Genomic DNA, 115343 nt, shown 5'->3' on the forward strand with positions numbered 1-115343 from the left:
CCTGTCCCTTTTTATCTCTTTAAAACAGTCCTGTGATCTTTCCATCCGGATCTACGTCTATTCTTTCTGCTGCCGGAACTTTTGGAAGTCCTGGCATTGTCATGATATCTCCGGTCAATGCCACGATGAATCCGGCTCCTGCGGACATCTTAAGATTACGTACTGTAATATCGAAGTCTTTTGGTGCTCCAAGCTTGGTCGGATCATCTGTCAGGCTGTATTGTGTCTTGGCCACACAGATTGGTGCATCTGCGAATCCCAGGTCTGTCAGCTGTTTTGCCTGCTTCTGTGCTGCCGGTGTCAGGACGGCTTTTCTTCCGCCGTATACCTTCTGCACGATCTGGTCTAATTTTTCTTCGATGGTTCCTTCTAATTCGTAGCTGTAGTGGAAGTTATTTGGCTCTTCACACAGACGGATTACTTCTTCTGCAAGTTTGATTCCGCCTTCTCCACCTTTTGCCCATACTTCTGAAAGTGCGACATTTACACCGACTTCTTTACATTTTGCCTCTACCAGGTCAAGCTCTGCCTTAGTGTCGGTCGGGAATGCGTTGATGGCTACCACACATGGAAGTCCGTATACGTTCTTGATATTACTTACATGCTTCATCAGATTTGGAAGTCCCTTTTCCAGTGCTTCCAGATTCTCCTGATTCAGGTCTGCCTTCGGAACTCCGCCGTTATACTTCAATGCACGAACGGTTGCTACGATAACAACTGCGTCTGGGTGGATGCCTGCCATACGGCACTTGATATCCAGGAACTTCTCAGCACCAAGGTCAGCACCGAATCCTGCCTCTGTGATCGCGTAATCAGACAGCTTCATCGCCATTCTTGTAGCAGTTACAGAGTTACATCCATGTGCAATATTGGCAAATGGTCCCCCGTGAACGATTGCAGGCACGTGTTCCAGTGTCTGTACCAGGTTCGGTTTCAGTGCATCCTTCAGAAGTGCGCACATCGCACCTTCTGCGTGAAGATCATGTGCTGTAACAGGCTTCTGTTCAGAGACTTTTCCATAGGTATAGCCAACGATAATACGTCCCAGTCTTTCCTTCAGGTCTGTGATATCCTTAGACAGACACAGCACTGCCATGATCTCAGAAGCAACGGTGATGTCATATCCATCTTCTCTTGGCACACCATTCACTCTTCCGCCTAATCCATCCGTTACAAAACGAAGCTGACGGTCGTTCATATCCACGCATCGTTTCCATACGATCTTTCTTGGATCAATGTTCAATTCATTTCCCTGGTATATGTGGTTGTCCAGCATAGCTGCAAGCAGGTTGTTCGCAGCACCGATCGCATGGAAATCACCGGTAAAGTGCAGGTTAATATCTTCCATTGGTACTACCTGTGCGTATCCGCCGCCGGCAGCACCACCCTTGATTCCGAATACCGGTCCCAGAGATGGCTCACGGAGTGCTACCATAACCTTCTTATCCAGCTTCTGCATTGCGTCAGCAAGACCAACCGTTGTGGTCGTCTTTCCTTCTCCTGCCGGAGTCGGATTAATCGCTGTTACAAGAACCAGTTTTCCGTCCTTCTTATCTGATTTCTTCAATAAATTATAATCAATCTTTGCCTTGTACTTCCCGTACTGCTCCAAATATTCATCGTCAATTCCCGCTTTTTCGGCGATGGCTGTGATTGGCTCCATCTTACATTCCTGTGCGATCTCAATGTCTGTTTTCATCTTTTTTGTTTCCTCCTTACAGAATATTATTGTCTTGAAATACCCTTCTTGCGATACGTCCTTTCTTATTCCAGGAAATCCAGGTTTTCCGGGGAATAAAAAAGGACAACACTTATCACTTGGATAAATGTTGCCCAGACGGTCGGCCATAATAAATTCTGATTCCCCTGTGGTACTCCACATCTATCCGTCAGTTATCAGAATCCTCAGTTATTTCATATCATAGAATATGATACAGAAAATGTCAATCCAAAATCGCGTTTTTTCCTTATTGCGCTGCATCAGGCATCTCAACATTCTGACACATGGCATATACTTCTCATGCTTCTAACTTGTTACTTATAATTGATTCTGAAGGACTTTGCCCAAGATGTCAAATGCAATAAAAGTATATGCTATCTCTTATCTTCCACACAATTCCCAATAGAAAATATACTGCTGCAATACTCCCTCATACCCTTTATATCTCCTTCTTGGAAATCCTCTTTTGTAATGCGCATCCAACGCCTGTCTGATATGTGTATCTATCGGAAATGCCTGAAGATGGTGCAGTCCGAACAGACAGATACAGTCTGCCACCTTTTCTCCTATTCCAAATAATTTCAGCAATTCTTCTTTTGCTTCCTTGTAAGGCATTTTCTCAATAGCCGCCAAGTCTACTTCTCCTGCCACGACACTTCTTGCCGTTCTTACGACATATTTGCTTCGATAACCCAGATTGCACTCCTTTAGTGCATCTTCCGTAAGCCCTGCCAACGCCTCTGGTGTGGGAAATGTATAATATGCCTCCCCACGAAAGTTTACCCGCTGTTCACCATATTGTTCACAGATATTCTGAATACATCTGCGTATCCGCACGATATTATTTTGCTGGGAGATCAAAAAAGACACGATCATCTCCCACAGATCCTGCCTGAGGATCCGTATGCCCGAACCATATTCCGCCGCGTTGACCAGATATGTATCATTCGGATTAATCTTCTCTATGTAAGACATGTAATCTATATCCAGATCAAAGTATCCTTTCCAGAATTCCTCAAGCTCCGCCTCGTCACAAGAAAATACACAATCCATCCCATGTTGCTCCACCTCCAGATAACGCCCGGAAGCAATCACGCTGTAAGTGGTTTCACCAATCGGAGTCATACGGAAGCATTCACCCGAATCACAGATCTGTGCGATAGAAAAATTCTCAATTCTTTGCTTTACCATAGTTTTTTCCTCTCTCATCAACTATCGAATAGATAAACGTTGGATCACTGACAGCAACTCCCATCCATTTTCCAGTTCTACATCTGCCAGACTCACCGCATCCGGACACGGACGTTTCCTGTGATTCAGCCAGATACTGTTCCATCCGGCACGATTGGCACCCACGATATCATTCTCATAGGTATCGCCTATATACCAGACATCCTCACCCCTGGCGCCTAATCTGTCCTGTATATATTGAAATGCGCGGACATCCGGTTTGTGATATCCAATCTCCCCAGAAATAAACAATTTGTCCTCATCAAACCACTGCGTCACCTGCAACACTTCCAGCTTCCTTCCCTGCGACTTGCGGCTTCCGTTGGTCAGCACAGCCCTCGGAATCTCCTGCTCTCTACAGTAATCCAGAATCTCTTGCATAAAATCAAAAAGCACGATTTTCGTCTGGTGATAACGATACTCCCTTTCAAACGCTTCACTCTCTTCCCTGGTAATCCCGAACCCCTTTTCCTCACAAGTCATCTGCATCCTCCGGAAGAAAGCATCCTCCGGCAAGATCAAACCTCGCTTCTCCTTCTCCAATACAATATCCGAACAAATCCTCGACTGACAGAACAATTCTTCACAAGAAACATCCGTCTTTCCCACTAATATTTTTTCAAAAGCCATCTGAAATGGCCACATCAAGTCATACATCGTATCATCTACATCAAATACAACAAACATGATTATTTTTCCTTCCCTAGTTAATTTGGGACGGGGGTTTTTTCATTTTCCTCCGTCCCCAATTAAAATATCCGTGTCCCAGATTCGATTTGCCCTGTCCCCAATTAGACTTAGGTTCTCATAGCACCATCAACAGACAAGATCTCGCCAGTCACATAACTTGCCATATCGCTTGCCAGGAACAAGAATGCATTTGCAATATCTTCTGCTTCTCCTACGCGGCGAAGTGGAATTGCATTGATCAGTGGTTGGATCATCTGTTCGGGAAGTGCTGCGACCATATCGGTCTTCGTAATTCCAGGTGCTACCGCATTTACTCGGATATGGCTTGGTCCTAGTTCTCTTGCCAGCGACCATGTAAGTCCATTTACTGCTGATTTGCTGGTCGGATATGCAATTCCGCTTGGCTGACCGGAGATGCTGACCATGGAACTGGTATTTAAGATAACTCCGCCGCCTTGCTCTTTCATGATCTTTACAGTCGGCATTACTCCGTTCATGATTGCATTGACATTCAGCTGCATGATCTTCGCAAATTTCTCAGATGTGTAATCGTCAATCTTTGTGCTGTCAGAGATACCTGCGTTATTGACCAGAATGTCGATTCTTCCGTACTTTTCTTTTACCAATTCAATCTCTTTTGCAACTTCATCGGCATCACTCAGATTCGGCCATGCTCCGGACACTTCCCATTCAGAATTCTCTTCCTTTAAAGAAGCAAGTGCCTTGTCTACAGTCTCCTGACGTGAACCAAACAATACAACTTTCGCTCCATTTTCCAGGAATTTCTTTACAGTTGCGTACCCGATACCACGCGTTCCTCCGGTGATGACTGCCACTTTACCTTTTAACATCATAAGCTCTCCTTTCTGGTTATTGTTAATAGTTTCGCCTATGTACACTATACTATCCCATTGATAATATTCCCATAAGTTTGTTAAATATTTTTCAATCTTTTTTTGATAACTCCTGTTTTTGTCAACATTTTAAAATCTGATTTTTATTCTTCTTAATATTCTCAGAAATATTATTGTTTCTTTTGTAAATTTTATATTTCGTTTTTGTATTTCTTATGTTTTATTTTGATTACTTTTGCAAGTTTTCCTTCAAAAAATATTATAGAAATGTCAAATACTTTCTGTCTAATTCTTAACATATTTAAATATTTCCTCGCTGACACCCTTTTGCCCAGAAATCGCTTTCGAAACCGTTACCATACTGACATTTAATTTTAGAGCAATATCAGATAATCTTACTGATCCCCCCATATTTTAATTGGGGACAGGGATATTCTAATTGGGGACAGGGATATTTTAATTTGGGACGGAGGAAATTGAAAAAACCCCCGTCCCCTATATTGAACTCACGACCTCTGTGATTAGTTTTTTGAACTGCTTCGCTACCCGGTCTGCGGTCTCCTGAACTTCGGTGTGGTTCAGCTTCTTTTCTGACATTCCTGCTGCCAGATTGGTGATGCAGGAGATTCCGCACACTTCTATTCCCATGTGGCGTGCTGCCATGGCTTCACATGCCGTACTCATTCCCACGGCATCTCCGCCCCAGCTTCTGCACATGCGAATCTCTGCCGGCGTCTCATAATTCGGGCCAGTAAGCTGTACATAGACTCCTTCCCTAAGCAAAATCCCCATCTCCTGAGCTGTCTTTTTAATTACATCCCGCATACGCCTGCTGTACACTTCACTCATATCCGGGAATCTTGCTCCCAGTTCTTCCAGATTCGCTCCGATCAACGGGCTTGGCACAGCCGTTGTGATATGATCCGTAATCAGCATAAAGTCTCCCGGCTCATAGTCATAATTGATTCCACCGGCTGCATTCGTAAGAATCAGCTTCTTTGCGCCCAACATTCCCATCAGACGTGTCGGAAGTACCACATCCGACATCGGATATCCTTCATAATAGTGAACCCTTCCCTGCATGATCACTACCGGGACATCCTTCACATAGCCGAATACAAACCTTCCCTTATGTCCCGCCACGGTAGAAATTGGGAAATGATCGATATCCGCATAATGAATGGTCTGTACTGCCTGTATCTCATCGGCATAGTCTCCCAGTCCTGAGCCCAGGATCAATGCTACTTCCGGCTGAAAATCCGTCTTTTCCCGTACACTTGCAACACAAGACTGCAATTTTTCATATACTTTGTTCATATTCTCCCCCTTATCTCAATTGCTCCAGGATAGAACTTCCGATGGTTCCCTGCGGCATCTCGACCCCAAAATTCTCTGTAACAGATGCCCCGATCACTGCAAATGTATCCTGATTCTCCAATCTTCCTCCACTTTTCATCTTCTTCGAATAAGCCAAAAACGGTACATATTCTCTTGTATGATCTGTGCCCGTATAGGTCGGATCATTTCCATGATCTGCCGTCAGAATCAGAAGATCGTCTTCCCTTAAGCCTTCTAGAAGTACACCAAGATTCTGATCGAACTTCTCGATCTCTCTTCCATATCCTTCCACATCTCTTCGATGACCCCATAACGCGTCAAAATCCACGAGATTGACAAAACATAATCCATGAAAATCTTTCTTACAGATCTCGATAGTCTGTTCCATCCCATGGACCGAACTATTGGAATGATATGTCTTCGTAATTCCCTCTCCACAGAAGATGTCGTTGATCTTTCCGACTCCGATGACATCATATCCTGCATCCTTCAGTGCATTCAATGCCGTTGGTCCGGTTGGTTTCAGAGCATAATCATGGCGGTTACTGGTCCGTCTGAATTCACCTTTCTTCTTGCCGACATAAGGCCTTGCAATGACCCGTCCAACCTTCCACTCATCCTTCATGGTAAGCTTTCTTGCAATCTCACAGCAACGATATAAGTTGGCCAGATCGAAGGTCTCTTCATTTCCACAGATCTGCATCACCGAATCAGCAGAAGTATAGACGATCATTGCACCCGTATTAATCTCCTCTTCTCCCAGCTCTTCGATGATCTGCGTCCCGCTGGCACTTTTATTTCCTATAACTCGCTTTCCACACTGCTTTTCCAGCTCTGCAATCAGTTCCGGCGGAAATCCGGTCTCTGTAAATGTCTGAAATGGTTTCTCGGTCCGGATTCCCATCATCTCCCAGTGGCCGGTCATGGTATCCTTTCCCTTACTTGCCTCCGTCAGAAGCATATACCGTCCGACAGGTCTGTCTATCCCTTTCATCTGCCCTGCCGGGTGAAGATTCAACATACCCAGCTTCTCCAGATTGGGGATATGAAGCGTACCCATTTTTTCCAATATATGGCCAAAGGTATCCACGCCTTCATCGCCGAATTCTGGTGAATCCGGCATTGCCCCGATTCCAAGCGAATCCAGAACAACCACAAAGATTCTCTGATATTCCTTCATCTTTTCTCACCTCATTAACATTTTCAATCGATTCTTCACATCTTCCTTAGCAAAAGCGGATTCTGCCGCATTTCTCATAAGCAGAAGGATCTCATCATCACAGATCCCATATGTTTTCTGGATAAATTCCAGTTCTTTTGTCATAGATGTATTGCTTACGGTCCGATTGTCCGTATTGATCGTAACGCAGATGCCAGAATCCAGGAATTCCCGGAGCGGATACTCCGACGGTCCATTCACGGCTTTCGTCTGAAGGTTACTGATCGGGCACATCTCAACCCCAACGCCGGCTTCTCTTACCAGCTTCTGTACATCCGGCTTCCGCCGCATTGCAATTCCGTGTCCGATTCTTCCGGCACCGACGCTTACTGCGTCCACAATATTCTGTGCATTTCCACATTCCCCGGCATGTATGGTAAATGGCATTCCTAAGTCCTTCGTCTTCTGAAATAATTCCATAAATTCACTCATCGGATACTGGGCCTCCGCCCCTGCCAGGTCTGCCGCACACACGCCCGTTCCTAAAAACTGACGCGCGGTCTTAAGCATCTGATAATTCTGTTCGGCACTGTGATGACGCATAGCACAGGTTATTACATTATATTCTATATTGAATTCTTTCTTTCCTCTTTCCAGTCCCCGAAGAAGTGCCGCTATGACACGCTCTGTATTCATGGACTCTGTCACGGACAGAAGTGGGGCAAAGCGAATCTCCGCATAGCAGACATGTTCCTGACTCATGGTATGAAGCACGTCATATCCTGCTCCTTCCAGTCCCTCTTCATCCTTTAAACAGACTCCCGGAAGATCGAACTTTTCCAGATATTCTGCGAGACTTCTGCACTCCTGTGTTACACTCAGCTCCTCATCCAACACCGTCCGTCCAAGACGGGTCTCCAGAAAGCTTCTGCTAAGCGATCCATCCAGGTGGCAATGTAATTCTATCTTTGGCAACTTTTTTAATTCTTCCCTTGTCATATCACAGCCCTCCTATATTCCTTGACTGTCGACATATCCCATGGATCATGCCAGATTATCTGGTCCAAATCCCATCGGTATCATCTCTTTTAAGGTGAATATCTTATAATCCTCCTTGCTGACTGCCAGAATAATCTGGAAAGTCTCCGGGTCACAGAATTCCATCATGACCTGACGGCATACCCCGCAGGGTGCTGTATATTCAGTCAGCACACCATCCTTTCCGCCCACAATGCAGATAGCGGTAAATCTTCTCTTCCCTTCACTGACCGCCTTGAAAAATGCGGTTCTCTCTGCACAGTTGGTCGGAGTATATGCTGCATTTTCAATATTGCATCCACCATAGAATGTTCCGTCTTCTGCTAAAAGCGCTGCCCCAACCCGAAATTCAGAATAAGGAGCATAAGAATAATCCAGCTGCGCCATTGCCCGTTCGATCATCTCTTCTATCAGTTTCTTATCCATCTGCGAACACCTCCGTATTCTTATCGATACCTTAGTAACCAGACGCCTCTTCCTTCTTCAGAAGCTTAATGATCCGGCTGGTTCCAAGTCGATCCGCCCCAAGTTCCAGGAATCTTCTGGCATCCTCCATAGAAGTGATTCCACCGGCTGCCTTTATCTTCACCTGAGGTCCCACATGTCTTGCAAATAATTCGACATCCTCAAAGGTCGCACCGCCGCTGGAGAATCCGGTGGACGTCTTGATATAGTCAGCCCCTGCTTCTGTCACGATCTCACACATTTTTATCTTTTCTTCTTCCTCTAAAAGGCAGGTTTCTATAATTACTTTCAATATCTTATCGCCACATGCCGCCTTCAGAATCCGAATCTCTTCCGTAATCAGATCATACTTTTTGTCCTTCAGCCATCCCACGTTGATGACCATGTCAATCTCAGAAGCGCCATTTGCAATGGCATCTCTCGTCTCGAATTCCTTTGCCTTTGTAGTCATATATCCATTCGGAAAACCGATTACCGTGCAGACCGACACGCTTCCCTGAACATATTCACTTGCCTGCTTCACATAACTTGGCGGAATACATACGGATGCCGTCTGATATTGCATGGCATCGTCACAGATCTGTCTGATCTCCTCCCAAGTCGCTGTCTGTAATAGAAGCGTGTGGTCTACGTGTTCCAATATCTCTTCTTCACTCATCTTTCTTATCTACCTCTTGTTACTTTTTCTCATCTTCGCGAATTAGCCTGCGGATTGCTTCAACCGCCACCTGAATCGCCATATCTGTATCATGTACGACCGGATTCTCCAGTCCCAGTTTCTCTCGTTCCTGATTGGCCATAACGAGGAAGCAAGAACCTACCCTCACATGCAGATAGCTTGCTACAACGAATAAGGCTGCTGACTCCATCTCAGACGCCAGACATCCCAGTCTCTTCCAGGCCTCCCACTTATTCATCAGCTCGTAGCTTACCGGTTTGATCTCCGGCTCATGCTGTCCATAAAATGCATCTTTACACTGAACAACCCCTGTATGAAACGGATATCCTTTTTCCCGCGCTGCCAATGCCAGTGCATTGGTCACTGCAAGATCCGGCACTGCCGGGAACTCAATCGGAGCATATTCCTTGCTCGTCCCCTCCATGCGAATTGCTCCTGTCGCAATCACAATATCTCCACTTTTGACTTCCGGCTGCATGCCGCCACAGGTTCCGATCCGGACAAATGTATCTGCTCCGCATCGATACAGTTCTTCCATTGCAATGGATGCCGATGGTCCTCCAATGCCTGTCGACGTCACACTGACCTTCACTCCATCCAGAGTTCCGGTGTAAGTTACATATTCTCTATTATCTGCAACAAACACCGGGTGATCCAGATATTGCGCAATTTTTTCACATCTCTTAGGATCTCCTGGCATAATCACGTAGCGGCCTACTTCTCCTGCTGCCACCTGAATATGGTATTGCCTGCTTACATCTTCTGAATAATTCTTCATATTGTCTCGCCCTCTTTCTTATGATCACACTTCATTTTACTTCGACAGCGCAGAATCAACGCCTGTTCCGGACAACATGTGACGCATCTCCCACATCGGATACATTCTGCAGAATCAGGATTCTCTACAGGATGAACATCCATGGGGCACACTGCATGACATTGTCCACAGGAAACACAACGTGTCTGATCGATCTCCATATGATAGATACTGATCTTATTCAATATACCATAGACAGCGCCCAAAGGGCACATTACCTTACAAAAAAACCTACATACAATCACGCATCCCACCAGTGTTATGACCAGGATTCCTGCCTTAACTGAGAATAACGCGCCAATCGTCTCCCGAAGTTCTGGATGCGTACTAAGAAGGGGAATTCCTCCTTCTAATGTCCCGACCGGACATATGTATTCACAAAAAGCAGGTGCCCCCATCCCCAGCATATTGGTGCTGACAACCGGAAGAAGCAGCACAAATACTGCCAAAAGAATATATTTTACATATGTAAAACCCTTCCACAGCTTCTTCTTTGGTGCGGGAATCTTATAGAGCAATTCCTGAATCAATCCAAAGGGACATAAAAATCCACAGATTGCTCTTCCACATATAATTCCCAGCGCCAGTATGAATCCAACTACATAAAAGCTGACATTAAAATTCACAGAACCACTTACTGCCTGCATAGCTCCGATCGGACAGGACAACGCTGCCGCCGGACAAGAATAACAATTCATTCCCGGATTGCAGAATTGCTTCCATTTCCCCTTATATATCTGCCCGCCGGCGAAATTACCAAGATACGGATTGGAATATCCAAACGCTGCAATCTGGATAATCTTCCTCTTTATTTCCTGCTGAATCTTCATATAACTACCCCAATCCAATACATTCCAGACAGATATTGACCGCCTTATTCCATACAACAGAAACCTCGCCTCGGCAGATGCCATACACCATGATTCCAATTGCGATGACCATAAGAATCATCTGGAGCTTCCATTTCTTATTCTGACTCATTCATATATTCCTCTACATACTTCTTATATCCACTTACATTCGCCCCTATGATGGAATTACCCACAAGATTCCCTTCCCGATCTACAAAATACGTTGTAGGAACTCCAATCATCTCACTGATCATCTCATCAAATTCTCCTGCTGCCACCAGATTCTGATAGGTCACTCCTGTCGCATCTACAATCTGCTGCGCAGAAGAATATTCCTCTGAATCCTCGGATTCCACGTCCACAACAATTCCTATGATCTGTACGTTCTCCGGCATCGATTCTGACCATTCCTCCAGATCCGGCAATTCATTGATACATGGGCTACAGTATGTTGCCCAGAAGTTTACCACCGTCAGATCCGCCTGAGCGAAGATATCACCGGTGACCTCATTTCCCTCAAGATCCACCGTAGAAAACTCGGGCATCACATTCGGTGCTTCATCTTCAGAAGATGAAGCTACTTTCTCTTCTGAGCCTGTCACCTTCTCTTCTGAACTCGAACTGCAGGCACACATGCTAAGGCACAATGCCAGGATGATAAGTACTGATATATATCTTTTCATTACACATTCCTCCTCTTCTTACATATAGCATGCCACTCCTTGTCCGTTTATACAATTGATTTTTTCAATTTTTGTCCATTTTTCCAACATTTTACGAGAATGATAATATGGCAGCCGCCAGTTCATCACTACTGACAGCTGCCTTTGTATTGCTCAATCTTTATTCTATTCTCTGGCGAAGTTCTTCATTCGCTTTCTCAACATTTAATCTTGTCAGAATCAATGTAATCAAAAGATTGATTATCATTGGAATCCACAGATACATAATATGCAGCATATTCATGCAGGAAGCAGATTGTTCTGCAGCACCTCCTACATAACCACTGATCGCAAGCAACCATCCTGCCAGTGCTGTTCCAATACCTCCACCGATCTTCGTTCCAAGAGAAGTGCAGGAATACATGGTTCCATCCACTCTTTTTCCGGTTGTCAGATATGTATATTCTGAGCATGTTGCAATCAAAGCATTCATATCACCCTGAAGTGGACTCATACCGATTGCCGCTATTGCAGTACATGCGAGCATCAGTGGAACACTTCCCATATAACCTGCGATCAACACCCCGAGTCGTCCTACTGTTCCCAGTGTATATCCATAAAAGTTCAGTCGATACATCCCTTTAAACTTCGCGACTAATGCAGGGGTAAATAACAGTCCAAGAATCATCGGTATATTGATCGCCCAGGAAAATACACCCAGAAGATTGGCATTTTTCAGAACATAAGTCATATAATAAATGCCCATATTCAATGTCGCAGAATACACCTGCATTAATATGTAAGAGGCACAGATCATCAAGTAATACTTGTTATGCACCAGTAATTTAAAGGCATCGATGAGGCTATATTTTTCCTCCTGTACATCCTCATTCTTAGTTTCTCCTTCTGCAAGTTCTTCCGGAGTCAGCTCTTTTACAGACATTACAGATATCGTATTCGAAACAACACCTACGATTGCATAGATGATGGCAACTGTTCTCCATGCGCTTGCACCGCCTCCAAAGAATGCAACACAACCAACGGTAATGGTCTGAATCAGCATACTCGTTCCAAACGCGAACATAAAGCGAATTGATCCCATCTGGACACGTTCGTGATTATTCTTCGTAATCAATGCTGTCAGGGCAGAGTACGCAATATTATTGGCGGTATAGAATCCCGCATTCAATAATGTATATGCGATAAAGAACCATGCATACTGTGCAAATGCACTGATATCTGCCGGAATTACAAAGATCGCCACCAGACAGATTGCACATCCAAAATAACCATAGAACATCCAGGGTCTGGCTTTTCCCATCTTACTATGCGTCTTATCAATCATGGAACCAAAGAATATATCACTGACGCCATCAAATAATTTGGAGACTGCAATTAAAGTACCTACAATACCGGCGTTCATGCCGACCGTATCCGTCAAAAAGATCATTACAAATGCTGATAACAAAGCGTATACTACATTACCGGCAATATCTCCGGAACCATAACCTATCTTATTATACCATTTTAAATATGTTTTCTCTTCCATCTCTCATTTCCCCATTTAATTTTCTTGTTTATCTAACAACATTAATTTTAATGTAAACGTAAATGTTTCTTCATCCAGCCTGTACTTCTTCTGCGGCCTTGGTCCACAACTGTTAGAACCAATCCCATTTTGCCTGTAGTCCAGATTCAGCACTGTACTTCCGCAAGGCTCTAATTCATAATTGTGACTCTTCATTGTCAGTTCTTCCTGCGTATATATGGATGCATTGAACGAAAATGTACCGTCACTATATGCACGAAGTTCTCTCTCTTCTCCACTGACCACAACATAATCACAGTCATAATGGCTTCCATTTTCCTGTGGCTTCAGATAATCTTCATGAAGAGCTTCAACTGTTGCTGAATATATGCCGTGGCTTGATGCTCTACACTTATCAATATAACTTTCTTCCGGCCCCATTCCATAATAGGACACCCGATTCATCTGTCTCGGCAGAAATACTCGAAGCCCGAATCTCGGTAATTCTGGAAAATCCATATCTCTTATCACATCCATATTGACAGAAATCTGTCCAGAATTCGTAATTGTCCAGACGGTCTCCATATTCATCATCTTCTGAACAGAGACTGCCGACAGTGACATCGTACTGTGGATCTCCAGGGCCTTTTCTGTCAGTGTGTAATTCGTCACATAGGCTCTCGACACCGCCTTGTCATACATCGCCTTATACCATTCGGTCTTGATGTACATATCATTATCTGTCGGTGCTCTCCATACATTCAGTTCCATCGGTCTGTCCAGGTAATCCTTCCCATTCACGCTTAACTGGTCAAATGTTCCGTATAGCTTATTGTATACATATACAAATGTACTTCCTTCCACGATAAGTTGCTTCGACGTTTCTGAAACCTGAATTCCGGGAAGTTCCCTGCTCTTCTTTTCCGTTTCTTCCTGCCATGACAGACTTTTTTGATTTCGTGTATCTTCATTGTCCAGTTTTATCTCATCTTGCCCCAACAGATATCCCTGTTCCCGAAAAGCATCCGCTTCTTTCAGATGATAGTAAACCTTTAGATAGACTCTGCCCTTTTCAGGAGCTTCCACAGGCATATAGATCTCTGCTTCCTTGCGAGCGGGAATAGAAGGAAGGTCTTCTGCAAGAATTCTTCCAGAAAAAATTACATCTCCATCTACATTTAATTCATAAGTAATGTATAGATAATCTCTCAGATCAACATAGTTCATCTCATTTTTCAATACCAATATCCCTGTATTCAAATCATAAGAGACGACCCGTGCCGGCCTGTGGACATTCTTATATTCCAGAAGTCCCATATGCGGCGTTCTGTCCGGATAGACAAGACCATCCATACAGAAATTCCCATCGTGTAATTCTTCCCCGTGATCACCGCCATAATAATAGATTTCTTTTCCGTCTTCTGATTCTCCCTTATAGACAGCGTGATCACACCATTCCCAGACAAATCCTCCACAGATGCAATCATATGTTTCAATAAGTTCAAAATAATCTTCGTAGTCCCCGGCACCATTTCCCATGGAATGGCAATATTCACACATAATATATGGTTTATCAGGTTTTGATTCTACATAATCAAGGACTTCTTCAAATCCCGGGTACATACGGCTATAGAGGTCAATATTAGAGTAATCATACTTTCTTCTGCGTCCTTTATAGTAAGCACTTTCATAGTGAGTCAGTCTTCCCGGATCATACTGTTTGGTCCATGCAAGTGCTTTCTCAAAAGTACATCCATAGCCACATTCATTTCCCATAGACCAGATGACGACACAAGGCCGATTCTTATCTCTTTCTACCAGCTTCTTCGTCCGATCCAGTGTTGCCTCATCAAATTCCGGATTGTCAGAGATCAATTCATTCCATCTGCTTGCCCTCTCTTCGTCCGTGTCATTGGAATAGCAGAGCATCCACGGTCCATGGCTTTCATTGTCAGCCTCATCAATTACAAAGAATCCATATTTATCACACATCTGATAGAACATCGGCTGATTCGGGTAATGGCTGGTACGAATGGCATTAAAATTATGTTTTTTCATCAGCTCCATATCCTGTTTCATCTGATCGACACTGATCACGAAGCCTGTTTTCGGATCTGAATCATGTCTGTTGACTCCGCGGAATTTGACCGGAGTGCCATTAATATAGACTACACTGTCTTTTACAGCTATTTCTCGAATCCCCACATATTCTGTGATCACTTCATGCTCTGTCTCAAGAAACAACGTATACAGATATGGCTGTTCACTGTTCCACAGATGCGGCTGATCAATTACAAATTCTGTATCTCCCTGATATACGAACTCTGCCATCTTCTTATCTTCAGCATCATATAGAGATGCCTTCACCGGAACGGTCTGATCAAGATACTTTGTGCGAATACTTACAATTGCTTTCTCTTCTTCGATCCGGGTATTGATGAAGTAGTCATAGATGCACTGTACGGGCCGTTTCATCACATACACATCTCTGAAAATCCCGCTCATTCGAAACTTATCCTGATCTTCGAGATAACTTCCGTCACACCACTTTAACACCAGAACTGCCAGCGTATTCTCTCCTTCTTCAATATAAGGCGTTACATCAAATTCACTAAGCGCATGAGATACCTGGCTATAACCTACATATGTACCATTCAGCCACACATAGAAGCAAGAATCTACACCTTCGAATTCCAGAAATGCTTTCGGTGCCCCGGCATCTCTCTGGTAAGAAAACTTACAGACATATGCTCCACATGGATTATCCTGTGGCACATAGGGTGGATCCACCGGAAACGGATACCTGAAATTAGTATACTGATGACTGTCATATCCATAATTCTGCCACATCCCGGGAACCAGAACAGTATCAAAGTCTTTTGTCTGAAAATCCCGTTCATAAAATGACTCTTTCAGATCGTAAATACTGTCATAATACCGAAATTTCCAACTTCCATTCAACATCTGTATACGATCTGAAGATTCTCGATGTTCAATCAGATCATCCATTCGTGTTGATGACGGCACATAATAAGAACGATCGGGCATTACATTTTCATGCAGCATGTGAAGGTCCTCATAATAATGAGGTACAATCATAATCTTTTCCTCCCTTTATACACTTTTTTTAACTTTTATCATTGTACATATAACACTTTGAGTACCCTTGTGTTTGCTTATATAATAAGCCTGTTTCTTATATTTTTACATAAACCGAAATAGACAAAACATGCACAAAATGATACACTTTATATAATGAATCTTCACTCTGAAAGGTGGTATCTGAATGTACACAGACAGTGCTTACTGGCAGAATAGCCGTCTTGATTTTAAAGATAAAAAACATCCTCTGTTTGTCGGAAGTGCCGGAACATATCATTTATATTCCAAGCAGAAGCTCCCTACTTACCGGCCCAGGGGACGTCTGGATTATCAATTGCTCTATATCGCATCAGGGAAAGCACATTTTTACTTTCATGGAAAAGAAGAGATCGTACCTGCCGGTAATATGGTACTCTATCGTCCCAAGGAAGAGCAGCGATATTATTACTATGGAGTTGATCACACAGAAGTATACTGGGTACATTTCACGGGAAATAATGTGAAGAACCTGTTAAAAAAATATGGCATTCCTGACCATGCACACGTGATCCATACCGGAACCTCTCTGGATTACAAGAAGATCTATCTGCGCATGATTCAGGAATTAAAGTTATGCAAACCCCATTATGAGGAAGTTCTTGCCCATTATATGGAAGCATTATTTATTATGATCAGTCGCCTCCAGGGGGATCGTCCCAGAATTAAGAGTTCTTATCTGATTGACGAGATGGATCACACGGTCACTTATTTTCACCATAACTATCATAATTCTATTAACATAGAAGAATATGCGCATCTACATGGAATGAGTGTCAGCTGGTTCATTCGCAATTTTAAAGAATATACAGGCTCTACACCAGCGCAGTATATCCTCTCTCTGCGGATCTCCAATGCGCAAAGTCTGCTCGAGTCTACCACTTATAATATTACTGAGATCGCGAATATTGTTGGTTATGATAATCCTCTATACTTCAGCCGGCTATTCAAAAAACAGTGCGGCATATCTCCATCTGAATTCCGAAGACAGTTAACAGAATAGTATCGTTACGAAAAAAATCCATCAAACACGGATTGTATTCCATGTTTGATGGATTTTAAACTATTACTCCCACCGGCTTTGCGTGCGACTGCAGATATTATTCCACTGGCAATCTCCACAGATGCTCCTCATTATTCGGGCATCTGGAACAGATCTCGTCCGTATGAACTACCAGTTTCACTGGAACATTCTGTTGAAAGATTCCCAGCATCTTCTCCATATGTGCCGAAAAGCCCTCGCTGTAACCTCTTCCTATAAAATATGCCAGGCACATTCCGTGATGCGGCCGTATCGGAATGGCCTGAACTTCCTGATTACTGGAAAGACACATACTTACGAATCTTTCTGGATAAGACGAATGCAAGTGCAATCTTCACAAGATCCGGGATGATAAATGGAATCACGCACCAGCCTAAGACTGTTCCAAGACCTACTGCACCGGTATTTCTTGCATACACTACCATAAACCATGCTGTTCCAAGTGCGTAGCACACGATCAGCCCCACAACCATGGAGATAATCTGAATGACCGGTTTTCTTCCCAGCAGAGTTTCCATGCCCCACATAACCAACGCAGAAAATAAGAATCCGACAATATAACCACCGGTTGTATTCAGGATAACGCCAATTCCGCCGCTAAATCCGGCAAATACAGGGACACCGATTGCTCCCAGAAGAATATAGATCAGTACAGCAAGTGATCCTCTCTTTCCGCCCAACACACCGACCGCCATGAACACACCGAACGTCTGTAAGGTAAATGGCACTGCCATAGGAATAGATATCCAGGAACAGATTGCCATAAGGACTGCAAAGATAGCAATATATGCCATATCGTATGTTTTACTTCTTGTTGCTTCCATAGAACTCATAATAGCTCCTCCTAATGATGTAAATACTATTTGTACGGCAACAATTTAACATACTATCTTTTTATTGTCAACTTTATTTTATTTTTAGTTTACAATTAATTGCTTTTTTTAGCGGCCTTATATGCTTTTCTCTCTTTTTCCAGGATTGGCTGGAATCTATCTACTTCTTTAGCAATTATATTATGTAAGAGGAGCATACAGATCAAGTTTGGAATTGCCATTAATGCATTCATAATATCAGAAATGTTCCATACAAGATCTAAAGTCTGTGTTGCACCGACATATACAACCAAAGAGAATACCACACGGTATATAATATTGTATTTGTGACTCTGGAATAAGTATTCAAAATGCTGCAATTGCAATTCCTGTAATAGAACATACTACAATGGTATCAAAAAATGTACCTGTCATATTAATATAACCCTGTCTTACCGGATCGTCTGTTGTAGCTGCGGCAGCAGTAATGGCTGCAGAACCAAGGCCTGCTTCATTGGAGAACACACCACGTGCAACGCCGTAACGGATAGAATTCATTACAGATACTGTAATTGTTCCAAGTACACCACCGCCAATTGCCTGTGGATTAAATGCCATTCCAAAGATCATATACAGACCATTAGGAATATTCTGCCAGTTCCCGACAATAACAATCAGTCCGGCAATCACATAGAAGATAGCCATTCCAGGTACAACCACGGAAGATACTTTAGAAATAGAAGTAATACCACCCAGAATGATTGCAAGTGCAAGTACCGTAAGTATAATTCCAGTGATCCATGCAGGTATACTGAACGCCTCTGTCACAGAACCAGCGATAGAATTGGCCTGAGTCATATTTCCAATTCCAAAAGATGCCAGCACGGAGAACAATGCAAATAAAAATCCCATTGTTTTGCCAAAGGTTTTATTCTTGAATGCATTTTTCATTGTGTACATTGGTCCGCCAGACATCTCGCCTTTCTCATTGACTTCACGATATTTGATTGCCAACATACATTCGCTGAACTTAGAAGTCAGTCCGAAGCATGCGGAGATCCACATCCACACCAAAGCTCCAGGACCACCTGAGAACATGGCAGTTGCCACACCAATAATATTACCAGTTCCAATCGTAGCAGCAAGCGCCGTCATTAACGCAGAAAAAGGGGATACATCACCTGTTCCTCTTTTTTTAGTTCTTGCCTCTTTACTTAACACGCTGTGCAACGCATATCCAAGATTCCTCCATGGAAGAAATCTCAACCGCACTGTAAGAAAAATACCCGTACCGACAAGCAGCACCAACATCACAGGTCCCCATACAAAGGAATCTATCGCCCCAACAATTTCATTTACTCTCTCCATAACTCTACACCTTCCTTTCTCAAACTATGGAATAAAAAAAGGACAAGGCGTTGACCACCTTGTCCTTATGTTTCATAATTCTACACAAATTAGTGAAATTGTCAAGTTCTAATTAATCAAATGACTGTTCTGTACGATTGATGATCTCGTCCTGCAGTGGTTTATCCAGGTTACGGAAGAAATCACTGTATCCTGCGACACGAACGATCAGATCTTTATAATCTTCTGGATGATTCTGAGCATCGATCAGTGTCTGTTTATCAATAACGTTGAACTGAATATGATGTCCATCCATGGAGAAGTATGAGCGGATCAGACTGGCCATATTATTCAGGCCTTCTTCTCCAGCCACAACATTTGGTGTAAACTTCTGATTCAGAAGAGTACCTGCTGTTGCCAGATGATCCATCTTTGCACAGGACTTGATAACTGCTGTCGGTCCATTGGTGTCTGCGGATTTCTCTGGAGAAATACCTTCAGATACTGGTTTATGTGCTTTTCTTCCATTTGGAGTTGCCAGAATTACATCACCAAAGTATACATGACAGGTAGTAGGAAGCATATCTACACCATATTTTCCACCCTTCATGTTCGGACGTCCTGTGATGGTGCTTCTGTATAATTCAAATACTTCCTGCATAATGTCATCTGCATAGTCATCATCATTTCCATATTTTGGAGTTCTGTCATGAACCATACGATAGATTGCATCATATCCTTCAAAGTCATGCTCCATAGCTTCAATCAACTCTTCCATCGTGAAGTTGTGATTGTCATATACATTATATTTTACAGCAGCAAGACAGTCTGTAACCGTACCGATACCTACGCCCTGAATATAGTTTGTATTGTATCTTGCGCCGCCTGCATTGTAGTCTTTTGCATTAGAGATACAGTCGTTGGTTACAACAGACAGGCATGGTGCCGGCATCTCCTGTGCATATAACTGCTCGATAACGTTATTACCACGGATCTTGATATTTACAATGTGCTCTAACTGCTTCTTAAATGCAGCCCAGAGTTCATCATAGGTCTTAAAGTCCTTAGCATATCCAAGTGGCAATCCAATCTGCTTTCCAGAATATTCATCATATCCATTGAACAATGTCAACTGGAATACCTTCGGGATATTCAGATAACCGGTAAGGATATAAGCTTCGCTTCCCCATGCTCCGGTCTCTACACAACCTGAAGAACCACCGCGTCTTGCATCTTCCAGACTCTTTCCTGCATTGATCAGCTCCATGATCTGAGCTTCTGTGTTATAGAATGCAGGCTGACCCCATCCTTTTCTTGAGATCTCACATGCTCTCTTTAAGAACTTGGCCGGTGTCTTCTTACTGATCGTTACGTTAGAGTTTGGCTGAACCAGCTTCATCTCATCCATACAATCCAGAATCAGGTAACTTACATTATTAACACCATTGCGTCCGTCCGGTGTAACACCGCCGGTATTGATGTTCGCAAAGTCTGTATAAGTAGCACTTTCCTTTAATGTGATACCTACTTTTACCGGTGCAGGCTGGTTGTAGAACTTCACCCACAGACATTCCAGAAGTTCCAGAGCCTTCTCGTCATCCAGAATACCTGCCTCCACATCTCTCTCATAATATGGGTTCAGATGCTGATCAAGTCTTCCCGGGCTAAATGCATCCCATGGATTCAGCTCAGTTGTAACTGCAAGGTGTGTGAACCAGTATAACTGAATTGCCTGCCAGAAAGTCTGAGGCTTGTGTGCCGGAACAACCTCCAGGTTCGCTGCAATCTGAAGAAGTTCTGCCTTTCTGGTCTCATTTTCCTCTTTCTCTGCCATCTCAAGCGCAAGCTTATGATAACGCTCTCCCAGAATGATTACTGCATCACAGGAGATGTCCATAGCCTTCAGCTCTTCACATTTATTCACTGCTTCCGGATCATTGATATAATCCAGTTCATCCATTGTCTTATGAATCTTCTCTTTATAATCCATATATCCGGTAGTAAATACCTGCTCACCACCACAAGTATGTCCCGGACCTCTCTGCTCCATAAATTCTGTAAACATACCTGCACTGTAGCATTCCTGCCATTCCGGAGTCATTCTTGAAAGGATCTTCTCTCTCATACTTCTTCCTGTCCAGTATGGAATGATCTCCTCTGCCTGAAGCTTTCTGTCTTCTTCTGTTGTATGGAAGGATACCAGCTCACGTTCACTCATGACCACCATATCCTCTACACTGTGACAGCAAAGTTCCGGGAATGTAGGTGATGCCTGCGGATCCTTACCTTTTTCGCCGATGATCAGCTCTCCGTCTCCCAGATACAAGGTCTTCTTGGAAAAATATTCTTTCAGAACCATTGCTCTCATAACCGGGATTGAATATCTGCCGTCATTTTCTTTGTAGAAATCAGTCTCGATCTTTGCTCTCTCAAGATCAATGTGAACAGGTGTCGTCACACTGATTTCCCGAAGTTTCTGAATTCTTTCATTCATACCACGTAATTTTGCCATATGTTTACCCTCCTATTTTTGTGTTCTGGAATCCGGATTCTACGAAGAGTCTGACGAAGCTCTCCATCTCTTCCTTCTCCGGTGCATGTAAATCTGTTCCCTTATATTCCATATCCAGCTTGGAATACTTTCCACTTCCTGTATCATGATACGGAAGCAGATTAATCTGAGCCGGATGAATATCATGTTCTTTCAGAAACGCTATCGTTTCTTTCATATTTTTTTCATTACCATTTACTTCTTTTATTGTTGGAATTCTGATATATATTCTTGCTCCATCCGCTGCAAGACGAATCAGATTATCAAGAATCAATTGATTATCCACTCCGATATACTTTTTGTGAAGTTTTGGATCCATAACCTTTACATCATAAAGAAATGTATGAACATAAGGGAGAATTGCCTGAAACTTCTCATATGGAACATATCCGCATGTATCAATCGTAAGTGTAACATCCTGGCGTTTTAGCTCTTTTGCAATTGCCAGTATATAGTCTATATCCATTGCCATTACTTCTCCGCCGGAAAGCGTCACGCCACCGCCAGATTCTTCATAAAACATCTGATCCTTCATCAGCTCTTTTATCAGCTCTTTTACAGAATATTCCCGTCCTATAATCTCACGAATTCCTATTGGACAGAAGTTTACACATTTTCCGCAGAATGTACATGCATCTTTCTTCATCTCTGGCTTTCCATTCTCCATGGATATTGCCCCATTCGGACATACCTTTGCACAAGTTCCGCAGCCAACACACTTCTCCTTGTCACACTGCATCTCTTTTTCAAACCGCTGAGTCTCCGGATTGTGACACCATTCACATTTCAAAGGGCAGCCTTTAAAAAATACAGATGTACGAATTCCGTCGCCATCATGGATAGAAAACTTCTGAACATTCGTTATCAGCGACATCTCGTCTCCTCCATTTTCATAATCATGAAATATCATTCGATTTTTTCTTCCCTATTTTCATAATACAGTATTATTGTTAAATTTTCAACATATTTTATCAGGTTTTTTTTCATAAATCTGATGTGTCTTTTTTGTGCATTATCTCTAAATATCCATTGTTTTAAGTTGATTATTTTCACAAATTACAATATAATGAAAATATCGCTATAAAATCTACTCATTTTATATAAATATGAAAACGAGGTGTTACTATGAAAAGTATTCAGGAAATCGGAAATACTATTAAGCAAGAGCGTCTGAAACAGGGAATGACATTACAGCAATTAAGTACTGCAACGGGTTTTTCAATCGGATATCTGTCTCAGTTCGAGCGAGGGCTTTCCCAGATTGCCATTGACTCACTGCATAAGATCACAGATGTTCTTGGCATGGAATTTATCGATTTTTTCCGTGAAAAAGAATCCTCTCCTTCTGCCTCACCAGTCACAAGAATCTACGATGCCAGCTGTGATAAGGTCAGCGACCAGATCATTCAATATACTTTAAGTCAGAATGCCAAGAACTTTTCCTATCTTCCACGGCTTTATCATCTCATGCCTCATATCGGATCGGATGAGAACATAGAATTATATGCTCATGAAGGAGAAGAATTTATCTATGTGCTTGAAGGTGTTCTGAAATTATATGTGGAGGAAGATGAATATATTATGTATCCGGGAGACAGTGTCCAGCTTGATTCTACCAAGAAGCATAACTGGACCAACTGCGGGACTCAGATTACCAAGATTCTGACTGTGAATATGCCAAATCCTTTCAAATAAAAATAATCCGTAGCATTCCCTGCAATATCTGCAGAAATACTACGGATTATAATTATTTATTTTCTCTGGCAACTCTGACTACAGTGCCCACAGTCACATCCACAGCTGCTTTTCCCATTTTTCTTATTTCTTCTCATGATCACAACCGCAATGATCACAACCACAGCGACCGCCAGAAAGACAAGTATATCTGCAATATTCATACCCTACCTCCTACTTTACAATCCAACTGCCATGCAGATGAGCCTTACAATAAAAGCAATGATCCACGCTACTACACACTGCCAGAAGACGACCCCAACTGCCCATCTTGCTCCCAGTTCTCGTTTAATAGAAGCAACGGCTGCAACACATGGTGTATACAGCAGAGAGAATACTAGCATCGTAGCAGCAGACAGCGTTGATATTGCAGTCTGAATGCTGTTTCCAAACAGAATTTCCATCGTAGATACCACACTCTCTTTTGCCATAAACCCACTGATCAGTGAGGTTACGATACGCCAGTCTCCTAATCCGAGAGGTCCCATGATCGGTGCAATCCACCCAGATATGATAGCCATCAGACTGTTAGAAGAATCTTCTACCATATTTAGCTGAAGGTCAAAACTCTGCAGGAACCATACCACGATCGTTGCGATCAAAATGACGCTGAATGCTTTGCTTAAGAAATCCTTGGCCTTTTCCCACAATAACTGTGCAACATTTTTTGCACCCGGCATACGATAATTTGGCAACTCCATAACAAACGGAACAGCTTCGCCTTTAAATAGTGTATTTTTAAACAGAAGGGCTACCAGAATCCCAACAATGATCCCCAGAATATAGATTCCTGTCATAATGAATCCGCCCTTACCCGGGAAAAATGCACTGACAAAGAAAGCATAGATTGGAAGCTTCGCTGTACAACTCATAAATGGAGTCAGAAGGATCGTCATCTTACGGTCTCGTTTACTTGGCAGTGTTCTCGTTGCCATCACGGCAGGAACAGTACATCCAAATCCAATCAGCATCGGAACAATACTTCTTCCTGACAGTCCAATCTTTCTCAATAATTTATCCATGAAGAAAGCAACTCGTGCCACATAACCACTATCTTCCATAATAGATAAGAAGAAGAACAAAGTCACTACGATCGGGAGAAAACTAAGTACACTTCCGACACCACCAAAGATACCGTCAATCACCAAGCCATGGAGAGCCTGATTCACATGAGCCGCAGTCATCCACTGATCCACAACCTCCGTCAATACATCAATACCGGTCTCCAAAAGTCCTTGTAAAAATGCACCGATTACGTTAAAAGTCAGGAAGAAGACCGCTCCCATAATGGCAATAAAGCAAGGGATCGCAGTCCATTTTCCCGTAAGAATACGGTCAAGCTTCTCTGAACGGACCCGCTCTTTACTTTCTTTTGGCTTCTTCACTGTACGTTCACAGACATACTCAATAAAGTCAAAACGCATATCCGCAATGGCAGCACTTCTATCCATACCGCCTTCTTTTTCCATCTGTACTACAATATGCTCAATCATAGCCAGTTCATTCTTGTCCAGTTCTAGCTGCTTCAGAATCAAGGAGTCCCCTTCAATCACTTTTGTTGCGGAAAAACGAAGCGGAAGTCCTGCTCTTTCTGTATGGTCTTCAATGATCGATTCCACGGCATGAATTGCACGGTGAATTGCACCGCCATGATCGTCTTTACTGCAAAAGTCCTGTTTCTGCGGACGTTCCTGATATTGTGCGATATGTACTGCGTGCTCGATTAATTCCCGGACACCTTCATTCTTGGCCGCAGAGATTGGAATAACCGGAACTCCCAGTAAAGCCTCCATTCCATTGATATCTATGGCACCATTATTATTCATGACTTCATCCATCATATTAAGGGCAACAACCATAGGAATATTCATCTCCAGAAGCTGCATTGTCAGATAAAGATTCCGTTCAATATTCGTTGCATCAACAATATTAATGATTGCCTTTGGTTTATCCCCAAGAACAAAATTCCTGGAGACAATCTCTTCACTTGTGTAAGGAGACATAGAATATATTCCCGGAAGATCTGTAACTCTTGTATTCGAATGACCTTTGATTGGACCATCTTTGCGATCTACTGTAACCCCAGGGAAATTCCCCACATGTTGGTTAGATCCTGTCAATTGATTGAATAATGTCGTCTTTCCACAATTCTGATTTCCTACAAGGGCATAGGTAAGTACCGTTCCATCCGGCAATGGATCTCCGTCATCCTTGGCGTGATATTTACCATCTTCTCCCAATCCCGGATGATCCGTAGGATATATTTTGTCAATACGGCTATGCTTATTCGTTCGTTCTTCAATTAGCTGAACATTGATCTGATCTGCATCTGCAAGACGAAGTGTCAACTCATATCCATGAATCTGTAATTCCATCGGATCTCCCATAGGTGCGAACTTTACGACTGTAACTTCCGCCCCCGGAATCACACCCATATCCAGAAAATGCTGTCTTAGAGCTCCTTCTCCGCCTACTTTCGTAATAACAGCACTTTCTCCGATTTTCAGATTCTTAAGTGTCATTTGTAACACCTCCATATATGTACATGATAATTATTTTCAATTAAAGTTATACCACGCTAACCAAAATTCGTCAAGACTATACAGTCTTGAATTTTTCTGTTTCTACTGATATAATAGAACAAACTTAAATGGTATATATTAACAGAAAATAGAAAGGTATTATTATGCGTCACAATAGATCTTCTGAAGATTATCTGGAAACTATATTGTTATTAAGCAAAAAGTTACCAGTTGTTCGTTCCATTGACATAGCGGTTGAGTTGAATTTTTCAAAACCAAGCGTCAGTGTTGCTATGAAACATCTGCGTGAAAATGGCTGTATAGAAGTAAACCAGGCTGGTTTTATTACTCTGACAGATAAGGGTATGCAGATTGCCACCAGTGTATATGAGCGTCATCAGGTACTCTCTGACTGGCTGATCTCTCTTGGTGTAGATCCCCAGACAGCTTCTGAAGATGCCTGTGAGATGGAACATCAGATCAGCGATGAAAGTTTCCAGGCTATGAAAAAGTTTATAAAAGAACACTCAGCAGTGTTAAAATAAAGTTTATCTATTCTGTCTGGGTGCAGCTCCACCTTTCATCTGTCCACCCATGTCTCCGTTTCCATATATAAGGCTATCCATGATAATTTTCTGTGTGCTGTTTCCTGCCGTCAGTGTATAGGCTTCTCCTTCTGTGATCTCCGGACAGCTTACAATCACAGAAGTATATTCCTTATCTGTCGTCCAAGAAACCAGTTCGTTTTCACTGCTGTCCGTAAGAGAAATGATGCTTCCCGCCGCTTGTGTATCTACCGTCACCATCATAATTCCCTGCGTGGAAGAATCACTGAAATTCTGCGTCATTCCTGAAGAACCCGCTGCTAAGAAGATTCCGCCTGTTATCACACCTTTCCCATTATAATCCAGCGAACCATTTCCATTATTTGTAGGTCCAGACACATAAGTCTCTCCACCTGATATGGTCAGATCACCATTCGAATCAATTCCGTCACCAGAAGCACTGACATGAATTGTCCCGCCTGATATGTGGATATATGAGCCTTCCTCTACAGCAAAGATATCCTCGCCGCCACCTTTGAATCCACTACTGTCATTGCCACCGGCTGCATTCAATCCATCATCGCTTGACGTCACGTCGATATCTCCACCTGTAATGTCAATAGTCAGACCTTCTAGCCCCTCATAGCTTTCTGATACTTGAATCGTTCCATCTGCAATCAATAGTGCAGAATCTGCATGCATTCCGTCATCCTTTGCTGTAATGTCAATGTTGCCTCCTGCAATGTATATGAATCCCAGGCTGGTATCATCTGTATTTGACGCGTGGATTCCATCCTTTCCAGTTGTGATATGGTAAGTTCCGTCTGCGATCCGTACACTGTCCTTTCCAGAAAGTCCATGCTTCTCAGCCGATATGTTATAAGTTCCGCTTGTTAATACCAAGTCATCTTTTGACACCACCGCGTGTCCCGCCGCTGCATTGATCGTCAATATACCTTCTCCATTTAAAGTCAAATCGTCTTTTGAAAATATCACCGCGTCAATATTATTGTCGTCAATCGCTGTGTAGATTCCCCCGTTCGTCAGGACATTGGAAGAACCGGATACAGTCGTAATAAACACCTTATCCGCAGAACGCACATAGATTGCTGCCGACTCTTTGCTTGTGATCTCCACGCCTTCCAGCACAAGCTGTACTTTATCCGTATCTTCTGCATCACAATAACCATTCCGTTTGCCAGCTCACCAGACAGGATATAAGTTCCTTCATCCGTAATCGTAATGGTATCTTCGTTGATCTGAACAGCATCTGATTCGCAGGAGCTTTTGTTATCCGAAAGAGTTATGCGTGTGCTGTCATCTTCATCATAACCAATCTCTTTATCCCGATCTGTAAACATATCCGATGTATCAATCCCACTTTCGTTGGACGTTATTTCTGTCTTCTCCTCTTCTGCGGTCACTGCATTTTCTCCAGCAGAGTCAGAATTTCCCTCGCTACAGCCTGTTAAAAACATTGCTCCTGTTAATAAAAGCACTGCTATCAAAAAAGCATATCCGATATAACCCATTCCAACTACAAGTCCGGTTCCCATGGCAAGAAAAATTGCACCGATTTCCTTTGCAGAACCCGGAACCGAACGGAAACGAACCAGACTGAATGCTCCTGCTACAGCCACACCGGCACCTACATTTCCATTGACCATCATAATCACTACACATACAATAGCCGGAAGCATTGCCAGTGTTGCAACAAAGCTCTTCGTATAACGTGTTTTCCACATATAGCTTCCTGTCAGAATAAGGCCAATAATCAGTGCACTGCCTACACATAGTAAGAAATCAGACAGTCCAATCACGCTTGTCATATCTGTATCAAAAACTCCCCGAAATATTGTATCAAGCATATTGAATTCCTCCCTTCATCTGCTGATAGGCTGTTCCATATTTTGAAAATGATATTTTATACAAATGGTTTCTGGTCAACGCCTCACTCATCCACAGCGGGATTCCCCCAGATGTCTTAATCTCCATCAAAGTCTGCCCCTGTTCCAAAATCGAAGTTCCATAAATATCACTTCCAAGAGACAGATCATCTTCCCGGTATAAAATATTTTCATCAAACGTTACCCGAAAATCACTTCCATCAAGTGCATAATAGGCCTCTCTTTCATAGGATAAAAAAACCGTCGGGTGAAGAGTTTTATAATATTCCCAAAAATATCGGATCTCATTGCCAATCTGTGAATGGTCGGGAAGTGGATTTCCGTTACATAAGCACTTCATTACTTCTGCTTCCGGACAAACCAGCCTTCGCTTATACACCACATGCTTGTATTTTTTCTTCAGTTCTACAAATACCGGAGTATCTTCACTTGCCGGACAGTAACTTCTCACCCGAAGCTTTTCTTTGTAAGTCGGTTTTTCCAGTGAATGACGAGCCAGCCGGTATGTCTCTGTGTCAAAATAAATGTTCCGTATTGTTGTCCTTTTGTACTGATCTAGCTTCATATAAGTTTCCATACTTTGCAACATATTTTCTTTCTGCTGCCGGTTTATCATATACTTCAATTCATAGCGTTTAAAAGTCATCTGATATGTCATGTCATTTGCTCCTTTGATTATTTACAGATATTACTATAACGAAACTTCCTTAAATTAACTTAAAAGTCTCTATAAAAAATGCCCAGATGGGAAATCCACCCGAAGCATTGTTTTTCAATAATCTGGAATTTTAACTTATGGGAAATATCACCGTAATCATCAACGATCTCTCATCCTCTGTCGATGCAACAATCTTCCCTTTATGTGCCTCTACTGTCGCTGCAACGATGGAAAGCCCCAATCCGTATCCTCCTGTCTGAGAATTTCTGGAACTGTCTGCACGATAAAATCTATCAAACAAATGATCCAGTTGTTCCCGCGAAATAGATTCTGTCGTATTGTAAACAGACAGGCGAATCCTCTTCCTCTCTTTTTCCAGGCATACCTTAATCCGTCCTCCATCTCCTGAATACTTCACCGCATTATCTAAAAGAATTGTTACAAGACGACTCAGCGCCTTCTCATCACCACATATGGAAATCATCGGTGTGATCTCACTTGTCAATATTTTATTCTGTGTCTTTGCCAGGGATTGATATGTATTCACGGTTTCTTCTACCATATCCGAAAATGGAAAATCCACCATGGTCATTGCTGTTCTGCTTTCTTCCATCAAAAACTGCATCCACGGAATAATTGTTACGCTCCAAAATTGTCGTAAGCGCCTTTGATAATGCTTTTTCATCTTCTGCAAATAATATACGCATACATTTACCTCTATTTCTATATAATCATAATCTATTTCTTATTTTCCAATCTACCAGATAAAAATTTATCAACACCCATTATTAATGATACTATCAAAATATCCTTAACTACACTTAAAATTTTGCTATATAAAATAAAAAAGCGGTTCATGATCTAGCAATTCCTGCTAATCATTACCGCTTTTTTGAACGTTCCCTGCGAGAATCGAACTCACAACTAGTGCTTAGGAGAGCTCTGTGGTTCTGTTAATCCCTGTCAAGAACTGATATATTTAGCCCTTTATTATCAAGGACTTTTTTTATTTTCGAATCAAATTCTGGTAATCTGAATACCCTTTCTGTCAAGACCAGATAAGACCTGAAAATTAGCAGATTCTTTGCAGCTGCTAACATCCGGGGAAAGCTCTGTTGTTACTGACAGATATCATATTCCGGCTACCATCCCCTTACAAGCGGGAATGATAAACAATATTCAATTGACCAGATTTCTATTATTACTATACACCGTTATTGAAAATTTGTCTATGGTGTTTCGACCACGACAGCCGACTTAAATACGAACATATCCAGTTGCCGGCCCGGCACTATTATCCCAAAATCCCCTTCATTTCAGTAATATCTCCATCATTTTGTCGCTAAATGATGGAGATATTTTCTTTATTCACCCCAGGCTACTTTTACTGCTTTTTCAAAATATTTAGCAGAATCACACAGATCAATTACTTGTTTCCAATGACTTTCCAAAGTAGGAATCAGCTGCTGGTATATACGATTATTCTTTTTATGACCTGGTATTCTTATTCCATGGTAATCCTTTTTTCTGGAAATAATATCCTCCCATGGATTTTGGATTTTTTCTATCTCCTCCATAGGATCAAAAGCAGCAACAATCCATGTATCTGTACTGTCACATGGCACCGTAATAATAATATCATTTCTCTCGGTATCTGTTCCAAGCCATTGTAAAACACAATGTGTTATATGGCTGCGATATCCTTCCGGTGTGTTCTCATGATCTTTACACGGAATATCTACCGGACATGAGCCATCTATTAACGTTTCACATCCTAATGGATGAACTTTCCCCTTATGCTCGCATTCGACAGTTGCACACCGACAATGAACCTCTTTTTCTTTCCGAGCCACGTCACCATCCATTTGAATTACAATCATATCAATCTGAGGAGAGATACCCTTCATAATCTTATCCAGATTCTGTCCTGTAGACTCACACCAGTTCCATACACCTTTCCACCCATTTCCGTACTCGCCTAGCATATTTTGTTCCGGCTGAATTCTCAGATAATCATTTTCTTCTCCGGTTATCTGATCGATCATGCATTTAAGTACAAGATAATCTGTCGGTCCTTCACCTACAATTCCTATCCTCTTTTTCATAACAGTTCCGGAACACCTCCCAGAAGTCCGTTAATCCAAAGTCTGGATAAGGATTGTCCTGTTTCTAAAAGTTCTTGAGAAATCTGGATTCTATTTAATTCAGCGTGCCCATACTTATTTTTATTAATGGCAAACAGTCGTATCCTATCATCCGCCAGATTCAGTCCATCCAGTACAAGGGGGTTATGTGTTGTCATGAAAACCGTCTTGTCGCTCTCAATTATCAGCTGACTAAATACTTCTGTGATTCTTTTTGCCAGTCTAGGATTTAAAGCATGATCAAAACTGTCAATCGCAAACATTCCCGGCACATCCGGATGCATAGCCAGTGTCAGCATAAACAGAACATACAAAGCACCTTCACTGGCATCATATCCGGTAAATACTGCTTTATCCTTTAAAAAACGATCCTGAAATTCGATGACCTGTCGTGTACTCGGAACTCCCGGATTCAGATTCGACTTTTTGGGCCTTGCGATATGAATATCCGATGCCCACTCGATTAATTCAAGAACATCATCCATACTCATTGCTCCAAACATTATCTCATCATCTACAGCCGAGAATAAATCCTCCATTGCATCAGCAAGTCTGCCGCCATTCAGTCCGATTGGCGTAACCTGTGTAGGATCTGCCACATTTCCACGCAGAGTAAGAGTATCCGGCTGATAAATTCCGTACCCAGAGATATAGTTTCCCATATCTGTATATTCTTCTCCGTTCAGTTTTTCTGACAGAGCATAATATCCTACCTTATTATTTAATTGTACGCTTGATCGATTACTTCGTCCAAATACATTTTCTCCGTTTTTAGAAACACTTTCCGAATGATATTTCCAGGTATCATCATCTGCAGGCGTAGTAAGATGTACAGAATATTCATACTCGTTTTTATTTCTCTCCCAGCTCATGGCAAAATCAACCGTTGGCATACTTCGTTCAATAGAACGAAACTGCGACTTATATAATGATGAAGTACTAAGCCGAACCCCCTTCCGCTGAAGACTATTATTATTCACACGGTCTGTCATGGCTGCACTCAGCACACCAATAGCTTCCAGAACAGAAGATTTTCCTGAACCATTGGCGCCAATAAAAACATTGATATTCCCAGGGCAGAAAGACACATCATAAAGTGATTTGAAATTTTTAATTTTGATTTCTTTTATATTCATTGAATCCTCCTCTTATCCCAAGTTTCTATAATATCTAATCTGATTTAATTATAATAATGTTTGAAAAATATGTCTATATCTAAACTCTAAAAAGCCTTTATTTTACAGCAATTAATTTATTTTAGATTTTATGTTTTTCTCTTTTTTTTGATACCTAAACAAATATTAGATATTATTCTTATTACATTATTTCCCTATTTAAAACAGAATAAACAAATACTTTCATTACTTCATTGTCTTCGCCAATGATGCAAGTAATGCCGCCATCTCCGGATTGGAGAGGACCTTTGCAAGCAGTTCTGCATCCACACCTTCCGGAACCGCTACCGTGTTTTGTGCTGTATTCGGATGCATCTGCGGATCCAGATTTTTCTTCTCATAAAAAGCCTCTTCAAATAATTCTGCATTTTTCTTCCGGTCGTCATCCAGGATATGGGAATATACATCCGTAACCATGCTGACCTGAGCATGTCCGGAGTCGCCCTGAACTGCCTTGATATCTCCACCATTCAGTTTCAACTTATAGGTAACACTGCTGTGTCTGAGACTGTGGAAAACAACCGGTGGGAGATCATAGTCTTTAATCAACTGATTCAATGGCTTCCGGATCGCACCATCCCCCAAAGGAAGACCAAACGTACTTGCCATGACCAGGTTATAGTCCATGTATTCATCTCCAAGAACTTCCTTTGTCTCATCCTGTTTTTCTTTCCACTCGATCAGCATCTTTGCGACAGACTTTGGAAGGAAAACCTTTCGGACACTGCTGTCTGTCTTCGGTGTTTTCAAAACACGGACTGTTTTATTGGTCTTGCTTTTTTCTGGAAATATCAGCAGCACATCTTTTGCATCCAACTCTTTTAAAGCGGATTTGCTCACTCGCTGGGATTCCTTATTGATAAACAGATATGCCCGGTTTTCCTCAATTGCTTCCTCCGAGATGTCCACACAATCCCAGGTAAGCCCCAGAAGCTCACTGATCCGGAGAGAGCAGGAGAAGGAAAGGTTCATTGCCAGCTTTAGCCGATCATCCTCACATACTTCCAGTGCGTACATCAGAGTTTCGGCAGTCCAGATCTCCCGTTTCTTTGTTTTATGTTTTGGTACGGTCGCATAGATACAAGGATTCTTCTCCATCAGCTCCCATTTGACAGCCTGTTTAAAACAGCTTCGGAGGAGTTTATGGATATCTCTGATGGTACTGGTAGATACATATTCATTCTTTCTTTTCCCAATTATAGGATTGACCACAGCCGGAGCTTTCAACAATCTCTGATAATATTTTTCAATAAAACGGGTATTGATCTCCGACAGTTTTTCATCCCCGATGATCGGAAGGATATAATTATTTATGAGAGAAACATTTCCATCATACGTAGATAATGCCCAGTTGTCTTTTCCATACAGGGCAACGTATTCTGCCAGAAGATCCTTCATGGTTTTACACTGCGGAATTATCATGGATCCCATTTCTTCTTTATATTCAATTTCTTTCTTGCGTTTCTTTGCCTCTGCCTTTGTAGCATAAGTTTCCCATTTCTGCTTCCGTTTCCCGTCTGCATCAGTATAGGAATAGATCACATTAAATTTTCCATTTCGTTCCCTGATCGATGCCATAATTTAACAGCCCCTTTCTGTATTTCTCTTTTCCAGCCACGCTTCAAATTCTTTTCGTTTGATCCGAACATGGTTCCTTATTTTTACAACCGGAAAATATCCTTTTGTGTACCAGACATTTATCATGGACCGGCTGACCTTTGCCATAAAGGCTGCTTCATCTATAGTAAGATACTGCAGATTGCCATTCCTTCCTCGTTCCCCGGTCTGTGCCAGTTTCTTTCTCCGATAATTCGCCAGTGCCACATTTTCTTCCATTGCCAGTTCTTCATAATCGTTCGCCGGATCCAGATGATATTCATCCTGCCCTTCCAGAAACTTCTGAAAGCTTTCCTTCGTGATTCTTTTTCGATCAGCGATCGTGACGAACTCAAAGAAATGCTGATACTTTTGACTATTCAGGATGCCATATACCTGATTTCTGGTGATTCCCAGCTGTCTGGCCATTTCCGGCATAGTGAGAGTAGCGGCCTCCATTTCGGCGTCCCTCTTTTTATCCTCTTTCGTGCGGTATCTGGACTGTCCGTCATACCATTTCTGAAATGCAGCTTTGGGTACACGTTTCCAGTAGTCCACAATCACTACTTCGATATTATTCCGCTTGATCAGGTCATAAACAACACCATCCGTAAGCTCCAGCATTTCTGCAAGTTCCGGAACAGAATAAGACCATTCTTTCAATTTCTTTCCCGGTTCTTCTCCGGTGACTTTATGATATTTAATCTGATTCGCATACCACTTTTCAAAACTCTCAATATTGACCCGCATCTTTCCGGCAATCTCTTTGGTCTCAAAAAAGTTTTTATGTACCAGCCAATACCGATCCGTCTTTTTAAGCCCTAAAAGCTCGCCCATCTCAGAAACACTCATCCATTTCTTTTTCGCAGAAGACAGCCTCTTGTATGGGCTGTTTGCTTTCACTTCCTTTATCAGTTCTTCGTATTCCTTGGTATTCATTTTTCCCTTCTCATCCATGAAGCTTTCCTCCTTCTTCCCATACCATACCGCACTTTTTCAAAAAAATTTAGGATGTCGATTTTTCATCCGGATAGGAGATTAGTTGGAAGATTCCGGCAACTTATCCAGCCAGTCATCAAAGCTTTTTTTGGAAATACGGTACTTTCCGCCATCCAGCTGGATCCACCGGAACTCATTTTTCTTCAGAAGGTTATATATTGTCGGTCTGCTGACTCCAAGGATTTCCTGTAACTCTTTTACTGTATAACATCTTTTCTCTGACATATGTCATTACCTCACATTTCATTATTTTGGAGGCGGCATTCCAAATACTCCCGCAAGTGACGGGGCATTTGGCTCTCGCGGCAGTCGCCAGATGGACATGCAAGCATGTCCGCTTGGCTCGTTGCTCGCGGATATAAATGTCCCTCTATATATCCAAAGTTTTAGAGGGGCTTATACAACATGTTTCAGTTAAAAAAAGTCAATATGAGAAAAATGGGCAAAAGAAAACCTCCGTATGAATCGAATCATACGAAGGTAACATGTTCTCATTATGTTGTATTTATTCCATGATATCGTCATTTTAAGAAACAGATAAACTGGAGGTTATCTCTTACAAACAGTGTTCATCAATACAATCACAACTACACAGTAAATTCCTGTTGTCCTCTTGTCCTATTTGTGCTATATCATATATATCTTTTCATTCATCCATGAAAACTTAGTTTACAATCATTATCTTCTTTACATAAGAAATTATATAATAATATTTAAAACTCCTAAAACTGCACCTACTAAAGCCCCAAGATTTACAATTGTATCCAATTCTTTTTTCATCACAGTCAGCACCAGTTTCTCCAGACTATCTACATTCATAGCATTGATTTTATCTTCGATAATTTCTGCAATATTCAAATTACCGATCAGCTTTCCGATGACAGAATCAATTGCTTTGTGATAAAAATCTGCTACTATTTTTCGAACGGCTCCTTCCGAAATATTCATATGGTTACAGAGATCTATGACAGATTGTTCTCCTAACGTATCAATTTTAGTTTCCAGTTCTTCCTTTATAAAATCTGGTCCTTTTTCATTAATATACTTTACTATTTCTCTATCACGCTGGCGTTTCAGCTCATCGTAATAATCCCTTGCCTCATGTTTCAGTACCTTTTTACAAAAACTATCAAAGGTGTGCCGCTTACTTTGCTCATGGCTGTTAGGTTTCACATTCTCACCCCCTCTCGGGCGGTGACTCCGCTGTTTCCCTTTCGCCACTACTACGGTGGGAATTGCAAAACTGCCAAACTTATAAGTGAATTTCGGAAAAAACTTTAAATAAAACCCAAAAATGCCCGACTGAAAGCACAGTCGGGCATAACATGAAATATTTACATTTATATAATGATGTGTATATTCATACTGATAGCCATAATATCCCGTTGGAGGATATAGACTTTTTTTAACAAGTTATAAATTATCAAGTTTTGTCGAAAAAAATGAACACAGCGATACCTCCTTGATACCGCCGTGTCCTCAAAAAAAAGGGTGAATTTAATACACCCTCCGCTTATCCAATTTTTCAACAGGAAAACGGCAGCTTTGATTGTCAAGTCAAAACCGCCATTTGGCTCATTACAAAAATATTGCCATAACTACAGTTTTTATATAACCGTTGATATGTATACTTGACTCCATTTAATAACTACTTATATTTTACCAAGTTTTGTTTTATCATAGGGTTACACGTTTCTTTTATGATTAAAGATGTTCCAAAATATCTAAATGTGCTTTTAAAAATATATCAAAAATAGTGTAAATCTAACTTTTCTTTATAATAAAAATGCGCCATGATAACATGACGCATTTGGGGTGGAACTTATCTATTATTTTTTTCATATCTAATAATTCGTTGAATGCTTTTTTCAGCCAAAAAATATTTCTGAGCTAGTTGCTGTACAGATATGCCATCACAATAGTCATAATATATTTTTTTATTACGGAGTGACAGTATTTCTTTTGTATCTGTACAATCTCCCCAAGATTTTTTATTCTCACTGCGTTTGGGAATATATATTACTTCTCCTTCAATGTAATCTTGAATTTGCAGTATAATGTCTTTTGGTAAAACCTCATATATTTTTGGATAGCTCATCCTGCACCTCCTAAAAAATAAATCTTAGGATTAGCAAAAGCTGTTACAAAATAGTTTCTAAATATTTAGAGTGCAATAGCTTTTGCTATGCACCCAAAAAGTACCTGCCATACTACAATGCCCTCCTTTTTGTCATTTTATATCAATTTATTTTCTTAGCGTTATCTGCCATACAGCACACCGCAAATAACTAATAAAACACCGGATACAAACAACATAGATTGCACACTAACAATGTCTGCCAATGGTCCCAGAAATAGAATAGCTATTGGCAAAGCACTTGTTGATGCTATTTGAATAATTGAAAAAACTCGCCCTAATACATCTGGCTCTGTAATTTCCTGAACATATACGGTTTGTACAGTAGTGAGTATAGGCATAAAGAATCCTGCTATTAAGATAAATACGAGATACAATGCAAAATTTGTCGCAATACTCATAAACCCAAATGCTATTCCAAATGCAATAAAAACAGCAGCAATTGCAAATACCTTATTTTTAATTTGCTTTCTTAAAGCAATAAAAACGCCTCCAATAAGAGAACCAACAGTCCAAAGAATTTCATTTGCAGTCAATCGCCATACTTCATTTCCAAATGTACGTTCAATCATTAACGGCGATAATACCATTGCCGGGGTCAGCAAAATAAAGGCAATAGCATAGAAAGCAATTAGTTTCTTTAACTCGGAATGTTCAAATACATAATCTATTCCTGCACGAATATCTGAAATCATTGAGTTTGTATTTACTGTTGAATTTTGTTTTCCAACCTTGATCATGCTCATTATGGTAATAGCAATAACTGCTGTAACAACATCGACCATGAAAGCCCAAACAAGACCGATGGAACCAAGCAAAACTCCACCAATAGCAGGAGCAAGTAATAAACAAATTGCATTTACTGTTTGATTAATACCCTGAATTTTAGTCAAATTTTCTTTTGGCACTATTTGCGGATAAATAGCATTGACTGCCGGAGATTGAATGCCTGCCCCCGTCGAACGAATTGCTAAAACAACCAACAATAGAATTTTATCTTGAAAACCTACCCAATACGATATTGCTAAACCCAATGTTGCCAACGCTATAAAACCGTCTGCCGCCATAATCATATATTTACGATTAAACCTATCTGCTAAGGCACCTCCCCATAAGGAGATTATTATTTGGGGCAGATTGCTAAATATAGTTGCCATCATCATCCAAAAGCCTGATGATGTTTCAAGGGTTATATGCCAGATTACAGCATAGCCAACAATTGACGAACCAAAAAGAGATATATTTTGGCTTAATAAAAATAATACAGCGGAAACTTTCCAGTTTTTATTTGATTTCATATATAGTATCCTTTCTTCTTCATAAACACAAGGACAACAAAAAAGCGACACGCTAAAACGCAACTGTCGCTTATATATCTATATATAAAATAGTTGTGTCTATGTGTTTTTAATTAAATTTATTTTGTTTATCCAAGATAATAAAATAATTAATAATAATTCCTGACATAAGAACGATGCTCCTTTCATATTTCATGATCGTTGAAATTGTATCTTAATGAGCCATGTAAGTTAAGCATCATGTAAATTCGGCCTAACAAAACTCCATACAATTACGCAATATTATAATTCATTTTAACTCAGCAGTCAACATATAAAACGCAATAATTAGAGTTATTTTTATCAGCACTATGATTCTTAACTTCCAGAAATTTTTCCACTCAAATGTAAAGATTGGAGCCTACTTGTTGCAGCACTCCAATCTTCATTATTTTACGCCAGTATTCGTTTCAAAGATATCAATAAGAAATGGCAACATTGCTTCCTGTTCCCTAACATATGATTGATAGCTAAATATTGCACCTGGTGCATCCAAATCATTTGCATTGCCAACGCATACAAAACCGTTACCTTCAATCCCTATGTAAGTAGTTATATGGTGCATCTTACCGCTGTCATTTTTTTCAATTAAATTCATAAGCGTCAGACCATCACCGATATCATATAGGTCGATTCGTTTCTTTGATTCCTTTTTCATTCTGTCAGACCTTCCCCTTTCACAAATGCAAGAATCTCTTCATAGGATCTGCTGCTATTTATAACCGCATCCATTAATTCTTCCTTACGCAGTTCATTACGCATTTTTACAAGCTCTGCAAGAGCATCCTTTTCTGCTTCATATCTGGCTTTGGCCTTTTCCAATGTCTCTTTCTGCTGTTCGATTTTTGCATCAAGCTTTTCTGTAGTTACTCTGGATTTATATTTTCTTGCCACTATGATTTCCTCCCGTTAATCTTAACCTTAAGAACTTTTGGATTCAGTTCATTGCTGATTTGTTCCGCTTTTCTTTTGATATAATTCGCATCAATACCAAATGCTTTGAGTATTATTTTCTGGTTTGCTGTTACAGCATGATCCAGGCGATAAACGCCATCCGCCTGCCGTATCATCTCTATTTTCTCAAGTTCCCTGATTGCTGCAGGTACATTCATAAAGTTTGGAGAACTGAGCAGTTTTTCTTCTTCATCCTTGAGCTTTGTATACATGCGATTTCTGATAATCAGGGCAACAAATGCAATCAACATTTTCCCTTCCAGCGCATCACCGGTATACACCCTCATACTTCTGTTGCCTAAAAATGTCTTATCCGCTTTGAATAACTTTTCAGAAACATCCCTGCTCTTATACAGTTCAAGAGCCTCTTTCGCCTTCATATTTTCCGAAGTAATAATACAGAAATAACCACACATTTTCAGTTCTTCTTCAATAACAGAGCTCTTTTCTATAGCACACACAAAGCACTGGTCTTCCTGACCCTCGTGGTAGTATTCCAGGCTGAAATACTTTTCATATGATTTATCAAGTACTACAGGTTGCCCCTCCAGTTTCTTAAAATAAGCAGCGAGCTTGTCTATTTTTTGTTCCAGTTGTTCCCTTTCAGCAGCTGCCTTGCTATAGCTGTAATAAATGTGCAGATATCTGTTTCTTTCATCCGATGGAAAGACAGTTCTTTCCACAGTAGTTCCATTTACACCAAAGCGTCTTATTGTATACTGCCTGCTATCTTCAAATGTACCCTTATGCGTTCAGGATTCTCCAATGCCGCATTAATAGCCACAAGAGCTCCGCCACTGCATCCGATTAGATCAACTTTTGAGAGGTTCAGATGGTCGCATAAAGCAATAACCTGTTTTGACCATTCATACCACAAATCTGCCGGCCACTCACGCAGCCTGTCTGATTGTCCACATCCCAGAAAATCCATTGTAATTACACGATGGTTTTCCGAAAAGAGAGGAATAATCGGTGCATACATTTTGCTCGATGCTGTATTCCCGTGCAGAATTATTAAAGGCTTGCCCTCACCTGCTTCTTCATAAAATATTTTATTTCCTTCATAGTCGAGATAACTCATTGATTATTCTTCCTTCCTAATCTTACAAATTCCGATCTCTCAAGTTCTAAAAACTAGAATTAATATGACTCAACTCCTTATCGACCTGCCGTAGCTCGTTTATAAAGTAGTCCCCCTTTAATAAGAAATAACAGAAAAGCCACTGTTACTGCATGTGGTTCTTTCGCAATCGCCAAATACAAAACAGTAATAATACTAAGCCCTACAGACAAAAAAGTAATCACCTTTTTCCCCTTTTCAAATTTAAAATTGACCATTAAAATATTCACAATTCCAATAATCGTCAATGCGCTAAAAAGGCCCCAGTATGTCATACGAATCCAAAATTCATTATCTACATACTCAATAAGACTTACTGAATAGATATATCCATCAACCGGTTTGGGATACAATGGAAGAAAAATAAGCATTAATGAGAGCAGATCGGAAAATCCAAATAGCAAGTCACATAACCCGTTGAGATTTGACTTGTTTTCTTTTTCCGCAATCAAAACCAACTGATCTCCGGATAAAAAAACTCATCAATGGACACAGAGAAATATCCGGATATTTCTTTTAATGAATCTATGCTCGGATATCCTCTTCCGGATTCCCATTTTGAAATTGCCGTTCTTGAAACATATAATGCCTCTGCCAGTTCTTCCTGTGTCAAGCCTCGGCTCTTTCTTAATTCCTGAAGCTTTTCATAGAATTCCACCCCCTGCACCTCCTTTTTTATTTCACTTTTTTATTGTCAGCATAACTACTGCCTTATAAATAGTAAATAATCCGGCACTTAACAATACACCACCCACAATATCCGTAAACCAATGTACTCCTGAAATCAATCTGCCAATCACCATGAATGCAGAAAAAGCGATTGCCAGAATCGTTATGATTCTTTTTAATGTAGAACATGACATTCTGCGCCGAATCTGTTCGATCAAAGTAGGCATCACACACAATACCAGTAATGTCGTTGAAGAAGGATAAGAAGCCTCCATAATTCCATTGATTAAAATTGGTCTGTAATTGATTGGGATGATTTCAAAAATGAAGTATGCCAGTATCACAATAACATAATAAACACCCAGGATAATGATATCTGGATCCACTTTGAAGAGACTTCTTCTCTTTATTAACTGAACCAGTCCAATACCCGCAAAAATCAGGCATACAGCTAAAGGAATCAGACCCATCCAATCAGTAATCGTATAAATTGTCATATTGACATCTGTCAAACGATGAAACCAGCAATTGAATGCTGCAAATCCAATATTAGTTCCGTGCTGTCCCAGTGGTTGCACATCTACCATCTGGATCAAAGCTGTCCATATTGCAAACGCTACAATGAATATCCCTCCAAATAATAAAACCTGTTTTCCATTCTTTTTCATCATTCTACGTCCTTTCTATATTGGTTTGTCTTTTCGACAGTTTCATCTTATCAAAAAGCGTAAAATGACAACAGAATCTCTCTTTCACATGTGTGACACGATTCGTATCATCCCCACAAATGCGCCATTTTCTTGAATATATATCCCTACAAATCTTGATTTATCAACTTAAAATCTGGAATATATCGCTCAAAACTTCGATTTTTCATAATTGTAGGGAACACTTGTACCCGCTACAACATCCTCAATCTTTTCAATTATCAACCAATCATCCATATTGTTTTGATGTTCAAAAACAAGCGGAGTTATTTCCTCGACATTTTCAAATTCTACCAAACACAGACATTTCTTGTGCCAGCGCTCATTTTGTTTCTCAGATAAGTTCAGCTTGTTTTGGTTGTCTGAAAGAATTTTCACAATTTCTTCATCAGACAGTTTCACATAATTCTGAACACTTTTGACAACAGCAGTTGCTGTGATTTCTGCACTTCCTTTTTCCATAAAATAGAGCTGCTCTCCCTCAAAAACTCTGCTATGCGGAATTTTCCTTCCTGCAGCTCCACGCACAACCATTGTTTTTGTTCCTGCCAAAATCTTATCTAATGCTTTTTCGCCTTTCTTTCCCGAATTATCGCAATATACCAAATGAACCATTATCAAATCCTCCCAAAATCCCGATTTGTTAAATTGACTTTTTCTCTACAACCCATTTCTGTAAATCCCATTGATCACAGTCTGTGCATGTTCCATTTCTTTTTTCTGAATGATTGCATCTCTGTCACTTAAGATTGCAAGCATTTCATCCACCAGATCCTCGATTCGGGGATTACTTACCCGATACAAATAACCAAGCATCCGGGTGGCAGTATAATCTGTATTCATATTTTTATAGGCAATTTCTGCACAGAACTCTTTGGGATATCCTCTGTCCAGTAAAACCTTGTATAATTCATCGGTTCGTTCCGATGCCATAAGCAATCACTCCCGTAATCTCAAAAATCATTTAAATCAAAATTCCTTCCAGATGATCCAGCTCATGCTGACAGATCTGTGCCGGCCAGCCACTGAGTTTCTGTCGTTGCTTTTTCCAGTTCATATCAAAATATTCTACTTCGATATTCTCATATCGTTTTGTTTTCCTCACACCGGAAAGAGACAGACATCCTTCTTCTGTTTCATACGGAGTATCCTTGCTCAGTAGAACCGGATTAAACATCACGATATCTACGAATCCCATATTTACAATGATCACTCTCTTTTTCACACCAATCATATTAGCAGCCATGCCTACACACCCGGCACGATTTGCCTGTAAAGTGTCCTGTAAATCCTTTCCCACCTGCAGATCTGCCTTTGTAGCAGGTTCTGATTTTTGGCCCAGAAAGAACACATCTTTCATTATTGGCTTTACCATCTATTATTCCTCCACGTCAAATCATTTCACACTCTGATTATATCAACAAAATCATATTTCTACCATAGCGAGGTTTTTTCATTTCCATGTTGTATAAGGGGCTCTCTTTTCCCATACAAGTGAGAGGTTCTTTTTCTAAGAGCAAGATCCACCCGTGTTTAACAGTAGTGCCATTTTGGCAACTGTTCCACTTACGGGTTTTCATCTTGATGGGGATTCCGATTCCCCATGCCCTCGTTTTCGACATCACAGATGTCTTCTGGCTTCCACTAAAAAAGTGGTCGCAGCAACATAGGTTCAAATGGAAGGGACAGCCATTTTTACTCATGTTGGCATCACTATGTGATGAATCATTCCAAAGAAAGGAGGAATATGCAGAAAACAAATAGAAGGAAAGATGTTACTCATCCACATTTCGTAGCTGTAAGACTTACCGATGCAGAGATGGCTCTTTTAGATCAGGGGGCATCCATGCTTGGCATTTCCAGATCAGAGTACTTAAGAAAGTTACTTCTTGATAAGGAAATTACAAACAGGATTGAAGTCGTAGCTGACATGGATGAACTACGACGTCTGGTCAATGAATATGGAAAAATTGGATCAAATCTCAATCAGATCGCCAGATATTTTAACACTGGTGGAGATAGCTCTGCGGAAATGAAAGATGAGATCCGGCAGTGTATCTCGGATCTGTTTTCCTTGAGAAAAGAAGTATTAAGAATGGCAGGTGAATTGCATGGCCATAATCAAACACATTAAAAGCAGAAATGCGAATTATTCCGCTGCACTGGAATATCTGCTTTTCCAACACAACGAAAAAACGGGAAAAGCGATTCTGGATGATTCCGGCAGGAAACTGTTGAGAGAAGAATTCTATATGGACGGACTGCATTGTGACCCAATGTCTTTTGACAAAGAATGTGAGAAAACAAATACATTTTTTCACAAAAATCAAAAAAGAGGGGATATCAAAAGCCACCATTACATCATCAGTTTTGACCCTGCCGATGCAACAGAATGTGGACTCACCGGAGAAAAGGCACAGGCACTATGTCTGGATTTTGCCAGAAAAAACTTTCCTGGTTATCAGGCACTGGTGGTCACTCATACAGATGGGCATAATGGCTCCGGTAACATTCATACCCATATTGTCATTAACAGTGTTCGTAAATATGCAGTTGACCGGCAGGATTACATGGACAAGCCTCATGAACATGAAGCCGGATTTAAGCACCGGTCCACAACAAGATTTCTGAAACATTTAAAAAAAGGGGTCATGGAAATGTGTGACCGAGAAGGGCTCCACCAGGTAGATCTCCTTTCTCCGGCACCTGCAAAAGTAACAAGAGAAGAATACTGGGCAAAGACGCATGGACAAGATCAGATGGATAAAACAAATGAGAAAATTCGTGCTACCGGGCTGAAACCAGCTTCAACTGTATTCCAGACACAAAAACAGTTTTTGAGGGATGCCATCGATGACTGCTCGCAGTTATCCGGAAGTTTCGATGAATTCCAATCTCTGCTTTTGGACAAATACAATATTTCTGTCATTGAGAAAAGAGGTAGTTACCGGTATCTTCATCCGGACAGGGACAGACGGATCTCTGCAGAATCTCTGGGAGCCAACTATGGAAAAGCATATCTGGAACAGCAATTCCAGAACCATTCAGTCAGCAAAGTTCGTCCACATGAAAGTTCTCACAGGACGGAAAATGTTGCCAAGCTCGATTATCATGCAGATCCATTTATGATCTTTTTTGTAAAATCTGAGCTTCGCCTTGTGACGGATCTCCAGACAAATGTAAAGGCAATGCAGAATCAGGCTTATGCCCGGAAAGTGAAGATCAGCAATCTGCAGCAAATGGCAGATACCTTGATTTATATTCAGGATCATGGTTATGACACAAGAGAAGATTTGAAAAAACAGGAAACTGACATCCGATTAAAGATGGAAGAAGCTCAGGAACATCTTTCTGATCTATCTTCCAAAATGAAGGATCTGAACGCACAGATTCACTACACCGGACAATATTTTGCTTCAAAACCGATATATGCTGAATTTCTGAAATCGAAAAATAAAAAGAAATTCCGGCAGGATCATTTATCGGAAATCAAATCCTACGAGGAAGCCCGTGACTGGTTAAAAGCGTTCTATCCGGATGGAAAGATGCTTTCGATGAAAATCCTGAAATCTCAAAAAGTGGAACTACAGAAATCCATTAATACCCAGAAATCAGTTGTAAAACAATTCAGGGATTATCACAAAGAACTGGAAATCGCCAGTGCCAATGTGGATGCCATTCTCGAAAGGAAGGAGCCATCCATTTATACGTATTACGAACAACCGGCACAGACAGAAAACCAAAAAACAAATTCACAACACAAAAAGAAGGAGGACAAAACATTATGACACAAACAGAATTCAATTTGCTATTCATACAGCAAGTACACCGCTGTGAAGAAACCCTACGCGGGAAAGCAAAAGAATATACTGGGAACAACCCGGACAGGCTCAGTGCATTTAAAACAGCTGCAGCTCTGCAGGAATGTACACCCGAAAGAGCCCTTGCCGGAATGATGGCAAAACACATCATCTCACTTTATGATATGTGCTTTTCGGAGCAGTCAACTTACGACCAGAGCATGTGGGAGGAGAAGATTACCGACAGTCTGAACTACCTGTTTCTGTTAAACGCACTGGTCAGGGAGGGGGCCTGCAATGAATAAAATCGAGACAAAAATATTGAACTGTTTTGCAGTAAAAGAAGCAGAAAAGAATATGGTCTTTGCTGCAAGGCTGACCCAGAGAGGGCACATCATCCATTCCATGAATGACCTGATGGACCTATATAATCAAGCCTTTACGGAGGAAACCTTGACGAATCTGGGCGATCTTCCCCACCCGACCATTCAGAAATTCACAGTAATCACTCTGGCTGTTGTGGGTGCCAGCAGAAGGTTTCTCTCCCAGATCACACGTCATCAGAACGAAGTGAAATTCATGAGTGCCTCACTGCAGTACAGCAACTATTCCGGAGAAGCAGATTTCGCGATTCCTTACGAAATTATTTCCGCTCCTTCCGAGATACGGACACTATATCTGGAAAGCTGTCAGGCAGACATGGACTGTTATGAGCGCCTGTGCAAAGCTGGTATCAGTCACGATGCTGCCGGTTATGCAACTCCACAAGGTCTACGTAATGTACTGATCATCAGTGCCACACCTTATCAGTGGAAACACATGATCGGTCAGCGTTGCTGCCGCAGAAATACCGATGAGATGCGGATCGTAATGCTCATGATCTGGCAGAATCTGTTCGAATTAAGTCCGTCACTTTTTATTCCGAAACAGACCGGACCATTCTGCCAGAGAGCAAAATGTCTGGAAGGAAAAATGAGCTGCCGACATCCCATTGAGCAGATCTTGCTGCCCGAAGATATTCTTCATCTGGATTATCCTTTACTTTGCAGAGGTGATGCAGTATGAAAATAAAACTCATTGATTTCGGGCTGACTCCCGGACACAATCCTCTCCGCGTCCATGAAAACGATGCCGGTGCCGATGTATATATGCCCTATGACTGTACTCTCCAGCCAGGAGAAATTATCAAAGTACCGCTGGGATTCGGACTAATCCTTCCTGATGGATATGCCGGATTTGTATTTCCCAGAAGCAGCATGGCAGAGAAGGGGCTTACCTGTGAATTGCCACCGGTTGATTCTGGATATCGTGGAGAGATCCATGCCATCATCAGCAATGTCAGCAACAAGGTACAGACGATACACAAAGAAACCAGAGTTGGTCAACTGGTAATTACACCTATCATCATTGCTGATTTTGTATTTGACCTTGGACAAGAAAGAGGAACTGATGCATTCGGAAGTTCCGGAGAATAATTGTTACTTAATAAAACTGAGGTGCCACACCGGCACCTCAACACAGATACATATAAAACGCGAGGATATGATTATGATTACATTTGGAGAAAAATTACGATATTTAAGACGAAAAAACAATCTTACCCAGAAACAACTCGGCATGGCTGTTGGTTTTCCTGAAAAGACCGCTGATGTCCGAATTGCTCAGTATGAAACCAATGCACGTACGCCCCGAGAGGAATTACTAAGAAAGTTGGCACAGGTACTTGGCGTGCAGAAAGAAATTCTCACTGTGCCGGTACTCACAAAACCAAGGGAATTCTCTGCAGCATTCTTCTGGATGAATGAAATGGGAGAGAGCAGGTTTCATTTATAATAATAAGATGGATTTAAAAGATTAAATATTTCTATATTCTCTAAGTGCATACGTTGCCCCGATATTTAATGAAGATTTGCTGTCTGCTACATCAAGCATATTATAACCAGAAAGCGAAGAATATTAAAAAAGAGCTCTCATTCAATCTGATGTGGATGAGAACTCTTTTTTAATGATTACATCAATTCTGCGAATGCTTCATAGCACATTTCTTCAGTCACGACCTGCGAATGCTGTTCTTTTTTCTTATTAAAACATAAAGCATAGTATTTCTTTGACCATTTTCCTTTTGATTTGATTTTTGCAGACTTTGGATGTTCTGTCGAGAACACTTTAAACTGTTCCCGCCATTTAATGCTCATTAGCATGATAGAATCATATATTGCAAAAAGTTCTTCGGTTTCAAATACACTTGTATCCTTTCCCTTGAGGTAAAGATTCAAGGCTTTTTCAAACTCTCTCCAATCATCCTCTCGGATTTTTTTCGTGAATCGTTTCAGCCATTGAAATATACGTTCATCTTCTCTATTGCCAACTCGGTCAAGAATATCCTGCCACTGCCGCCATGTCAACTTTTCCACAACGTCTTTATCTTGCTGTGATAAAATATAACATTGCTGATAAAAGCTACGGGTTACGGAATTTGCTCCCTCGTCTCTTTTACGTTCTTCCTTTGTAGCGAAATGTTTTATCTCGTCCCAGAACCTTCTACGTTCAGAAACAGAAATCTCGTACTTCTCCAGCAGGCTACCAAGAAATAAACCGAGATTATATTTATACCAGACGCCTTGTCCATACTCTGCTTTCATATCAGCTTCAATAGTCGGTATTTCCTCTTGCAGAGCATGAAGAATATCATCTATTGAGGCTTTTTCTTTGGAAGACAGCAAACCGTCATATACCATATGTCCGTCTACTAATTTAACTATATGACCCATTTAAATCACCTCATTTCAAGCTTTGAGCATAGATACTTTCGATTTTCTCAAGTACCTGATCAACTGCTTCCTGTGGCTCAAGTTCGGAGAAATCTTTTCCGTCCTGGCCGAACATATCATATTTTCCTTCGCCTAAATAGAGAAGTACATACTGCTTCAACATTTGCTCACGGAGATATTCGTGCTGGATGTCAGGATAATCCTGGACATTTAAGTATGCAGCATGTCCAACATTCAAGAAAATTGTTCTTCCATTTCCCGGTGTACACCACGAACGCTTATAGTTTTCAGGCGCAACAATACTCTGTATATCAAATGCATCGTTTTTACCGTTTTTCTCATCACTATTTAAGAAAACTTTGTAGTGATAGAAGGTGATCTTATCGCCTTTTTCATATTGATTATCATCTTTGTTCGCAATGAGTCTTGCACGCAATTCCAAAACGCCTTCAGTAAGGTATTGTTCATAAACCACTTTTTCAAATACGATTTCTTCAATATAAGGGGTAATAACATCTTCAAACGGTTTTACCTCTCCGGTAAAAGATGCTACATCAACGATTTTAGGGCAGGTCGGATCACTTGCATTGTGTATGCTGACATTAAGCTTATAACTGAGTTCATGATTGCGCTGATTCTCTATTTTATAGCATACCTTCCTAACTTTTTCTCCGAAATTTACCCTGCGACTACCTTCAATCGGGAATAAGCATTCATGCAATGATAAATTTACTGATTCTCTGCGGTTGTCCGGACGTTCTATATCAAAGAAGTAAGGAAGTTCCTTTTTCTTCTCTTTACCACTTCCGATCACTTTAACTGAAAGAACAATACGGTTTTCAGCAAAACGAACAGAGTTATCTTTTGTAACTTTATGTATAAACGCAAGCTTCTCAGCTGTATTTGATTTTATAGTGACCTTGTCACTTGCAATAGAAGATACAACTTCGCCGGTTGCCGGATTAAGCACATAAAGTTTATATTCAAATTTCTTGTCTGTAGCATAGGAGCTCTTGATTCTTACAGAGAAACTGATATTATCACCAGAAGTAACTTGTTCTGAATCTTTAACCGGATATGCAATATCCTGCCAACGGACATCGAAATCTGCCTTCTTTGGTCCTTTCCCAAGATCTTCAAGTCCGAGCTTATCAAAGAGATCCTGAATATCTTCGGCAATTTGCTTTAGCTCATCCTTCAGTTTTTTGTCTTCAGTCTCTTTGTCTTTTATAAATCCCCATTCTATCAGGTTCGCTTTAGTTTTTTCATTACAGTAGTTTTTGAGATTCTGATATGCTGCACGCAGTTTTTTTCCTTTGCTGACACCGAAATGAACTTTATCTTCGATTTCAGACAAATCATCTTCCCATGCTTCGTCTACTTCTACATAGCCCCAGTATTTGCCCTTAATCTTGTCAGGTATGTCCTTTAATTCGATATCACCGATTTTCATGCCTTTGCGGTAATAGGAAATACCTCCCCATATGTTTCCGCCTTTATCAAATACATATAATCCAAAATGTTTTACCTTATAATTTGAAGCATAAGTTTCTGGATTTTGAAGTTCGAAGACATGAGATCCGTCTTTGATTCCAGTGGGGATTGGAACTGGATTGCCATTAACGGTAATAGCGGAACTTCCGTCCAAACGCTGGATAATAAGCCACCAGGATTCTTGGATATAAGGGATGATTGTTCCCTGACGGATCGAGTCGGCAAGTTCTTCCTTAGGCATTTCAATAATAACTCGCGTTCCTGTGCTTTTTTTCTCATCCAAGCCGGTAGTATCATGAATAAAAGTTTTAGCATCAGTTCCCTCCAGAGCCACAGACATTACCTGCCCACATTTATTCAGATTAGCAACATACAGACCGTCTTCTCTGAGAGAATCAAAATAATAGGTATATGTTTGTGAGGCAACAGAGTAAACACTCTTACCGGCACCAAAAAGGCCACCGCCAGTTGTGTTTCCGCCTGAATTAAACATAGAAGTAAAACGTGATAGACGTTCAGAAGGAGGGAGCACTTCTCCATTGGCCATCATCTGATTAATGGTTTCTGATGGCGTATTCTTACCAGTCAAACCGACGGTGCCGGAATCTTCAACAACTACAAAATTTCCGTGTTCATTTTCAATGAGCGAAATATCACAGGACCAGTTCTTCCATTTGTTGGTTTTTCTAGCACCTACAGCATTTTGAATGGCGTCTTTCTGAAAACCATTCGGGAATGTCACACCTGCATCTGTATATGCACCAAGAATCCAATCGACATTATTCTTATAATTCTGGGGAATAGGAGTCATAGAATTATTCATAAAAGCACCTCCTTGAATTAATCTAACGTAAAACGAGTGCTCTTTTTACTTTCAATCTTACTGAACTTCTTTTTCGCTTCTTTAACTTCAGCATCAATAGCATTGAAAATTTTATCGACATCCTGCTGTGTATAGTCATAGACATTGGAATTTGAGCAATTGCTTAACAACTGGAGCATATCTATGATTTTGTTTGTACGGGCTTCTGCTAAGCGAACAAATTTATCACGTTTTGTCTCTTTTTCTTTCATTTGAGCTTCCTCCTACGACAATTATTTGAATATAAAATAGCATTCAGAGGAAGAAATGTCAATAATATTTAAATAATATTATCCACATTTTTTAAATATTATAATATATATTTGACGCAAATAATCAGCACAGCTCAAATACCCATTTTAAAATAATTAATATATAGAGAATTATTTTTCAAATATTTAGATTTTTAGTATGTTATTTAGAAAATCTTTTTATAAAAAGAGTAAAGACAGCATTGCCAACTCACTGGTACTGTGAATCTTTTTAACCAACAAATAAATGAAATCGGGGACATAGAAATATTCTGCAACGTAATAGATGATTAATAATTGCCTTTCAGAAAAGATGGATTACCCATTTATTCGGAATGTCCATCTTTTCTTTTTGTGTAATCATGGTATAATTTTTATAATAAGTAGTAACAGAAAATCCACCAGGAATAATGATACGGAGAAGGAACATGAATCTTTTATATTCAAATATCCTTCCATTAGGAACGGATGAAGGACAAAATACAATTATAGATACAATTAAAGAGCAGATAACATTATCTGATAGAATAGATATTGCGGTAGGCTATGTTTCCCGAGCATCTCTGGATGAATTAGAACACTTAGCAGAACAGAACAATATCAAAAATATTTGCCTCATTATAGGTATGTATTTTGTTGAAGGTATGCCAGAAGGCTCTTATCACACTGCTCTTAAATTAAATAAAAAATGGCAGGAATCAGGTATTGGAGAAATTAGGATTGTAAAAGCATTTAAATATCACGGAAAACTCTATGCCTTTTATAAAGATAATCTTCCTTTTTCTGCAATTCTGGGCTCTGCAAATCTCGGAGTAATAAAACCAGAGGCAAATAACAGAAGACAATATGAATTATCCTCTATAACAACGGACAAAAACGAATTATCAGAGCTGACTCAGTTTATTGATAAATTAAAAGCTCCAAATATTTCTAATAATATCGCAGATGTTGTTGGAATGCCATTAATTCACGAAACCAATACTGCACTTTCTGGAATAGAGCTTGTAACAACTGTACCACAATCGAATGTCGATTTTTATAAAAGATGTGCCGCATATGCATCATTTCTTCTACCTTTAAAAGTGCCTTCATATGATGAACGCCATATGGATGATGGAAAACATTTTACAAAATCCAATGTCAATGTCTGTTATGCTGCGCCTAGAAGTAAACGCAAATCCAGAGATTGGTATGAAACACAGCTGACTGTTGCAAAAGAAATCACACGTATAGAAGGATATCCTGAAAAAAACAAACCATTTTTCATTATTACTGATGATGGATATTGGTTCAAGGCTCATACCACTAGCGATGGCAATAAACAATTTAGTGCTGTAGGTGATGAATTAATTATGGGAAGATGGCTGAAAGGTCGGTTAGCCGCCGCAGGTCTCGTTAAGCCTGTCAATGATACACAAGCAGATACTGATCGTACAGGTATGATAACAAAAGAAATGTTACAGGAATATGGTTGTGAAAATCTATATCTAAAGAAAACAGGCCAGACTGCTTTGGATGAAAACGGAAATTCACTTGATGTGTGGATGCTCTCATTTAAGCCGCTTGATCAGGAAGGAGCTGATAGCTAATGCAGTATCTCAAAACATACCTTAACAAAATTGAAAGCAGAGGTAATACCAAGCTCGCAGAATCAGTATTGAAAACTGCAGAAGAAGTGGGTAATTCGTATATAAAAACCTTTTCGTTCACAAGCCATGAAATAGGTCTTCTTTTTGGAAATGTTCAATCAGGTAAAACTGGTCAAATGTTTGGCATTATCTGTAAAGCAACAGATTTAGGATTCCCTGTTTTTGTTTTGCTGACAACGGATAATGTGGTTTTACAACAACAAACCTTAGATCGTGTCAAAGCTGATTTAGATGGATATTGTATCTGTGGTGAGAACGATGCACAAATATTTATTGACAACAGCCTGCTCCAACCCACGATTGTAGTATTAAAGAAAAATGCACGTATTTTAAAATTATGGGCAAACATTTTCAATTCTACTGGATTCATGAAAGGCAATCCTCTTTTTATAGTGGATGATGAAGCAGATGCAGCTTCCTTAAATACACTTGTTAATAAAGACAGACAATCTTCTATTAACAAATACTTAGATTCTATTAAAAATGGGGCATCTAGCAGTATTTATTTACAAGTAACAGGAACACCGCAAGCCATTCTTTTGCAAACTGTTTCGTCTGGATGGCATCCTTATTTTACATATTATTTTCAGCCTGGAAATGGTTACCTTGGAGGTGATTTCTTCTTTCCTGCAAGTGGGAAACCTGAGTGTATTCAATATATAGAGGAAATAACTGAACCAACAAAAAATGTTGTAATCCGGCATATTGCTGTTTCTGCACAAATACTTTCTTCGGGTGGAAAAGTTTCAAACTGTCTCTTTCACCCAAGTGTAAAACAAGCAGTTCATCAAAAATATGCTGATGAAGTTATACATGCTCTTTCTTGGTGCACAGAACATAAGAACTCAGAATTCACAGAATTGCTCAAACAAGAATACAGCCTTATCTGTCCTTCCAAAATTGAAAAGGTATCCTACGAAGCCTATATGAATAAAGCCTATGAATTACTAGACTCACAATTAATCAATGTTCTGATTATGAATGGAAAAACCGATGTTGATAGTGAACAATACGAAAACGGATGTAATTTTGTTATAGGAGGAAATACATTAGGACGAGGTGTTACTTTTCCCGGACTACAGACAATTTATTATACCAGAACCAGTAAAAAACCTCAGGCAGACACAATGTGGCAACATAGCCGCATGTTCGGTTATGATCGTGATCCTGGATTGATGAAGGTCTTTATTGACGAGCATTTATATAAACTCTTTGCTGATATAAATGCCACAAATAATTCTATTATTGCACAGGTTGAAAACGGAATAAATAATATCAAAATATATTATCCAAATGGACTTAATCCGACAAGAAAAAATGTACTTGATAATGATCATGTTGAAATGCTGTCTGGAGGAACAAACTATTATCCCTTTAATCCTGACAATGATTCAATTGAAGAAATATCAACACTTCTGAAACCTTTTGAGAGTAGTGAACCATACTATCAAGTCAGCATTCGAATAATAAAAGAGATTTTAAAACATATTATTCCAAGCTCTGATTTTAAAATGGATGCTTTTATATCTGTAATTGATTCTATTCTTGCAGAACAACCGACAATGCAAGGAATATTAATCGTCAGAAGAGAAAGAGATGTTGCTCAAGGAACCGGTGCTTTGTTATCGCCAAATGATTGGCAATTGGGTAAAAATTTCCCATCAAAACTTGTTTTAACAATGTATCAGGTTACTGGTAAAAAAGGTTGGCATGGAAAGAAGCTCTGGGTTCCAAATATAAAACTTCCAGGAAATATCATCTACTATGATGTTATTGAGGAGAATTAGATCTATGGCACCTGCAAATACCAATAATATCGTAAAACAGCTTTTATTTGATCCAATATCTACTGGTGCAGATAGGTTGTGTATTATTTCATATCAGGCAACACCAAGTATGGCTTCCTGGTTGTTAAAAACTTTTGAAGAATACGGTATATCTGATATAACAGTTGAATTAATCATTGGTTCTACCATAAAAGAAGGAATAGATAATATATCACATGATGGCTTTAAAGAGCTTCAAGGAGACCGGTATTCAAAGATATATAAAAACTTTACATGCAGTTACCTTTATCAAGGCTCCATACCCAAAACAAATTTGTTTATCTGGCTGAAGGATAACGTACCCATCTGTGCTTATTCTGGTTCTTATGAATTTACACAAGCTTCTCTTTTGAGAAAGTGCGATAATACGTTAATATCATGCAAACCAGTTGATGCATATAAAAAATACGAAGCCGCTGTCAACCGTTCCATATTCTGCAATCATGCAGAAGTGGAAGATTACGTTATCGTCCGTTTGCAATCAAATTCATCCGTTTTAGTTCAATCGAATTTCAATGATCACGTTATACATCTTTCGTTTTTAACAAGGACTGGTGAAGTGGGAAAGCGTTCAGGTCTGAATTGGGGACAACGACAAGGCAGAAATAAAAATGAAGCATATATTCCTCTTCCAATTAACATAGCAACAAGTGGTTTCTTCCCTTTAAATAAACAACACTTTCTTGTTGTAACCGATGATCACCACACTCTTTTACTGCGCGTAGAACAGCAAAATGATAAAGCCATTACCACACCAGCCAGCAATGCATTACTTGGTGAATATTTTAGAAACCGCTTGGGATTACCCAATGGAGCATATGTACATACCAATGATTTAATCAATTATGGAAGAACAGATGTTAGTTTTATTAAAATAGATGATGAACAATATTATATGGACTTTTCTGTTGATGAACAATAAATAAGAGCAGGGCGTATTCCTCTGCTCTTATTCTTTCTCACCATCACCTATTTTAATATCAAAAATTGTCTCTTCAATTACCTGAATACAATGATCAAGATTTTTCTTGATATCTTTTCCCCAGAATCTAATTACAGTCCATCCTAAAAAGAGTAGTTTTTTATTAACTTCCTCATCACGTTCTTTGTTTCTAGATATCTTGTTGATCCAATAATCACTATTATGACTTTTCTCTAAACGTGGTTTTAGAATTTCCCAATCTTTTCCATGAAAAAATTCCCCATCACAAAAAATAGCAATCTTATATTTTGTCAATGCAATATCAGGTTTTCCGGGAAGTTTATTATAATTTTTACGATATCGATATCCTCTATGCCACAACGCTTTCCGTAGTAAATTTTCTATAGACGTATCTTTACTTCTAATATTTTTCATATTTTTCCGGCGTTGTTCAGGTGTCAAATTATCCATAAATAATCACCCCTGAATGAAGCTGTTATTCGCTTATATTTGCTTCTGTATATGGATATTCTATTCCTGCAAAGCTTTTCAAAATTGCTTCAAAAATAATCTTTGCTCCTTCACATGGAACTGCCATTCCAATTTGTTTGCGAACTCCCTCTTTACTTCCCTCAAAAACATATGTATCTGGAAAAGTCTGAAGCCTTGCTCTTTCTCGATTTGTTAAAGCCCTAGGTTCACTCCAATGGTAGATATGAGTTCCACCACCTCCGCTTCCAGTAACTGTATAAGAGGGTTTTTCTGGATCCAGGCGTTTATATATCTGGCTTATCTTTGCCCCCTTAATATTCAGCTTCAAATCATCCGGCAAATCTGCTGTAAAAGCATTTTGTCCTGGAAGAATGTGCTGTAGACGTCGAACAACAACAGCAGACTGTTTTGTTCGTTCGTTATTCGCTGCATTTTCTGAAATTGGCGGTACCTCTATGGCTGTTCTGCATGAATTATCTACTCCCTGATATGGTTCCGTAGAAGGCACTCTAAACGTAACCGGTATATCATTTCTTATTCCTACAATAATTATTCTATGTCTAGCCTGAGGAATTCCATATTCTTCAAACTTGTAAAGATGTGGAGTTATTGTATATCCAGCATCTCTAAGTTCTGTAAGGATTTTTGTAAATGCTTTTCCTTCATTTGCATTTCTCAATCCACCAACATTTTCAGCTAAAAACCACTGAGGTTTGAATAGTTTCAATGCTTTAACACCATAAGAGTATAAAGGACCATAAACACCTTCCATCCCTTTCTGTTCTCCTACAACACTATAATCATTGCAGGGGAAACCGAACGCCAAAGCGTCTATAGGGGCAAGTTTACTCATATCAAATTTTCGGATATCTTCATGATATACTGTTTCCGGAGCATCAGGACAAATATTTCGACGATATGTATCACATGTACTTGCATCATAATCATTTGCCCACTGATGAACAATCCGGAAGTCCGGATTTGCAATATCTGCATGTGTAGCACCCCAAGCAATTCCACCCGGACCACAAAACAGTTCTCCCAATTTAAAAACCATACCTACAGACCTCCTTCCGAAATTTCATCAGTCTCTTTTCTTGAAATCATAAAATCAATTAATAACTGTAAATATTTACAATCATCATCGTCTAATTTTTCTAGATTATGCAATCTATTATTTGGATTAAAATCATTTTCAGAGATATAACCCGCTGCCAAAAGGATGTCAAATGGATGCATACCAAGTACTTTTGCAATTTTGCATAAATTCTCCCAGTTGGGAGTTTTACGTGTCCCATTTTCAATCTTCATGATTTCACTATCGCTGATACCACAAGCTTTTCCAAGGTTTTTTTGTGATAACTTGGCGGCTGTCCTTTTTTCTTTTATTAATTTCCCTACATTTGACATACTTTCACCTCTAAAATATGATATCATGTTTGCTGCTTTTTGTCAAGTATAATATGATATATTGCTGCTTATAGGCAGCATCCATATTATTATTGCGTTAACGTATTTTCCCCAATCAGCATACAATACTCAAAATATCTTAGATAGAAAAAAGGTCCAGAGAGATCATTATCTCCCTAGACCTTTGATTTACCTATTCGTGAATAGTTTTATAACTCATTTTGCTATTTCCTGCTGCGTTCCTGTGCCATCTGCTGCTCCAGATATCTCGGCACCGGCTTTCCGGATCTTTTTGCAATGGCAATCTGTTTCTCATGAAGTTTCTTTATCACAGAAGTCCTTTTCTTCGATCGTTTAGCCGCCGGATTCTGTATTTTTTCTTCAGCTTTCTTCTGGTTATTCACCTGCCCATCGACCATATCATAATTGGCTTCTGTACCTGATTCATGGCTGCGTTCATACATCCCATTCTGAAAATATTTCTGATAAAGCTCCATCTTAATCTGCAGCTGTTTCATCCTTTCTGTAGGCTGCTCTTGTGGATGGCTATATTCACGGATCTTCTTTTTGGCAGCTTCGTCAAATCCTCTGACTCCTGTTTCCGTGACAAATTTTCCATAGCTGTCGAGAATAATCCTCGCTGCCTGCTCCCGGAATTCCTGATGTTCCAGCAGATAAAACTGCTTTCCATCCATTATGATATTGTCCGTTACCTTCCAGTTTCCGGAATAACCATCTATTTTATAATCCTTTGTGTCCATGGAGATTACGCTTCCTGTCGAATTCATGCGGATGAATCCGCTGATTCTTCTGGGATAATCATCACTAAGATAGAAGCAGGAGATTACTCCTTCATGGTTAAGCACCAATACATCGCTGACCTCTGCTTTATTCCGGATTCTCTTCCAGACATCATTGGCTGTCTCATCTTTCTTCATTTCTCCAATCACAATCTGTCGGTAAAATTCCATGCGGATAGAAAGTTTCTTTTCCCTGGCTTCATTGAAGGATAGATGCCACAATTTCCGTCCGGCAGTCATTTTATTGACACGGTAAAGGGCAAACTGGTTAATCGTCATATACATCCTCCTCTTCCGCTAGAAGATATGAATCCAGATCCAAAGTATAGAAATATTTATCTTCAATCTGCTGCAGTTTTTCTACCAGAGTGGATACAATTTCGATCATTTCTTCATCGGACACATCTTCTTTGGTTTCTTCCAGAACTTCCAGTGCTTCCTTCAATGTCATTACTGTATCCTGTCTGGTTTTTTCTGCAAAAATCGCCATTACCATCAATTCATTTTCTTCGAATTTCACTGGCTTCATAAACTCATCGCCTCCCTTCTGTGCTGTGATCTTGTTTTCTTTTCTTTCTGTAGTTCTTCGGGCTTTTTGATTTCTGGTTTTTCTCTTTCTGTCTGCCTTTTCTCAATAATTTTTTCCACATCGGAAATAGCTTTCTGCACCAGTTTGTTATCACGGTATCCCGGGATGGAGTTGATGATATCTTTCTGTAGGGTTCTGCCCACATACAGATCAAACATTCCTTCATAATCACTGCCATCCTGCAGATTAAAGCCAATACTCTTTATTCCATTCATTCGGCTTCCCGGTATCTGGTCAAAGAGCTCAAAAGCCTGTTCCAGTGTCAGATCCTGATGAAATTCCCCAAGAACCGGAAACTCGGAACATTCTGCAACGTAGAAACTAATGCAGGAGCTTTTTTTTCCCACATCCAGATGAGACTCTGGACTTTCAATTCCCAGAGCTTCCTGTCTCTGTCTCACAAAGTCCGGCAGATCTGCAAAACCGAAACTGTCCACATAATAAGCTTTCATATCTCCATTCCTGTTCACAATCACCACATCACTGACAGACATCGAGTGACCCTTGAAGTCAGCCGGATGATTCTGATTAAAAATGCTGTATAACTCATCCAATGAAACCGAATCATGCAGGATTCCGGAATATACACATTTATAGTCATCTGCAGTTACTTCCATCCCATGATCTTTTACAAAATCCATGCCCATAAACTCATAAGGAACGTCTTTCAATTCCGTATTCAGCTGATAAAGGGCATATCTTTCTTCTCCTGCAAACATCAACTCTTCGGAAGATTTTTCATATCGTTCCGGGTGCATTACCCGTTCCACTCTTTCCGCAGTGTCTGGATCTTCCAGGACAACACCTTCCAGCCATTCTTTTACATCATTCCATGAATCTGAAATCATTACACCACCGATTTCATGTGTACCATCCGGAAGGAAACGAAGATTGCCATCTGTACTTTCCAACTCATCAAAATGATATCCGGCAGCTTCCATAACCGGTATCAATTTCTGTTTCTGTTCTGATTCCAGGAGCTTCTGTTTCTCTGCAAGCAATTCCTGCAGGTTGTCCGATAATTCATCAATCATTTCTCCTGCAGTCTTTCGGATTATGTCCATGGATGCTTTTAACTCTTTCATGTCACGATTACTGCTCCATCCGGCAATATACGGAAAACTGTATTCAGAAGTATCTACACCAAAAGCAGAGCAGACACAATAAGCAACGGATTCTGCCTCAACCTCTTTTGTCAGCCGATCCTTTTCTATTCCCTGTTTCTCCATGATATCTTTGTCGTGGAGCCGGGCATGTCCGGTTTCATGAATTGCTGTTTTGATTGTCTGGCTTTCACTCATTCCTTTTTGAATCACAATCTCTTTATCTCCGGAATGATAGTAGCCTTTAGCTTCTCCTGCAATCTCATCAAATCGGATCGGGACCGGTGAGACTGCTGTGATTGCTTTCATGAATAAATCATAATCCGCAACCGCCTCCGTCAGTTCTTCGGGAGCAAGGGTCTCTATAGGCTCACCGTCTGTCTGGCTGATATCAAACACTGTGGTTGGTTTAAACCGCGGAATGACCACTTCGACTTCCTCTGTTCTTGGATTCCCATCTGCGTCCAGAAGAGGCATATGGTTCTGATCCAGAATTTCCTGTTCCCTTTTTCTCTTGATCGGGGCAGGGGCAAGGATCGTAATTCCTTTTTCCCCTTTTTTCACCTGTCTGCCCATTGACTGCCAGTTTCGATATCCGGTAACAAGGGTTGCATCCGGTCTCTGCATCGCAATCAAGAGTGTATTATTAAATGAATATCTGTGAAACTTCGACATGGTCTGCAGATACTGGGCATATTTATCACCGGTAAAAATATTCTCCACGCCAGTCTCCAAAGATTTCAGGATACTGTTCATATCCTTTCCGGCAATTGGAAGTGGGATAGTAGAAGATTGAACAGGCTGGATTTCTTCAAAATTATTCTCTTTGTTCATTCGAACTCCTTTCTAAAACCCCGCCGGTTTTTGATTCCGGCGGGGCTTCTCATACACAAACTATTTAAAGTGACATATCATTTGTTCTCTGTTTCGGCTTATGTACCGGCTGAGACATATTCGGCTCTTTCTTATCGGGCATTTTCTGTTCCCTTCCCTTTGCTTTCTGACGTTCTTCAAAAGCAGATGCTTTTTCAAAAATCCTGTCCTTGGTATCATAGTGATACACTTCATCCGCCAGCTTTTCTTCGGGCCGGACTTCACTGTTATTCACTTCCATTACCATGCGTTTTAATTCACGGGAGGTCATTTCTCCATTATCCGGAAGAACCAGCATTTCATGAGTGGAAGAGGGAAGAATATAGTAATCTCCCTTTAATAATTCTCCAATCTGATCCATCTGACCGGGATAGAAGAGAACCGAAGCACCATCGAGCATCTGCTCATTTGTCACAATGGTAAGCGGAACTCCCATAGTCTGATACATCTCTTCCATCATCTGGTCAATATCCTCTTCCTTTACACCGGCAGCCCTCATATCATTCCTCATCATGTTTTCCATCATTTTATCCATGGAATCCACCTTAACCGGGAACAGCTTCGGACTGTTTTCCAGAGCATCCTGATGCAGCTGATCCTTCGAAACACCAAAAAGTCGCATCATTTCATGGGTTACGATTGTAGAAGCAATGCCATCCACTCCGGAATTAGCAAAAATATGGTAGGTAATCGCCAGATTCTCTACTCGCGTATGGGGAACATTAGACAGAATTTCCTGATTCCTGTCCGCATCTGACACCCGGATAAACAGGTTTTCTTTTGCCTTTTCATAATTAGTCAAAAGATCCATATCTATATCAATAGGTATGATCTGTACAACATCAGCCATCTTCTCCATAATATCTTTCATATCCATATGAACGTCCTGCATCTTTTGATAGAACATGTTCAGGTTCAGTGTCGGGGAAGTCCTCTGTCCCTCTGTTCTTACCGTCATTCCCAGATAATTTTCATTCAGTTTTTTGAATGGATAAACATCAACACTGGCATTTTTATATTCATCCGGAAGATAGTCTTTGATTGTTTCTTTTACAGTTTCTACAAATTTTTCAAATTCCATATTTTTCGTCCTTTCCTGATTTCATTCTCTTTTCGTTTTCTATTTTTTCTTGTGTTTTCCTGATGATTTCCCGCTCGGAAATTCAAGAGAAAAATTCACACGTTCTCCATTTGCATCCATAATCAGGTCTGCTTCAAAATACATATTTTTCTTGGCAGAATACAGATCCTTTATGCGGACTTTCCCGCTTTTTAAAAGCTCGGCAGCCATACGTTTATCAATGGTTTTGTGCATCCGCTCCAGATATTTTGTTTCCTTCCAGAGTGCAAAATGACAGTCTCTGTTACTACAGTAGAAGTTCTTCTTCCCTTCATACACCAGACTTCCGCATACCGGACAGGTTCCAATGCTTTCCCTTGTCTGGAATCTTCTGGTTTCTTCCTCCGGAATCGTGTCACATCCATTCAGCATCATAGTGATCATATTTATAATTCCGGTCATAAATCTGTCCGGGGTAATCTTGCCTTTTTCCATTTCAAGAAGCTGATTTTCCCATTCCGCTGTCATGCTGGCTGATTTCAGAAAGTCGGGCAGGATCTCAATCAGCACCTTGCCATCTTCTGTAGGAATAATCTGTTTTCCCTTACGGACGGCATACTGGGAATGTACCAGTTTTTCAATAATTCCTGCTCTGGTTGCCGGAGTTCCCAGACCCTTTTTCTCCGTATTTTCATCGAATTCCTTATTCCCGGCTGTCTCCATAGCCGCAAGCAGAGTATCTTCACTGTACTGTTTCGGTGGAGAAGTGAAATGCTCCGATTTATCAGCTGTCACATTGTAAAAGATCTGTCCGGGAGCAAGATTAGAAAACCTGTCTGTCTCCACATTTTCGGGATTTTCCATCGCGAGCCCATCTTTGTTCTTGAAGCATTCTTCATAAAGCTTCCATCCCATCTGCTTTACCACTTTCTTTTTTGCGGTAAACAGCTCGTTCTGGCACTTCACGGTAATATCGGTTTCTGTGAAAATCTGATCCTTTTCAGTGGCTTCCACCATACGGACACAGATGAGGAACAATACTTTCTGTTCCCAATCCTTTAACTGTGACAGGTCACAATCTGTTAATTCCACAGTGGGAATAATTGCATGATGATCGGATACCTTCCGGTTATTCAGGACAAGCCTGATATTCGGCTTTTCCGGCTCATCAAAGGGGCCTGTCAGCTGATACTTTTCATGGATCCTCCGAATCACATTACCTGCAGTTACCTCCATATCCTCTGTCAGATACTGGCTGTCTGTTCTCGGATAGGTGATCAGTTTCTGCTCATACAGAGACTGTGCCGCATTTAAGGTCTGCTGGGCAGTCATGCCATAATGCCGGTTCGCTTCCCTCTGCAAAGTAGTCAGATCATAAAGCTTTGGTGGTTTTACGGTCTTATCTGTTGAACGGATTTCTTCCACAACCGCATCACTTCCCTGGCAAAGAGCTCTCAGCTTTTCTGCTTCCTTTTCATCAAAGATTTTCTGCCTTTCTACCTGCAGGCCATCCAGATCCAGCTCTACATTGAAATATTTTTCCTTCTGGAATGAGGAAACAGCCCTGTCCCTGTCTACCAGCATGGCAAGCGTCGGTGTCTGAACACGCCCCACAGTCAGCTTCTTATAATATTTACTGGTGTAAGCTCTGGTTGCGTTCATCCCTACCAACCAATCTGCCTGGGCTCTGCATACAGCAGCATCGGCAAGGTTTTCATATGCAGACGCATCTTTCATTTGAGAAAATCCCTCGCGGATGGCTACATCTTCCATAGAACTGATCCACAATCTTTTTACCGGTTTTCTGCTTTGGGAAAGATCATAGACCCTCTTGAAAATCAATTCTCCTTCCCGTCCTGCATCACAGGCATTTACTACATAGTCGATCTCCGGACGGTTCAGCAGTTTCTTCAACACATAGAACTGATCCTTCTTGTCCTTTGGTACTGCCAGTTTCCACTCCTGCGGAATAATGGGAAGATCCTCATAGTTCCAACTGCTGAATTTCTCGTCATAAGCATCCGGAGCCACATATTCAGCAAGATGGCCGAGACACCAGCTGACGATGCAATCCTTTCCTTCCAGATATCCGTCTTCCCGTTTCTGTGCGCCGATCACATCCGCAATAGATCGGGCTACACTTGGTTTTTCTGTAATCACTAAATACATATTCTTACAACTCCTTTCACTTATATGGGAGCTGCGTTGCCCTTATACAACATCAGCTCCCACCTTTTTGGATTTATTCCTGTGATTCGACTTTCTCTTCCGGATTGTCTGATTCCTCATCCTCATTGATGGTCTCCAGCCCGTCATCCATTTCCAGACCTTCGTTTTCAGAATCATCATCTTCCTGCTTCGGTTTGTAGATCTTGAAGTAGTAATAGCCTGCAATCCCCGCTACAGCCAGAAGCAGGATCACAAACAGACCAGAATTTGTTGCTGTTTTATCCGGTTTATCTGCCTGTGTTTCTTCTTCAACAACCATGCTGCTTTCCGTATCGTCTGTATGCTCATCCTCCAGGACTACAGAAGGGGCAGTCTCTAAAGTCTGCTGCTGATCCTCATCCAGAAATTCTTTCAGGTCATTTTCATCAATCTGAGACAGCATGTACACGTTGTTCGTAGTAGCTGCCCGGTCGATTACGATATAAAACGTATTGTTATTCTTTGTTTTAATCGTCAGAAATTCCTTACTGGAATCATCGGTAATGTCATCCCTTACCTCTCCGTTACCAGGAACAGAGAACGGATCGCCATTTTCCTCGGTATGAGTATCCTCAACCACCGGTTCCTCCGTTTCTGTTGTTGATTCCTCCTGAGCAGCTTCTGTACCCTGATCCACATAGGCAAACGCAGTAGCCTGACTTCCAAAAAACATCATTGCTGCTGTCAAAAGCATCACCAGTTTTTTATTCAGTTTCTTCCATTTCACCATATTCATTTTCCTCACTTTCTCTTTTTTCTTCCTGAACAACAAAGGAGCCAGATTCTTCTTCTGACTCCCCGCTCGCTACAAATGATATCGTTCCATCCTGGATTCCGTTTAACAGGTCAAATAATTCCTGCCCTTTCAATTTCATTCCACGGATACTTTTGATCATTTCGTTATTTTCTTCCTCTTTCAGAGCTGACCGGACACCTTTCAGGTACATTTCCAGATCAGCAATCTTTTTTTCGGTCTTTTCAATCTCATCCAGATACTTTTTGATCTTCCGATTCAAATTTTCACCTTCCTTCTTTTTTATTTTTAAGGCAGTCTTCCAAAGCACATAAAATGCTGCTGCCAGTAGGATGTATTGATATTCGCATACTGGATCGGATCCCCGCAGTGAATCATCATTCCATTGCCAACATAAATTCCCACATGGCTGGCACCGCTGGTATTATAGGTTCCCTGGAAAAAGATGAGATCTCCCGGCTTTGCCTGTGACGGTGGAACATAAGTACAAAGGCCACGAAGCCCATCTGCGGTCCGACGTCCATAATTCCAGCCATTTCCACAATGATTAACTACCCAGGATACAAATCCGGAACAGTCGAAGCTGGTGCTCGGTGAAGATCCGCCCCATACATAGGGATATCCCAGATATTTTTCTGCTTCCCGGATCATTCTTGCAAAACGTTCATCCGACAGTGCTTCCGGCGGGATCTCATAGCTCATGCCGCCTCCGGCTCCGGTGATTCGGTTTACATCCCACAAATAATCCCGGTTGCCCAGTGTGGTATTTAATGCATCATACAGAATTTCCTGTTCCTCTGTCAGATTTGCCCTTGCCACTGCATCAAAATTCGTATTCGTGAGAGTGACATAGAGGACTCTCTGAGTAGTAGTGGTAGTAACCTCCACCTCCCGGCTGCCATTATCATCTGCCAGAAATGCTTCCCATGTCTGATGACCGTGGGCACTGGCTGCGGAATGGCTGTCATAATACACGTCAAAAGCAACCCCATACCTGGCAAAATTCCCTGTATCCTCAACGGTATATTCCACACCATTCATGATCACTTTCGTTCCCATAGGCACAATCGGATTATTTGCGTCTACCGCAATCGTATGATTGGCTGTCGGGTATGCACCGCTGGCTGTTGGTCCGCCGGACCATCTTCCACAACAAATGGAGCAGTTACAATATCCGCTGGTTACCACATTTCCCAGGGATTCTCCCACACGTACTGTTCTCGTTTCTGTGACAGTTTCCGTCCTTCCATGGGTTGACAGATGATACTGTGCCTGAAACAGATCCTGTAATTCATCCTTTACATCGTCATAGGTATACCCACCATACTTTGCGGTCAGGTATGAAGTCAGATGATACGGATTATGCCCGATTTCGCTGACATTGTACTGATAGGAATCGTAATCCGGATAAGTGGATTCCATGTTGTTAATCTGACGGTTCAACGCTTCTTCCATAGCAGCATAAGCATTTTCTGCAGCATAGATATCCGCATCGGTACTGGGATAGGTTGTCATACCGATCACGGAAGCTCCACCCTGAATCGAAGCACTGCAGCTTCCCAGAGAGACTGCAATCAGCATAAAAATGAGCGAAAAAATACCGATGCCAAGAAACATGGTACGGTTTCGCCTTACGATTTCTTTTAAAGCAATCTTGGCTTTTACCGTCATGTTCTCGACACCGGCAATCGTTGTTGCTCCCCCGAGACTTCCTGCTGTTTTTCCAGCTCTGGCAGCCCGGTAGGCATCTTTATATTTTTTTCTCTGGAAGAAGCGGTTTAGAAAACGCTTCTTTTCTGCATTTTGCACTGAATCCCTGGCAGTTCGGTCTGCTGCTTCCTTCGCAGCATCAAACTTCAATCTGGAAGCCTCCGGAGCATCCAGATTCATCCCTTTTCTGTGTGCTTTCACATCACTTCTCTGGCTTCTTAACTGTGCTCTGCGCAGACTGTGTGCTGCTTCATCAGCAGCTGCAATCACTGCACCGGAACCATCTACAGCAGCATTATCATCTCCATCCTCTGTTATCTGATTTCTGGCATATAGTGCAGCACCGGCTGCTACCTTTCGACCCATTCCTGTTCCGGCTCCGTGGATCATGCCGGATCCTTCATCACCAAAAGAAAGCCTACCCGATTTTTCCTGTTCTTCTGTCAGTCTCTTTCGAGCACGTTTCTTCTTTACTTGATCTTTCTGATCCGAGATACCGGATACTTCCGGAATCTGTTCCTGAGAATGAAGCTTTCCCTGGTATCGGCTGTCCTTTTTTTCTATGATTCTTTCACTGCTTGCTTTTGAAAAAGTTCTTGCAGGTCTTTCTTCAGATGCAATATCCGAAGACATTCTTAATTCCTGCACATACCTTCTCATGCGTCGGTTATCAGTTCTTCCGAAACTGTCCGATAGCCTTTTGCCGGGAGCCGCATTTTTCTCATCCTGCTCCGTACTGTCAAGCTCAGGTTCATCCCGGCTTTTCTGGCTGATTTTCTTCACAGAACCATCCCGGAGTGTTTCTTCTGTCAGACCTTCTCTTGTCATTTTAGAAAAGATCTTGTCTTTCGCTGTATATTCCTTTCCTGCCAATCATTCACCTTCTTTCATTCTCAATTTGTTTACCAATCACAACCATCCGCCCGTTTTTATGCGAATACTCACAGGTTGACAGTGTGATCAGCTTGTCTCCATACTGTGTTGTATAACCAGTGTCATAATATGACCGTTTTTTACATTCTTTGACAAATACCATATAATCCGCAGCATTTTCTGCCTTGATAAAAGAGTAGTATTCAAAATCATGCCCGGTATACACCGGAACAGCAAAGGCTGCTATGATCTGATACTGTTCCTTCCCATGAAGTGTGCTGTACTGGATGATCGGATGTTCCTGATAGAATTCTTCTGACTTATATTGATCCAAAGCTGCAAACATTTTCCCGGAACTCATGTGATGTCCATAGATGATTAAATTATCTGCATCCTCCGGATCACACAGTTCAGAAAGGAATGGAGTACCGCTTACGTCATATTCCTTCTCAAAATTTCTTCTGAGATAGTAATTCTTTTCCTCCGGATGATACATGACCGGATAATCGATTGCTGTCCCTTCAATCTTTATCCATCCAATGCAGTCCGGATTCTTTTCATGTAAAGCCAGAAGGCCAGGATCAACAATAGCAGGAGAATTACTGTCTCCCTCGATATCATCTTTATTATCATTAGTTTCCTGTTCTTCATGGATTTGTCGAATAGAGTCGAATCCTGTTTCGCTTTTTTGATCTTGCAAATACATTCCCATCAGAAAATAGAGGCTGATGGAGAGAAGGATAATGGAAACTACAAACAGAATCCGTGAGATCCATTTTCTCATTTTCTTTCTGCCTCCAGTTTCTTTCGTTCCTCTACCTCTTCCGGTTTTGTTGTCATCAGTGAATACAGTTTCAGACTCTTATCGAACTTATCCTTGAATGGAATGATGATATTTCCATAGAAAAGGAGACCTTCGCCTTCTCCGGAATTCGTTACATAGGATAACTGGTACGGAGAAATATTCAGCTGCTTTGCCAGAATCTGTCTGTCGCCTGCAGCCTGATTCAGCATCAGGATGAAATCACTGTTTTCAAAGATATTTTCAATCTCCCGGCTGGCCAGAAGATCTTTGATGTTCTGCGTGATTCCTGTTGGAATTCCACCCCATTTACGAAATCTCTTCCAGATTTCCACAGAATAAGCTGCGGTCTGTTCCTCTTTCAGAAGAAGATGGAATTCATCGATATAGTATCTGGTAGATTTCTGTGAGCCCCGGTTAATGGTAACACGGTTCCATACCTGATCCTGGACAATGAGCATTCCCAGTTTTTTCAACTGTTTACCCAGCTCCTTGATGTCGAAGCAGACAATCCGATTATTCAGTTCCACATTTGTCTGATGGTTAAACACTTTCAGAGAACCATTAACGTAGATTTCCAGTGCTGTTGCAATACGCTGGGCCTGGGGCTCTTTCTGCTTCCTCAGGCAGTCATACAGATCTCCCAGTACCGGCATATTTTCCGGTTTCGGATCTGCAAAATATTTCTGATATACAAGGGGCAGACACCGGTCGATCACTGACTTTTCCTCTGCCTCAATACCATTTCTGGTTCCCATGATTAGCTCACACAACGACAGGACAAAATCTGACTTCACACCCAGCGGATTATCATCATCGGAATAATCCATATTGATATCCATGGGATTAATATAATCCTTGCTGGTCGGAGAAATGTGGATAACCTGACCGCCGAGGGCATGGACCAGTGGATAATATTCTCCCTCCGGATCTCCGATGATAATATCGTCATTTGTCACGAAAAATGCATTGGTGATTTCTCTCTTAGCCGCAAAAGATTTTCCGGATCCAGGTGTACCGAGAATCAGCCCATTCGGGTTTTTCAGTTTCTTTCGATCTACCATAATCATATTGTTGCTGAGGGCATTCAGTCCGTAATAAAGGGATTCTCCGCCCATGAACAATTCCTGTGTTGTGAAAGGAACAAAAATAGCAGTGCTGGTAGTCGTCAGTGCCCTTTTGATCGGCACATGATTGACACCAAGCGGAACACTGCTCATCAGCCCTTCCTCCTGTTGATAATCCAGACGCCTTAACACACAGTTATATTTCTGAGCGATACCGGCAGTCTGGAATACTGCATTTTCCAGATCCTGTTTACTTTTTGCTGTATTCAAAAAGAGCGCAGTTACCAGGAACATACGCTCATTTCGTGACTGCAGATCTTCCAGAAGTCTCTTTGCCTCGCCGCCATACGTATTCAGGTCTGACGGGATGATGTCCATATCATATCCGGAACGAACTGCCTTTTTCTGTTCTTCAATTTTCATACGGTTGATATCTGTCACCTTGCTTTTTACAAGCTTGATGGCTTTCATCTGATCTACCGACTGCACATGAAGGTTTACGATCAGATCCTTATCCATATCCAGAAACTCTGCCAGCATTTTATCCGTAAGCTCCGGAGCCAGAATCTGCAGATAGGAGACTGCGCCAATCGTTATCCCCATCTGGAATGTCTTCCCTTCTTTAAATACAAAGCTGGTCGGTGCCACATAGTCCTTTGTACTGAGACCGGTCCGGATCATGGATCCATAATCAAACTGGAAATCGGCACTGGCATCCGGATTAAATGTTTCATACATAATCTGAAGCCGCTCCACACCATTCAGGGGATATGCCGGTACACCAAGCACCTTGAAATTATTCAGGATATCCGACTCGATACGTTCCAGCTTCGGTTTCGCCAGCTTGATATTCTCCGCTTCGATAGAAAACGTGATATATTTTGACTTTACCAGACCGTTATTACCCTTTGCCAGTTGATTTTTAAGCATCTGTGCATATTCCATGCGGACATCATCAAACTCATCATGCTGAGGCCGGATACGGATCACATTCTCAAATTCCTTCATATTACTTTTGTGATTGATAAAGCTCAGCTGGAAATGAATGCTGCTGTCAAAATAGTTGAGGAAATCACACCAGTTTTCAAAAATAGCATTCTTATCCTCATTCTGTGCCAGCTGATAGTTGATATCATAAAACCGGATACATTTAGAATATGTATTCCCCTGTACCCGGCAGATCCCATCCTTTCCCATCTCTTTGTATCGGATCGTCTTTTGTACCGAAAGCCGCTTTTCTTCTTTTTTCTTTGACTTTTTGGTGCTGTTATTTTTTCTTTTTGACACCTGTCTTTCCTCCCTTCTTTCCTCTGACTGCATTTTTCGAACCGATTGTTTCCGGATTCGATTCATAATAATTCTCTGTTTCGTAGGTTCTGACCGGTGGCCGGAACACTTTTACATTCAGGATGTGCAAGATCACATCCTCGAGATGCATCCCATCTTTTTCATACATGGCAAACATAAATGCCGGCAACATTAGAATCACCATAACGGTAGCCGCATTTGACATTCCAAGTATTCCTCTTGTGAGAAAATAAAACGGAATACCAATCGCTGCACCGATACCGATGCAGATGATCTGTCTCTTTGTCAGATTAAAAGCCACTTTGTTTTTTACTTTTGTCAAATCCTTTGGAACACTGACATATGCCATGGTTTATCTCTCCTTCCTGTGATTAATTTAATGGGCATTAAAAATGGACTTGCTCAGGGATCCTGTCTTAAACAAACTGAAACACAGGATGACTGTATAAGCCATTACGCCAAATAATGAAGAACTCAGATTATCTGAATACTGGATACCCGCTACCAGCACAGCGTAGATAGCGACGCATACCATCATCAGAAATGCCTGAAATGCCAGGGCAAAGAGTCCTCTGAAATAATTGGTTCCGATCTGTCCCCACTCTCTGTTGCTCATCGTGGCAAACGGGATCGGTGCGACCGAAGTATAAAGGTAAATCTCAATCATACGTCCATATAAAATTACGGTGATTAATACGGACATGATTCTCATACAGAAGCTGACGATCAGGGTTTCCAATGCCAACACTACTAATTCTCCAATCTCCATGGCTTCCAATGTAGCCTCCAGATCGGTCAATGCCGAACTGATATCAATGGCTGTACTGCCTGTGACCACACCGGATGCAGCATTTACTACATGCTGACCTACATCAAAAACAGCCATTGTAATCGTAAAAGTATTGCTTACCAGATACACTGCGATCCACATCTTCACAAAGTATTTGAAGAACATCCATGTATCAATATCATGCATGTTATTACGCTCAGTAAGCATGGAAATCAGCTCATAGCAGAGCACAAACGTAATGATGATACCTGCAATCGGTAAAATTACCGAATTGGACAGGTTCTGGATCATACTGAATATGCTGCCATTCCATCCCTGGGGAGTCTGTCCAACCTGGCTTGCAATCTCACCTGTTTTCTGATTGACATCAGTAAACATCTGATCCAGGTTGGAATTGATCATCCCTGTCAGGAGTTCCCTCATCCATTCTTCGATCGCATCAAAAATCTGATCGAACATGGATAACTACCCCTTTCTCTTAACCAAACAGTCCACTAAGAAGCGGAATTAATTGAGTACCGATGAGGATTACACCACCACCGCTCATAAGCTGTTTGATTCCCTGAGACTTTGCCCCCGGATTGTCATTTCCATAACCTTCCATCAGGTTGATGACACCCCAGACTCCAAGGCCGGCCCCGATGGCAACTACCAGTGTCTGCAAAATATTAATTGCGCTCGTAAAAAATCCCATATATTTTTTCCTCCTTCATTTGATCATTTTCTTTTCTTCTTTCTTTTTCCGGTGTTCCAGTTTTCCCAGGAACAGGGCGATCTGTTTCTTATCCTCATACAAACCTCCATCAAACAAAAAAATCCGCTCCCTATGGAACGGTTCTCAATACTGTCTGCTTCCTATTTCTTTACAGGCTCCACAAGCAGGAGCAGATATGCCATATGAGTTGTCAACTCTGCCATTTCATCATCGAATAAAAATGTCGAAGCTACCACCTCTCCTGCGGCATATCGGTTGTCACATCTGGACCGGAGCTTATCAATCAGCTCACCAAAATATGCTTTACACTTTTCCGTGGGGATCAATGCTGTAATCTTCTCCATATGGAGGATAAACGGAATATAATCCTCTTCAATAGAAGTAAATTCAAATACAAAGAGAGATTCACTTCTCCCCCTGCGTCTCATTGGTCTAATCCACATATCGTTCTCCTTCCTCAGCCTCTATGGCTGCAATGTCTTCTTTCGTTATTTCGTATTCATGCATTTCAAATGCTGTATCTCTGGAAATAACCAGCTTGTGTTCCAGATACTTTTCGATATCGAACTCATTTTTCCTGTTGTAATCAGAAAGCTCCTTATACCTTCTGTGCTTCGTAATATCATATTTGTCACTGAAAAACGGACGAACACCTCGAAGCTGCAGGATACACTTATTGCCATCCATGACTGCCAGCTCATCCCGACTCATCAGATCTTTTCCTGTCTTCTGATAATTCAGTCCATAGGAGCGGTTATTCCCTCTGGTATCTGAAGTGTTATACAGATCAATGGTCTCTTTTCCAAGGGTTTCGGATATCTCCTTTAGGGTAGAGCTTTCTTTTCCGCCAAGAAATAAAACCGTATCACAGTTGCCTATGATGGTTTCTGCCGCATCCTTATAAATTGTCTTTAGCTGAGACTGTGACTGCAAAATGATAGAAGCCGATATTTCGCGGCTTCGGATCGTAGCAATCAGCTTGTCGAATTTTGGAATCTGCCCGATATTACTGAACTCATCCAGCAACAGACGGACATGATAAGGCAATCTTCCTCCATGCTCATCATCTGCTTTATCGCAAAGCAGATTGAAAAGCTGGGTGTACATGATAGCAACAATAAAGTTGAAGGTGTCATCTGTATCACTGATAATGACAAACATGGCTGTCTTCTGGTCTCCCAGCATATCAAGCTCCATCTCATCGTATCGTGTCAGCTCCCGAAGCTCTGCAATATCAAATGGGGCTAACCTGGCACCACAGCTAATTAAGATAGATTTGGCAGTTTTTCCGGCTGCCAGCTTATATTTGCGGTACTGGCGTACTGCAAAATGTTCCGGATTCTCCGCTTCCAGCTCTTCAAATAGTTCATCCACTGCATTTTTGAATTCTTCATCTTCTTCTCTGGTTTCACTGGCATTGATAAATTCCAGAAGAGTAGCAAAATTCTGTTCTTCCTCCGGTGCTTCATACCAGATGTATCCAATCAGAGCAGTGTAGAGAAGACGTTCAGCCTTGACCCAGAAATCTTCGGTTGCTTTTTCTCCTTCCCCTTTTGTATTTGCAATGATCGTATTCACCAGTTTCAGGATATCTTTTTCGCTCCGGATATAGTGAAACGGATTATAGTGCATGGATTTTTTGAAATTGATCGTATTCAGAACCTTGATCCGGTATCCATGACGGACTAACATTGTGCCGCATTCAACAATAATGGTACCTTTCGGATCTGTGACCACATACGATACGTTATCCGGCATCTGCATGAGGTTGGGCTTCACATAGAATCGTGTTTTACCGGATCCGGATCCACCGATGACGATCACATTTTTGTTTCTTGCATACTTCGGAAGTTTCGGGCGGCTGTTCATAGTCAGCCTCTCCGTCTGTGTCAGGATGATATTATTTTCAAATACCGGATCAATAAATGGTTCAATGTCTTTTTCATTTCCCCATCTTGCAGAACCGTATTCTTCGCCCTGCCGGAACTTTTTTGCATTTTTCCCTTTCATGTACACAACACAGCGGAGAAGTAACGCCCCGATGATACCGGCTAAAAGATCCCGGATGTGGAAGCTTGGTATCCACGACCGGAAAGCTACTGGAAGATTCATCAGCATAACACCAAGCTTTTGAACCACAGTTCCGCCGATACAGTGCCGGTAAAGCCATGCACATTTCTCTACCACATAGAAAGCGATGAGATAGGGAATATTCATTGCAACCAGCTTTTTAACACTGACCTTTGATAAGCTTTGCCGGATTGCTGTTTCCAACTTTCCCGGACTTCTGGCTTTTGGTTTCTTTTTACTCATCGCTGCTGTCCCCTCACTTTCTGTTTCACTTTTTCTCTCTGGCGGTGTTTAACGTTCATCTTCTGCACAGACTTCTGCAGTTTCTTCCGCACAGAAGGCTTTTTGGATTTCTTCATGGAAACTCCTGCATATTCCTTAAATGCAGCTGTCATCACATCCACATCCTTCGCCTTAAAGAACACCAGATACCTCTGCGGTGTCACACTGTCGTCCCTTTTCAAGCTGTAATCAATGCCATATTTACGGGCAACCCGGTCAAAGGATTTGATATTCTGGTTTGCGATCTGAATATTGGTCAGCTGCGCTCCCTGTTCCTGCAGCTGCTTGATCGTCTGCTTTCCATGGGGCTTTTTCTTTTCCTGCCTTTGCTTTTCTTTTTCAATACCACGCTCTCTGGCCTGTCCCTGCTTTTCTGCCTGTTTAATCTGCGATGATTTCTGACCTTCCCGCTCCAGCTCCATAAGAAACTTTCTCATGGCAGCTTTTACCATAGAAGCGGTGATCCTGGCTCCCTGTACACTGAGCGTAATAATTCTCTCATTTACTTCTTCCTGCATTTATCCACCTTCCTTCTCAATCAGGGGAAGAATTCCCTGTTCTTTTAAAAACTCATATAAAAATCTTCTGCCTTTCTGTGTCCATTCTGTCTGGATCCTTACGACCGGACCGGTGCGGTTTGGGTGCATATAGATTGTTCTGCTCTGGACATAACCTTTCCCGGCATAATCGGCATATAACACCCATTGGTCATTGACTTTATACTGGATCCTCATATCATGAAGAAGCCGGTTAAATGAAACCGCGCTGTACCCATAATCTTTTGCAATCTGTGTGACCAGAACAGATGAGGGGGAATTCATGATCAGATCCAGATATGCAGCCTTCGGTGCCATATCTTCCAAAAGCATCTGCTGTTTGATCAGCTGATCTCCAAGCTCGGTACATTGATCCTGCAATTTGGCTATCTGGGTATTGGCCAGCTGCAATGCTCTTGCCATCACCTGTTCCGGTTGATTCCACGCCTTTTCCAGCTCCAGAAAATACTGGCGATATAGTTTTCCTTTTTCATTTCGAAGGAGCATACAGATGTGTTTTGCCATATCCACCGTAATATAGTGGTCTACACTGCATCTGCCTCCGGTACTTTTATTCATTTTTGGATAAAAGTCCTGCCCACTCTCAAAGCCGAGAGCAATAATACGATCGATCCAGACACTGTACTGTGTCTTAATGCCCAGTGCTTCATACAATTCTCTGGCACAGATCAGCGGACGGTCATTTTTAACTTCCACTCGAAGCATTGGTATCAACACATCCGCCTCCTTTTTTTCTCCCGCATTTCTTTTTGAAGCTTTGCAATACAGTATCCGATACAGGGCGTATGCTTTCCGTAAGGGCAGGTTTTGCAGTTCCCTTCCTCATAGTCATTTGGCTCCTTCTTTTCCTCCGGCATCAGGTAATAACATTCCGGCAGAATACAACCTTTGTTTTTGCCCTGCCACCAGTAGCAGTAGTCACAAGACTTTGGCTTGTCTTCCAGATACTTTCTTCCATCAATCTTTGCTCCCGGTAATATCGTTTCTTTTCTTCCCATGTTTTTCCTCATCTTTCTGAAATGCATTAAGGGCATTCATGGATCTCCTTTCCGATTTCCACAAATGCCCTTATGCTTCTGGTTCATCATTATTTTATTTCTAAGTTACTATTTACGCTTTCTTCTGATTCCAAAAGCGACTCCAAGACCACCGGCACCGATACCGAGCAGAAGCAGCCACAATTTCATGTTGCGGTCATCCCCTGTTTTTGGAGTATCTGTCGCCGGAGCAGATGGTTTAGCTTCATCCACCATCGTTACATGCTGAACTTCACCGGTATCTTTTACTTCGAATTCCACATCATTGGCAACCAGATATCCATCCGGTGCGATTTCTTCACGAAGCGTGTATTTTCCGATCGGAAGCATTTCGATGTAATGTGCTTTTTTTGTGGAAGTCCAGCTTTCCACAACCTTTCCATCCTTGTCCAGGATCGTAAGTTTAGCACCCGGAAGTTCCTTCCCTGCAATATCCTGTTTAGAGATTTCCACTTTTGTCACGTCATCTTTCATCTGATGCTTCTGAATTTCCGCTGTATTCTCTACGGTAAACTCGATGCTTTCTGCAGTCACATATCCATCGGCTGGCTGTGTTTCTATCAGAGTGTATTTCTTACCTACTGCCAGCTCTTTGATCACATGAGCTTCTTCTGTAGAAGTCCACTCATCAACAGTGTTTCCATCCTCATCTACCAGTTTCAGCTTACATCCCGGTATTTCTTTTCCACCAGTCAGATCGGTCTTTGTGATTTCAACTGTTGTTGCTTCATCTTCAAATATAAGATCTACAACAACAGAATCCTCATTTTCACCGGCATAGGAAACAGTAAATTCCTGTACTTCCTCTGCATTTACAAATCCGGCTGGCGCATAGAGTTCTTTCACATAATATTCAGCATCGATTGGAAGATCAGCAACAAAAGTAATTTTGCCTTCGGCATCGGTTGATTTCAGCTCGATGATCTCATCTGCTTCAATCAGCACCTTTCCGGTAGTAGAGGATTTGATATCTTCTTTGGCATAAAGACCAAATACGCTGCCTTCCAGTACACGATCCTGATCTTTTTCCTTTTTCACAAGATTAATGATCACTCTCTGACGGTGATTCTGCCAGTCATCATTATAGGTTACAACCGGTGTATTCTGATCCACATAGCTTAGATTCACATGACGGATTTCTGAATCGAGAACATATCCGTGAGCTGTTCCCACTTCTTTGACATAGTATTTGCCCAGTGGAAGATTACTCAGTTTTGCAATGCCGGTTTCATCTGTCGTAATCGTTGCCACCAGCTCATCTGCCTTATAATAATCTTCGCTGACACCATCCGCAGCCTTGATATCTTCCTCTGCATATACTTCGAAAGTAACATCGGTCAGGCTGCCGGTAATATAATGGAAAATATGTTCCACCACACCTTTGATCTGATCTACAAGAGACACCTCATCCAGAAATTCTCCCTTTTTATTCAGGATTAGTTCTGCAACCGGCACTTCGTCTTTCATTTCCACTTTCTGGATTTCTGCAGTATCTTCAATCGTAAAAGTGATATCATTTGCAACAAGGTATCCATACGGAGCAAATTCTTCGCGAAGTGTATAGGTCTCTCCAACGGTCAGACGTTTGATCACATGTGGTTCGTCTTTGGAAGACTCCCAGCTGTCGATGATATTTCCATCCTGGTCAAGTACCTGCAGGTACGCACCATCCAGTTCTTCGCCTGTGGTGATATCGGACTTCGTAATTTCCACAACTGTCGGCTCGTTTTTCTTAACTGCTTTCAACTCAACGGTCTGAATGTCCTGTCCCTGATAAGAAGCATCAAAGCTCAGAATCTCATCAGAAGAAACAAAACCGGCAGGAGCATGAAGCTCTTTCACATAATACTGTCCGAGAGGCAGATCCAGTGTACATTTTGCCTGACCATCTTCATCGGAAGTCATCTCCTGAAGCAGGGTATCTGCTTTTACGATTACTTGGCCATCTTTATTGATGATATCTTCGGCATTGTAGATTCCGAAGACAGCACCCGGTACGACATTTCCATTATCTGCATCCTGTTTCTCGACAGAAATCGACACTTTCTGTCTTTCATTGGTGAAGGACACCTGGTCAAATACAACCGGGGTATTCTGATCTGCATATACAAAAACAGCTTTTTCACTGTTCTCATTATGAACAAATCCTTCCGGTGCCTCGGATTCTTTTACATAATATTCGCCAAGAGGAAGATCTTTCACATACGCATATCCATCTTCATCCGTAGTTACTTTTGCCACCAGGGCATCCTTTGCATAATACAAGGTACGGTTTCCATTTTCATCCACCTGATGATCGGCAGTAAAAATATCTTCTGCAGCATATACTTCAAATGTAACGCCTTTCAGTCCACACAGCTCATACTGGAAATCATGATCATAACCGGCAAGAAGTTCTCCCTGTTTGAAAATGGTCAGTTCTCCCTTAACCGGATGATTCTCATATTCCACTTCGATAATGGCATCTTTACTGGTCGGATCGATCATATAGGCTGTGTTAGTATCTACAGATACCGTTACATAAGCAGAAGACTGTGTATATCCTTCCGGCGCGGTCACTTCTTCGATTCTGTAATTTCCGATCTTCAAATTGTTCGGAAGGATCAGATATCCGTTCTCATCGGTAAAATATGATTTGTGAACTTTGGTAGAAGGATAAGTAGTAACCTGCTCGACATATTTCTGATGATCCAGATCATATACTTTAAATTCTGTATTTGCCAGAAGCACACTCTTCTTTGTTTCATCATCTTTCTTGATGATCTTCAGCTTTGCCTCAAATTCCTTATCCAGAAGCACACGCCATACCTGCGGAGTGTCTGGGTGATTCTCATTGATTGTAACGATAAAATCATCCACCGGTTCATAGTTGTGTTTACTGGTTGTCTCTTTTACCACGTATGTTCCATACGGAAGTGGAATAGAGCAGGCATAACCCTTTTCATCTGTAAACATCTCTGTTTTTCCATCTGCTGTGATAACAACTGGATTCGCAGAAGAGAAATCATAAGACCCATCTGCTTTTACTTTCAGATCACTTGCCAGCCAGGCAGAGAAACCAATACCTTTCAAAAGATCGGCATCTGTTTTCCCGTTATTCGCTGCCTTGATAATCTGAAATGGCTGTTTGATCACATCTTCTTTGGAAATTGCTTTTCTTTCTACAACTGGTACATTTGCACCTTCGTAAGAGCAGTCTACCTCATGTTCTTCCTGATCCAGCAGATATCCAACCGGAGGAGTCAGCTCTTTAAAATAATATTTTCCCAGATACAAATTGGAAACCGAAGCCTGTCCGTTTTTATCTGTAGTCAGGGATGTGATCTGGGTTCCTTTCTTATAAAGGACACCTGTTTTCCCATCCGGATGTACAATATCCTCACGTGCAAATAAGCCATAAACAGCACCTTCCAGAGTCGCATCACCCTGAGGAGTATTTCCTGTCTCAGCATCCTGCTTATGAAGGGAAATCGTTGCTGTCACTCGTTTATCGGTCACGTTCTTGTTGGTTGTTTTTCCGATATTCAATGTTACATTGTACCCTTTGGCATCAATCGTATACCCTGTCGGAACAGAGATTTCTTTCAGATATACAACTTCCTGTGTCTTCTCAATCGTAACCTTTGATACACCATTGGCATCCGTTGCCGGCATCTGTTTAATCAGCTGTGTACATGCAGCATCGCTGTAGATACCATAAACTGCACCGGCCAGAGTATTTGATGTCTCACTGTCTTTCTTCACGATGGAAACATAACATTCTTTTGTCCATGTTACTTTAAAATCCACATACTTTTCATTTCCGACACCTTCACCAAATACCAGTGCAAGATCCTGTGTGGAAGATCCTGTTGTTATCTTATAGGCAGAATACTCTTTATCAATGCTTCCTTTCATCTTTGAAGAGAATAAAGCACCCACATCCTCAGCTTGAGATAGTGGGGCAGTAAGATAGAACTGTGTTCCACCGCAGATTTCAACGCTCGCACCTGCCGCACTGGTTTTGCCGGTAGTCACATTCACAAGCTTTACTCCCTGTGGAAGTTTAAAGGTAATGGTCTGCAATTCATCTGCTTTGAATGTAATCGTCTTTGTTCTCTGGATATTTCCTTCCACATAAGCGTTCACATCACTATCAGAAAAGCTCATATCCACATCCGGGATATCCGGCATATTGATACAGTAGTTATAAAGCTCCTTAGCAAGAGACCGTCCGGTTGCGTTCGTACCGGAATCCCAGTCACTGGATCCGTTGGCATATGCTGCCGCAAGGTGTGTGATAATAAATCTCTTACCAGCAGAGAAATCCGGGTGTTTTTCATCAAAGAATCCATTCTCGTCACTGGCTTTTGTTCCATAGTAACAAACCTTTGCCAGAGTCTTGCCATCAGATAATTTTGTAATAGAGTACGTACCATCATCCGGTCCATTCTTAGATGGCTGAACACAATATGCTGTCGCTTTGATTCCACCCCAGGACACATAATATGGTGCTGTAATGTAAGAACCTAATCCATAATCAGCATAATGATACCAGCTGCCTCTTGTAATAGATACGGACTGGCTACCGGTTTCTGCAGCCGCTAAAAGCATCGGCATTTCAAAAGTGACCATTTCTCCGGCTTCCAGTTCATTTAAGGCAATTCCCTGATCTACCGCCTCTTCCATAACTTCTGAAAGAGTAGTACCGGTTTCCGGATCAACCGTCTCCTGATTTTCCGTTGATTCGATCTCTGCATCAAATTCTTCCTCGGTGATTTCTTTCCCGGTAACCTCTGTTTCTGTCTCAGCTTCTGATACATTTACCGCTTCATCCGTTTCCGGCTGTTTCATTTCGGAAGAATCCGTTTCCGATTCATCATCACTATCCTCAGATTCTTCTGTTTCCCCGGTACCGGAATCCTGATCTGAAGAACTATCCGAATTCACAGTAGTGTCAGCTTCTTTTGAAACATCTTTTACCGTAATGTTTCTGCTGATCTGATACACCGGATGATCTGTTTTCTGGGGTTCAACAGAATATACCGTTTTATAGATATCTGCATGATCCGTAGAAAACTCTTTCCCTTCATCATTCTGGGCTGCCATGAGCTTCACTTTGGCTTTTTCACTGTCCGGAATCTCAATTCCGGAAAAGTCTGCTTTTACATCGAATCCAGACCCAACCGTTACTTCGATATCTCTGGCAGTTACCACTTCATCCTGATCCAGCTGATCTTTAATTTCCTCGTAATAAGGGATTCTACTGTCAGCTTCATCTGCGGGAGCAGCATAAGCAATTACCGGAGAAAGGGCATTGGTAAACAGTGTAATAGCTGTCAGCATACCTGATACAATTCTCATTGTTTTTCTTTTAAATTTCATGTTCTCATCCTTTCTTATTTGTCTGTATACGAAATGTTTCAGTGTAAAATTTCATATCACTTCATTTTCCTCACATCCTCCTCTCGTTTCAGATTTGTACTATTTGGGACAGTCAGCACTCACGCAAATCTCGTAATTTCTGAGATAACAGCACAAAGATGTGGCGGTATTCACGAATCTCTGTAAACACCGCCACATGGTTTCTACTGTCATCCTCCGATTTGGATTCAGACAAATAAATATTCTATTTTGAGCATTTTCCTGTTTTCATTCCCAGACCCGTTCCTGTTTCGGTTTCCATATTTCCGAAACGTATGCTCTGGCCAGATACGCGAAAGATGCATATTCAAGCCAGGTATCATTCTGGGCAGGCTATGAAGTTTTCAAGGTACGTCGGAAATAAATCCTTATACCTATCCAAAGATTCAGAGCCTCTTATACAACATGGATTGAAAATTATTTTTTATTTCTTTTTCTTTTGACATCACTTGGATTAACTTGCATATAGTTACGGATAATCACAAGTGCTCTCTGGATCAGTCCACTAGCTGCCTGCTGAGAGATTTCGAGATTCTTTGCAATCTCAGCCTGAGATGCACCTTCACAATAATATGCAATTACTGCATATCTCTGTCGTTCATTCAAAAGATCTGAAATTTCTCTCATCATTTCATTCCAAAGCACTTTTTCTGTCATATCAGGTACACAACGGGCTTTGATACTAAAGAAATCATTCTCCTCAATATCAATAGAAATCACTTTATGATTTGACAGAATTCTCCGTCTGCTGTCTTCTACACGATCCATACCAACCATCAGCGGTAAGATGTACCAGTTTTCGTTTTCAAAAAAGTCTGCTCCAAAAGCATCTTTTCTGCCATCTACCGCGCTGTAATCATAGTCCTTACATTCATGTAAGCGAAAAACAGTTCTATGTCTTCCCTCTTCATACAAAACATATCCGTTATCATAAACACTGATTTCCACACCATCTTCGATAATTTCTTTTACAACAATTTCCGCACCTGTATTCAAAAGCTCCTTTTTTCTCAAAATCACTTTTTTCTCGTCTGCAACCGGAACTCTCTTCTTTAAGTCTTTTAATGTCATCATATGGACCACCTTTCTGCCTTGCGGCTACGGGTGATCCAGTCTGCATTTGTTTGGAATATAAAAATTGGTAGCGGAAACAGTCCCGGACCAACCCGTTTTTTTTAAACGGGAGTCCGCGACTCCTCAGCTACCTTTTTCTCTGATGTGTTCTACCTCCTTATTCTCTTTTCATTGCATAATAAACAACTTTTTGAGGCCTTTCATTTTTGCAGATATTCTGTTTTTCATATTTTTCCTGTGTTTTCAGAATAAAAAATCCCTCTATCTATCCAAAGTCTCAAGGGTTCTTATACAACATGGATCTTGAAAAAAATAAAAAAACCGGCAAAACAAATGCACTTGATCGTACAGAATCGAAAATGATTCCATAAACCAGTTACAAATGTTTTGCCGGGCTCTTAATGATTCCAGTCAGATTCAGCTCCTTGACAAACTCTTGATATCCGGTGCAATCTTGATGGTTCCAGCCAAATTCACCGCCCTGTCGGATATCTCATTCTTATTCACTTTTATGATTTCTTTCCGGAAGGATTCATAAACTTCCTGGAATAAACGGACATCCTTTCTTTCAACTGTTCATCCCGGATGACCAGAGGACGGACAGAGACAATATCATCTTTGACCAAAATTTCCAATGTACTCCTGCATTTTTTGCAATCCACTTCTGAATCGCTCTGTGCACTTTTCTCCAGAAATGCTCCACAGACAGAGCAGTGTACATGCCATTTAATATTACCTGATCCCATAGGCTTCCTCCTTTAAGCAATAACATATGATCTTTCATTTATTACTCAACGGATCCAAGGGAAATAAAAATCCGCCTTATGAGCATCATGGTTGTCCATTCCGTAAGCGCCAAAGCTGCGCGGGCAATCACGATTTCCATATTCAGACTGGCTTTGACAATCTGTTGTTTTCATTTCCGCTTCCTGTCAGCTCCCACTCGCCGCCGGTTTTGCGGAAACTTCCACAAAAATAATTAACAGGGTTCTTCTAATATTTCAAACACATTTCCAGACAGATCTGTAATATCTGAAATTGGTATCTCTGTATCTCCAATCCGGAGATGAATCTGCAGATCAAAGAATTCCACAGTTCCTTCAATGGTACAATGCTTTCCTTTTCCCGGAAATTCCATACTCTCGACAAAATATGTTGCCTGAATCCACATACCTGTAGAAAGATACTGTAACTTTCTGTCCAGTTCCTGCTTCTTTTCCTCAGACAGTTCCTTTCTGGGTTCATAAAGGATCTCTTTTTTCCGGACCGACTCTTCAAATCCCCGAAGAGCAGCAAACGGTGCAAACTGCTTTGCCCGGTGTCCCACATCCATCTTTCGCCGGTTGGATACCGGTCTTGGCATATAAATTAATTTTGCATACGCACTTGCCATCATGATCTATGCACCTCCTTATGCACGATGACCGCCAATCTGATTATTTCGTTCTCTGTATGTAGAGCAGTCAAGCAGATTCGCTCCCCTCATGATCGCATTTTTTCCATACTTTTTTTTCACACTCAGAATGGCCTGCTGTAAGTTTTTTTCTTTTTCAATCTTTTCCGGATCTGTGAACAGATCATACTGCAGATACCCTTCCGGCATTACCCGGTTGGCACAGACCTCGATCCTCCGAATTCCGGTATAACGGTCTGTAATCTTCTGATACAGTTTATCCACTTCATCCATGATCGTGCTGGAACTGTTCGTCAGAGATGTCAGCCGTACAGTCCCATGAGAGGAAGGACGCTCATATCGGTGATCATAAGCGATCCAGAGTGTAATAGAGCCAGTAATCAATCCTTTGGACACCAGATCCAGCACAAGAACATCTGTCATTTCCCGAACAACTACCGCGGCTTCCTCAAAAGAATAATTCCGCATGAGTACCTGCCCGTTAGACAGGCTGTGTTCTTCCGTATGATAATTCTTGATATCATGAATATCACAGGATTCCAAACCCCAGGCATGATCGATCAGCAATTCTGCATCAATTCCAAACATCTTGTAGAGCCAATCCTCAGATGTAACAGATGTATAAGCAATATCTCCCATGGTATGGATTCCATAACCGGCAAGTTTCTTTTCTGTTCTGGAACCAATCCTCCAGAAATCACTGAGCGGCCGATGATCCCATAACTTCTGCCTGTAGGATATCTCGTTCAAAATACCGATATGATCCTCCACATGCTTTGCCACGATATCCATGGCAACTTTTGCCAGATACAGGTTAGTACCGATTCCCGCAGTAGCAGTAATACCGGTTTCTTTCATCACCGCATCCATAAGCTCAACCGCCATTTCCTTTTCTGTCATATGATAAAGGGACAGATAATTCGTCACATCCATAAAACATTCATCAATGCTGTATACATGAATGTCCTCTTTGGAAATATACCGGAGATAGATACTGTATATTCTGGCAGAATAATCAATGTACAACTGCATTCTCGGCATGGCTGTAATATATTCAATACCTGCCGGAATCTCATGGATGCGGCACCGGTTCTTCACCCCCAGCTTCTTCATAGCCGGAGTAATAGCCAGGCAGATCGTAGACTGTGATCTTGTCGGATCCGCAACGACCAGATTTGTCTTAAATGGATCAAGGCCTCTTTCTACACACTCGACGGACGCATAGAAGGATTTCAGATCGATACAGATAAAAGACTTCTGACGTCCCATTTTTTTCACCTCTTTTGCACGTAATTGCCTATTTTCTCTTCTAATTGCTTCTTCCTGCGTCATTTATTCACATTCCAGATGCAATAATACAACTGAAAATCCGCTAAAATAGGCAATTTATAAGAGATTAATATTGACATTATAGGAAATATTGTTTATATTATATGCAAGTAATTGCTTATCTGTTGTGATTCACATTATAGGCAATCAATTTCGCATTGTCAAGAGTTAACTTGCGTATTTTAGGAAATTACTTTCCTGCTTTTGCTCCGGGATAAGTCAATCAGCCTGAAATAGCTTAGAAATGAGGTATTGTTATGACATTCGGTGAGAAAGTAAAAACATTGAGAAAAACGAAGGATATGAGTCAGACCCAACTGGCCCAGGCAATTGGTGTATCCTTAAGAACGGTAGGCGGATGGGAGAAAGAAGGACGTTATCCAAAGCAGCATGAACTTTATCAGAAACTTGCGGATACTCTGGGATGTGATGTTTCTTATCTCATGACAGAAGAGGAATCCTTTATTACAGAAGCCACAGAACAATATGGATCCAGAGGAGCCAGACAGGCACAGCAGATTCTGGAACAGGCCGCTGCCATGTTCGCCGGTGGAGAATTATCCGATGAAGATAAAACCGCTTTCATGGATGAGATCCAGATGCTTTATCTGGATTCCAAAAGACGTGCCAAGAAATTTACACCGAAAAAGTATCTCAATGAAAAGTAAGTGTCCTTTTTATGGTACAGCATTTATAGTACATTATACTTGCGGGGAACTCTCCGCATCTTTGAGATAACTGATCTTTTGAGGTGATTTATTTGGGAAATAGTTATATCTATACAAAAGTGGAAAAACTGGTCAAACGCTTTAAGACCAGAGACCCTTTTGAACTTCTCGACTGCATGAACGTCGTAGTCGGAGAAACATCGAATTATAAGAAATTAAAAGGTTACTGCTTCATGAGCTGTCAGACCATCTATGTCATGATCAGCAGTTTTCTTTCGGAAGAAGAGCAGCGCATCGTTGCTGCACACGAACTGGGGCATATCATTCTGCACCGGTCACAGCTGAAAATGGCTCCAATGAAGGATGATGTGCTTTACAATATGATGGATTCTACAGAATATGAAGCCAATCTGTTTGCTGCAGATCTTCTTCTCGAAGACGACGATGTGGCTGAAATGTCCAAGAACGAAGACCTGAATTATTTTGGATTCTGTAGCAGCCTGAATGCCAGCCCGGAACTCATGAGCTTCAAGCTCTACAGCCTGATGAAACGCGGGCAGGCTTATCATATGCCGATGGAGATACAGAGTAATTTTCTGGCGAAATAGAATAAGAATTAAACAAATCGGAATTTTACGGTCAGTAAGGAATGCGTAAAGTTATATGATTGTATTATAAGCGATTTGTTAAATTTTTATAACCACTTGTATTTGCCTGCGATTTATGGTATAATATTTTGAAATTTAGAAAGAGGTGGGAAGATGATTAACTTTTCTTGCAAATAAAATCAAAATATGCGGTAGTGCTATACTTTGGCATTATTGTGTCTATTGCAAGAAAGTTATATGTCTATCTTACTCAATATAGTGCTGTTGCCACTTTTGCTTAGTGGTGTTATTATGCTATGACGAGCTGCAAGGATAAACTTTCTTGCGGCTCTTATTTTGTTTTGGAGGTGCTTTATGAATAGTGCAGATCAGATAGTTACACATGATTCACTCCGTATAGTGTCGGTTCCTTTTGGTGAAATCTATACGGAGTAAACATTCACCGAACCGACTTTATATCGTATGACAGGCAAAGGAGGATAATATTTATGTCAATGATTAAAATTGAAAACCTTACGTTTTCATATCCGACAAGTTATGATAATGTTTTTGAAAATGTCAGTTTCCAGGTTGATACCGATTGGAAGCTTGGTTTTGTGGGCAGAAACGGACGAGGTAAAACAACCTTTCTGAATCTTCTGCTTGGGAAATATGAGTATAGCGGAAAAATCCTATCATCCGTACAGTTTGATTATTTTCCTTATCCCGTTTCAGATAAGAATCGTATTACAGAGGATATATTGCAGGAGGTTTGCCCACTTGCGGAAGAATGGGAACTTATGCGAGAACTTTCTTATCTTGATGTTGATGTCGATGTGCTTTGGCGACCTTTTGAAACACTTTCCAACGGAGAGCAGACAAAGGTTTTGCTTGCCGCTCTTTTTCTTAATGAAGGGCATTTCCTACTGATTGATGAACCTACCAACCATTTGGATGCCAAAGCGAGAAAAAGTGTGGCGACATATCTGAAAAAGAAAAAGGGATTCATCTTAGTTTCTCACGATCGTCGCTTTCTTGACGATTGTGTTGACCATATTCTATCGATTAACCGAGCGAATATCGAAGTGCAAAGAGGAAACTTTTCATCATGGATGTCAAATTTTGAGCGACAGCAAGAATTTGAACTGGCTCAGAACGAACGTTTGCAAAAGGACATCAGACGATTACAGCAGTCGGCAAAACGCTCTGCAGTATGGTCTGAACGTGTAGAAGCTTCCAAAATTGGGGCAGGAGATAAAGGTTATGTCGGTCATAAAGCCGCCAAAATGATGAAGCGTTCAAAATCTATAGAAGCGAGACAACAACAGACAATCGAACAAAAATCAGCATTGCTGAAAAATGTGGAAACCGCAGAAGCCCTCAAGATACAACCGCTTAATTACCATACAGATTTGATTGCATCATTATCGAATGTAGTAGTTTGTTATGATGGCATTTCAGTTTGTGAACCTGTTTCGTTTGAAATAAGACAGGGAGAACGCATTGTGCTTGACGGGAAGAACGGCAGTGGCAAAAGTAGCCTGTTAAAGTTGGTAGTCGGGCAGTCCATAGATTATACGGGTACAGTAACACTTGGCTCTGGGCTTGTAATTTCTTATGTGCCACAGGATACATCGTATTTATGTGGAACCCTTTCCGAGTTTGCAGAAGAAAACAACCTTGATGAAAGTCTGTTCAAGGCAATTCTTAGGAAAATGGACTTTGAGCGTGTACAGTTTGAAAAGGATATTAAAGACTTTTCTGGCGGGCAAAAGAAGAAAGTCCTAATTGCGAAAAGCCTTTGTGAAAAGGCACACTTATATGTATGGGATGAACCGCTCAACTTTATTGATGTGTACTCACGTATGCAGATTGAACAACTCATAACGGAGTTTGCCCCGACCATGCTCCTGGTAGAACATGACAGTGTTTTTCGAGATACTGTGGCAAGTAAAATTGTGAATATCTAAATTGGTTCTTCCGCAATTTTACGTTTTTCGCTTTAATAAAAATGGAGAATGCTGATTTACACTGGCATTCCAGTATTGAAAAATTACAAAATACGGATAATTGCGTAAGAACCTCTAAATTAAAATAATTGTATGGGTTAATTCCAGCTTTACAGAGACTCAAATTCAAGTTTACAGAACTGAATCAAAAGAGCTCGAAGGAGCTCTTTTTCCTTTTTTATAATAGTATCATTATGGTATAATAGAGACATTAAAATCGGAAGTTGGAGGATACACGCATGAAAATTGTAATCATTAATGGAAGTGCCAGAAAAGGAAATACGCTGGCAGCAATCAATGCATTTATAAAAGGAGCGTCAGAAAAGAATAAAATTGAAATCATTGAACCCGACAAACTCAACATTGCACCATGCAAGGGATGTGGTGTCTGTCAATGCTCTAAGGGATGCGTCGATAAGGATGATACAAATTCTACCATTGATAAAATTGCTGCCGCAGATATGATTCTTTTTGCTACACCAGTTTATTGGTGGGGAATGTCAGCACAATTGAAACTTATCATTGATAAGTGCTACTGCCGTGGATTGCAGTTAAAAAACAAAAAAGTTGGCACAATTGTTGTAGGTGGTTCTCCCGTAGGCAGCATCCAGTATGAGCTGATTGATAAGCAGTTTGACTGTATGGCAAAATATCTTTCATGGGATATGCTTTTCAAAAAATCATATTATGCAACAGCCAGAGATGAACTTGAAAAAAATAAGGATTCCATGAACGAACTTGAGTGGATTGGAAAAAATTTATAAAGCACACACCAAATTCCAGTTTGTAGAATTGGAATAAAAAAATCAGGACGTAGGGGATTGAAAACCTACGTCCTGATTTTTGTACTACCTATCCTTAATATACATCTCGATCAATTTATTCAAAGACACTTCAAACCTTTTATCGTCTGCCTCTGTCCGCTTTGCCGGACCTTTCAAATGATGTTTTTTCTTTGAGTTTCTGGCTTTCTTCGTCAAATGTCGTTCCATCAGCATCTGATCTATATTTTCATCTGTATACCATTTACCGCTCTGATGGATACCATATGCACCTTTACCCAGAATCATTGCCGCGACACCATAATCCTGCGTTACAACAATGTCTCCTTTCTGGCACAGACTGACCAGTTTAAAATCTACTGCATCAGCACCGGCTCCCACTGTGATTACTTCACTGTAATCTGAATATAAAACATGGTTTGTATCACATAAAAGAACAACAGGGATTTCATATTTCTTTGCTGTTTTTTCTACGATTGACACCACAGGACAGGAATCCGCATCTACTAATATCCTCATTTTTTCTTTCCTTTCGTCAGATCATAACTTTCCCCGATCATCCGCCAGATATCTTTATCAGGAACAGAGCCATCCAAGATAATAGAATTCCAGTGTGTCTTGTTCATATGATAAGCTGGGATCACAGATTCAAAAGCATTTCTCCAGAACTCTCTCCATTCCGGATCACATTTTACATTTATCCATACATAACCATCTTTATCATAAATAAGCGCAAATGTTTTCTTATTTCCCTTATGACGCATAACACACCAGTTATCATCATGAAAAGGATAATCTTCATATACATCTTGAAATGAATGGCAATATTGTATTGCCTCCTGCCTTGTCTGCATAGTTTCCTCTTTTCTTAACCTTCCTCTCCCCGGATCGGAGCATAGAAGATCAGCAAATCTATATATTTTTCTCCGTCTCCCTGTTCTCTATAATCATACCGGATCATATAATCCCGAATACTATATCCCCGATACGGATCAGATAGGGTATAAAGTTCTCCTGTTGTAAAATCAATTAGTGAGTACCCTGTGCTTTCCAGATATTCATCATTATCACTGTTTACCTGATCTTCATAAAATTCACACACCTTATCCAGACAATCCTGACACAATTGATCTTTGAGAGTTTCACAGTCTATCGTATCTTTCTCTCCAAGGTGTATATTGGGTTCCGCAATACATCTATCCGGTTGAGAGTGTGTCATAATAGAACCATAATCCTCTCCAAAAGAATTTACCATTGTGCTCATATGCCCAGAATCAATCTTTTCATTTCCATCATCATCATATTCTCGGATCCGGGTGTCAGTGACTGACATATCGGCCCAATGGATAATCCCAATTGAATCGAATTTTCTATAATATTCCAAAAGTCCACCAGCCGGTGTTCCGCAAATAAAGCATTGTTCTTTACCGATTGATGATTGAAGAGACAGTTCAAAGTCATCATCAGATTCATAATCCATCTGATCCAACTGTTGTTTTGTTGTTGATGTTTTTGCAGGCTGCGTCTGACAACCACAAAGAGTAATCCCTAATATAAGTACAAAGCATAAAATATTACTTCTTTTCATAAAAACCCCCGAAGCTGAAATAAGGACGTACTATGCCATCCCTCAGCACAGACGTCCCTATTTTCTAATAATGCCCTGTATATACGCTTTTACCAGCTCTTTTTGATGTTCGTCCATCGCATTCCAGTCATAAAGCAGCTGTTTCTGATCTGCTGTTAAATCAGGAATTTCTTCATCACCTGCAAAAAACTGGGCAAGGGTGATATCGAATCCCTCACATATTTTCTCAAGCGTCTGAATCGTTGGAACACTCTTCCTGTTTAGCAATGTAGAAATAGATGACTGGGCAATTCCAGATTTCTGAGCGAGTCTGTACCTACTAAATTTCTTTTTTTCACACAACTGCTCAATCCTGGCAATAATATAGTTCTCAGCTTGCAAGTATTCTACACCTCATTTCCGATATGATACCCTTATTGTACTTATAATTAAGGAAACTTATCAGATTGTATATTCCAATGCAAAATACTTAGGTATAACGAAGTATACAGGTAAAAAAATAAGGAACTACATTAGTATATCATATTTGTTCCCAGTTCTGCATCAATTTACTCATGATGGTCTGATATTATTACTATCGTTATCAGGAATATCTATGTATTTATCAAACATAGAGAATAGAGCAGCAATAAACTGTTCTGCGCTTCTATTCTGCTCCACAATCTGTTCCAATGACAATCCTTCTATAAACTTACAGACATATACCCAACAAGCCAGATCACATGCTTCTACAATAATGTCATTAATAATCTTTCCCATAACTTTATCAAAATCATTGATATCTTCAACAGGAAGTGATTGCAGATAATCAAGTGGGGGAAGCTCCCCACTTGGATTATACTTTTCTGATTCATCTAAAAATGCTAAGACCTTTTGCCTGGATTCTTCTGGCATCTTTACATATTCCCACAATGCCATAACCACTTTCAAATCCGTATCTCTACGAAGCGGTGGTAATTGGATATAATTATTTTCTTTAATCATGGTTCTTCTCCTCCTCTATGCTAACAATATTCTCACTAATTTTTCCCGGGCCAGATCAATCGCAGCATCTATAAATACACTTACATACAAAACCAGAAATGCTGAAACGATCAGGCAGAACAAAAATACAACCTGCGCCCAATCCTGGTAACAGATAATCGTTCCTATTGCCAAAGCTACCAGTCCAAGCACCACAAATGATTTAGCAATTGAAACCATATTCACAACCAGCTTAACGAGTATTCCCACGATTATGAGAATAAACCAGACCGGAATCAATAATATTTTCCCAATGAGCTTTAAACAAAACATCTTTCTCCTCCTCTCAGTCAGACAGCAAACTGCGGCATGTCATGATTCACTTCTGCCTTATAGTACCCATCGATCGTTGTCGGGGCATTGAATAATGCTGCCAGCATATATTTCTTGATATTTTTCACCTTTGATGTATTCTTCTTGAAACAGTCAAGAACATACTCGATGTGGGAATAATTCAGTTTTAAAAACTTGCCGCGTACCAGTTCTGCCGGATACCAGTTACTTGCGATCAGGATCTTTTCGCTACTGCACAGAACTGTTTCCAAAATAAGCTCATAAATGCCCTGAATCAATGCTTCGTCATACTGATACGCAATAAGTAATGACTCATAATCTATGTTTTCCTTGATGAGATCCTGATAAGCGGATACCGTATTCATCATATCAACATCTGATCTCTGTCTATCGGATATGATTTGATCTGATTTATTCTTACTCTCTTTAATATCGCTAGTATTATTATAATTAGAGTTTGAATTGCAAACTTCTTGAAGTTTATTTTCAGGACTTCTTGAAGTTTGTTTTTGGGACTTCATGGAATTTGTTTTATAAACTTCTGCATCTTCCAGAGTATCAACATTGGTTTGTTTTGTAAACTTCTGTGCTTCCTCTGCTGATTGTTCCGCCTGTTCCTCATAGACCATGAAGCTTTTTACATATATGATGTTAGCTTTTCCAAATCCCTGCCTGCGCTTTTCAATCAAACCGATTCCATTCTCATCATCCAGTTCCTGCAGCGATTTTACAGCTTTATTCCTTCCACAGTTCAACAGTTCCATGATATCTTCAATGGAAAAATAGATGTATGCCCGGTTCTGTTCATCAAACCACTGATTTTTGATGGACAAAGACATTCTATCCAGCATCAGACCGTATAAGATCTTTGCATCACTGCTCAGATTTTTAAAATATTCATTTTTGAATAAAAGTTTTGGTATCCGGTAGAAGCTGTACTGATCAGCTTCATTCCCGTAAAAGTATCGAAATGTCAATTTCTGATCCATATTTTCTCCTTTCCTGCGGTAGTAGTTCCATAATGGACATTTCTTACTCACGCTACCGCAAAGTCTTTTACGTAATAAATGCTTGGCAGCCCCATGCCTCTAAAATGCTTTTCTATAAGTCCGGCATTTTCAAGCTCTGTCAGACATTCCCTTGCTTTTTTTCTGGTTACTCCCATGTCTTTCTGGATTTCCTGAATCGGATAAACAACATACATCCGGTTTCTTTCATCGACCCATTTATTCTTCACCGCCATTCCCATACGGTCTAAAAGAAGACCGTAGAGAACTTTTGCATGAATGGTAATTCCCGTAAATATTTTTTCAGTAACCAGCATCTTTGGAATATGTATAAAAGAATACTGATCCGCCTGTTTTCCATACATATATTTAAAATCCATCACATTACCTCCTGTTCCTGTTTCCATTTCTCCAATAATGATTCAATCACTTTCTCTACGTCTTCCGATGTATAATTCTTTGGAAAATATTTCGTCAGCTTCTTTTCATTCAAAGTTACCTTTCTTGCCGGAGCCTTTACCGGAATATGGCTATTCAGAATACTGATCATCAGACTCTGGGTAACCGGTCCTTGTCCAAGATAATTTCTTAAAGCTGCAATTTGGTTCGGTTTGATAAATCCATTGTCACAGATATATTCATAAATCCATTTCTGTACATCCGGTGGAATATATGATATATCAACAGCAATGGTAAAGTTCAGACGTTTCTTGTCTACCAATTCCAGTAAATCTGGGATAAGTTCTGTCAAGCGGATGTATCTTTGAACCTGCGCTCTACTTTCACCTACTTGCTTGCTTAATATCTCATCAGATCGCAACTTCGTCTCATTTTGAGACAAAGTTAAATCAGTTCTACTTCCTTGCCTTTTCATTGCTTCTAGCTTCATCTTATAAGCGAATGCCTTTTCACTCGGAAGCAGTTCTTCTCTTTGGATGTTTGCATCTACCATGGCAATAACAGCTTCATCATCCGTCATTTCTCTGACAATTGCCGGTATTGTTATTAACCCCGCCTTCTGTGCCGCATGCATCCGACGATGGCCGGAGATCATTTCATATCCATCATTTCGATCCGGACGGATCAGGACTGGAGTCAGAACTCCAGATTCACTGATGCTTTCTATGAGATCCTGCATTTTCTCATCATCAATTACTTTAAATGGATGACCTGAAAAGGACTTTATTTTATCAATCTCAATCTCCATAGCTGATTCTTCATTTACAACACCCAGTAATTCGTCGATGCTTGTTAATTTAATTTTCACGCCGCTTCTATTTTTCATTTTCCAAAACCTCCTGTGTAAGACTCTTATATGCAATGGATACTTTACTCCTTGGGCAGTGAGCATAAATACTTATTCCCTCTGCACTTGTTTCTGCCGCTTTTACGGATAATGGTATTACATTTTCAAAAATTGTTATCTTTGATCCGTATGTAACATGGAGCATCGTTGAAATATCCTTTGCATAATTTGTTCGGAAATCCACCATGGTCAGAAGAATTCCCATGATCTGCAATTTCCGGTTCAGTCTTTTCTTTACCATGGAAATTGTTTTGATCAGCTGTTGGAGACCTTTCACCGGCAGATATGCTGCCTGTACCGGAATCAGAACTGCATCCGAAGCAACAAGAGCATTGATTGTCATCATTCCAAGGCTGGGCATACAGTCAATCAGAATATAATCGTATCGTTCTCTCATCATTTCGATATAATCTTTCATGATCATTTCCCGGCTCATCACATTTCCCAGGGTTACTTCCAGGGCCGATAATTCAATATTTGCCGGTAACAGATCCACATTCTCTTCATGATGAAGAATTCCATCCTCCGGTTTTATTTCTTCCTCATTAATAACTGCCAGCATGATTGTTGCCAGAGTAGTACCAAGATCATCCGGTTCCACATACCCCAGACTGGCTGTCAGGCTTCCCTGGGGATCCGCATCAATCAAAAGCACCTTTTTCCCTTCTTTCGCCAGGCCGATCCCTAAGTTTACTGTTGTCGTTGTCTTTCCGACCCCGCCTTTCTGATTTGTAACAGCGATTACTTTACACATTCTTCATTCCTCCGTTTCTTATTTGTCCCAATATTGTTCCATCCATATTTTTAAGATTGCTACGATTTCACGCTTCATCATTTCCGGTGTATAGTTGTTGGGAAAATATCTGTGAAGCTGTTCATTTGTAAATGTGACTCGGGATATTTCCCCTTTTTTTATCTCACTCAAAATATCCTGCATCTTTTCCAAAGATAGTTTTCCTTCTTTACTCAGTTTCTTCATCCTTTGTGCCTGAGAGAGAGAAGGGACAGACTGGGCATAATCCATTGCCTCGATCAATTCTTTTTGCTCATTTTCTTTTAAAGCTGCCAGTTCGACAGCCGGATTGAAGGAAATAAGTTCATCATCTAACTGTTGTAAAAGCTCCGGAATCAGGTTTGTAAGAGTAATATATCTTTGCACCTGCTTTGGACTTTCACCTGTTTCTTCTGAGATAATTTCCACTGTTCTTTTTCCTTTTAAATTGTGGTCAATTTGACTACGCGGTCTTCCGGCAGTTCTTTTCATAGCATCATTTTTCATTTTGTATGCAAATGCTTTTTCACTGTAACTGATCCGTTCTCTTTGCAGATTAGCATCTACCATTTTAATAATGGCTTCTTCATCGTTCATAACTCGTATAATCACCGGTACTTTTCGATATCCAAGCTGCTGAGCCGCATATTTTCTTCTGTGGCCTGAGATAATTTCATATACTCCATCCGGCACTGGCCTTACGATCAGCGGATTCAATACACCATACTGTTTGATACTGTCCTTCAGGAGATGCATTTCTTTATCGTCAGTCACTTTAAATGGATGGTCTTTAAAAGATCTGAGTCTTTCAATCTCAATTTCTATGACTTTTTCATCCTCAAACAGCCTGTTTGATTCGTTTTCTTTTTCTGCCATTGAACTCCTCCTTTTCCTGTAATCCAAACAACATTTGCTGCAACACGGATTGTTCCGCTTACGCTTCCACAATCCTGAGAACATTCGTATTTCGCATTATCATGCTCCATACTCATGTTCTTGCGGGTCGCTAATAGATTCTTCTTCCTTTGTGCAAGCACAGTCATCAGAATCTATTGCTCCCCTGTTGCATCAAAAAATGCCCGTTTAGATTAGATTCTTATATTTGAATCTGATCCAAACGAGCATCCCGTTTGCATTAGCTACAGCTAATGAAATATTCTATTGTTTCAGCTAATGGATGTTTGCAGAAGTTCCTTTCAGCGAGGGATTTTACTCCATTTTACCCTGTTTTACATCCCCGATCTGAGGTTTCAACGGGAACGAACCCCGATGTTAGCAGGAAGTTCAAATTTTCCCGTTTGCAAAACAGTATTTTTAATTAGCTGCCAGCTAACGAAAATCACTTCAAATTAGCTGGAAATTCATTCCCGACCTGCTTTTTTTCATCTCATTGAAAACAAAAAAGCGGTTCATGACATAGCATTTTCTGCTAATCATTACCGCTTTATTTGTAACCGTCCCCTGCGGGAATCGAACCCACAGCTAGCGCTTAGGAGGCGCTTGTTTTATCCGTTAAACTAAGAGGACATTACCGATTTTTGGCTTAAACACTGGGTTTTCAGCACTTTGGTTCGGTAACCGTTTTATGATTTTCAGCTAATTTTGATTAGCTGGATATCATCAGATTATTCATTTTATTAACAGTAGAGCATCCGCCTGAATGGGGAAAGCTTCGTTGTTAATTTTGTCTCTTCCAGAATCGATTCGAACTCCAAGTTCTTTTTTCTGTTTTCCCTCAGGGTTCAGCCGCGGCTCCTTCTTAGGAGGCGTGTGCTCTATCCAGCTGAGCTATATGGACGTGTCTGATATATGATTATAGCCCGATCAAAGTCGAACTGCAATCCCTTATTTAGTTTTTTTTGAGGTGGCCGTTGTAACGCAACCTTAGGAGGCGAGTGCTCTATCCAGCTGAGCTATGACGACATGCCCGATTTTTGGCTTATTTACAGGCTTTTTCAGCCCTTCACAAGTTCCGGCTCGGACTCCGGTTATTCTATTGTTTAATGCCTTCCGGATGAATTGTATCATCTTTTGACAATGAAACGCTACCCTTTGGTGGCAAGCTATTATCATGTGTCCCTTGCTGGATTCGAACTACTGAGTCATTTTTTCTAAACTCAAAGGTCGCAGTCAAGCTCCTTCCTTAGGAGGCACTTGTTATATCCATTTAACTAAGAGAACATTTGCACTTTTCATATTCTAACATTTACAGAAAAGAAAATCAAGTGTTGGTTGGGTACAGGGTATTTTACGTTTAGGTACACCACATTTTTTAATTGGGGACGTAGACTTTTTAAAAAAGTCTACGTCCCCAATTAAAAGTTTATTCTACCCTGCATCCACACATTTCCTTTGAATCTTCTGCCAACCGCCGGTTCCCCTATCACTTCTTTTACCGGAACACAGATGTCAAAATTCAACCCATTAACTTCTAATTTCATTACATAAATCTGTTCTTGTGTTTCTTCATTAATGATCTGCTGCAATTCTAATATCTCACCTAAGATTGCATAATGATCACACTCAATGCCATGTGGCATGATATATGTGTCTACAATACTGAATACATCTTCCGATGCCAGACGCCTTGATACTTTCGAGTATGTATCAATATCATCCATTGTAAGACTTTCGATTGCCGAAGGATCTCCACTTTTCGCAGCGCTTACAAGCAACATTCTGTTATGAACTTCTTCTTGTTGTCTTCTTTCTTGTTCTTTATCTTTCAACACCGGAAGCAATATTGTGCCTCCGGTGGAAAGTCCAGATAATGTAACGGATGTATACTTAATTCCTTTTTTTGACATCTGTCTTTCTTTCATGTATTCTATTGTATTTTGCAGATGAAAGATTAAGTTAATCCCTATCTTTACATCTTCACAGATTCCAACATATGCTTCTTTGTCCATTCGTTTCTCTATACACACATCGGCATATGATGTAATTCCTGTTCCAAAAAAGTATGGATAATAATATTGTCTTTCAAATGATTCATCGACATTCATATCACCACACAGGGCAATTCCCATCCCCGCACCATATTTTTTTTCATATTCACAGAAATCAGTTTCTTCATCCTGTCCGATCAGATTATGCTGGGTAAATGAATTTTCAACTTGTGTAAGAATCTTATTCAGTTCTTTTTTACTGCTGATGTTTCCAAATCCAATAGCTTTCAGATATTGATGCATATTATTTCCTTACAAATACTATTTCTTAGGTATCAGTTTTTCTGTTCCACCCATATATGGTCTAAGTACTTCCGGTATTCTTACTGTTCCATCTGCCTGAAGATTATTTTCCAGGAATGCAATTAACATTCTCGGTGGAGCTGCAACTGTATTATTGAGAGTATGGGCAAAGTATTTTCCATCTGCTCCTTTTACGCGGATACCAAGTCTTCTTGCCTGTGCATCACCAAGATTTGAACAGCTTCCTACTTCAAAGTATTTCTTCTGTCTTGGAGACCATGCTTCGACATCACAAGATTTTACTTTCAAATCTGCAAGGTCACCAGAACAGCATTCCAAAGTACGTACCGGAATATCCATAGAACGGAACAGATCTACAGTATTCTGCCATAATTTGTCATACCACATCTTACTTTCTTCTGGCTTACATACTACGATCATTTCCTGTTTTTCAAACTGGTGAATCCTGTATACTCCACGTTCTTCAATTCCATGTGCTCCTTTTTCTTTACGGAAACATGGTGAATAGCTAGTCAATGTCTGAGGAAGCTGATCTTCTGTCAACATTGTGTCAATAAATTTTCCGATCATAGAATGTTCACTGGTTCCAATCAGATACAGGTCTTCACCTTCAATCTTATACATCATGGCATCCATTTCAGCGAAACTCATAACACCTGTCACAACATTACTTCTGATCATAAATGGAGGAATGCAATATGTGAATCCACGTCCAATCATAAAGTCACGCGCATAAGCAAGAACTGCAGAATGAAGTCTCGCAATATCACCCATCAGATAATAGAATCCATTACCTGCTACTCTTCCTGCACTTTCAAGATCAATTCCATTAAAGCTTTCCATAATCTCTGTGTGATATGGAATCTCGAAATCTGGAACCACAGGCTCACCATACTTTTCAATTTCAACATTCTGACTGTCATCTTTTCCAATTGGTACAGATGGATCGATGATATTTGGAATTGTCATCATGATTTTCTTTATCTTTGCTTCTACTTCTTTTTCTTCTGCAGACAAACTTTCTACTCTGTCAGCATTCTCCTGAACTTTTTTCTTTAATTCTTCTGCTTCTTCTTTTTTGCCCTGTGCCATACATGCACCGATTTCTTTTGAAATCTTATTTCTGTCAGCACGGAGTGCTTCTACTTCTTGCTTAATATCTCTGTTTTTCTGATCTAATTCTAATACTTCATCAACCAGTGGTAATTTTTCATCCTGAAATTTCTTTTTGATGTTTTCCTTTACAACATCTGGATTCATTCTTACAAATTTAATGTCTAACATGTTCATTTCCTCCTCATTTTTCGTATGTTGAATTATTTATTCTTTATATCTTTGATATCCATATCATAGTTTTCGAAGATTGCTTTATCTAATGCTTCTGCCTCTTCTTCAGCTAACTCGACATAGCTCTCACCCTTTAGGATTTCCTTTACATAGGTATAACATCCTTCTCTACTGTGCATTGCATTGATGACCCAACCACTATTGTTTCCATCTAACATTGCTAACGCAAAGCTTAATTTACCGCCCATCTCATTAAACGCATCGTATTTTACAATTCCAACTTTTTGATAATTTCTATCTATTTTTTTGTTGATTTCTTTAATTTCCATACGATTTTGTTTTGTTACTTTAAGAATAGATTCTATTTCTTCTACTCTTTCTTTCATACTCTCTTCAAGAGTCTTTCCATCTTTCCCCTTCATAAACGTGTTATAACTACTTTTTAATCTATTATATTTTAATGTAACATTCACATATAACACGAATAGAACAATAATTAAAATTAATAAGAAGATAAGTATGAATGCTGGATCAATTCCCAGTGCTTTCAGTATCTTACTTTCCATATTTTATTCTCCCCTTTTTATGCTCATTATCATTTCGAACATACGTTCTAATTCTTTATCAGAATAATATTCTATTTCTATTTTCCCCTTACCATTCCCTTTTGATGAGATGTTTACTTTTGTTCCCATCACTTCTTTCATTTTTTCGGCCAGATCATTGTATATAAAATCATTCTCAACAATTTTCTTTTCTTTTGGTTTTTTTGGATTTTTAATATCTTTAATTAATTTTTCTGTCTCACGTACACTTAGTTTTTCATCAAAAATCTTATTTGCCAAAATATATTGCTGTTCTTTATCATCAATAGCCAAAAGTGCTCTTGCGTGTCCAGTTGTTATCATATCATCTATGATCATTTGTTGGACTTTTTCATTTAATTTTAAAAGTCGCATTGAATTGGTTACTGCGGTTCTACTTTTAGATACTCGTTCTGCGACTTCATCTTGCTTCAGATTAAACTCTTCCAAAAGTCTTTTGAACGCCATTGCTTCTTCAATTGGATTTAAATTTTCTCTTTGTATATTTTCAATCAATCCAATTTCAACAATTTCTTGTTCTGTATAATCTTTCACTATTACCGGTACTTCTTTTATGCCCGCAAGTTTAGCAGCTCTCCATCTTCTTTCCCCGGCGATAATTTCATAATAATCTTTTCTTTTTCTTACCAAAAGTGGCTGCAACACGCCGAATTGTTTAATTGAATCTGCCAGTTCTAATAATGCATCTTCTTCAAAATTCTTTCTTGGCTGGTCTCGGTTTGGTTCTACCATATTGATTTTCATCATTTGCTCGCCTGATTTAACATCAGATATGGTATCCTTTTTGGGTCCTGATTCTGTTTCGGCTGGCTTTACACTTCTGTTATCTGGAATCAGACTGTCAAGTCCCTTTCCTAATCCCTTTTTCTTTACTGCCATATCATTCTCCCCTATACATTTATTCCTGTCCTCTATTCATCACTTCATCAGCAAGTCTCCTATAACTATCTGCTCCTGCTGATTTTGCATCATACTGGTTGATTGGCATTCCATAACTTGGTGCTTCTGCAAGTCTTATATTTCTAGGAATTATTGTCTTATATATATTCTGCTGTAAATTGTCCTTTACATTTTCTACGACCTGTAATGATAAATTTGTTCTTGCATCATACATTGTAAATACTACGCCTTCTATCTCTAGAACTGGATTAAGTCTTTCCTTTACTAACTCTACTGTATGTATTAATTGACTTAATCCTTCCAATGCATAATACTCACATTGAATAGGTACTAATACTGAATCTGCTGTAGTCATTGCATTAATGGTTAACATACTCAATGATGGCGGACAGTCAATAATTACATAATCATAGGCATCTTTTATCTTTTCGATAGCTTTTTTTACAATATACTCTTTTTCATCAATTCCTATTAATTCAATTTCTGCCGCTGACAAATCCACATTTGCAGGAAGTATATCCAGATTTTCCAAAGCATTTTTCTGTAATACTTCTTCTACTTCAGATTCACCTATTATCAAGTCATATATTGTCTTTTCCACAGAATTTTTATCTAATCCTAATCCACTTGACATATTTCCCTGTGGATCCATATCAATGGCAAGAACTTTTTGACCCTTTTCGGCAAGGCAGGCAGATAAATTAATTGCAGTTGTAGTCTTTCCGACTCCACCTTTTTGGTTAGCAATTGCTATAATTCGTCCCATCTGTTAATCACCTTTCTTTCAGGATGTTTCTAGTATATCACTTTTTAAACAAGTTATCCATAGAATGTTTATTTCGATTTGCATATTTTATATTTTTTATAAATGTTTCACGTGAAACATTTCATTTTTGTTAATTTTTATTTTATTGAATTATATATTAAAAGTAGCATATAGTTAATCATATTCTTATTTATATTTGCTTTCTTATAAATGTTTCACGTGAAACATTTACTCTATATTAGTTTTTATTGTTTCACGTGAAACAAATTTTAATTTATAATTTTGTATTAAAGCAAAATGTGAAATTTATTTTTATCTATAATCATATATAACTTTATAATTATACCAATCAACAAAAAAATTATATTTATTTTTTTATATTCTATTTAACCTATATATAGATAGTGGGGTTTAACCCCACTATGATGATTACGGATTATTCCGTGCTACGCACTCCCACAATCCGCCCCAATATTCGCATATCGTGGAATATACATCCCACTTTTATGCTCACATCGGGGCAGGTCTCAAGGCCTTTCACTTACTTATGAGCAAGCTCATGCGGGTTCAGACCTTTTGACCCTGACATCATATATATAAATTACAATTATATAATGTATGTATTTATTCTGGTTTTTTTAATAAAAGATAAACTTAATTCAAATGATTTTGTCTCTTTTTATCTATTTTATATTTTAATATATTCTACTAAATTACATTGACTAACTATAAGACTAGCTGATTTCTAGAAATTATATTAAAGAATTAAGCCAGTTTAAATCAAGTATGACCATAAAGTATATAAAAGTACATATCATATACAAAAGTTAAAAGGCTAATAATAGTCTTGTTAATTAAAATTTTTATAATCATATTTTTGTTCATCAATACTCGTATCTATATAAACTATTACTTTAACTAAACTAATCCATTTTTTCTTTTATTATAATTATTGCTACATAATTCTTTCAACAAAAAATCACTAACAGAACATTATTAAATTTTATGTTTCACGTGAAACATTTACACTACTTTTAATCTGTAGTATAATAAATATAGTAAAAATAAACTTTTATAATTAATGAGGTGTAATTATGGGTTGGAAAAGAAAACTTGCTACAGGCATAACGTTAATTAGTGCGTCTACAGCTGCAATACATATGATAAATAAAATAATATACTTTTCTGCAACATTAGATAATTTGTTGAGTAACCCATCTGGTTCATATTATGAATGGAAATTTGGTAAAGTTTATTATACTGCAAAGGGCCATGGTAAACCTTTACTTCTTATTCATGATTTGAATACTTATAGTTCAGGATACGAATGGCATGATATAATTTCAGAATTATCTAAGAATAATACCGTCTATTGTATAGATTTATTAGGATGTGGACGTTCTGATAAACCTAACCTTACATATACTAATTATTTATATGTACAATTAATTGATGATTTTATTAAACATGTTATCGGAAGTAAAACAGATATAATAGCAACTGGGGAATCTGCTGCAATTACGATTGCAGCCTGTCAGAATAACCAATCAATTATCGATAAGATATTAATGGTAAATCCATTAACATTGAATACACTTGAAAGAATTCCAAGTAAACGCACAAAAATTCTTGCTAAATTAATTAATTTTCCTGTTATCGGAACATTCTTATATAATATGCTGACTAAGAAAAAAGATATCGAAGATTTATTTCATAACAAGTTTTTCTATGACTTTCACAATGTTGAAAGCAGTTTAATAAATACATATTATGAAACTGCCCATTCGAGCGTCTCTTCTTCTAAGTACTTATTTGCAAGTCTTGTTGGACATTATACAACTGTAAATCTAAAACATTGTTTAGAAAAATTAACAAATAGCATTTATATCATTAACGGGAAAGAAAGAGATGAAAGTGAAAGTATATCAAAAGAATATGAAAATATATTACCTTCTATAGAATCTATATATATCGATAAATCAAATTATCTTCCTCAATTAGAAAGAAGTAAAGAATTTATAGATCAAGTAAAAATCTTTTTAGAAGATGATTTTTAATCCGCATAACTAAAATAAATTATAAGAAAACTATAAGAAAAAGCTCTGTATGACAAATTCATACAGAGCTTTTTCTGCCAAACAAACATAAACTTGTTATTTTAAAGGTTCTTTTGAAGGCAAACCAGCTTTTCGGGGATATTTTTTTCCTGTATTCTTTATTTTTTCTATTTTTATAAAAGAACGATTAATATCAGTTCCCGGAAGCTGAAATTTTACCACATTATCAAGTTTTCCGCCAAGTATTGAAATTGCTTTTTTGGATTCTAATACTTCATCATCAACATCACCTGATTTATAAGAAATAAACATACCCCCTACACGTATATATGGCAGACAATATTCTGACAACGTAGATAGATTAGCAACTGCTCTTGATACACACAAATCATATCTTTCTCGATAATCATCTTTTTTTGCAAAGTCTTCTGCTCTACCATGAATTGTATATATACCATCAAGCTTTAATTCATCTATCACAGAATCTAAAAAATTAATACGTTTATTCAGAGAATCCAAAAGTGTAATTTTTAAATGAGAAAATGCAATTTTAAGTGGAATTCCCGGAAATCCGGCACCGGTTCCAACATCAATTACAGTATTTATCTCAGACAAATCAAAAATATTTACAATGGAAAGACTGTCTACAAAATGTTTTTCTATAACCTCTTCATATTCTGTGATTCCTGTAAGATTCATTACTTTATTCCATTCTACCAGCATAGAATAAAATGTATCAAACTGTTTCTTTTGTATTTCATTAATCTGAATATTTAATTCTTTTAATTTAATTTCTAATAATTGATTCATGCCCTGCTCCAATATGTTATCTAATGCCCTCCACTGAGATATACTAATAGTACTGATATATCTGCCGGGGATACTCCTGATATACGAGATGCCTGTCCAATGGAAATTGGACGATACTCTTTTAATTTTTGTACAGCTTCAATTCTAAGACTCTTCACTGCATCGTAATCAATATCTTCTGGGATTTTTTTATTTTCAAGTTTTTTAAATTGCTCTACTTGTTTTTTTTGTCTGCTAATATATCCATCATATTTTAAAGAAATATTTACTTGCTCAATTACTTCTTCTTTAAGATCAACAGGAAGTTCTGGTCTGTTAACATCTATTTCCTTTAAAGCTTCATAAGATAATTCGGGACGACGAATCAATTCAGCAAGTGAAGATCCTGATGTTAATGGTGTACTTCCAAAGGATTCTAACAATTTCTGTACCTTATCTGTATTTCCAATATTAGCATGCTTTAATCTTTCTATTTCTGATTGAATCAGTTCTTCTTTTTTCAAAAGTCTCTGATATCTTTCTTCTGATATCAGACCAATCTCATATCCTTTTTTTGTCAATCTCTGATCAGCATTATCCTGTCTTAACAACAGACGATATTCTGCTCTGGATGTCATCATCCTATATGGTTCATGGCTTTCTTTTGTTACCAGATCATCTATCAACACTCCAATATAGGCTTCTGAACGGTCTAAGATCAAAGGTTCTTTTTCTTGCAATTTTCTTGCAGCATTGATTCCTGCAACAAGTCCCTGAGCTGCTGCTTCTTCATATCCTGAACTTCCATTAAACTGACCACCACTAAATAATCCTTCAATTGTTCGAAATTCTAATGATGGTTTCAATTGTCTTGCATCAATACAATCATATTCTATTGCATAAGCATTTCTGACAATTCGGACATTTTCAAGACCTGGAACTGTACGATACATCGCATACTGAACATCTTCCGGTAAAGAACTGGACATTCCACCGATATACATTTCATTTGTTTCCAGGCCTTCTGGCTCAATAAATACCTGATGTCTCTCTTTATCTGCAAATTTTACAACTTTATCTTCAATCGAAGGACAATATCTGGGACCTGTACCCTCAATCATCCCGGAAAATAACGGAGATCTGTCCAAATTATTACGAATAATTTCGTGCGTCTTTGAATTCGTATAAGTCAACCAACAAGAGACCTGATCTATCTGTACATCATCTGGATTCGTAGTAAAAGAAAATGGTACAACTCTATCATCGCCTACCTGTTCTTCCATTTTGCTAAAATCAACCGTATTTTTATCAATTCTTGCAGGTGTTCCGGTCTTAAAGCGATACATCTTAATTCCTAATTCTTTCAGACAATCTGTCAGATAATTGGCAGCCTGAAGACCATTAGGACCAGTATTATTACTCACATCTCCATATATACATCGGGCTTTCAGATATGTTCCGGTACAAAGTATTATGGCTTTACAATTATATATTGCACCAGAAAATGTCTGAACGCCTGTAACCTTCCCATGTTCCGTTAATATATTGACCACTTCAGCCTGCTTAATTTCAAGATTCTCTTGATTTTCTAATACCTGACGCATCGTTCTGCTATAATGTGCTTTATCAGCCTGCGCACGAAGAGAATGTACGGCGGGTCCTTTAGACTTATTGAGCATCTTTGACTGTATAAAAGTACGGTCAATCACTTTTCCCATTTCTCCTCCCAGAGCATCAAGTTCTCTGACAAGATGTCCTTTAGAACTTCCTCCTATATTAGGATTACATGGCATCAATGCTATACTGTCAACACTAACTGTAAATACTATTGTTCGAAATCCAAGTCTGGCTGTGGCAAGTGCAGCTTCGCACCCTGCATGTCCTGCACCGATTACTGCCACATCATATTCATCATTATTTACCCATGCAGAATTTGCTGAATATCTCATTAACCAAATCCTCTCCTATCGTTTCACCAGTTATACTTCCAAGAGACTCATACGCATCTAACAAATCAATAGAATAAAAATCTTCCGGCATCCCCAAATCAATACTTTCTATCACACGCTGCAAAGATGCATAAGCATCCTGAAGTGCTGTCTTATGCCTGATATTTGTAATATAAATCTCATCGTTAAATGAAAGATTTCCTTCAAAAAACATATTTTTTAAAACTTCTTCAAGTTTTTCAATTCCCAAGTTATTCTTTGCAGATACCTCTATTATAGGAGTTGTAAACTTTTTAATTTCTTTAAAATTATTTTCTTTTGCAAGATTACTTGCAAAATATGCTTTTTTCACGTTTTCTTCCGTTACTATCATATCTAAATCTGACTTATTTAGCAAGATAATTGATGGTTTATCCTGTATTATACCAAAAATTTCTTCATCATTTTTATCTAATGGAGAGGATGCATCAATTACGTATAGAATAAGATCCGCTTTATCTGCATAGCTTTTTGCTTTTTCTACACCAATTTTTTCAACAACATCTTTTGTGCTTCTAATTCCTGCAGTATCCATAATATTTAAAGATATCCCCTGCAGATTTATATGTTCTTCCAGAACATCTCTGGTTGTTCCTGCAATATCAGTAACGATTGCACGGTCTTCTCCAATTAACACATTTAATAAAGAAGACTTTCCTGCATTTGGCTTACCTAATATAACAGTCTGTATGCCTTCTTTTATAATTCTCCCATCGTCACACGTATTTAATAATACTTTGATTTCATTCATTAACTTATCTACAACAATCTTAAGTTTTTTGCCATAACCATCTACACTGATATGTTCAGGATCATCCAATGCCGTCTCTATAAATGCTGTGTGGTAAATTATTTCATTTCTTATATTACTAATTTTCTCTTTTAAATTTCCTTTTAATTGATGTAAAGAACTTTGAAGAGCATATTCATTTTGAGAAACAATCAGATCTCCTACTGCTTCTGCCTGAGAAAGATCGATTCTTCCATTCAAAAATGCTCTTTTTGTAAATTCTCCAGGTTCAGCCGGTCTTGCACCATTTTTAATCAGTATCTCAAGAATTCTTTTTACAATATATACACCGCCATGACAGTTAATTTCTACAGTATCTTCTCCTGTATAACTATGAGGTCCTCTCATTAACATTACGAGAACTTCATCTACAGTATCTTCACAATCCATAATGTATCCATAATGAATTGTATGTGATTTTTGATCTGATAACTTTTTATCTCTCTTTCCTTTATAAATCTTATCAGCAATCTCAAAAGAGTCTGAACCACTCATTCTGACAATTCCAATTCCTGAATTGCTCATAGCAGTAGAAATTGCCGCTATTGTTGTATTATATTGATTTTTCATGGTTTCCTCCATTATCATCTTTATTTGAATAGAATAAGAAAGTAGGGATTTTTCAACCCCTACTTTCTATCATTTATCTACGTACAAGTGTTACTACAACTCTTCTATATGGTTCCTCGCCCTCGCTATGTGTGGATACAGCCGGATCAGACTGTAATGCTGAGTGGATAATTCTTCTTTCATATGGATTCATAGGCTCCAAAGAAACTGTTCTTCTTGTTCTCTTTACTTTACTTGCAATATTCTTTGCAAGATTTTCAAGAGTTTCTTTTCTTCTTCTGCGATAATCTTCTGTATCGAGTTTTACTCTTACATATCCATCCTGCATCTTATTTGCAACTCTATTTGTCAAATATTGAAGGGAATCAAGAGTCTGTCCACGTTTTCCAATCAGAATTCCCATATTGCTTCCTTCCATATCAATAGAAAGTGCTCCCTCTTCATCTACAGTAGATGTAACCTTTACATCTTTCATATCCATTGCATTTAATACATCATAGATAAACTTCTCACATGCTTCTATTGTCTGAGGTTCAATTTTGGCAAGTTCAACTTCTTTTCTCTCAGCTGCAGAAGATTCTTTTACAGGTTCATCATGCTTTTCTTTCTTTTCTTTCTTTTCTTTTCTATCCTTAGAAATGTTCTTCTTCTTAGGTTCTTTCTTTGGATATTCCTTCACAGGTTCTTCCTTTGGAATCTCTACTTCTTCAATTTCTTTCTTTTCTTCAACAACAACTTTTTTGCGTGCCTTAATGACAGCTTGTTTCATTCCAATTCCTAAAAAACCTGCACTACCTTTTTCAATAACTTCATAATCTAACTGATCACTTGTTACACCTAATTGAATTAATGCTTCTGTAATTGCATCATCCAGATTTTTTGCTGATACAGTAATATAATCCATAACAGCCGCCCCCTAATCATTTTCATTAAATTTCTTAACCATATTTGCTTTTGCTGCAAGACTTCCTGCCTTTGCATTATTTGCATTTGCTTTCGCTTTTGCGATCTTTTCTTCTTTTTCTTTCTCACTCATACCAGATACATTGAGTTTTGCAGAATCCTTGATACCTCTGGTATTTGTCTGTGCCATTGCATTAATTCTTTCGGCTTTTTCACTTCTCTGTGCTTTTTTCTTTTCTGCTTTCTCTTTATTTTTTTCAATCAGATCTTCTACAGACATTTTAGAAAGATGCTTATTAATAAATACTTGCTGAACCATACGAACAACCGCACTTACAATCCAGTAAAGACCAATACCTGATGCCAGTGTAAATACCATGAATACAGAGAAAATAGGCATTGTATAATTCATTGTATTCATAGTACCTGCCATCGGATTATCTTTATCCATCTGCTGTCCTGAAATTGCCTGTGATAATTTGATACTTCCGAACTGTGTCAATCCAGACAATACCGGCAATACAACTGCTGTAATAATAATTACAACTGCGGGAAATGCATAAGAACCACTATTCTTGATCATTGTGATCGGAGATATTGTAAGATCAGGAATTGTAAGGAAACTATTTACCGCTGCAGGTGCATTCTTTATTGCAGGTACATAATTCTGAATATCATAGATGACCGGATATAGAGCAAATAGCAATGGCATCTGGATTAACATTGGAAGACATCCACCAGTCATAGAGGTTCCATATTTATCATAAACCTGCTGGATTTCTTCCTGTTGCTTCATCATAGAAGCCTGATCTTTTTTATTTCTATATTTTTTCTGAATTGCCTGAATCTCCGGATTCATTACAGAAGTCATCTTTGACGTTCTCTGTTGCTTAATGGTAAGAGGCATCATACATGTATATACCAAAACAGTATAAATGATAATTGATAAACCAACTAAACCAGTGTCGCTTGGTAAAACATTATCTAATATCGTATAGATAAAGTTCATAACTTTACCTAACAGCCAGCAAATCTGACCTACAATCGGCCAATTCGCTGCAGTCAGTAAACTCACAGTCATAATTTTTTCCTCCCTATTGTTGTAATTCTTTTTTAAGGAACAGGGTCGTATCCACCCTTGGCAAACGGATTACAACGAAGTATTCTCCATGCTGCCATGAGTCCACCTTTTAATGCACCATATTTTTCAATTGCCTCTACTGCATATTGAGAACAAGTTGGATAATAGATACAGGTAGAATACCCTTTCAGCCCGGATAGATACTTCTGATAGAACTTAATACAGCCTAACAGAATCTTTTTCATAATACGTTACCCCTAATCTATAATTTCATGAAGATGACCCAAATGGAGCATTGCGCTGTCAATTTCCTTATAACTTTTACCTTTAGCGCCTATTCTTGCTATCACAACTATATCAAATCCACATTTGAATCTATCTTCTTGTAATCTATAGCTTTCTCTGATTAATCTTGTTAATCTGTGTCGTACTATACTGTTACCTACTTTTTTACTTACCGATATTCCTAATCGATTCTGACTGGTCTTATTATCTAGTACATACATGACCAGATACTTATTTGCATAGGATATCCCATGTTTATAAACATTCTGAAAATCCTTATTTTTTTTCAATGATTCGGAATATTTCATTGACTAATTCTCCCAATTTTTGTAGAAGAAAAGGCCACATATATGCGGCCTACGCTGATAATCTCTTTCTTCCTTTTGCTCTTCTGCTTGCAAGTACTTTTCTTCCACCTGCTGTGCTCATTCTAGATCTAAATCCATGAACTTTAGCTCTTTGTCTCTTTTTTGGCTGGAATGTCATTTTCATAGATATCCACCTCCTTATATTTTATAAGGGAATAATCCCACTTTTTTTCTAAAGACATCATTTTTGATTATATTAAAAAAATGCCTCTACGTCAAGCAAAACCTGGATTTTTCTAAATTAATTTATCCACAAAATGTGGATAACACGTGGATTTTAAGTGGATAACGTGTGGATATCATTTATTTTTTTTATTTTTATCTCGAATATCTGCATTTTAAACTTGTGAATAAAGTTATCCACACTGATTAAAGATTGCTTAAATCTCTATTTTGATGTAGAATAGTAAAGAGTGGGTTATTATTTAAAATACCACGAATTGGATAGAATTAGGAGTTTATTGTAATGAACATTGTGAAGGAAAAGTGGCCTGAAATTATTGAACATCTTAGAGTAGAACATGAACTGTCCAACGTATCATTCTCGACTTGGATACAACCTCTGAAAGTATATGATGTCATCGATAATACTGTATTTATTTTGGTAAATATGAATGCCAGTGTAGAATATATTGAAAAAAAATATCTTCTTCCGTTGAAAGTTTGTATTGCTGAAATTACCGGTATTGAATTTGAAGTTGTGTTCATCTCCGAAGATGATGACAAATTGAATGAAATTCAAAGCATGTCTATTGAAGCAACAAATAAAAAGAAGACAAAGTCCGCTGCTGAAAAGGCAGGACTGAATCCAAAATATACTTTTGATACTTTTGTTGTAGGAGGTAACAATAATTTTGCTCATGCAGCTTCACTTGCAGTAGCAGAATCTCCTGGCGAAGTGTACAACCCATTGTTTTTATATGGAGGAGTTGGACTTGGAAAGACTCATCTTATGCATTCGATTGCACACTTTATTTTAGACAAAAATCCAAAAAAGAAGGTATTATATGTCACTAGCGAGACATTTACAAATGAACTGATCGAAGCATTGAAAAATGGTAAAACAGCAGGCAATGAATCTGCAATGTCTAAATTCCGCGACAAATACCGCAATAACGATGTTTTGTTAATTGATGATATTCAATTCATCATTGGAAAAGAAAGTACACAGGAAGAATTCTTCCACACTTTTAATCATCTTCATACTTCTGGAAAGCAGATCATTATCTCCAGCGATAAGCCTCCAAAAGATATCGAGACCTTGGAGGCACGACTTCGCACACGTTTTGAATGGGGATTGATTGCTGATATATCATCCCCAGATTATGAGACACGTATGGCAATTCTCCAGAAGAAGATCGAACTTGATCATCTGGAAAAATATAATATACCACGTGATGTTCTGGAATACATTGCTACAAATGTAAAAACAAATATCCGTGAACTGGAAGGTTCACTTAATAAACTGATTGCTCTTTTCAAATTAAATAATAACGGGCCAATCGATATTACCCTGGCGGCAGAAGCATTAAAAGACATTGTTTCTTCTAATAATAGAGAAGTAACTCCAGAATTGATTCTGGATATTGTATCTGAACACTTCGGTGTATCCATTGCTGATTTAAAGAGCAATAAACGTAATGCAGATATTGCAAATCCACGGCAGATCACCATGTATCTGATTCGTACCATGACTGAGACACCTTTAAAAGCAATTGGTATCATTCTGGGAGGTAAAGATCATTCTACTGTCAAATATGGAGTTGAAAAAATTACTGCAGAATTAAAAACAGATGAAACTTTATCTAATACAATTAATATAATAAAGAAGAAAATCAATCCTGCATAATGTTTATAACATGTGGACAACCTTCGGATAAGATGTGGATAATCAGGTATAATTCATTTTTTTTAGAAATAAAAAAGTATTTAAAGACAAGTTATCACCAGTACTTCCACATCAGATTCAAAGCTGTTCCACAGACATTTCAAAACCTGAAACACTGATAAATAAAGGGCTGAAAGCAGTTATCCTCTTTTCCACAGCCCCTAATAAGAAGGAGACGTAATTATTTAATATATATATTTATTTATGTCCCCGTGAAAGGAGTTATACACATGAAAATAATTTGTAATAAATCCAATTTGGTAAAAGGAGTTAGCACAGTATCTAAAGCAGTACCATCAAAAACAACGATGCCAATTCTGGAATGTATCTTAATTGATGCTACAAATGATATTATACGATTGACTGCAAACGATATGGAATTAGGAATTCAGACAGATATTGAGGGAGAGATCATTGACCGTGGAATGATAGCCATTGATGCCAAGATATTCTCAGAGATTGTAAGAAAGCTCCCAGACAATGAGATTACCATCGAAACGGATGAGAATCTTCAGACTGTTATTACCTGTGAAAAAGCAAAATTTGATATTGCAGGAAAGCCTGGAGAAGAATTCTCTTATCTTCCAATTATTGAAAAAGAAGAATCCATTGAAATATCTCAATTTACTTTGAAAGAAGTTATCAGACAGACAATCTTTTCTATTGCAGATACAGAAAGCAACAAATTAATGACCGGAGAATTATTTGAGATAAAAAATAATATTCTGAGAGTCATATCTTTGGATGGACATCGTATATCCATTCGTAAAATAGAATTGAAAGATTCAGTAAGTGATAAAAAATTAATTGTTCCAGGAAAGACTTTGATTGAAGTAAGTAAGATTCTGTCTGGAGAAGTAGAAAGCATAGTTTATATTTCTTATACCAACAATCATATTGTATTTGAGTTTGATAATACGGTTGTAGTGTCAAGACTGATCGAAGGTGAGTATTTTAAAATAGATCAGATGCTTTCTAATGATTATGAGACAAAAGTAAGAATTAATAAAAAAGAGTTATTAAACTGTATTGACAGAGCAACATTACTTGTAAAAGAAGGAGATAAAAAGCCAATTATCATCAATATTGGTGATGAAGTCATGGAATTAAAGATAAAATCACAGATTGGATCTATGAATGAAGAAATATTTATTAGCAAAGAAGGAAAAGATCTGTTGATAGGTTTTAATCCCAAATTTTTAATCGATGCACTTCGTGTTATTGATGACGAAGAGGTAACTTTGTATCTGATGAACGCAAAAGCACCATGCTTTATCAAAGATGAAGAAGAGAGCTATATCTATCTCATTCTTCCGGTAAACTTTAATGCAGTAGCGTAGGGGGAAAAATGGAAACTATAAAATTACGTGAAGAATATATTAAACTCGGACAGGCATTAAAAGCGGCAGGTCTGGTAGAGTCTGGGGTAGAAGCAAAAGAAGTTATTGTAGATGGTCTGGTAAAGGTAAATGGTGAAACAGATACCCGAAGAGGACGCAAATTATATGCCGGAGATATTGTTATTTTTGATGGAGAAGAAATAAGAATTGAAGATTAAATCTTTAAAACTCAAAAATTTTAGAAATTATGATCTTTTAAAACTTGATTTTGATGATAATACTAATATATTTTATGGTGACAATGCTCAGGGAAAAACAAATATATTAGAGGCTGTATATCTTTCTGGAACAACAAAATCGCATCGAGGTGCCAAGGACAAAGATATGATTCAATTTGGAAAAGATGAATCACATATTGAGGCAGTTGTCGAAAAAAATGGAATTGAATATCAGTTAGATATGCATTTGAAAAAAAATAATCCAAAGGGAATTGCAATCAATAAAATTCCTATAAGGAAAGCCAGTGAACTATTTGGAATTGTAAATCTTGTATTTTTTTCACCAGAGGATTTGAATATTATCAAAAATGGTCCTTCTGAGAGAAGAAGATTTATTGATCTTGAGCTATCTCAATTGGATAAGGTATACCTGAATAATCTGTCCAATTATAATCGTATTGTGAATCAAAGAAATCATCTATTAAAAGAGATGGGGACATTCAGGCAAGAACAACTGATGGATACTCTTGACATCTGGGAATTGCAATTAATTCAATATGGTACTAAAATAATAGATAGAAGAAAAGAATTCATAAAAGAAATTAATAAAATAATTTCTTCTGTCCATAAAAAATTAACTGGTAAAAGAGAAGAAATACAGATAATCTATGAACCCAGTAATGGAAATCTTACATTAGAACAAGCATTAAGAAAGAACAGAGAGAGAGATCTGAGAATTAAAAGTACATCTGTAGGACCTCACAGAGATGATATATGTTTTATGATCCAAGATCTGGATATCAGACGTTTTGGATCACAAGGACAACAGAGAACTGCTGC

At 39.6% G+C, this 115343-nt stretch carries 122 protein-coding genes, 1 tRNA gene, 1 pseudogene and 1 riboswitch (1 of these 125 running past the window's edge); of the genes and pseudogenes, 21 read left to right on the forward strand and 103 right to left on the reverse strand.

Going from position 1 to position 115343, the window contains the following annotated elements:
- Nucleotides 1-19 precede the first annotated feature (19 nt).
- From ACQRD1_RS08885 to ACQRD1_RS08960, 16 genes are all read right to left on the reverse strand, one after another.
- The gene (locus ACQRD1_RS08885) at nt 20-1699 is read right to left on the reverse strand and encodes a formate--tetrahydrofolate ligase (RefSeq protein WP_235234093.1); all 1680 of its coding nucleotides are present in this window, start codon (nt 1697-1699) and stop codon (nt 20-22) included.
- Nucleotides 1700-1824: 125 nt separating this feature from the next.
- Nucleotides 1825-1907, reverse strand: a riboswitch (ZMP/ZTP riboswitch).
- 194 nt (nt 1908-2101) lie between these two features.
- Nucleotides 2102-2911 (reverse strand): DNA-3-methyladenine glycosylase family protein, encoded by an 810-nt coding sequence (locus tag ACQRD1_RS08890; protein WP_427787283.1) that lies wholly within the window; start codon nt 2909-2911, stop codon nt 2102-2104.
- A 21-nt stretch (nt 2912-2932) separates the two neighbouring features.
- Complete coding sequence (locus ACQRD1_RS08895) at nt 2933-3637, reverse strand: HAD family hydrolase (protein WP_427787284.1); 705 nt, start codon at nt 3635-3637, stop codon at nt 2933-2935.
- A 110-nt stretch (nt 3638-3747) separates the two neighbouring features.
- Nucleotides 3748-4494, reverse strand: a complete 747-nt coding sequence (locus tag ACQRD1_RS08900) for an SDR family NAD(P)-dependent oxidoreductase (protein WP_331473153.1) — start codon at nt 4492-4494, stop codon at nt 3748-3750.
- Nucleotides 4495-4779: 285 nt separating this feature from the next.
- Nucleotides 4780-4905 carry a LacI family DNA-binding transcriptional regulator gene (locus tag ACQRD1_RS08905; RefSeq protein WP_427787285.1) on the reverse strand — a complete coding sequence of 42 codons (126 nt, stop codon included), beginning with the start codon at nt 4903-4905 and terminating at the stop codon, nt 4780-4782.
- Nucleotides 4906-4989: 84 nt separating this feature from the next.
- Nucleotides 4990-5811 (reverse strand): purine-nucleoside phosphorylase, encoded by an 822-nt coding sequence (locus tag ACQRD1_RS08910; protein WP_427787286.1) that lies wholly within the window; start codon nt 5809-5811, stop codon nt 4990-4992.
- A 10-nt stretch (nt 5812-5821) separates the two neighbouring features.
- A complete protein-coding gene (locus tag ACQRD1_RS08915; RefSeq protein WP_427787287.1) occupies nt 5822-7012 on the reverse strand; it encodes a phosphopentomutase in 1191 nt (396 codons plus the stop codon).
- Nucleotides 7013-7018: 6 nt separating this feature from the next.
- Complete coding sequence (gene add, locus ACQRD1_RS08920) at nt 7019-7990, reverse strand: adenosine deaminase (protein WP_427787288.1); 972 nt, start codon at nt 7988-7990, stop codon at nt 7019-7021.
- 45 nt (nt 7991-8035) lie between these two features.
- Nucleotides 8036-8455, reverse strand: a complete 420-nt coding sequence (locus ACQRD1_RS08925; RefSeq protein ID WP_347375553.1) for a cytidine deaminase — start codon at nt 8453-8455, stop codon at nt 8036-8038.
- A 31-nt stretch (nt 8456-8486) separates the two neighbouring features.
- Nucleotides 8487-9152: a deoxyribose-phosphate aldolase gene (gene deoC / locus ACQRD1_RS08930; protein ID WP_427787289.1), complete on the reverse strand. Its 666-nt coding sequence runs from the start codon at nt 9150-9152 to the stop codon at nt 8487-8489.
- Between the two features lie 19 nt (nt 9153-9171).
- Nucleotides 9172-9951 (reverse strand): uridine phosphorylase, encoded by a 780-nt coding sequence (gene udp / locus ACQRD1_RS08935; protein WP_427762430.1) that lies wholly within the window; start codon nt 9949-9951, stop codon nt 9172-9174.
- A complete protein-coding gene (locus ACQRD1_RS08940; RefSeq protein ID WP_427787290.1) occupies nt 9948-10820 on the reverse strand; it encodes a 4Fe-4S binding protein in 873 nt (290 codons plus the stop codon). Before ACQRD1_RS08940 ends, udp begins: the two co-directional genes overlap by 4 nt.
- A 4-nt stretch (nt 10821-10824) precedes the next feature.
- On the reverse strand, nt 10825-10941 hold the full coding sequence (locus ACQRD1_RS08945) for a CD1871A family CXXC motif-containing protein (RefSeq protein ID WP_420370579.1): 117 nt from the start codon (nt 10939-10941) through the stop codon (nt 10825-10827).
- A 16-nt stretch (nt 10942-10957) separates the two neighbouring features.
- Nucleotides 10958-11524, reverse strand: a complete 567-nt coding sequence (locus ACQRD1_RS08950) for a TlpA family protein disulfide reductase (protein WP_427787291.1) — start codon at nt 11522-11524, stop codon at nt 10958-10960.
- A 160-nt stretch (nt 11525-11684) separates the two neighbouring features.
- Complete coding sequence (locus ACQRD1_RS08955; RefSeq protein WP_427762426.1) at nt 11685-13052, reverse strand: MFS transporter; 1368 nt, start codon at nt 13050-13052, stop codon at nt 11685-11687.
- A 15-nt stretch (nt 13053-13067) separates the two neighbouring features.
- The gene (locus ACQRD1_RS08960; RefSeq protein WP_427787292.1) at nt 13068-16130 is read right to left on the reverse strand and encodes a glycoside hydrolase family 2 TIM barrel-domain containing protein; all 3063 of its coding nucleotides are present in this window, start codon (nt 16128-16130) and stop codon (nt 13068-13070) included.
- A 187-nt stretch (nt 16131-16317) separates the two neighbouring features.
- Between ACQRD1_RS08960 and ACQRD1_RS08965 the strand changes: the two genes are divergently transcribed.
- Nucleotides 16318-17172 carry an AraC family transcriptional regulator gene (locus ACQRD1_RS08965; protein WP_235233964.1) on the forward strand — a complete coding sequence of 285 codons (855 nt, stop codon included), beginning with the start codon at nt 16318-16320 and terminating at the stop codon, nt 17170-17172.
- A gap of 97 nt (nt 17173-17269) precedes the next feature.
- Here the strand turns inward: ACQRD1_RS08965 and ACQRD1_RS08970 are convergent, their stop codons facing one another.
- From ACQRD1_RS08970 to ACQRD1_RS08995, 6 genes are all read right to left on the reverse strand, one after another.
- On the reverse strand, nt 17270-17503 hold the full coding sequence (locus ACQRD1_RS08970) for a DUF1284 domain-containing protein (protein WP_427787294.1): 234 nt from the start codon (nt 17501-17503) through the stop codon (nt 17270-17272).
- Nucleotides 17487-18044 (reverse strand): biotin transporter BioY, encoded by a 558-nt coding sequence (locus ACQRD1_RS08975; RefSeq protein ID WP_347375544.1) that lies wholly within the window; start codon nt 18042-18044, stop codon nt 17487-17489. The genes ACQRD1_RS08970 and ACQRD1_RS08975 overlap by 17 nt, the downstream gene beginning before the upstream one ends.
- Nucleotides 18045-18139: 95 nt before the next feature.
- Nucleotides 18140-18403 carry an alanine:cation symporter family protein gene (locus ACQRD1_RS08980; RefSeq protein ID WP_427787296.1) on the reverse strand — a complete coding sequence of 88 codons (264 nt, stop codon included), beginning with the start codon at nt 18401-18403 and terminating at the stop codon, nt 18140-18142.
- Nucleotides 18390-19391, reverse strand: coding sequence for an alanine/glycine:cation symporter family protein (locus tag ACQRD1_RS08985; RefSeq protein ID WP_427787298.1), 1002 nt, complete (start codon nt 19389-19391; stop codon nt 18390-18392). Before ACQRD1_RS08985 ends, ACQRD1_RS08980 begins: the two co-directional genes overlap by 14 nt.
- 112 nt (nt 19392-19503) lie before the next feature.
- Nucleotides 19504-21882: a trans-4-hydroxy-L-proline dehydratase gene (gene hypD / locus ACQRD1_RS08990; protein ID WP_347375543.1), complete on the reverse strand. Its 2379-nt coding sequence runs from the start codon at nt 21880-21882 to the stop codon at nt 19504-19506.
- 4 nt (nt 21883-21886) lie between these two features.
- Nucleotides 21887-22795: a trans-4-hydroxy-L-proline dehydratase activase gene (locus tag ACQRD1_RS08995; protein ID WP_235233980.1), complete on the reverse strand. Its 909-nt coding sequence runs from the start codon at nt 22793-22795 to the stop codon at nt 21887-21889.
- Nucleotides 22796-23046: 251 nt separating this feature from the next.
- Here ACQRD1_RS08995 and ACQRD1_RS09000 point away from each other — a divergent pair, with 251 nt between their 5' ends.
- Nucleotides 23047-23616 carry a helix-turn-helix domain-containing protein gene (locus ACQRD1_RS09000; protein WP_235233960.1) on the forward strand — a complete coding sequence of 190 codons (570 nt, stop codon included), beginning with the start codon at nt 23047-23049 and terminating at the stop codon, nt 23614-23616.
- Between the two features lie 56 nt (nt 23617-23672).
- On the opposite strand, the gene ACQRD1_RS09005 is transcribed toward ACQRD1_RS09000, so the two are convergent.
- On the reverse strand, nt 23673-23819 hold the full coding sequence (locus ACQRD1_RS09005; protein ID WP_427787300.1) for a FeoB-associated Cys-rich membrane protein: 147 nt from the start codon (nt 23817-23819) through the stop codon (nt 23673-23675).
- A gap of 15 nt (nt 23820-23834) precedes the next feature.
- Nucleotides 23835-26177 carry a ferrous iron transport protein B gene (gene feoB / locus ACQRD1_RS09010; protein ID WP_427787302.1) on the reverse strand — a complete coding sequence of 781 codons (2343 nt, stop codon included), beginning with the start codon at nt 26175-26177 and terminating at the stop codon, nt 23835-23837.
- A gap of 164 nt (nt 26178-26341) precedes the next feature.
- Between feoB and ACQRD1_RS09015 the strand changes: the two genes are divergently transcribed.
- Entirely contained in the window at nt 26342-26722 is a 381-nt protein-coding gene (locus tag ACQRD1_RS09015) for a metal-dependent transcriptional regulator (RefSeq protein WP_235234240.1), read from the forward strand.
- Between the two features lie 3 nt (nt 26723-26725).
- Here ACQRD1_RS09015 and ACQRD1_RS09020 read toward each other — a convergent pair whose 3' ends face one another.
- The 23 genes and pseudogenes from ACQRD1_RS09020 to ACQRD1_RS09130 all read right to left on the reverse strand — a co-directional run bounded on the left by ACQRD1_RS09020 (nt 26726) and on the right by ACQRD1_RS09130 (nt 43500).
- Entirely contained in the window at nt 26726-27859 is a 1134-nt protein-coding gene (locus tag ACQRD1_RS09020) for a carbohydrate-binding domain-containing protein (protein ID WP_427787304.1), read from the reverse strand.
- A complete protein-coding gene (locus ACQRD1_RS09025; RefSeq protein WP_427787306.1) occupies nt 27766-28590 on the reverse strand; it encodes a DUF4956 domain-containing protein in 825 nt (274 codons plus the stop codon). Before ACQRD1_RS09025 ends, ACQRD1_RS09020 begins: the two co-directional genes overlap by 94 nt.
- Nucleotides 28583-29287: a polyphosphate polymerase domain-containing protein gene (locus tag ACQRD1_RS09030; RefSeq protein WP_347375539.1), complete on the reverse strand. Its 705-nt coding sequence runs from the start codon at nt 29285-29287 to the stop codon at nt 28583-28585. The genes ACQRD1_RS09025 and ACQRD1_RS09030 overlap by 8 nt, the downstream gene beginning before the upstream one ends.
- A gap of 130 nt (nt 29288-29417) precedes the next feature.
- Nucleotides 29418-29912: a sensor histidine kinase gene (locus ACQRD1_RS09035; RefSeq protein ID WP_427787308.1), complete on the reverse strand. Its 495-nt coding sequence runs from the start codon at nt 29910-29912 to the stop codon at nt 29418-29420.
- Nucleotides 29893-29994 (reverse strand): annotated as a pseudogene (locus ACQRD1_RS09040) (DNA-binding response regulator); the annotation flags it as partial. The gene ACQRD1_RS09035 and the pseudogene ACQRD1_RS09040, both read right to left, overlap by 20 nt.
- A 657-nt stretch (nt 29995-30651) precedes the next feature.
- Complete coding sequence (locus ACQRD1_RS09045) at nt 30652-31392, reverse strand: hypothetical protein (protein WP_300335994.1); 741 nt, start codon at nt 31390-31392, stop codon at nt 30652-30654.
- Nucleotides 31389-32567 (reverse strand): AAA family ATPase, encoded by a 1179-nt coding sequence (locus ACQRD1_RS09050; protein ID WP_300335992.1) that lies wholly within the window; start codon nt 32565-32567, stop codon nt 31389-31391. The genes ACQRD1_RS09045 and ACQRD1_RS09050 overlap by 4 nt, the downstream gene beginning before the upstream one ends.
- Nucleotides 32568-32792: 225 nt before the next feature.
- Entirely contained in the window at nt 32793-34184 is a 1392-nt protein-coding gene (locus ACQRD1_RS09055) for a tyrosine-type recombinase/integrase (protein ID WP_427787310.1), read from the reverse strand.
- 3 nt (nt 34185-34187) lie between these two features.
- A complete protein-coding gene (locus ACQRD1_RS09060; RefSeq protein WP_427787311.1) occupies nt 34188-35159 on the reverse strand; it encodes a helix-turn-helix domain-containing protein in 972 nt (323 codons plus the stop codon).
- A gap of 81 nt (nt 35160-35240) precedes the next feature.
- Nucleotides 35241-35426: a helix-turn-helix domain-containing protein gene (locus ACQRD1_RS09065; protein ID WP_075671598.1), complete on the reverse strand. Its 186-nt coding sequence runs from the start codon at nt 35424-35426 to the stop codon at nt 35241-35243.
- 474 nt (nt 35427-35900) lie between these two features.
- Nucleotides 35901-36374, reverse strand: coding sequence for a DUF445 family protein (locus ACQRD1_RS09070; protein ID WP_427787313.1), 474 nt, complete (start codon nt 36372-36374; stop codon nt 35901-35903).
- A gap of 649 nt (nt 36375-37023) precedes the next feature.
- Nucleotides 37024-37299, reverse strand: coding sequence for a CD3324 family protein (locus ACQRD1_RS09075; protein ID WP_002578942.1), 276 nt, complete (start codon nt 37297-37299; stop codon nt 37024-37026).
- A gap of 161 nt (nt 37300-37460) precedes the next feature.
- Nucleotides 37461-38636 carry an MFS transporter gene (locus tag ACQRD1_RS09080; protein ID WP_427787315.1) on the reverse strand — a complete coding sequence of 392 codons (1176 nt, stop codon included), beginning with the start codon at nt 38634-38636 and terminating at the stop codon, nt 37461-37463.
- Between the two features lie 427 nt (nt 38637-39063).
- Nucleotides 39064-39333, reverse strand: coding sequence for a hypothetical protein (locus ACQRD1_RS09085; RefSeq protein ID WP_002578778.1), 270 nt, complete (start codon nt 39331-39333; stop codon nt 39064-39066).
- Nucleotides 39330-39569 (reverse strand): hypothetical protein, encoded by a 240-nt coding sequence (locus ACQRD1_RS09090; RefSeq protein ID WP_002578779.1) that lies wholly within the window; start codon nt 39567-39569, stop codon nt 39330-39332. Before ACQRD1_RS09090 ends, ACQRD1_RS09085 begins: the two co-directional genes overlap by 4 nt.
- Complete coding sequence (locus ACQRD1_RS09095) at nt 39569-40312, reverse strand: IS1634 family transposase (RefSeq protein ID WP_427787318.1); 744 nt, start codon at nt 40310-40312, stop codon at nt 39569-39571. Before ACQRD1_RS09095 ends, ACQRD1_RS09090 begins: the two co-directional genes overlap by 1 nt.
- 26 nt (nt 40313-40338) lie before the next feature.
- Complete coding sequence (locus tag ACQRD1_RS09100; RefSeq protein WP_427787319.1) at nt 40339-40710, reverse strand: alpha/beta fold hydrolase; 372 nt, start codon at nt 40708-40710, stop codon at nt 40339-40341.
- A 77-nt stretch (nt 40711-40787) separates the two neighbouring features.
- Nucleotides 40788-41201 carry a hypothetical protein gene (locus tag ACQRD1_RS09105; protein ID WP_427787321.1) on the reverse strand — a complete coding sequence of 138 codons (414 nt, stop codon included), beginning with the start codon at nt 41199-41201 and terminating at the stop codon, nt 40788-40790.
- Entirely contained in the window at nt 41198-41407 is a 210-nt protein-coding gene (locus tag ACQRD1_RS09110; RefSeq protein ID WP_427787322.1) for a helix-turn-helix domain-containing protein, read from the reverse strand. Before ACQRD1_RS09110 ends, ACQRD1_RS09105 begins: the two co-directional genes overlap by 4 nt.
- Nucleotides 41408-41429: 22 nt before the next feature.
- Nucleotides 41430-42089 (reverse strand): phosphatase PAP2 family protein, encoded by a 660-nt coding sequence (locus ACQRD1_RS09115; protein WP_427787324.1) that lies wholly within the window; start codon nt 42087-42089, stop codon nt 41430-41432.
- A 186-nt stretch (nt 42090-42275) separates the two neighbouring features.
- Nucleotides 42276-42677 (reverse strand): hypothetical protein, encoded by a 402-nt coding sequence (locus tag ACQRD1_RS09120; protein WP_427787326.1) that lies wholly within the window; start codon nt 42675-42677, stop codon nt 42276-42278.
- Between the two features lie 108 nt (nt 42678-42785).
- Nucleotides 42786-43058, reverse strand: a complete 273-nt coding sequence (locus ACQRD1_RS09125) for a hypothetical protein (protein WP_427787328.1) — start codon at nt 43056-43058, stop codon at nt 42786-42788.
- A gap of 31 nt (nt 43059-43089) precedes the next feature.
- Complete coding sequence (locus tag ACQRD1_RS09130) at nt 43090-43500, reverse strand: peptide deformylase (protein WP_427787330.1); 411 nt, start codon at nt 43498-43500, stop codon at nt 43090-43092.
- 372 nt (nt 43501-43872) lie between these two features.
- On the opposite strand from ACQRD1_RS09130, the gene ACQRD1_RS09135 reads away from it, so the two are divergent.
- The 6 genes from ACQRD1_RS09135 to ACQRD1_RS09160 all read left to right on the forward strand — a co-directional run bounded on the left by ACQRD1_RS09135 (nt 43873) and on the right by ACQRD1_RS09160 (nt 47758).
- Nucleotides 43873-44259, forward strand: a complete 387-nt coding sequence (locus tag ACQRD1_RS09135) for a plasmid mobilization protein (protein WP_427787332.1) — start codon at nt 43873-43875, stop codon at nt 44257-44259.
- Entirely contained in the window at nt 44237-45913 is a 1677-nt protein-coding gene (locus tag ACQRD1_RS09140; RefSeq protein WP_427787334.1) for a relaxase/mobilization nuclease domain-containing protein, read from the forward strand. The genes ACQRD1_RS09135 and ACQRD1_RS09140 overlap by 23 nt, the downstream gene beginning before the upstream one ends.
- Entirely contained in the window at nt 45910-46230 is a 321-nt protein-coding gene (locus ACQRD1_RS09145) for a hypothetical protein (RefSeq protein WP_427787336.1), read from the forward strand. Before ACQRD1_RS09140 ends, ACQRD1_RS09145 begins: the two co-directional genes overlap by 4 nt.
- Nucleotides 46223-46990, forward strand: a complete 768-nt coding sequence (locus tag ACQRD1_RS09150) for an FAD-dependent thymidylate synthase (protein ID WP_427787338.1) — start codon at nt 46223-46225, stop codon at nt 46988-46990. Before ACQRD1_RS09145 ends, ACQRD1_RS09150 begins: the two co-directional genes overlap by 8 nt.
- Nucleotides 46987-47400, forward strand: coding sequence for a dUTP diphosphatase (locus ACQRD1_RS09155; RefSeq protein WP_427787340.1), 414 nt, complete (start codon nt 46987-46989; stop codon nt 47398-47400). The genes ACQRD1_RS09150 and ACQRD1_RS09155 overlap by 4 nt, the downstream gene beginning before the upstream one ends.
- A gap of 73 nt (nt 47401-47473) precedes the next feature.
- Nucleotides 47474-47758: a helix-turn-helix domain-containing protein gene (locus ACQRD1_RS09160; protein ID WP_427787342.1), complete on the forward strand. Its 285-nt coding sequence runs from the start codon at nt 47474-47476 to the stop codon at nt 47756-47758.
- A gap of 176 nt (nt 47759-47934) precedes the next feature.
- On the opposite strand, the gene ACQRD1_RS09165 is transcribed toward ACQRD1_RS09160, so the two are convergent.
- Genes ACQRD1_RS09165 through ACQRD1_RS09175 form a run of 3 tightly spaced genes read right to left on the reverse strand, consistent with a single transcriptional unit; the run spans nt 47935 to nt 51264 of the window.
- Complete coding sequence (locus ACQRD1_RS09165; protein WP_427787344.1) at nt 47935-48696, reverse strand: hypothetical protein; 762 nt, start codon at nt 48694-48696, stop codon at nt 47935-47937.
- Nucleotides 48697-48706: 10 nt separating this feature from the next.
- Nucleotides 48707-51013, reverse strand: coding sequence for a hypothetical protein (locus tag ACQRD1_RS09170; RefSeq protein WP_427787345.1), 2307 nt, complete (start codon nt 51011-51013; stop codon nt 48707-48709).
- Between the two features lie 17 nt (nt 51014-51030).
- Nucleotides 51031-51264, reverse strand: coding sequence for a hypothetical protein (locus tag ACQRD1_RS09175; protein ID WP_427787347.1), 234 nt, complete (start codon nt 51262-51264; stop codon nt 51031-51033).
- A gap of 467 nt (nt 51265-51731) precedes the next feature.
- On the opposite strand from ACQRD1_RS09175, the gene ACQRD1_RS09180 reads away from it, so the two are divergent.
- From ACQRD1_RS09180 to ACQRD1_RS09190, 3 genes are read left to right on the forward strand one after another with little or no spacing between them, the layout of a single operon-like run.
- Nucleotides 51732-52892 (forward strand): restriction endonuclease PLD domain-containing protein, encoded by a 1161-nt coding sequence (locus tag ACQRD1_RS09180; RefSeq protein ID WP_427787348.1) that lies wholly within the window; start codon nt 51732-51734, stop codon nt 52890-52892.
- Entirely contained in the window at nt 52892-54739 is a 1848-nt protein-coding gene (locus tag ACQRD1_RS09185; protein ID WP_427787350.1) for a Z1 domain-containing protein, read from the forward strand. The genes ACQRD1_RS09180 and ACQRD1_RS09185 overlap by 1 nt, the downstream gene beginning before the upstream one ends.
- Nucleotides 54740-54743: 4 nt before the next feature.
- Nucleotides 54744-55700, forward strand: a complete 957-nt coding sequence (locus ACQRD1_RS09190; RefSeq protein WP_427787352.1) for a restriction endonuclease PLD domain-containing protein — start codon at nt 54744-54746, stop codon at nt 55698-55700.
- A 27-nt stretch (nt 55701-55727) separates the two neighbouring features.
- On the opposite strand, the gene ACQRD1_RS09195 is transcribed toward ACQRD1_RS09190, so the two are convergent.
- The 27 genes from ACQRD1_RS09195 to ACQRD1_RS09325 all read right to left on the reverse strand — a co-directional run bounded on the left by ACQRD1_RS09195 (nt 55728) and on the right by ACQRD1_RS09325 (nt 85360).
- Nucleotides 55728-56171: a very short patch repair endonuclease gene (locus tag ACQRD1_RS09195; protein WP_427787354.1), complete on the reverse strand. Its 444-nt coding sequence runs from the start codon at nt 56169-56171 to the stop codon at nt 55728-55730.
- A gap of 25 nt (nt 56172-56196) precedes the next feature.
- On the reverse strand, nt 56197-57249 hold the full coding sequence (locus tag ACQRD1_RS09200) for a DNA cytosine methyltransferase (RefSeq protein ID WP_427787356.1): 1053 nt from the start codon (nt 57247-57249) through the stop codon (nt 56197-56199).
- Nucleotides 57250-57251: 2 nt separating this feature from the next.
- Nucleotides 57252-57602 (reverse strand): helix-turn-helix domain-containing protein, encoded by a 351-nt coding sequence (locus ACQRD1_RS09205; protein WP_427787358.1) that lies wholly within the window; start codon nt 57600-57602, stop codon nt 57252-57254.
- A gap of 224 nt (nt 57603-57826) precedes the next feature.
- Nucleotides 57827-58681, reverse strand: coding sequence for a DUF4316 domain-containing protein (locus tag ACQRD1_RS09210; RefSeq protein WP_427787359.1), 855 nt, complete (start codon nt 58679-58681; stop codon nt 57827-57829).
- On the reverse strand, nt 58671-58931 hold the full coding sequence (locus tag ACQRD1_RS09215; RefSeq protein ID WP_427787361.1) for a transposon-transfer assisting family protein: 261 nt from the start codon (nt 58929-58931) through the stop codon (nt 58671-58673). Before ACQRD1_RS09215 ends, ACQRD1_RS09210 begins: the two co-directional genes overlap by 11 nt.
- Nucleotides 58928-60928: a YodL domain-containing protein gene (locus ACQRD1_RS09220; RefSeq protein WP_427787362.1), complete on the reverse strand. Its 2001-nt coding sequence runs from the start codon at nt 60926-60928 to the stop codon at nt 58928-58930. Before ACQRD1_RS09220 ends, ACQRD1_RS09215 begins: the two co-directional genes overlap by 4 nt.
- Before the next feature lie 64 nt (nt 60929-60992).
- The gene (locus ACQRD1_RS09225) at nt 60993-62048 is read right to left on the reverse strand and encodes a DUF5688 family protein (protein ID WP_427787364.1); all 1056 of its coding nucleotides are present in this window, start codon (nt 62046-62048) and stop codon (nt 60993-60995) included.
- 39 nt (nt 62049-62087) lie between these two features.
- Nucleotides 62088-64196 (reverse strand): DNA topoisomerase 3, encoded by a 2109-nt coding sequence (locus ACQRD1_RS09230; RefSeq protein ID WP_427787366.1) that lies wholly within the window; start codon nt 64194-64196, stop codon nt 62088-62090.
- Between the two features lie 73 nt (nt 64197-64269).
- Nucleotides 64270-64965, reverse strand: coding sequence for a CD1107 family mobile element protein (locus tag ACQRD1_RS09235; RefSeq protein WP_427787368.1), 696 nt, complete (start codon nt 64963-64965; stop codon nt 64270-64272).
- Nucleotides 64940-65251 (reverse strand): DUF4315 family protein, encoded by a 312-nt coding sequence (locus tag ACQRD1_RS09240; RefSeq protein ID WP_154432961.1) that lies wholly within the window; start codon nt 65249-65251, stop codon nt 64940-64942. The genes ACQRD1_RS09235 and ACQRD1_RS09240 overlap by 26 nt, the downstream gene beginning before the upstream one ends.
- Before the next feature lie 26 nt (nt 65252-65277).
- The gene (locus tag ACQRD1_RS09245; protein WP_427787397.1) at nt 65278-67527 is read right to left on the reverse strand and encodes a CD1108 family mobile element protein; all 2250 of its coding nucleotides are present in this window, start codon (nt 67525-67527) and stop codon (nt 65278-65280) included.
- A gap of 49 nt (nt 67528-67576) precedes the next feature.
- A complete protein-coding gene (srtB, locus tag ACQRD1_RS09250; protein WP_427787370.1) occupies nt 67577-68356 on the reverse strand; it encodes a class B sortase in 780 nt (259 codons plus the stop codon).
- Nucleotides 68353-70761: a VirB4-like conjugal transfer ATPase, CD1110 family gene (locus tag ACQRD1_RS09255; RefSeq protein ID WP_235396943.1), complete on the reverse strand. Its 2409-nt coding sequence runs from the start codon at nt 70759-70761 to the stop codon at nt 68353-68355. The genes srtB and ACQRD1_RS09255 overlap by 4 nt, the downstream gene beginning before the upstream one ends.
- Nucleotides 70709-71098 (reverse strand): PrgI family protein, encoded by a 390-nt coding sequence (locus tag ACQRD1_RS09260; RefSeq protein ID WP_154580939.1) that lies wholly within the window; start codon nt 71096-71098, stop codon nt 70709-70711. Before ACQRD1_RS09260 ends, ACQRD1_RS09255 begins: the two co-directional genes overlap by 53 nt.
- A 27-nt stretch (nt 71099-71125) precedes the next feature.
- Entirely contained in the window at nt 71126-71998 is an 873-nt protein-coding gene (locus ACQRD1_RS09265; protein ID WP_154432965.1) for a VirB6/TrbL-like conjugal transfer protein, CD1112 family, read from the reverse strand.
- A gap of 19 nt (nt 71999-72017) precedes the next feature.
- Entirely contained in the window at nt 72018-72233 is a 216-nt protein-coding gene (locus ACQRD1_RS09270; RefSeq protein WP_154580940.1) for a Maff2 family mobile element protein, read from the reverse strand.
- 161 nt (nt 72234-72394) lie between these two features.
- Nucleotides 72395-72697 carry a hypothetical protein gene (locus tag ACQRD1_RS09275; protein ID WP_154433127.1) on the reverse strand — a complete coding sequence of 101 codons (303 nt, stop codon included), beginning with the start codon at nt 72695-72697 and terminating at the stop codon, nt 72395-72397.
- Nucleotides 72687-74471 carry a VirD4-like conjugal transfer protein, CD1115 family gene (locus ACQRD1_RS09280; RefSeq protein WP_427787400.1) on the reverse strand — a complete coding sequence of 595 codons (1785 nt, stop codon included), beginning with the start codon at nt 74469-74471 and terminating at the stop codon, nt 72687-72689. The genes ACQRD1_RS09275 and ACQRD1_RS09280 overlap by 11 nt, the downstream gene beginning before the upstream one ends.
- 92 nt (nt 74472-74563) lie before the next feature.
- Nucleotides 74564-75124 (reverse strand): PcfB family protein, encoded by a 561-nt coding sequence (locus ACQRD1_RS09285; RefSeq protein WP_427787372.1) that lies wholly within the window; start codon nt 75122-75124, stop codon nt 74564-74566.
- A complete protein-coding gene (locus ACQRD1_RS09290; protein WP_427787373.1) occupies nt 75125-75880 on the reverse strand; it encodes a phage antirepressor KilAC domain-containing protein in 756 nt (251 codons plus the stop codon).
- A complete protein-coding gene (locus tag ACQRD1_RS09295) occupies nt 75874-76161 on the reverse strand; it encodes a hypothetical protein (protein ID WP_427787375.1) in 288 nt (95 codons plus the stop codon). The genes ACQRD1_RS09290 and ACQRD1_RS09295 overlap by 7 nt, the downstream gene beginning before the upstream one ends.
- A 108-nt stretch (nt 76162-76269) precedes the next feature.
- Nucleotides 76270-81564, reverse strand: a complete 5295-nt coding sequence (locus tag ACQRD1_RS09300) for a SpaA isopeptide-forming pilin-related protein (RefSeq protein ID WP_427787376.1) — start codon at nt 81562-81564, stop codon at nt 76270-76272.
- A gap of 456 nt (nt 81565-82020) precedes the next feature.
- Complete coding sequence (locus ACQRD1_RS09305) at nt 82021-82677, reverse strand: sigma factor-like helix-turn-helix DNA-binding protein (RefSeq protein ID WP_154433122.1); 657 nt, start codon at nt 82675-82677, stop codon at nt 82021-82023.
- A gap of 509 nt (nt 82678-83186) precedes the next feature.
- Nucleotides 83187-83423, reverse strand: coding sequence for a hypothetical protein (locus ACQRD1_RS09310; protein ID WP_154580941.1), 237 nt, complete (start codon nt 83421-83423; stop codon nt 83187-83189).
- A 45-nt stretch (nt 83424-83468) separates the two neighbouring features.
- On the reverse strand, nt 83469-83597 hold the full coding sequence (locus ACQRD1_RS09315) for a hypothetical protein (protein WP_268825326.1): 129 nt from the start codon (nt 83595-83597) through the stop codon (nt 83469-83471).
- Between the two features lie 59 nt (nt 83598-83656).
- Nucleotides 83657-84073, reverse strand: a complete 417-nt coding sequence (locus tag ACQRD1_RS09320) for a hypothetical protein (RefSeq protein WP_154433157.1) — start codon at nt 84071-84073, stop codon at nt 83657-83659.
- A 15-nt stretch (nt 84074-84088) separates the two neighbouring features.
- On the reverse strand, nt 84089-85360 hold the full coding sequence (locus ACQRD1_RS09325) for a DNA repair protein (RefSeq protein ID WP_427787378.1): 1272 nt from the start codon (nt 85358-85360) through the stop codon (nt 84089-84091).
- A gap of 317 nt (nt 85361-85677) precedes the next feature.
- On the opposite strand from ACQRD1_RS09325, the gene ACQRD1_RS09330 reads away from it, so the two are divergent.
- The 4 genes from ACQRD1_RS09330 to ACQRD1_RS09345 all read left to right on the forward strand — a co-directional run bounded on the left by ACQRD1_RS09330 (nt 85678) and on the right by ACQRD1_RS09345 (nt 89448).
- A complete protein-coding gene (locus ACQRD1_RS09330) occupies nt 85678-86088 on the forward strand; it encodes a helix-turn-helix domain-containing protein (RefSeq protein ID WP_427787380.1) in 411 nt (136 codons plus the stop codon).
- A 92-nt stretch (nt 86089-86180) separates the two neighbouring features.
- Nucleotides 86181-86696: an ImmA/IrrE family metallo-endopeptidase gene (locus ACQRD1_RS09335; protein WP_264296260.1), complete on the forward strand. Its 516-nt coding sequence runs from the start codon at nt 86181-86183 to the stop codon at nt 86694-86696.
- A gap of 488 nt (nt 86697-87184) precedes the next feature.
- On the forward strand, nt 87185-88645 hold the full coding sequence (locus ACQRD1_RS09340; protein ID WP_427787381.1) for an Lsa family ABC-F type ribosomal protection protein: 1461 nt from the start codon (nt 87185-87187) through the stop codon (nt 88643-88645).
- Nucleotides 88646-88923: 278 nt separating this feature from the next.
- Entirely contained in the window at nt 88924-89448 is a 525-nt protein-coding gene (locus ACQRD1_RS09345) for a flavodoxin family protein (protein WP_055176454.1), read from the forward strand.
- Between the two features lie 84 nt (nt 89449-89532).
- Here the strand turns inward: ACQRD1_RS09345 and ACQRD1_RS09350 are convergent, their stop codons facing one another.
- The 18 genes from ACQRD1_RS09350 to ACQRD1_RS09435 form a co-directional block, all read right to left on the reverse strand.
- Complete coding sequence (locus ACQRD1_RS09350) at nt 89533-89985, reverse strand: YaiI/YqxD family protein (protein ID WP_154432775.1); 453 nt, start codon at nt 89983-89985, stop codon at nt 89533-89535.
- Nucleotides 89982-90320: an MmcQ/YjbR family DNA-binding protein gene (locus ACQRD1_RS09355; protein WP_154432774.1), complete on the reverse strand. Its 339-nt coding sequence runs from the start codon at nt 90318-90320 to the stop codon at nt 89982-89984. Before ACQRD1_RS09355 ends, ACQRD1_RS09350 begins: the two co-directional genes overlap by 4 nt.
- Nucleotides 90321-90334: 14 nt before the next feature.
- Nucleotides 90335-91054 carry a hypothetical protein gene (locus tag ACQRD1_RS09360; protein ID WP_154432773.1) on the reverse strand — a complete coding sequence of 240 codons (720 nt, stop codon included), beginning with the start codon at nt 91052-91054 and terminating at the stop codon, nt 90335-90337.
- 57 nt (nt 91055-91111) lie between these two features.
- On the reverse strand, nt 91112-91435 hold the full coding sequence (locus ACQRD1_RS09365; protein ID WP_235232786.1) for a helix-turn-helix domain-containing protein: 324 nt from the start codon (nt 91433-91435) through the stop codon (nt 91112-91114).
- A 171-nt stretch (nt 91436-91606) separates the two neighbouring features.
- Nucleotides 91607-92038, reverse strand: a complete 432-nt coding sequence (locus ACQRD1_RS09370) for a hypothetical protein (RefSeq protein ID WP_154432771.1) — start codon at nt 92036-92038, stop codon at nt 91607-91609.
- Nucleotides 92039-92053: 15 nt separating this feature from the next.
- Entirely contained in the window at nt 92054-92350 is a 297-nt protein-coding gene (locus tag ACQRD1_RS09375; RefSeq protein WP_154581414.1) for a hypothetical protein, read from the reverse strand.
- A 17-nt stretch (nt 92351-92367) separates the two neighbouring features.
- On the reverse strand, nt 92368-93360 hold the full coding sequence (locus ACQRD1_RS09380) for a DUF6017 domain-containing protein (protein ID WP_154581413.1): 993 nt from the start codon (nt 93358-93360) through the stop codon (nt 92368-92370).
- A 47-nt stretch (nt 93361-93407) separates the two neighbouring features.
- Nucleotides 93408-93758 (reverse strand): replication initiator protein A, encoded by a 351-nt coding sequence (locus ACQRD1_RS09385; protein ID WP_154432768.1) that lies wholly within the window; start codon nt 93756-93758, stop codon nt 93408-93410.
- Complete coding sequence (locus ACQRD1_RS09390) at nt 93758-94663, reverse strand: ParB/RepB/Spo0J family partition protein (RefSeq protein ID WP_427787385.1); 906 nt, start codon at nt 94661-94663, stop codon at nt 93758-93760. The genes ACQRD1_RS09385 and ACQRD1_RS09390 overlap by 1 nt, the downstream gene beginning before the upstream one ends.
- Nucleotides 94653-95438, reverse strand: a complete 786-nt coding sequence (locus tag ACQRD1_RS09395) for a ParA family protein (protein WP_427787387.1) — start codon at nt 95436-95438, stop codon at nt 94653-94655. The genes ACQRD1_RS09390 and ACQRD1_RS09395 overlap by 11 nt, the downstream gene beginning before the upstream one ends.
- Nucleotides 95439-95456: 18 nt before the next feature.
- Nucleotides 95457-96332: a ParB/RepB/Spo0J family partition protein gene (locus ACQRD1_RS09400; protein ID WP_427787388.1), complete on the reverse strand. Its 876-nt coding sequence runs from the start codon at nt 96330-96332 to the stop codon at nt 95457-95459.
- On the reverse strand, nt 96278-96499 hold the full coding sequence (locus tag ACQRD1_RS09405; RefSeq protein WP_427787390.1) for a hypothetical protein: 222 nt from the start codon (nt 96497-96499) through the stop codon (nt 96278-96280). The genes ACQRD1_RS09400 and ACQRD1_RS09405 overlap by 55 nt, the downstream gene beginning before the upstream one ends.
- A 412-nt stretch (nt 96500-96911) precedes the next feature.
- A tRNA-Arg gene (locus ACQRD1_RS09410) sits at nt 96912-96983 on the reverse strand.
- Between the two features lie 788 nt (nt 96984-97771).
- Nucleotides 97772-98647: a DUF3881 family protein gene (locus tag ACQRD1_RS09415; RefSeq protein ID WP_235232782.1), complete on the reverse strand. Its 876-nt coding sequence runs from the start codon at nt 98645-98647 to the stop codon at nt 97772-97774.
- A gap of 18 nt (nt 98648-98665) precedes the next feature.
- Nucleotides 98666-99952, reverse strand: a complete 1287-nt coding sequence (gene serS / locus ACQRD1_RS09420; RefSeq protein ID WP_235232781.1) for a serine--tRNA ligase — start codon at nt 99950-99952, stop codon at nt 98666-98668.
- Nucleotides 99953-99984: 32 nt separating this feature from the next.
- Complete coding sequence (locus ACQRD1_RS09425; RefSeq protein WP_235232780.1) at nt 99985-100521, reverse strand: DUF4446 family protein; 537 nt, start codon at nt 100519-100521, stop codon at nt 99985-99987.
- A 3-nt stretch (nt 100522-100524) separates the two neighbouring features.
- The gene (locus tag ACQRD1_RS09430) at nt 100525-101439 is read right to left on the reverse strand and encodes a ParB/RepB/Spo0J family partition protein (RefSeq protein ID WP_347376708.1); all 915 of its coding nucleotides are present in this window, start codon (nt 101437-101439) and stop codon (nt 100525-100527) included.
- Nucleotides 101440-101458: 19 nt separating this feature from the next.
- Nucleotides 101459-102226, reverse strand: a complete 768-nt coding sequence (locus ACQRD1_RS09435; protein ID WP_235234325.1) for a ParA family protein — start codon at nt 102224-102226, stop codon at nt 101459-101461.
- A 1094-nt stretch (nt 102227-103320) separates the two neighbouring features.
- On the opposite strand from ACQRD1_RS09435, the gene ACQRD1_RS09440 reads away from it, so the two are divergent.
- Nucleotides 103321-104283: an alpha/beta fold hydrolase gene (locus tag ACQRD1_RS09440; protein WP_427787392.1), complete on the forward strand. Its 963-nt coding sequence runs from the start codon at nt 103321-103323 to the stop codon at nt 104281-104283.
- A 96-nt stretch (nt 104284-104379) separates the two neighbouring features.
- Here ACQRD1_RS09440 and rsmG read toward each other — a convergent pair whose 3' ends face one another.
- The 8 genes from rsmG to rpmH form a co-directional block, all read right to left on the reverse strand.
- Complete coding sequence (gene rsmG, locus ACQRD1_RS09445; protein ID WP_235234068.1) at nt 104380-105093, reverse strand: 16S rRNA (guanine(527)-N(7))-methyltransferase RsmG; 714 nt, start codon at nt 105091-105093, stop codon at nt 104380-104382.
- Between the two features lie 20 nt (nt 105094-105113).
- Complete coding sequence (mnmG, locus tag ACQRD1_RS09450; RefSeq protein ID WP_235234066.1) at nt 105114-107021, reverse strand: tRNA uridine-5-carboxymethylaminomethyl(34) synthesis enzyme MnmG; 1908 nt, start codon at nt 107019-107021, stop codon at nt 105114-105116.
- The gene (mnmE, locus tag ACQRD1_RS09455; RefSeq protein WP_235234064.1) at nt 106987-108420 is read right to left on the reverse strand and encodes a tRNA uridine-5-carboxymethylaminomethyl(34) synthesis GTPase MnmE; all 1434 of its coding nucleotides are present in this window, start codon (nt 108418-108420) and stop codon (nt 106987-106989) included. Before mnmE ends, mnmG begins: the two co-directional genes overlap by 35 nt.
- Before the next feature lie 73 nt (nt 108421-108493).
- Nucleotides 108494-109324, reverse strand: a complete 831-nt coding sequence (gene jag, locus ACQRD1_RS09460) for an RNA-binding cell elongation regulator Jag/EloR (RefSeq protein WP_235234062.1) — start codon at nt 109322-109324, stop codon at nt 108494-108496.
- A 12-nt stretch (nt 109325-109336) separates the two neighbouring features.
- Complete coding sequence (locus tag ACQRD1_RS09465) at nt 109337-110404, reverse strand: YidC/Oxa1 family membrane protein insertase (protein WP_235234060.1); 1068 nt, start codon at nt 110402-110404, stop codon at nt 109337-109339.
- A gap of 32 nt (nt 110405-110436) precedes the next feature.
- Entirely contained in the window at nt 110437-110649 is a 213-nt protein-coding gene (yidD, locus tag ACQRD1_RS09470; RefSeq protein WP_235234058.1) for a membrane protein insertion efficiency factor YidD, read from the reverse strand.
- A 12-nt stretch (nt 110650-110661) separates the two neighbouring features.
- Nucleotides 110662-110997: a ribonuclease P protein component gene (gene rnpA, locus ACQRD1_RS09475; protein WP_235234056.1), complete on the reverse strand. Its 336-nt coding sequence runs from the start codon at nt 110995-110997 to the stop codon at nt 110662-110664.
- 49 nt (nt 110998-111046) lie between these two features.
- Nucleotides 111047-111181, reverse strand: a complete 135-nt coding sequence (gene rpmH / locus ACQRD1_RS09480; protein WP_004607108.1) for a 50S ribosomal protein L34 — start codon at nt 111179-111181, stop codon at nt 111047-111049.
- 342 nt (nt 111182-111523) lie between these two features.
- On the opposite strand from rpmH, the gene dnaA reads away from it, so the two are divergent.
- From dnaA to recF, 4 genes are all read left to right on the forward strand, one after another.
- On the forward strand, nt 111524-112906 hold the full coding sequence (gene dnaA, locus ACQRD1_RS09485) for a chromosomal replication initiator protein DnaA (RefSeq protein ID WP_235234054.1): 1383 nt from the start codon (nt 111524-111526) through the stop codon (nt 112904-112906).
- Nucleotides 112907-113175: 269 nt separating this feature from the next.
- Nucleotides 113176-114285 carry a DNA polymerase III subunit beta gene (gene dnaN / locus ACQRD1_RS09490; RefSeq protein WP_235234053.1) on the forward strand — a complete coding sequence of 370 codons (1110 nt, stop codon included), beginning with the start codon at nt 113176-113178 and terminating at the stop codon, nt 114283-114285.
- 8 nt (nt 114286-114293) lie between these two features.
- Complete coding sequence (locus tag ACQRD1_RS09495; RefSeq protein WP_235234052.1) at nt 114294-114503, forward strand: RNA-binding S4 domain-containing protein; 210 nt, start codon at nt 114294-114296, stop codon at nt 114501-114503.
- Nucleotides 114493-115343 carry the 5' portion of a DNA replication/repair protein RecF gene (gene recF, locus ACQRD1_RS09500; protein ID WP_235234051.1) on the forward strand. The gene runs 241 nt beyond the window's last position, so only the first 851 of its 1092 coding nucleotides appear in the window; it begins with the start codon at nt 114493-114495; the stop codon falls past the right edge of the window. Before ACQRD1_RS09495 ends, recF begins: the two co-directional genes overlap by 11 nt.

Origin of the sequence: Bariatricus sp. SGI.019 (genome assembly GCF_050315235.1) — a bacterium.
In the GTDB taxonomy this organism is placed as follows: Bacteria; Bacillota; Clostridia; order Lachnospirales; family Lachnospiraceae; genus JAFBIX01.

What these genes read in the sequence shown, in the direction of transcription:
- ACQRD1_RS08885 (WP_235234093.1), bottom strand. Translation starts at nt 1,699, where the DNA reads ATGAAAACAGACATTGAGATCGCACAGGAATGTAAGATGGAGCCAATC.
- ACQRD1_RS08890 (WP_427787283.1), bottom strand. Translation starts at nt 2,911, where the DNA reads ATGGTAAAGCAAAGAATTGAGAATTTTTCTATCGCACAGATCTGTGAT.
- ACQRD1_RS08895 (WP_427787284.1), bottom strand. Translation starts at nt 3,637, where the DNA reads ATGTTTGTTGTATTTGATGTAGATGATACGATGTATGACTTGATGTGG.
- ACQRD1_RS08900 (WP_331473153.1), bottom strand. Translation starts at nt 4,494, where the DNA reads ATGATGTTAAAAGGTAAAGTGGCAGTCATCACCGGAGGAACGCGTGGT.
- ACQRD1_RS08905 (WP_427787285.1), bottom strand. Translation starts at nt 4,905, where the DNA reads ATGGGGGGATCAGTAAGATTATCTGATATTGCTCTAAAATTAAATGTC.
- ACQRD1_RS08910 (WP_427787286.1), bottom strand. Translation starts at nt 5,811, where the DNA reads ATGAACAAAGTATATGAAAAATTGCAGTCTTGTGTTGCAAGTGTACGG.
- ACQRD1_RS08915 (WP_427787287.1), bottom strand. Translation starts at nt 7,012, where the DNA reads ATGAAGGAATATCAGAGAATCTTTGTGGTTGTTCTGGATTCGCTTGGA.
- add (WP_427787288.1), bottom strand. Translation starts at nt 7,990, where the DNA reads ATGACAAGGGAAGAATTAAAAAAGTTGCCAAAGATAGAATTACATTGC.
- ACQRD1_RS08925 (WP_347375553.1), bottom strand. Translation starts at nt 8,455, where the DNA reads ATGGATAAGAAACTGATAGAAGAGATGATCGAACGGGCAATGGCGCAG.
- deoC (WP_427787289.1), bottom strand. Translation starts at nt 9,152, where the DNA reads ATGAGTGAAGAAGAGATATTGGAACACGTAGACCACACGCTTCTATTA.
- udp (WP_427762430.1), bottom strand. Translation starts at nt 9,951, where the DNA reads ATGAAGAATTATTCAGAAGATGTAAGCAGGCAATACCATATTCAGGTG.
- ACQRD1_RS08940 (WP_427787290.1), bottom strand. Translation starts at nt 10,820, where the DNA reads ATGAAGATTCAGCAGGAAATAAAGAGGAAGATTATCCAGATTGCAGCG.
- ACQRD1_RS08945 (WP_420370579.1), bottom strand. Translation starts at nt 10,941, where the DNA reads ATGATTCTTATGGTCATCGCAATTGGAATCATGGTGTATGGCATCTGC.
- ACQRD1_RS08950 (WP_427787291.1), bottom strand. Translation starts at nt 11,524, where the DNA reads ATGAAAAGATATATATCAGTACTTATCATCCTGGCATTGTGCCTTAGC.
- ACQRD1_RS08955 (WP_427762426.1), bottom strand. Translation starts at nt 13,052, where the DNA reads ATGGAAGAGAAAACATATTTAAAATGGTATAATAAGATAGGTTATGGT.
- ACQRD1_RS08960 (WP_427787292.1), bottom strand. Translation starts at nt 16,130, where the DNA reads ATGATTGTACCTCATTATTATGAGGACCTTCACATGCTGCATGAAAAT.
- ACQRD1_RS08965 (WP_235233964.1), top strand. Translation starts at nt 16,318, where the DNA reads ATGTACACAGACAGTGCTTACTGGCAGAATAGCCGTCTTGATTTTAAA.
- ACQRD1_RS08970 (WP_427787294.1), bottom strand. Translation starts at nt 17,503, where the DNA reads ATGTGTCTTTCCAGTAATCAGGAAGTTCAGGCCATTCCGATACGGCCG.
- ACQRD1_RS08975 (WP_347375544.1), bottom strand. Translation starts at nt 18,044, where the DNA reads ATGAGTTCTATGGAAGCAACAAGAAGTAAAACATACGATATGGCATAT.
- ACQRD1_RS08985 (WP_427787298.1), bottom strand. Translation starts at nt 19,391, where the DNA reads ATGGAGAGAGTAAATGAAATTGTTGGGGCGATAGATTCCTTTGTATGG.
- hypD (WP_347375543.1), bottom strand. Translation starts at nt 21,882, where the DNA reads ATGGCAAAATTACGTGGTATGAATGAAAGAATTCAGAAACTTCGGGAA.
- ACQRD1_RS08995 (WP_235233980.1), bottom strand. Translation starts at nt 22,795, where the DNA reads ATGTCGCTGATAACGAATGTTCAGAAGTTTTCTATCCATGATGGCGAC.
- ACQRD1_RS09000 (WP_235233960.1), top strand. Translation starts at nt 23,047, where the DNA reads ATGAAAAGTATTCAGGAAATCGGAAATACTATTAAGCAAGAGCGTCTG.
- ACQRD1_RS09005 (WP_427787300.1), bottom strand. Translation starts at nt 23,819, where the DNA reads ATGAATATTGCAGATATACTTGTCTTTCTGGCGGTCGCTGTGGTTGTG.
- feoB (WP_427787302.1), bottom strand. Translation starts at nt 26,177, where the DNA reads ATGACACTTAAGAATCTGAAAATCGGAGAAAGTGCTGTTATTACGAAA.
- ACQRD1_RS09015 (WP_235234240.1), top strand. Translation starts at nt 26,342, where the DNA reads ATGCGTCACAATAGATCTTCTGAAGATTATCTGGAAACTATATTGTTA.
- ACQRD1_RS09025 (WP_427787306.1), bottom strand. Translation starts at nt 28,590, where the DNA reads ATGCTTGATACAATATTTCGGGGAGTTTTTGATACAGATATGACAAGC.
- ACQRD1_RS09030 (WP_347375539.1), bottom strand. Translation starts at nt 29,287, where the DNA reads ATGACATATCAGATGACTTTTAAACGCTATGAATTGAAGTATATGATA.
- ACQRD1_RS09035 (WP_427787308.1), bottom strand. Translation starts at nt 29,912, where the DNA reads ATGCAGTTTTTGATGGAAGAAAGCAGAACAGCAATGACCATGGTGGAT.
- ACQRD1_RS09045 (WP_300335994.1), bottom strand. Translation starts at nt 31,392, where the DNA reads ATGAAAAAGAGGATAGGAATTGTAGGTGAAGGACCGACAGATTATCTT.
- ACQRD1_RS09050 (WP_300335992.1), bottom strand. Translation starts at nt 32,567, where the DNA reads ATGAATATAAAAGAAATCAAAATTAAAAATTTCAAATCACTTTATGAT.
- ACQRD1_RS09055 (WP_427787310.1), bottom strand. Translation starts at nt 34,184, where the DNA reads ATGGCATCGATCAGGGAACGAAATGGAAAATTTAATGTGATCTATTCC.
- ACQRD1_RS09060 (WP_427787311.1), bottom strand. Translation starts at nt 35,159, where the DNA reads ATGGATGAGAAGGGAAAAATGAATACCAAGGAATACGAAGAACTGATA.
- ACQRD1_RS09065 (WP_075671598.1), bottom strand. Translation starts at nt 35,426, where the DNA reads ATGTCAGAGAAAAGATGTTATACAGTAAAAGAGTTACAGGAAATCCTT.
- ACQRD1_RS09075 (WP_002578942.1), bottom strand. Translation starts at nt 37,299, where the DNA reads ATGAGCTATCCAAAAATATATGAGGTTTTACCAAAAGACATTATACTG.
- ACQRD1_RS09080 (WP_427787315.1), bottom strand. Translation starts at nt 38,636, where the DNA reads ATGAAATCAAATAAAAACTGGAAAGTTTCCGCTGTATTATTTTTATTA.
- ACQRD1_RS09085 (WP_002578778.1), bottom strand. Translation starts at nt 39,333, where the DNA reads ATGAAAAAGGAATCAAAGAAACGAATCGACCTATATGATATCGGTGAT.
- ACQRD1_RS09100 (WP_427787319.1), bottom strand. Translation starts at nt 40,710, where the DNA reads ATGAGTTATCTCGACTATGAAGGAAATAAAATATTTTATGAAGAAGCA.
- ACQRD1_RS09115 (WP_427787324.1), bottom strand. Translation starts at nt 42,089, where the DNA reads ATGATGAAAAAGAATGGAAAACAGGTTTTATTATTTGGAGGGATATTC.
- ACQRD1_RS09125 (WP_427787328.1), bottom strand. Translation starts at nt 43,058, where the DNA reads ATGGCATCGGAACGAACCGATGAATTATACAAGGTTTTACTGGACAGA.
- ACQRD1_RS09130 (WP_427787330.1), bottom strand. Translation starts at nt 43,500, where the DNA reads ATGGTAAAGCCAATAATGAAAGATGTGTTCTTTCTGGGCCAAAAATCA.
- ACQRD1_RS09135 (WP_427787332.1), top strand. Translation starts at nt 43,873, where the DNA reads ATGCAGAAAACAAATAGAAGGAAAGATGTTACTCATCCACATTTCGTA.
- ACQRD1_RS09140 (WP_427787334.1), top strand. Translation starts at nt 44,237, where the DNA reads ATGGCCATAATCAAACACATTAAAAGCAGAAATGCGAATTATTCCGCT.
- ACQRD1_RS09145 (WP_427787336.1), top strand. Translation starts at nt 45,910, where the DNA reads ATGACACAAACAGAATTCAATTTGCTATTCATACAGCAAGTACACCGC.
- ACQRD1_RS09150 (WP_427787338.1), top strand. Translation starts at nt 46,223, where the DNA reads ATGAATAAAATCGAGACAAAAATATTGAACTGTTTTGCAGTAAAAGAA.
- ACQRD1_RS09155 (WP_427787340.1), top strand. Translation starts at nt 46,987, where the DNA reads ATGAAAATAAAACTCATTGATTTCGGGCTGACTCCCGGACACAATCCT.
- ACQRD1_RS09160 (WP_427787342.1), top strand. Translation starts at nt 47,474, where the DNA reads ATGATTACATTTGGAGAAAAATTACGATATTTAAGACGAAAAAACAAT.
- ACQRD1_RS09165 (WP_427787344.1), bottom strand. Translation starts at nt 48,696, where the DNA reads ATGGGTCATATAGTTAAATTAGTAGACGGACATATGGTATATGACGGT.
- ACQRD1_RS09170 (WP_427787345.1), bottom strand. Translation starts at nt 51,013, where the DNA reads ATGAATAATTCTATGACTCCTATTCCCCAGAATTATAAGAATAATGTC.
- ACQRD1_RS09175 (WP_427787347.1), bottom strand. Translation starts at nt 51,264, where the DNA reads ATGAAAGAAAAAGAGACAAAACGTGATAAATTTGTTCGCTTAGCAGAA.
- ACQRD1_RS09180 (WP_427787348.1), top strand. Translation starts at nt 51,732, where the DNA reads ATGAATCTTTTATATTCAAATATCCTTCCATTAGGAACGGATGAAGGA.
- ACQRD1_RS09185 (WP_427787350.1), top strand. Translation starts at nt 52,892, where the DNA reads ATGCAGTATCTCAAAACATACCTTAACAAAATTGAAAGCAGAGGTAAT.
- ACQRD1_RS09190 (WP_427787352.1), top strand. Translation starts at nt 54,744, where the DNA reads ATGGCACCTGCAAATACCAATAATATCGTAAAACAGCTTTTATTTGAT.
- ACQRD1_RS09195 (WP_427787354.1), bottom strand. Translation starts at nt 56,171, where the DNA reads ATGGATAATTTGACACCTGAACAACGCCGGAAAAATATGAAAAATATT.
- ACQRD1_RS09200 (WP_427787356.1), bottom strand. Translation starts at nt 57,249, where the DNA reads ATGGTTTTTAAATTGGGAGAACTGTTTTGTGGTCCGGGTGGAATTGCT.
- ACQRD1_RS09205 (WP_427787358.1), bottom strand. Translation starts at nt 57,602, where the DNA reads ATGTCAAATGTAGGGAAATTAATAAAAGAAAAAAGGACAGCCGCCAAG.
- ACQRD1_RS09210 (WP_427787359.1), bottom strand. Translation starts at nt 58,681, where the DNA reads ATGACGATTAACCAGTTTGCCCTTTACCGTGTCAATAAAATGACTGCC.
- ACQRD1_RS09215 (WP_427787361.1), bottom strand. Translation starts at nt 58,931, where the DNA reads ATGAAGCCAGTGAAATTCGAAGAAAATGAATTGATGGTAATGGCGATT.
- ACQRD1_RS09220 (WP_427787362.1), bottom strand. Translation starts at nt 60,928, where the DNA reads ATGAACAAAGAGAATAATTTTGAAGAAATCCAGCCTGTTCAATCTTCT.
- ACQRD1_RS09225 (WP_427787364.1), bottom strand. Translation starts at nt 62,048, where the DNA reads ATGGAATTTGAAAAATTTGTAGAAACTGTAAAAGAAACAATCAAAGAC.
- ACQRD1_RS09230 (WP_427787366.1), bottom strand. Translation starts at nt 64,196, where the DNA reads ATGTATTTAGTGATTACAGAAAAACCAAGTGTAGCCCGATCTATTGCG.
- ACQRD1_RS09235 (WP_427787368.1), bottom strand. Translation starts at nt 64,965, where the DNA reads ATGGTGAAATGGAAGAAACTGAATAAAAAACTGGTGATGCTTTTGACA.
- ACQRD1_RS09245 (WP_427787397.1), bottom strand. Translation starts at nt 67,527, where the DNA reads ATGACAAGAGAAGGTCTGACAGAAGAAACACTCCGGGATGGTTCTGTG.
- srtB (WP_427787370.1), bottom strand. Translation starts at nt 68,356, where the DNA reads ATGAGAAAATGGATCTCACGGATTCTGTTTGTAGTTTCCATTATCCTT.
- ACQRD1_RS09255 (WP_235396943.1), bottom strand. Translation starts at nt 70,761, where the DNA reads ATGCAGTCAGAGGAAAGAAGGGAGGAAAGACAGGTGTCAAAAAGAAAA.
- ACQRD1_RS09260 (WP_154580939.1), bottom strand. Translation starts at nt 71,098, where the DNA reads ATGGCATATGTCAGTGTTCCAAAGGATTTGACAAAAGTAAAAAACAAA.
- ACQRD1_RS09265 (WP_154432965.1), bottom strand. Translation starts at nt 71,998, where the DNA reads ATGTTCGATCAGATTTTTGATGCGATCGAAGAATGGATGAGGGAACTC.
- ACQRD1_RS09270 (WP_154580940.1), bottom strand. Translation starts at nt 72,233, where the DNA reads ATGGGATTTTTTACGAGCGCAATTAATATTTTGCAGACACTGGTAGTT.
- ACQRD1_RS09275 (WP_154433127.1), bottom strand. Translation starts at nt 72,697, where the DNA reads ATGTGGATTAGACCAATGAGACGCAGGGGGAGAAGTGAATCTCTCTTT.
- ACQRD1_RS09280 (WP_427787400.1), bottom strand. Translation starts at nt 74,471, where the DNA reads ATGAATATTCCCTATCTCATCGCTTTCTATGTGGTAGAGAAATGTGCA.
- ACQRD1_RS09285 (WP_427787372.1), bottom strand. Translation starts at nt 75,124, where the DNA reads ATGCAGGAAGAAGTAAATGAGAGAATTATTACGCTCAGTGTACAGGGA.
- ACQRD1_RS09295 (WP_427787375.1), bottom strand. Translation starts at nt 76,161, where the DNA reads ATGGGAAGAAAAGAAACGATATTACCGGGAGCAAAGATTGATGGAAGA.
- ACQRD1_RS09300 (WP_427787376.1), bottom strand. Translation starts at nt 81,564, where the DNA reads ATGAAATTTAAAAGAAAAACAATGAGAATTGTATCAGGTATGCTGACA.
- ACQRD1_RS09305 (WP_154433122.1), bottom strand. Translation starts at nt 82,677, where the DNA reads ATGATGACATTAAAAGACTTAAAGAAGAGAGTTCCGGTTGCAGACGAG.
- ACQRD1_RS09310 (WP_154580941.1), bottom strand. Translation starts at nt 83,423, where the DNA reads ATGGGATCAGGTAATATTAAATGGCATGTACACTGCTCTGTCTGTGGA.
- ACQRD1_RS09315 (WP_268825326.1), bottom strand. Translation starts at nt 83,597, where the DNA reads ATGAAAACAACAGATTGTCAAAGCCAGTCTGAATATGGAAATCGTGAT.
- ACQRD1_RS09320 (WP_154433157.1), bottom strand. Translation starts at nt 84,073, where the DNA reads ATGATGGCAAGTGCGTATGCAAAATTAATTTATATGCCAAGACCGGTA.
- ACQRD1_RS09325 (WP_427787378.1), bottom strand. Translation starts at nt 85,360, where the DNA reads ATGGGACGTCAGAAGTCTTTTATCTGTATCGATCTGAAATCCTTCTAT.
- ACQRD1_RS09330 (WP_427787380.1), top strand. Translation starts at nt 85,678, where the DNA reads ATGACATTCGGTGAGAAAGTAAAAACATTGAGAAAAACGAAGGATATG.
- ACQRD1_RS09340 (WP_427787381.1), top strand. Translation starts at nt 87,185, where the DNA reads ATGTCAATGATTAAAATTGAAAACCTTACGTTTTCATATCCGACAAGT.
- ACQRD1_RS09345 (WP_055176454.1), top strand. Translation starts at nt 88,924, where the DNA reads ATGAAAATTGTAATCATTAATGGAAGTGCCAGAAAAGGAAATACGCTG.
- ACQRD1_RS09350 (WP_154432775.1), bottom strand. Translation starts at nt 89,985, where the DNA reads ATGAGGATATTAGTAGATGCGGATTCCTGTCCTGTGGTGTCAATCGTA.
- ACQRD1_RS09355 (WP_154432774.1), bottom strand. Translation starts at nt 90,320, where the DNA reads ATGCAGACAAGGCAGGAGGCAATACAATATTGCCATTCATTTCAAGAT.
- ACQRD1_RS09360 (WP_154432773.1), bottom strand. Translation starts at nt 91,054, where the DNA reads ATGAAAAGAAGTAATATTTTATGCTTTGTACTTATATTAGGGATTACT.
- ACQRD1_RS09370 (WP_154432771.1), bottom strand. Translation starts at nt 92,038, where the DNA reads ATGATTAAAGAAAATAATTATATCCAATTACCACCGCTTCGTAGAGAT.
- ACQRD1_RS09375 (WP_154581414.1), bottom strand. Translation starts at nt 92,350, where the DNA reads ATGTTTTGTTTAAAGCTCATTGGGAAAATATTATTGATTCCGGTCTGG.
- ACQRD1_RS09380 (WP_154581413.1), bottom strand. Translation starts at nt 93,360, where the DNA reads ATGGATCAGAAATTGACATTTCGATACTTTTACGGGAATGAAGCTGAT.
- ACQRD1_RS09385 (WP_154432768.1), bottom strand. Translation starts at nt 93,758, where the DNA reads ATGGATTTTAAATATATGTATGGAAAACAGGCGGATCAGTATTCTTTT.
- ACQRD1_RS09390 (WP_427787385.1), bottom strand. Translation starts at nt 94,663, where the DNA reads ATGAAAAATAGAAGCGGCGTGAAAATTAAATTAACAAGCATCGACGAA.
- ACQRD1_RS09395 (WP_427787387.1), bottom strand. Translation starts at nt 95,438, where the DNA reads ATGTGTAAAGTAATCGCTGTTACAAATCAGAAAGGCGGGGTCGGAAAG.
- ACQRD1_RS09400 (WP_427787388.1), bottom strand. Translation starts at nt 96,332, where the DNA reads ATGGCAGAAAAAGAAAACGAATCAAACAGGCTGTTTGAGGATGAAAAA.
- ACQRD1_RS09405 (WP_427787390.1), bottom strand. Translation starts at nt 96,499, where the DNA reads ATGACTGTGCTTGCACAAAGGAAGAAGAATCTATTAGCGACCCGCAAG.
- ACQRD1_RS09415 (WP_235232782.1), bottom strand. Translation starts at nt 98,647, where the DNA reads ATGCATCAATATCTGAAAGCTATTGGATTTGGAAACATCAGCAGTAAA.
- serS (WP_235232781.1), bottom strand. Translation starts at nt 99,952, where the DNA reads ATGTTAGACATTAAATTTGTAAGAATGAATCCAGATGTTGTAAAGGAA.
- ACQRD1_RS09425 (WP_235232780.1), bottom strand. Translation starts at nt 100,521, where the DNA reads ATGGAAAGTAAGATACTGAAAGCACTGGGAATTGATCCAGCATTCATA.
- ACQRD1_RS09430 (WP_347376708.1), bottom strand. Translation starts at nt 101,439, where the DNA reads ATGGCAGTAAAGAAAAAGGGATTAGGAAAGGGACTTGACAGTCTGATT.
- ACQRD1_RS09435 (WP_235234325.1), bottom strand. Translation starts at nt 102,226, where the DNA reads ATGGGACGAATTATAGCAATTGCTAACCAAAAAGGTGGAGTCGGAAAG.
- ACQRD1_RS09440 (WP_427787392.1), top strand. Translation starts at nt 103,321, where the DNA reads ATGGGTTGGAAAAGAAAACTTGCTACAGGCATAACGTTAATTAGTGCG.
- rsmG (WP_235234068.1), bottom strand. Translation starts at nt 105,093, where the DNA reads ATGAATCAATTATTAGAAATTAAATTAAAAGAATTAAATATTCAGATT.
- mnmG (WP_235234066.1), bottom strand. Translation starts at nt 107,021, where the DNA reads ATGAGATATTCAGCAAATTCTGCATGGGTAAATAATGATGAATATGAT.
- mnmE (WP_235234064.1), bottom strand. Translation starts at nt 108,420, where the DNA reads ATGAAAAATCAATATAATACAACAATAGCGGCAATTTCTACTGCTATG.
- jag (WP_235234062.1), bottom strand. Translation starts at nt 109,324, where the DNA reads ATGGATTATATTACTGTATCAGCAAAAAATCTGGATGATGCAATTACA.
- ACQRD1_RS09465 (WP_235234060.1), bottom strand. Translation starts at nt 110,404, where the DNA reads ATGACTGTGAGTTTACTGACTGCAGCGAATTGGCCGATTGTAGGTCAG.
- yidD (WP_235234058.1), bottom strand. Translation starts at nt 110,649, where the DNA reads ATGAAAAAGATTCTGTTAGGCTGTATTAAGTTCTATCAGAAGTATCTA.
- rnpA (WP_235234056.1), bottom strand. Translation starts at nt 110,997, where the DNA reads ATGAAATATTCCGAATCATTGAAAAAAAATAAGGATTTTCAGAATGTT.
- rpmH (WP_004607108.1), bottom strand. Translation starts at nt 111,181, where the DNA reads ATGAAAATGACATTCCAGCCAAAAAAGAGACAAAGAGCTAAAGTTCAT.
- dnaA (WP_235234054.1), top strand. Translation starts at nt 111,524, where the DNA reads ATGAACATTGTGAAGGAAAAGTGGCCTGAAATTATTGAACATCTTAGA.
- dnaN (WP_235234053.1), top strand. Translation starts at nt 113,176, where the DNA reads ATGAAAATAATTTGTAATAAATCCAATTTGGTAAAAGGAGTTAGCACA.
- ACQRD1_RS09495 (WP_235234052.1), top strand. Translation starts at nt 114,294, where the DNA reads ATGGAAACTATAAAATTACGTGAAGAATATATTAAACTCGGACAGGCA.